At 44.1% G+C, this 115343-nt stretch carries 101 protein-coding genes (2 of these 101 running past the window's edge); 41 read left to right on the top strand and 60 right to left on the bottom strand.

Features of this window, described 5'->3' with window-relative positions:
• Both MD536_RS11835 and MD536_RS11830 read right to left on the bottom strand, forming a co-directional pair.
• Nucleotides 1-2789, bottom strand: partial view of a TAT-variant-translocated molybdopterin oxidoreductase gene (locus tag MD536_RS11835; protein WP_239599521.1) — the 5' portion only. It extends 364 nt beyond the left edge of the window; only the first 2789 of its 3153 coding nucleotides appear in the window; its start codon is at nt 2787-2789; its stop codon lies off the left edge, out of view.
• Nucleotides 2790-2854: 65 nt separating this feature from the next.
• Nucleotides 2855-4102, bottom strand: a complete 1248-nt coding sequence (locus MD536_RS11830) for a c-type cytochrome (protein ID WP_239599518.1) — start codon at nt 4100-4102, stop codon at nt 2855-2857.
• Between the two features lie 201 nt (nt 4103-4303).
• Between MD536_RS11830 and purN the strand changes: the two genes are divergently transcribed.
• The 4 genes from purN to MD536_RS11810 are packed head-to-tail and all read left to right on the top strand — an operon-like array spanning nt 4304 to nt 8133.
• Nucleotides 4304-5215, top strand: a complete 912-nt coding sequence (gene purN / locus MD536_RS11825; RefSeq protein WP_239599516.1) for a phosphoribosylglycinamide formyltransferase — start codon at nt 4304-4306, stop codon at nt 5213-5215.
• A gap of 39 nt (nt 5216-5254) precedes the next feature.
• On the top strand, nt 5255-6028 hold the full coding sequence (locus MD536_RS11820) for a carboxypeptidase-like regulatory domain-containing protein (protein ID WP_239599515.1): 774 nt from the start codon (nt 5255-5257) through the stop codon (nt 6026-6028).
• Between the two features lie 32 nt (nt 6029-6060).
• Nucleotides 6061-7587 (top strand): serine hydrolase, encoded by a 1527-nt coding sequence (locus MD536_RS11815; protein WP_239599511.1) that lies wholly within the window; start codon nt 6061-6063, stop codon nt 7585-7587.
• Nucleotides 7588-7593: 6 nt separating this feature from the next.
• Entirely contained in the window at nt 7594-8133 is a 540-nt protein-coding gene (locus tag MD536_RS11810) for a DUF8685 domain-containing protein (protein WP_239599509.1), read from the top strand.
• A 3-nt stretch (nt 8134-8136) separates the two neighbouring features.
• Here the strand turns inward: MD536_RS11810 and MD536_RS11805 are convergent, their stop codons facing one another.
• The gene (locus MD536_RS11805) at nt 8137-8346 is read right to left on the bottom strand and encodes a YgaP family membrane protein (RefSeq protein ID WP_234866502.1); all 210 of its coding nucleotides are present in this window, start codon (nt 8344-8346) and stop codon (nt 8137-8139) included.
• Between the two features lie 137 nt (nt 8347-8483).
• Between MD536_RS11805 and MD536_RS11800 the strand changes: the two genes are divergently transcribed.
• On the top strand, nt 8484-9692 hold the full coding sequence (locus tag MD536_RS11800) for a dipeptidase (RefSeq protein WP_239599507.1): 1209 nt from the start codon (nt 8484-8486) through the stop codon (nt 9690-9692).
• 1 nt (nt 9693) lies between these two features.
• Nucleotides 9694-11517: an ABC transporter ATP-binding protein gene (locus tag MD536_RS11795; protein WP_239599505.1), complete on the top strand. Its 1824-nt coding sequence runs from the start codon at nt 9694-9696 to the stop codon at nt 11515-11517.
• Here the strand turns inward: MD536_RS11795 and MD536_RS11790 are convergent.
• The 10 genes from MD536_RS11790 to MD536_RS11745 all read right to left on the bottom strand — a co-directional run bounded on the left by MD536_RS11790 (nt 11486) and on the right by MD536_RS11745 (nt 22964).
• The gene (locus MD536_RS11790) at nt 11486-13483 is read right to left on the bottom strand and encodes an alpha-ketoacid dehydrogenase subunit alpha/beta (protein WP_239599493.1); all 1998 of its coding nucleotides are present in this window, start codon (nt 13481-13483) and stop codon (nt 11486-11488) included. The two genes, MD536_RS11795 and MD536_RS11790, sit on opposite strands and share 32 nt — an antisense overlap.
• 3 nt (nt 13484-13486) lie before the next feature.
• Complete coding sequence (locus MD536_RS11785; protein ID WP_239599478.1) at nt 13487-13831, bottom strand: phage holin family protein; 345 nt, start codon at nt 13829-13831, stop codon at nt 13487-13489.
• A gap of 23 nt (nt 13832-13854) precedes the next feature.
• A complete protein-coding gene (locus tag MD536_RS11780; RefSeq protein ID WP_239599474.1) occupies nt 13855-16095 on the bottom strand; it encodes a TonB-dependent receptor in 2241 nt (746 codons plus the stop codon).
• Between the two features lie 53 nt (nt 16096-16148).
• Entirely contained in the window at nt 16149-16634 is a 486-nt protein-coding gene (locus MD536_RS11775) for a DUF4251 domain-containing protein (RefSeq protein ID WP_239599471.1), read from the bottom strand.
• A 31-nt stretch (nt 16635-16665) separates the two neighbouring features.
• Nucleotides 16666-17274 carry an acyloxyacyl hydrolase gene (locus MD536_RS11770; RefSeq protein ID WP_239599469.1) on the bottom strand — a complete coding sequence of 203 codons (609 nt, stop codon included), beginning with the start codon at nt 17272-17274 and terminating at the stop codon, nt 16666-16668.
• A gap of 4 nt (nt 17275-17278) precedes the next feature.
• On the bottom strand, nt 17279-17938 hold the full coding sequence (locus MD536_RS11765; protein WP_239599466.1) for a DUF4136 domain-containing protein: 660 nt from the start codon (nt 17936-17938) through the stop codon (nt 17279-17281).
• Between the two features lie 69 nt (nt 17939-18007).
• Nucleotides 18008-19093: a formylglycine-generating enzyme family protein gene (locus tag MD536_RS11760; protein WP_239599465.1), complete on the bottom strand. Its 1086-nt coding sequence runs from the start codon at nt 19091-19093 to the stop codon at nt 18008-18010.
• Nucleotides 19094-19127: 34 nt separating this feature from the next.
• Complete coding sequence (locus MD536_RS11755; protein ID WP_239599463.1) at nt 19128-20405, bottom strand: M16 family metallopeptidase; 1278 nt, start codon at nt 20403-20405, stop codon at nt 19128-19130.
• 84 nt (nt 20406-20489) lie between these two features.
• A complete protein-coding gene (locus MD536_RS11750) occupies nt 20490-21725 on the bottom strand; it encodes a M16 family metallopeptidase (RefSeq protein WP_239599461.1) in 1236 nt (411 codons plus the stop codon).
• A 24-nt stretch (nt 21726-21749) separates the two neighbouring features.
• Entirely contained in the window at nt 21750-22964 is a 1215-nt protein-coding gene (locus MD536_RS11745; RefSeq protein WP_239599451.1) for an aspartyl protease family protein, read from the bottom strand.
• A gap of 114 nt (nt 22965-23078) precedes the next feature.
• Here MD536_RS11745 and mqnC point away from each other — a divergent pair, with 114 nt between their 5' ends.
• On the top strand, nt 23079-24203 hold the full coding sequence (gene mqnC, locus MD536_RS11740; protein WP_239599448.1) for a cyclic dehypoxanthinyl futalosine synthase: 1125 nt from the start codon (nt 23079-23081) through the stop codon (nt 24201-24203).
• Nucleotides 24204-24481: 278 nt separating this feature from the next.
• Here the strand turns inward: mqnC and MD536_RS11735 are convergent, their stop codons facing one another.
• The 5 genes from MD536_RS11735 to MD536_RS11715 are packed head-to-tail and all read right to left on the bottom strand — an operon-like array spanning nt 24482 to nt 27483.
• Nucleotides 24482-24646, bottom strand: a complete 165-nt coding sequence (locus tag MD536_RS11735; protein WP_239599430.1) for a hypothetical protein — start codon at nt 24644-24646, stop codon at nt 24482-24484.
• A 27-nt stretch (nt 24647-24673) separates the two neighbouring features.
• Nucleotides 24674-25867 (bottom strand): DUF3570 domain-containing protein, encoded by a 1194-nt coding sequence (locus MD536_RS11730; protein WP_239599427.1) that lies wholly within the window; start codon nt 25865-25867, stop codon nt 24674-24676.
• Nucleotides 25868-25890: 23 nt separating this feature from the next.
• Nucleotides 25891-26103, bottom strand: a complete 213-nt coding sequence (locus tag MD536_RS11725) for a DUF4266 domain-containing protein (RefSeq protein ID WP_239599425.1) — start codon at nt 26101-26103, stop codon at nt 25891-25893.
• The gene (locus tag MD536_RS11720; RefSeq protein WP_239599424.1) at nt 26100-27056 is read right to left on the bottom strand and encodes an FAD:protein FMN transferase; all 957 of its coding nucleotides are present in this window, start codon (nt 27054-27056) and stop codon (nt 26100-26102) included. The genes MD536_RS11725 and MD536_RS11720 overlap by 4 nt, the downstream gene beginning before the upstream one ends.
• Nucleotides 27049-27483, bottom strand: coding sequence for a thioredoxin family protein (locus tag MD536_RS11715; RefSeq protein ID WP_239599420.1), 435 nt, complete (start codon nt 27481-27483; stop codon nt 27049-27051). The genes MD536_RS11720 and MD536_RS11715 overlap by 8 nt, the downstream gene beginning before the upstream one ends.
• Before the next feature lie 125 nt (nt 27484-27608).
• Here MD536_RS11715 and MD536_RS11710 point away from each other — a divergent pair, with 125 nt between their 5' ends.
• Nucleotides 27609-27911: a hypothetical protein gene (locus MD536_RS11710; protein WP_239599412.1), complete on the top strand. Its 303-nt coding sequence runs from the start codon at nt 27609-27611 to the stop codon at nt 27909-27911.
• Nucleotides 27912-27919: 8 nt separating this feature from the next.
• Here the strand turns inward: MD536_RS11710 and MD536_RS11705 are convergent, their stop codons facing one another.
• The 5 genes from MD536_RS11705 to MD536_RS11685 form a co-directional block, all read right to left on the bottom strand.
• Nucleotides 27920-29137: an ROK family protein gene (locus tag MD536_RS11705; protein ID WP_239599410.1), complete on the bottom strand. Its 1218-nt coding sequence runs from the start codon at nt 29135-29137 to the stop codon at nt 27920-27922.
• Between the two features lie 129 nt (nt 29138-29266).
• Nucleotides 29267-31180: a SusD/RagB family nutrient-binding outer membrane lipoprotein gene (locus MD536_RS11700; protein ID WP_239599408.1), complete on the bottom strand. Its 1914-nt coding sequence runs from the start codon at nt 31178-31180 to the stop codon at nt 29267-29269.
• Nucleotides 31181-31197: 17 nt separating this feature from the next.
• Nucleotides 31198-34320 carry a SusC/RagA family TonB-linked outer membrane protein gene (locus tag MD536_RS11695; RefSeq protein WP_239599406.1) on the bottom strand — a complete coding sequence of 1041 codons (3123 nt, stop codon included), beginning with the start codon at nt 34318-34320 and terminating at the stop codon, nt 31198-31200.
• 46 nt (nt 34321-34366) lie between these two features.
• On the bottom strand, nt 34367-35581 hold the full coding sequence (locus tag MD536_RS11690; RefSeq protein WP_239599405.1) for an ROK family protein: 1215 nt from the start codon (nt 35579-35581) through the stop codon (nt 34367-34369).
• 581 nt (nt 35582-36162) lie between these two features.
• Nucleotides 36163-36789, bottom strand: a complete 627-nt coding sequence (locus MD536_RS11685; RefSeq protein ID WP_239599403.1) for a T9SS type A sorting domain-containing protein — start codon at nt 36787-36789, stop codon at nt 36163-36165.
• A gap of 99 nt (nt 36790-36888) precedes the next feature.
• On the opposite strand from MD536_RS11685, the gene MD536_RS11680 reads away from it, so the two are divergent.
• Nucleotides 36889-37347: a methylglyoxal synthase gene (locus MD536_RS11680; protein ID WP_239599401.1), complete on the top strand. Its 459-nt coding sequence runs from the start codon at nt 36889-36891 to the stop codon at nt 37345-37347.
• Between the two features lie 3 nt (nt 37348-37350).
• Here the strand turns inward: MD536_RS11680 and MD536_RS11675 are convergent, their stop codons facing one another.
• Nucleotides 37351-37662, bottom strand: a complete 312-nt coding sequence (locus tag MD536_RS11675; RefSeq protein ID WP_239599399.1) for a DUF3817 domain-containing protein — start codon at nt 37660-37662, stop codon at nt 37351-37353.
• Between the two features lie 153 nt (nt 37663-37815).
• Here MD536_RS11675 and uvrB point away from each other — a divergent pair, with 153 nt between their 5' ends.
• A complete protein-coding gene (uvrB, locus tag MD536_RS11670) occupies nt 37816-39855 on the top strand; it encodes an excinuclease ABC subunit UvrB (protein ID WP_239599396.1) in 2040 nt (679 codons plus the stop codon).
• 14 nt (nt 39856-39869) lie between these two features.
• Nucleotides 39870-40613 carry a ParA family protein gene (locus tag MD536_RS11665; RefSeq protein ID WP_239599395.1) on the top strand — a complete coding sequence of 248 codons (744 nt, stop codon included), beginning with the start codon at nt 39870-39872 and terminating at the stop codon, nt 40611-40613.
• A gap of 55 nt (nt 40614-40668) precedes the next feature.
• Here the strand turns inward: MD536_RS11665 and MD536_RS11660 are convergent, their stop codons facing one another.
• Entirely contained in the window at nt 40669-41229 is a 561-nt protein-coding gene (locus MD536_RS11660; RefSeq protein ID WP_239599393.1) for a PepSY-associated TM helix domain-containing protein, read from the bottom strand.
• 84 nt (nt 41230-41313) lie between these two features.
• Between MD536_RS11660 and MD536_RS11655 the strand changes: the two genes are divergently transcribed.
• Complete coding sequence (locus MD536_RS11655) at nt 41314-41727, top strand: DoxX family protein (RefSeq protein ID WP_239599390.1); 414 nt, start codon at nt 41314-41316, stop codon at nt 41725-41727.
• Here the strand turns inward: MD536_RS11655 and MD536_RS11650 are convergent.
• Together MD536_RS11650 and yiaA are read right to left on the bottom strand one after the other, a co-directional pair.
• Nucleotides 41724-42245, bottom strand: a complete 522-nt coding sequence (locus tag MD536_RS11650) for a M23 family metallopeptidase (RefSeq protein ID WP_239599388.1) — start codon at nt 42243-42245, stop codon at nt 41724-41726. The two genes, MD536_RS11655 and MD536_RS11650, sit on opposite strands and share 4 nt — an antisense overlap.
• 4 nt (nt 42246-42249) lie before the next feature.
• The gene (gene yiaA / locus MD536_RS11645) at nt 42250-42645 is read right to left on the bottom strand and encodes an inner membrane protein YiaA (RefSeq protein ID WP_239599386.1); all 396 of its coding nucleotides are present in this window, start codon (nt 42643-42645) and stop codon (nt 42250-42252) included.
• 126 nt (nt 42646-42771) lie between these two features.
• Here yiaA and MD536_RS11640 point away from each other — a divergent pair, with 126 nt between their 5' ends.
• Both MD536_RS11640 and MD536_RS11635 read left to right on the top strand, forming a co-directional pair.
• Entirely contained in the window at nt 42772-46233 is a 3462-nt protein-coding gene (locus tag MD536_RS11640; RefSeq protein WP_239599384.1) for a sensor histidine kinase, read from the top strand.
• Nucleotides 46234-46284: 51 nt separating this feature from the next.
• Nucleotides 46285-46926: a response regulator gene (locus tag MD536_RS11635; protein WP_239599382.1), complete on the top strand. Its 642-nt coding sequence runs from the start codon at nt 46285-46287 to the stop codon at nt 46924-46926.
• Nucleotide 46927: 1 nt separating this feature from the next.
• Here MD536_RS11635 and MD536_RS11630 read toward each other — a convergent pair whose 3' ends face one another.
• From MD536_RS11630 to MD536_RS11615, 4 genes are all read right to left on the bottom strand, one after another.
• Nucleotides 46928-47614, bottom strand: coding sequence for a TIGR02117 family protein (locus tag MD536_RS11630; RefSeq protein WP_239599380.1), 687 nt, complete (start codon nt 47612-47614; stop codon nt 46928-46930).
• Nucleotides 47611-48090 (bottom strand): GyrI-like domain-containing protein, encoded by a 480-nt coding sequence (locus MD536_RS11625; RefSeq protein ID WP_239599378.1) that lies wholly within the window; start codon nt 48088-48090, stop codon nt 47611-47613. Before MD536_RS11625 ends, MD536_RS11630 begins: the two co-directional genes overlap by 4 nt.
• A 2-nt stretch (nt 48091-48092) precedes the next feature.
• On the bottom strand, nt 48093-48965 hold the full coding sequence (locus MD536_RS11620; protein ID WP_239599376.1) for a TolB family protein: 873 nt from the start codon (nt 48963-48965) through the stop codon (nt 48093-48095).
• A 435-nt stretch (nt 48966-49400) separates the two neighbouring features.
• Nucleotides 49401-49970 (bottom strand): helix-turn-helix domain-containing protein, encoded by a 570-nt coding sequence (locus tag MD536_RS11615; protein ID WP_239599375.1) that lies wholly within the window; start codon nt 49968-49970, stop codon nt 49401-49403.
• Nucleotides 49971-50180: 210 nt separating this feature from the next.
• Here MD536_RS11615 and MD536_RS11610 point away from each other — a divergent pair, with 210 nt between their 5' ends.
• Nucleotides 50181-50771, top strand: a complete 591-nt coding sequence (locus MD536_RS11610) for a biliverdin-producing heme oxygenase (protein ID WP_239599371.1) — start codon at nt 50181-50183, stop codon at nt 50769-50771.
• On the top strand, nt 50743-52929 hold the full coding sequence (locus MD536_RS11605; RefSeq protein ID WP_239599369.1) for an ATP-binding protein: 2187 nt from the start codon (nt 50743-50745) through the stop codon (nt 52927-52929). The genes MD536_RS11610 and MD536_RS11605 overlap by 29 nt, the downstream gene beginning before the upstream one ends.
• Here MD536_RS11605 and MD536_RS22090 read toward each other — a convergent pair.
• Nucleotides 52926-53807: a winged helix-turn-helix domain-containing protein gene (locus tag MD536_RS22090; protein WP_317208122.1), complete on the bottom strand. Its 882-nt coding sequence runs from the start codon at nt 53805-53807 to the stop codon at nt 52926-52928. The genes MD536_RS11605 and MD536_RS22090 overlap by 4 nt on opposite strands.
• 151 nt (nt 53808-53958) lie before the next feature.
• Here MD536_RS22090 and MD536_RS11595 point away from each other — a divergent pair, with 151 nt between their 5' ends.
• On the top strand, nt 53959-54633 hold the full coding sequence (locus MD536_RS11595; protein ID WP_239599367.1) for a ligand-binding sensor domain-containing protein: 675 nt from the start codon (nt 53959-53961) through the stop codon (nt 54631-54633).
• Here MD536_RS11595 and MD536_RS11590 read toward each other — a convergent pair.
• From MD536_RS11590 to MD536_RS11580, 3 genes are read right to left on the bottom strand one after another with little or no spacing between them, the layout of a single operon-like run.
• Complete coding sequence (locus MD536_RS11590) at nt 54617-55798, bottom strand: AGE family epimerase/isomerase (RefSeq protein ID WP_239599365.1); 1182 nt, start codon at nt 55796-55798, stop codon at nt 54617-54619. The genes MD536_RS11595 and MD536_RS11590 overlap by 17 nt on opposite strands.
• Nucleotides 55788-57188 carry an MFS transporter gene (locus tag MD536_RS11585; RefSeq protein WP_239599363.1) on the bottom strand — a complete coding sequence of 467 codons (1401 nt, stop codon included), beginning with the start codon at nt 57186-57188 and terminating at the stop codon, nt 55788-55790. Before MD536_RS11585 ends, MD536_RS11590 begins: the two co-directional genes overlap by 11 nt.
• 37 nt (nt 57189-57225) lie before the next feature.
• The gene (locus MD536_RS11580) at nt 57226-59616 is read right to left on the bottom strand and encodes an FtsX-like permease family protein (protein WP_239599361.1); all 2391 of its coding nucleotides are present in this window, start codon (nt 59614-59616) and stop codon (nt 57226-57228) included.
• Nucleotides 59617-59920: 304 nt separating this feature from the next.
• On the opposite strand from MD536_RS11580, the gene MD536_RS11575 reads away from it, so the two are divergent.
• Entirely contained in the window at nt 59921-61171 is a 1251-nt protein-coding gene (locus MD536_RS11575) for a hypothetical protein (RefSeq protein ID WP_239599359.1), read from the top strand.
• A gap of 45 nt (nt 61172-61216) precedes the next feature.
• Here the strand turns inward: MD536_RS11575 and MD536_RS11570 are convergent, their stop codons facing one another.
• Nucleotides 61217-61846: a DUF4412 domain-containing protein gene (locus tag MD536_RS11570; protein WP_239599357.1), complete on the bottom strand. Its 630-nt coding sequence runs from the start codon at nt 61844-61846 to the stop codon at nt 61217-61219.
• Nucleotides 61847-61976: 130 nt separating this feature from the next.
• Here MD536_RS11570 and katG point away from each other — a divergent pair, with 130 nt between their 5' ends.
• Together katG and MD536_RS11560 are read left to right on the top strand one after the other, a co-directional pair.
• The gene (gene katG / locus MD536_RS11565; protein ID WP_239599355.1) at nt 61977-64214 is read left to right on the top strand and encodes a catalase/peroxidase HPI; all 2238 of its coding nucleotides are present in this window, start codon (nt 61977-61979) and stop codon (nt 64212-64214) included.
• 66 nt (nt 64215-64280) lie between these two features.
• Complete coding sequence (locus tag MD536_RS11560) at nt 64281-65144, top strand: amidohydrolase family protein (RefSeq protein WP_239599353.1); 864 nt, start codon at nt 64281-64283, stop codon at nt 65142-65144.
• A gap of 10 nt (nt 65145-65154) precedes the next feature.
• Here MD536_RS11560 and MD536_RS11555 read toward each other — a convergent pair whose 3' ends face one another.
• From MD536_RS11555 to MD536_RS11530, 6 genes are all read right to left on the bottom strand, one after another.
• Nucleotides 65155-67563, bottom strand: coding sequence for a serine hydrolase (locus MD536_RS11555; RefSeq protein ID WP_239599351.1), 2409 nt, complete (start codon nt 67561-67563; stop codon nt 65155-65157).
• A 22-nt stretch (nt 67564-67585) separates the two neighbouring features.
• The gene (locus MD536_RS11550; protein ID WP_239599349.1) at nt 67586-69682 is read right to left on the bottom strand and encodes a S9 family peptidase; all 2097 of its coding nucleotides are present in this window, start codon (nt 69680-69682) and stop codon (nt 67586-67588) included.
• A 7-nt stretch (nt 69683-69689) separates the two neighbouring features.
• The gene (locus MD536_RS11545; protein ID WP_239599346.1) at nt 69690-71102 is read right to left on the bottom strand and encodes a SusD/RagB family nutrient-binding outer membrane lipoprotein; all 1413 of its coding nucleotides are present in this window, start codon (nt 71100-71102) and stop codon (nt 69690-69692) included.
• Between the two features lie 11 nt (nt 71103-71113).
• Nucleotides 71114-74545 (bottom strand): SusC/RagA family TonB-linked outer membrane protein, encoded by a 3432-nt coding sequence (locus MD536_RS11540; RefSeq protein WP_239599330.1) that lies wholly within the window; start codon nt 74543-74545, stop codon nt 71114-71116.
• A 207-nt stretch (nt 74546-74752) separates the two neighbouring features.
• The gene (locus MD536_RS11535; RefSeq protein ID WP_239599318.1) at nt 74753-75694 is read right to left on the bottom strand and encodes a FecR family protein; all 942 of its coding nucleotides are present in this window, start codon (nt 75692-75694) and stop codon (nt 74753-74755) included.
• A gap of 53 nt (nt 75695-75747) precedes the next feature.
• Complete coding sequence (locus tag MD536_RS11530; RefSeq protein ID WP_239599316.1) at nt 75748-76287, bottom strand: RNA polymerase sigma factor; 540 nt, start codon at nt 76285-76287, stop codon at nt 75748-75750.
• Nucleotides 76288-76444: 157 nt separating this feature from the next.
• Here MD536_RS11530 and MD536_RS11525 point away from each other — a divergent pair, with 157 nt between their 5' ends.
• Nucleotides 76445-77734: a hypothetical protein gene (locus MD536_RS11525; protein WP_239599313.1), complete on the top strand. Its 1290-nt coding sequence runs from the start codon at nt 76445-76447 to the stop codon at nt 77732-77734.
• A gap of 4 nt (nt 77735-77738) precedes the next feature.
• Here MD536_RS11525 and MD536_RS11520 read toward each other — a convergent pair whose 3' ends face one another.
• Nucleotides 77739-80669 carry an FAD-binding and (Fe-S)-binding domain-containing protein gene (locus tag MD536_RS11520; RefSeq protein ID WP_239599311.1) on the bottom strand — a complete coding sequence of 977 codons (2931 nt, stop codon included), beginning with the start codon at nt 80667-80669 and terminating at the stop codon, nt 77739-77741.
• Nucleotides 80670-80723: 54 nt separating this feature from the next.
• Entirely contained in the window at nt 80724-83228 is a 2505-nt protein-coding gene (locus MD536_RS11515; RefSeq protein WP_239599309.1) for a glycoside hydrolase family 95 protein, read from the bottom strand.
• 289 nt (nt 83229-83517) lie between these two features.
• Between MD536_RS11515 and MD536_RS11510 the strand changes: the two genes are divergently transcribed.
• Entirely contained in the window at nt 83518-84006 is a 489-nt protein-coding gene (locus MD536_RS11510; protein ID WP_239599307.1) for a hypothetical protein, read from the top strand.
• A gap of 15 nt (nt 84007-84021) precedes the next feature.
• Entirely contained in the window at nt 84022-84453 is a 432-nt protein-coding gene (locus MD536_RS11505; protein WP_239599293.1) for a hypothetical protein, read from the top strand.
• Here the strand turns inward: MD536_RS11505 and MD536_RS11500 are convergent.
• From MD536_RS11500 to MD536_RS11490, 3 genes are all read right to left on the bottom strand, one after another.
• Nucleotides 84445-85431: a metallophosphoesterase family protein gene (locus tag MD536_RS11500; protein WP_239599291.1), complete on the bottom strand. Its 987-nt coding sequence runs from the start codon at nt 85429-85431 to the stop codon at nt 84445-84447. The two genes, MD536_RS11505 and MD536_RS11500, sit on opposite strands and share 9 nt — an antisense overlap.
• Nucleotides 85432-85441: 10 nt before the next feature.
• Entirely contained in the window at nt 85442-87190 is a 1749-nt protein-coding gene (locus tag MD536_RS11495; RefSeq protein WP_239599290.1) for a DUF4091 domain-containing protein, read from the bottom strand.
• Nucleotides 87191-87355: 165 nt separating this feature from the next.
• Nucleotides 87356-87673 carry a carboxypeptidase-like regulatory domain-containing protein gene (locus MD536_RS11490; RefSeq protein ID WP_239599288.1) on the bottom strand — a complete coding sequence of 106 codons (318 nt, stop codon included), beginning with the start codon at nt 87671-87673 and terminating at the stop codon, nt 87356-87358.
• Nucleotides 87674-88090: 417 nt separating this feature from the next.
• On the opposite strand from MD536_RS11490, the gene MD536_RS22085 reads away from it, so the two are divergent.
• The 3 genes from MD536_RS22085 (at nt 88091) to MD536_RS11475 (ending at nt 92878) form a co-directional block, all read left to right on the top strand.
• The gene (locus MD536_RS22085; protein ID WP_239599285.1) at nt 88091-89317 is read left to right on the top strand and encodes an ATP-binding protein; all 1227 of its coding nucleotides are present in this window, start codon (nt 88091-88093) and stop codon (nt 89315-89317) included.
• A gap of 55 nt (nt 89318-89372) precedes the next feature.
• Complete coding sequence (gene polA / locus MD536_RS11480) at nt 89373-92204, top strand: DNA polymerase I (protein WP_239599281.1); 2832 nt, start codon at nt 89373-89375, stop codon at nt 92202-92204.
• A 71-nt stretch (nt 92205-92275) separates the two neighbouring features.
• Complete coding sequence (locus tag MD536_RS11475; RefSeq protein WP_239599279.1) at nt 92276-92878, top strand: YdeI/OmpD-associated family protein; 603 nt, start codon at nt 92276-92278, stop codon at nt 92876-92878.
• A gap of 8 nt (nt 92879-92886) precedes the next feature.
• On the opposite strand, the gene MD536_RS11470 is transcribed toward MD536_RS11475, so the two are convergent.
• On the bottom strand, nt 92887-94407 hold the full coding sequence (locus MD536_RS11470; protein ID WP_239599273.1) for a carbon-nitrogen hydrolase family protein: 1521 nt from the start codon (nt 94405-94407) through the stop codon (nt 92887-92889).
• A gap of 109 nt (nt 94408-94516) precedes the next feature.
• Here MD536_RS11470 and MD536_RS11465 point away from each other — a divergent pair, with 109 nt between their 5' ends.
• Nucleotides 94517-95170 (top strand): DsbA family protein, encoded by a 654-nt coding sequence (locus MD536_RS11465; RefSeq protein WP_239599271.1) that lies wholly within the window; start codon nt 94517-94519, stop codon nt 95168-95170.
• Between the two features lie 5 nt (nt 95171-95175).
• Nucleotides 95176-96102: a 1-phosphofructokinase family hexose kinase gene (locus MD536_RS11460; RefSeq protein ID WP_239599270.1), complete on the top strand. Its 927-nt coding sequence runs from the start codon at nt 95176-95178 to the stop codon at nt 96100-96102.
• 13 nt (nt 96103-96115) lie between these two features.
• Here the strand turns inward: MD536_RS11460 and MD536_RS11455 are convergent, their stop codons facing one another.
• From MD536_RS11455 to MD536_RS11435, 5 genes are read right to left on the bottom strand one after another with little or no spacing between them, the layout of a single operon-like run.
• Nucleotides 96116-97048 carry a TolB family protein gene (locus MD536_RS11455; protein ID WP_239599268.1) on the bottom strand — a complete coding sequence of 311 codons (933 nt, stop codon included), beginning with the start codon at nt 97046-97048 and terminating at the stop codon, nt 96116-96118.
• A 24-nt stretch (nt 97049-97072) separates the two neighbouring features.
• The gene (locus MD536_RS11450) at nt 97073-97528 is read right to left on the bottom strand and encodes a DUF6265 family protein (RefSeq protein ID WP_239599267.1); all 456 of its coding nucleotides are present in this window, start codon (nt 97526-97528) and stop codon (nt 97073-97075) included.
• 25 nt (nt 97529-97553) lie between these two features.
• Nucleotides 97554-98054, bottom strand: coding sequence for an SRPBCC family protein (locus MD536_RS11445; RefSeq protein WP_239599265.1), 501 nt, complete (start codon nt 98052-98054; stop codon nt 97554-97556).
• A gap of 11 nt (nt 98055-98065) precedes the next feature.
• Entirely contained in the window at nt 98066-98446 is a 381-nt protein-coding gene (locus MD536_RS11440) for a VOC family protein (RefSeq protein ID WP_239599263.1), read from the bottom strand.
• 11 nt (nt 98447-98457) lie between these two features.
• Complete coding sequence (locus tag MD536_RS11435) at nt 98458-98865, bottom strand: DUF1761 domain-containing protein (protein WP_239599261.1); 408 nt, start codon at nt 98863-98865, stop codon at nt 98458-98460.
• Nucleotides 98866-98911: 46 nt separating this feature from the next.
• Here MD536_RS11435 and MD536_RS11430 point away from each other — a divergent pair, with 46 nt between their 5' ends.
• The 4 genes from MD536_RS11430 to MD536_RS11415 all read left to right on the top strand — a co-directional run bounded on the left by MD536_RS11430 (nt 98912) and on the right by MD536_RS11415 (nt 103159).
• A complete protein-coding gene (locus MD536_RS11430; RefSeq protein WP_239599259.1) occupies nt 98912-100012 on the top strand; it encodes a sensor histidine kinase in 1101 nt (366 codons plus the stop codon).
• A 1-nt stretch (nt 100013) separates the two neighbouring features.
• Complete coding sequence (locus tag MD536_RS11425) at nt 100014-100763, top strand: LytR/AlgR family response regulator transcription factor (protein WP_239599257.1); 750 nt, start codon at nt 100014-100016, stop codon at nt 100761-100763.
• A 61-nt stretch (nt 100764-100824) separates the two neighbouring features.
• A complete protein-coding gene (locus MD536_RS11420; protein ID WP_239599255.1) occupies nt 100825-101433 on the top strand; it encodes a DUF5606 family protein in 609 nt (202 codons plus the stop codon).
• 10 nt (nt 101434-101443) lie between these two features.
• The gene (locus MD536_RS11415; protein WP_239599253.1) at nt 101444-103159 is read left to right on the top strand and encodes a M3 family oligoendopeptidase; all 1716 of its coding nucleotides are present in this window, start codon (nt 101444-101446) and stop codon (nt 103157-103159) included.
• Between the two features lie 191 nt (nt 103160-103350).
• On the opposite strand, the gene MD536_RS11410 is transcribed toward MD536_RS11415, so the two are convergent.
• Nucleotides 103351-103767, bottom strand: coding sequence for a Fur family transcriptional regulator (locus MD536_RS11410; protein ID WP_239599237.1), 417 nt, complete (start codon nt 103765-103767; stop codon nt 103351-103353).
• An 11-nt stretch (nt 103768-103778) separates the two neighbouring features.
• The gene (locus MD536_RS11405; RefSeq protein ID WP_239599225.1) at nt 103779-104426 is read right to left on the bottom strand and encodes an SCO family protein; all 648 of its coding nucleotides are present in this window, start codon (nt 104424-104426) and stop codon (nt 103779-103781) included.
• A 138-nt stretch (nt 104427-104564) separates the two neighbouring features.
• Between MD536_RS11405 and MD536_RS11400 the strand changes: the two genes are divergently transcribed.
• The 6 genes from MD536_RS11400 to MD536_RS11375 all read left to right on the top strand — a co-directional run bounded on the left by MD536_RS11400 (nt 104565) and on the right by MD536_RS11375 (nt 109232).
• Entirely contained in the window at nt 104565-104957 is a 393-nt protein-coding gene (locus MD536_RS11400; protein ID WP_239599223.1) for a MerC domain-containing protein, read from the top strand.
• Between the two features lie 84 nt (nt 104958-105041).
• Nucleotides 105042-105638 (top strand): NifU family protein, encoded by a 597-nt coding sequence (locus MD536_RS11395; protein ID WP_239599221.1) that lies wholly within the window; start codon nt 105042-105044, stop codon nt 105636-105638.
• 10 nt (nt 105639-105648) lie between these two features.
• A complete protein-coding gene (gene pxpB, locus MD536_RS11390; protein ID WP_239599219.1) occupies nt 105649-106380 on the top strand; it encodes a 5-oxoprolinase subunit PxpB in 732 nt (243 codons plus the stop codon).
• On the top strand, nt 106367-107338 hold the full coding sequence (locus MD536_RS11385) for a 5-oxoprolinase subunit C family protein (protein WP_239599212.1): 972 nt from the start codon (nt 106367-106369) through the stop codon (nt 107336-107338). The genes pxpB and MD536_RS11385 overlap by 14 nt, the downstream gene beginning before the upstream one ends.
• Nucleotides 107339-107349: 11 nt before the next feature.
• On the top strand, nt 107350-108069 hold the full coding sequence (locus MD536_RS11380; RefSeq protein ID WP_239599198.1) for a 5-oxoprolinase subunit PxpA: 720 nt from the start codon (nt 107350-107352) through the stop codon (nt 108067-108069).
• Nucleotides 108066-109232 carry an NRAMP family divalent metal transporter gene (locus MD536_RS11375; protein ID WP_239599196.1) on the top strand — a complete coding sequence of 389 codons (1167 nt, stop codon included), beginning with the start codon at nt 108066-108068 and terminating at the stop codon, nt 109230-109232. The genes MD536_RS11380 and MD536_RS11375 overlap by 4 nt, the downstream gene beginning before the upstream one ends.
• Here MD536_RS11375 and MD536_RS11370 read toward each other — a convergent pair.
• Nucleotides 109207-109617: an OsmC family protein gene (locus MD536_RS11370; protein ID WP_239599194.1), complete on the bottom strand. Its 411-nt coding sequence runs from the start codon at nt 109615-109617 to the stop codon at nt 109207-109209. The two genes, MD536_RS11375 and MD536_RS11370, sit on opposite strands and share 26 nt — an antisense overlap.
• A 10-nt stretch (nt 109618-109627) precedes the next feature.
• Nucleotides 109628-110758 carry a saccharopine dehydrogenase family protein gene (locus MD536_RS11365; protein ID WP_239599193.1) on the bottom strand — a complete coding sequence of 377 codons (1131 nt, stop codon included), beginning with the start codon at nt 110756-110758 and terminating at the stop codon, nt 109628-109630.
• 46 nt (nt 110759-110804) lie between these two features.
• Here MD536_RS11365 and pnuC point away from each other — a divergent pair, with 46 nt between their 5' ends.
• From pnuC to MD536_RS11350, 3 genes are read left to right on the top strand one after another with little or no spacing between them, the layout of a single operon-like run.
• The gene (gene pnuC / locus MD536_RS11360; protein ID WP_239599191.1) at nt 110805-111434 is read left to right on the top strand and encodes a nicotinamide riboside transporter PnuC; all 630 of its coding nucleotides are present in this window, start codon (nt 110805-110807) and stop codon (nt 111432-111434) included.
• Nucleotides 111434-111991, top strand: coding sequence for an AAA family ATPase (locus MD536_RS11355; protein WP_239599189.1), 558 nt, complete (start codon nt 111434-111436; stop codon nt 111989-111991). Before pnuC ends, MD536_RS11355 begins: the two co-directional genes overlap by 1 nt.
• 33 nt (nt 111992-112024) lie before the next feature.
• Nucleotides 112025-113710, top strand: a complete 1686-nt coding sequence (locus tag MD536_RS11350; protein WP_239599182.1) for an ArnT family glycosyltransferase — start codon at nt 112025-112027, stop codon at nt 113708-113710.
• Here the strand turns inward: MD536_RS11350 and mtgA are convergent, their stop codons facing one another.
• The 3 genes in view from mtgA to MD536_RS11335 are tightly spaced (at most 52 nt apart) and all read right to left on the bottom strand, a layout consistent with a single transcriptional unit that may run on beyond the window.
• Nucleotides 113711-114424 carry a monofunctional biosynthetic peptidoglycan transglycosylase gene (gene mtgA, locus MD536_RS11345; protein WP_239599181.1) on the bottom strand — a complete coding sequence of 238 codons (714 nt, stop codon included), beginning with the start codon at nt 114422-114424 and terminating at the stop codon, nt 113711-113713.
• 52 nt (nt 114425-114476) lie between these two features.
• Nucleotides 114477-115040, bottom strand: a complete 564-nt coding sequence (locus tag MD536_RS11340; protein ID WP_239599179.1) for a hypothetical protein — start codon at nt 115038-115040, stop codon at nt 114477-114479.
• A gap of 15 nt (nt 115041-115055) precedes the next feature.
• On the bottom strand, nt 115056-115343 hold the 3' portion of the coding sequence (locus MD536_RS11335) for a LysE family translocator (protein ID WP_239599177.1). Its footprint extends 351 nt past the window's final position; only the last 288 of its 639 coding nucleotides appear in the window; the start codon falls outside the window, past its right edge; its stop codon occupies nt 115056-115058.

Here is a 115343-nt window from a genome sequence, read left to right as displayed (position 1 = left end):
ACAGTAACATCCGGATTCAGTACCATGCGGGTCAGGTCATCGTTCATCATCAGGATCACATCATTCTCACCCTTACCGCCTACCATATTGTCTCCGAAACTGTCTGCTCCGGTATAGTCAGCCCAGTTGAAGCGACGTACTTTATACGGACAGTTATTCGCGCAATATCTGGTACCGATACAACGATTGTAAGTCATCTGGTTCAAACCCTCAGAACTGTGGTTGGTTGCAGCAACCGGACAAACGTTCTCACAAGGAGCATTATCACAGTGCTGGCACATCATCGGTTGAAACACTGTCTGGATGCTGTTCGGATCATTAGGATCACCAGCGAAATAGCGGTCAATACGCAACCAGTGCATATCATGCGCACGCAAAACTTCAGGCTTACCAACAACTGAAACGTTGTTCTCTGCTGTACAGGCAACCACACAGGCACCGCAACCATAACAACTGTTCAGGTCAATGCTCATACCCCACTTGATACCCGGCTTATCGAATACAGGATAAATAGTACCATCCTTCTCGTAATTCTCCAATCCACCCCAGGGCTCAAGCTCTTTCGCACGGGCATCCAGGATCTTGGTTGGATTTTTAGTATAATCAGCCAGCGTGATTTCTTTGACCACCTCGTAACGACCCTCATAAGAGCTATGCGTTTGCGTGGTGGCAATTTTATATTCACCAGCAGTTTTCTCAACCGTAACCGCTGCAGTATTCAGAACCGTTGTACCATTGGAAACGGCAAACTTATATGCGTTTTTACCCACTCCGGCTGCTGCCCTGCCGATAGCTTCTGCACGACCATAACCAACAGCCAGTGCAACTGTATCAGCCTGCATACCCGGAATGATCAAAACCGGTAATTCTTCTTCTTTATTGCCCAGCTTTACTTTTACAACCGGCTTCTTGGGAAAAGCTTCGTACTCATCCGCCTGGGTTGGGTTGGTAATGTCTATATTAAACATGCTCTTACCCAACGCAGGTGAAACCATCAGGTAGTTGTCCCAGGTAGCACGTGTAATTGGATCAGGTGTTTCCTGTAACCAGGGGTTGTTCGACTGACGGCCATCTGTAAACGTAGCTTTCTGGTATATAACCAGTTCAGTTCCACTGGATTTTTTTGCTGATCCTACCGCAGCAACTGCAGCAGCTACAGATCCGCCATTAAAGCTCGGGAAGCCCATTATCATGGCAGGTGATTCCACCACGCCATCCTGAAGCGCTTTCAGATAGGTATTTTCACCACCCAAACGGGTTGTCCAGAAGTTTTTGAAATAATCAGCATAGATTACCGCACTACCGCTCCATTTCAGAAGGTTATCCTGCCACTGTCTTGTCTTAAACAAAGGCGCAATGGTCGGCTGCAGCATGCTGATGTAACCAGCTTTTTGCTCCGCATCACCCCAGCTTTCCAGGTAATGGTTAGCTGGCAATACATATTTGCAGAGCTCAGTGGTTTCATCCATTTTTTCATTGAAAGAAACGGATACCCGCACTTTTTTCAATCCGGCAATGAACTTTTCCGCATCGAAATAGTCGTATGCAGGATTCACATCGTATACTAATACCGCACCCACAGATCCGGCATTCATTTCTTCTACCAGTTTAGCAAACTCGGCATCGATACCTGCCTTGTTCTGCAGTTTGCTAACAAGATCAATGGTTGTTCCATAAGACCCAACCGCATCATTGATCGCATTCACGATCAGCTGAACATTCACGTCGTTGCTACCAGCTACTACAAGCGCCTGGCCTTTGTTGGCAGCCAGGTCTTTCGCAGCCTGCTCGATTCCCTTTTTCAGTGCAGCATCGCTGATACCAGCAGCACCCTGACCATTGATAGCAGAAAGTAAAGCTGCAGCTACAACACCAATTTCAGAAGGACGATGGGTAAAACGCTCATCAGCATTTGCACCGGTCATGCTAAGCATGGATTCAAACTGATAATGCTTGCTCATGGATGGATTTTTGGGATCCACCTTACGACCGCGGGTATATCCATGCTGGAATTCAACAGGATTCAGCCAGGTTCCCAGGAAATCAGCACCCAGACTCACAATTACCTTTGCTTTGTCAAATGCATAAGAGGGAATCATGCGGCTTCCAAAACTAGCTTCATTGGCCAGCAGCATACCACTGTAAGAAATACCATCATATTGAACATGACGGGATCCGGGATATTTCGCCAGGAACTCTGCAATTACAGCTTTGGAGGAAGGAGAGTTAACAGTGCTGGTTAAGAGTACAACAGGTGCACCATTTAAACCGGCCAGTGCTTCGCCCACCATTTTATCAAAAGCATCAAATGTGCTTACTTCTTTTTTGTCGGCCATCGGGAAACGCAGACGAGCCGTATCATACAGGTCGAGTACAGATGCCTGCACCTGCGCGGTGGTAGCACCTTTTGACCAGCTTGACAATTCGTTTCCTTCAATCTTAATCGGACGTCCGTCACGAACCTTTGCCACAACAGGAATCGCATTACCACCCGCTACATACGTTGTAGCATAATAGTTAGGTACTCCCGGAATAGCATCAACCGGACGGTTAACAAATGGGATCGCCTTTTTTACAGGCATTTCACAACTTGCAGCTACTGCTGCTGCAGCTGTGCTGAAACCAACGTATTTAAGGAAGTCGCGGCGAGGAGTGGTGGCAGAACCCAGCCCTTTGTCATCGAATCCTTCAAAGGGTAACTCTTCTTTGAACTCATCCTGTGCATTTTGCTGATGTGCTGCTGAGTTGTTCAACTCTCCGAAACTTTGCCAGTACTTTTTTTGCTCCATATACCAAACCCCGGAAGGGGTGCTGATTTTGGTGATAAAAAATGGTTTATTGAGATGCTATTCTATTAATAGTGACATTTCTGACACTCAGTACCGCCGATGCTTTCAACGGTTACACTATCCATCTTTCCACTCTTAAGATCATTGTGGAATTTTTCGTAAATGCTGTAGAACTTGTTGTCTTCAAACTGCACTTTGGTTTCCCTGTGACAGTTTATACACCAGCCCATGCTCAGATCAGAATACTGATATACTTCACCCATATTCTGGATATCACCGTGACAAGTCTGACAGGCAACTTTTCCTGCTTTAACGTGCTGAGCGTGGTTGAAATATACATGGTCAGGCAGGTTGTGAATCTTCACCCACTCGATCGGCTTGGGCTCGTTCACATATTTCTTTTGATCCGGGTCCCAGCCTGTATAAGAATAAAGCTTTTTGATTTCTGCAGTACCATCTACTTCCGTTCCATCTTCTCTGTACAATTTTTCACCGGCGTATTCATTAATTGCCATGTGACAGTTCATACAGGTATTCAATGAAGGAATATTGGCATGTTTGCCTTCCTGGGCACCACTGTGGCAGTACAGACAGTTGATCTGGTTGGTACCTGCATGCACTTTGTGTGAATAATAAATAGGTTGTTCAGGCTGATAATCCTTGGAGCGACCCAGACCTACCGCACCCTGAATGGTATAATAACCACCAACTATAAAGAGTACCACCGCAAACAGTGCGATGTATGCTTTGTTACGATAGAATGGAACCGGCTCATAGGAAGGAATACCTTCTTTTTCATCACTGAGGCGCTTCAGGTTAGAGTTTACCTGCAGCAATACCAGCACGATAATCGCCAGGATCAGTGTTAACACGCCGAATATCAGGGAGTTATCATTTTCAGCTGCAGCTGCTTGTACACCAGCTTCACCAGTTCCTGTGGCAGCCCCAGGTGCTGGCACAGAATTAATATAGGTAATCATTGCACCGATCTCCTCATCCGTCAGGTTCGGGAAGAGGTTCATCGCTGTTTTATTCCAGGCTGCGTAAAGATCAGTAAAGTATTTATTACCGGTTGCCAGCACTGCCTGGTTGTTACGAATCCAGTCGTACAGCAGTTTCTTATCCGGAACACGCTCCTCGATACCAGCCAAAGCCGGACCAGTAAGATTTTTATGAACCGCGTGACAGGAAGCACAGTTCTGCTGAAACAAAGCCTTTCCATCCTGTGCAAATACGCCCTGATCGAAACAAAGCACGGTCAAAACTGAAAGAATGAGTGCTACTCTCTGCAAGATCGATCTATAGTGAATCATAAGCTGGAAATATCGTTGGTAATGTTAAAATGCCTCAATTCGGGGGCAAAAATATGACACGTTATTGACAATCTATCAACATCTCTGATTTTTTTTTAGCCGCGCGGGGCTTGCTTTTCAACGAATTGTGCAATTTTTCAAATGGTAATTACTTGCCATTCGTAAACGCTTTTGTTCAAGTTATTCCAGTTTCTTTGCAGCATGTTTGAAAAGCTTCAGAAGAAGTGGAAGGTCAACGGATGGCAATTGCTCGCCATCTTATGCACCTTTGCCATTGGAGGCAGTCTGACTGGTATTGTCGGCCGCAAAATCCTGCAACAGCTTCCGGAAGTACATCCTGTCGGCTGGACTATCTTATATATTATTACCATGACCCTGATCTGGCCCCTGATGGTAGTCCTGGTCAGCATCCCCTTCGGTCAATACCCCTTTTTCAAAAATTATTTATCCCGAATCTTCCAAAAGATGACAAACACCCCCTCTTCCATTCCCCCCTCCTCCAATCCTCCATCTTCCATTCCTCCCTTTTCAATTGCCATCTTCGCTTCCGGCACAGGATCCAACGCCCAGAAAATAATTGAACATTTCCGCAACCATCCCTCCATTCGGGTAGCCCTGGTTGTGAGTAATAAGGCCACTGCCGGCGTACTGGACAAAGCTGCATCAGCCGGTATTCCAACCTTGCTCATTGATAAAGAACGTTTTTTCCGGGGCGATGGCTTTGTGCCAGAACTGACCACCCTCGGAATCGACTTCATCGTACTGGCAGGATTCCTATGGAAAGTGCCGCCCACTTTAATTCAAGCCTATCCCTCCCGGATGATCAATATCCATCCTGCCCTGCTGCCCAAGTATGGTGGCAAGGGCATGTATGGTAACTTTGTTCATGAAGCTGTCATCGCGGCAGGAGAAAAAGAATCAGGAATAACCATCCATTATGTGGATGAACAATACGACCATGGTGGTACCATCTTCCAGGCCAGCTGCCCGGTATTTCCGGAAGATACCCCGGAAACCCTGGCCAATCGAATTCATACACTCGAACATCAGCACTTCCCTGCTGTTATTGAATCTGTAATTCTTAGCAAACTCGTTAAAAATCAATCCTCCTGATATAATTTTCAGGTTTTGGTTGTACCCTTGTAACCCTGGATGAACTGGTTCGGTTCCATATTAGTATTGCTTTGCCTCCTCCTGGCAAATCTCCTGCAAGCCCAGGTGCGGGTAAGCGGCACTGTATATGAAATGAATAAGCTGTTTCCAATGGGTTCGGTTAGCGTACTAACAAGCAGCGGCAAAGGAACTGTTACAGATTCTTCCGGGCGTTACAGCATCGTTGTCAACGAAAAAGATTCTATTTATTTCTCTTACCTGGGAAAAGCTACCCCAAAATATGCCGTAAGCAATATACAGTCGCTCTCCCAATTCGATATATCACTTCACGTCAACGTCACCACCCTTCGCGAAATCAGGGTGATGCCCAAGGACTACCGCATCGATAGTATGCAGAATCGCCAGGATTACGCAAAAGTGTTTGACTACAAAAAACCTGGTCTGTCCCTGTCTTCCGCCAACCCTGCTTCCGGCAACTTTGGTGTAGGACTTGATATCAATGAACTGATTAACATGTTCCGTTTCCGGCGAAACAGGAGCATGGCTGCTTTCCAGGATCGCCTCCTAGTGGAAGAGCAGGATAAATATGTTGCCTACCGTTTTTCCCGCGCCAAAATTATCAAGATAACCGGCATTACAGGCCCCGACCTGGATACCTTCTATCGCTACTATGCCCCCCCTTATGAAGCAGTGGTAGCCGCCTCAGAGTATGAATTACTCGAGTACATGAAGAAAGCCGGAGAACAATACAAAAGGATTCGTGCCATGGGTGGAAAAATTTCGGGCAGAAAAGAAGACAACTGGTGGGAATAATACGGCTATTTTTAGGTTGAAAATCAACTCCCATGCGCCGAATATTTTTTGCGGTACTTGCCTCCTGCCTGCTAACAGCCAACCCAGCTTCAGCACAACAAGCTTCCCGCAATTTTCTGAAAGACAGTCTGGATTCCTATGTTCAGAAAGCCATGCAGGCCTGGAAGATTCCAGGTGTTTCCATTGCAGTTGTGAAAAATGGGGAATGGCTGGTAGTAAAAGGATATGGTGTAAAAACAGCCGGCAGCAATGCTACCGTTGATGAACACACGCTGTTTGGAATTGGTAGTAATACCAAGGCTTTTACCGGCACTGCCCTTGCCATGCTGGAATCGCAGGGCAAACTTTCACTCGACGATAAAGTAAAAAAATGGATTCCCGATTTCCAGGTCTATGATACCTGGGTTACCAAAGAACTTACCATCCGTGATCTGGTCAGTCACCGTATGGGTTATGAAACCTTCCAGGGTGATTTCATGTATTTTGATTCCGATCTCAGCTACCAGGAGGTCAAAGAAAAATTTGGCCTGGTTAAACCGATGTACGGTTTTCGCTCCCGCTGGGGTTATACCAATGCAGGGTTTGCCATCGCAGGAGAAATTATTCAGAAAGCAAGCGGCCAGTCATTCGGAGAATTTATTACCACACAAATTTTTCAACCCATCGGGATGAAAAACTCCATTGCTAACTCTAACCAGTATGCGAAAGCGCCAAATATTGCAGCTGCCCATACTGTTACGGAAGGAGTACTAAAAAAAGTTGCCTATGGAAACCTGGATAATATGGCACCCGCAGGTGCCATTGCTTCAAGTGCCTATGATATGGGACTCTGGGCTCAGACATTACTAAACAGGGGCGAACTAAACGGCAAACGAATTCTTTCTGCGTCTGCAGTACAGACACCTATGGAACCTCATTCCATACTGGGTAGTGGCGGACATCCCTTTAACCGCGCACATTTTTATTTGTACGGGCTGGGTTGGCTCTTACAATCGTATGAAGGCAACAAATTGGTGGAACATACCGGCGGCGTAAATGGTTTTGTTACCAGCTTTACCTTGATTCCGGAAGAAAATATCGGGATCGTTGTACTGACCAATACAGATGCCAACGGATTTTTTGAAGCCATGAAATGGGAATTGGTGGATGCCTGCCTTGGACTCCCTTTCCGCGATTACAATTCGATGGCTTTACAACAACAGGAGCAACACGAAAAAAGAGCAGCCGCTACGCTTAAGGAGAAAAGGGATTCAATAGCATTAAAGCTTACGCCGCAGTTACCACTTACTGCATTTGCCGGAACCTATCAGCATGAGGTTTATGGGAAAATGACCCTTCAACTGGAAAAAGGTCAGCTGGTTGCCCGCTTTGAACATCACCCGGGACGTTTTGCGACACTCGGTTCCTTGGGAGGTACCCGTTTTTTTGCAAGCTTCAATGATCCCCTCTTCGGCAACAAAGTATGGCCTTTTAGCATCAGTGATGGCAAAGTAAAATCTGTTACTGTCACCGTTTCTGATTTCATTGAATTTACTTCTTACGAATTCTACAAACAATAGACGAATATGGAACAACTTGTATTGGGTATTGGAACCCGACTTCAACACACACAATTCGGTCCCGGAGTAATAGTAGGCCTCCGGTATGCAACCTACCTGATCTCCTTTATCCATCATGGAATAAAAGAAATTGATAAAACCGACGAACAGCTGGAAGAAATCATTCCTGAAAATGTATCCGAAGAAATAGAAACGCATTCTGAAGTCGAAAAATCGCTCCTGAAAATTCTTCGCTTATGGAATGGCGTTAGTGAGGTCGTTCCTCTTGGAGACCGCTGGAAAAATGGTACGATGATCCTTCAGCCAGGAGACCCATCCCTCAAGGCCAAAGAAGTTCCCATAGAGGTATTCTTCCATAAAATTGTAATGTTGCGCGACCGCTTACGGGTAATGGAACAACAGATCAACGCACATAAAGTGCTGACCGACGAAGAGAAGATCAACCTGCAGCAATATGTTACCCGGATCTATGGCAGCCTGACCACCTTCAATGTGCTTTTCAGAAACAAAGAAGACTGGTTTATAGGCGACAAAAGTTCCGATTAACTATCAGGCCTTTTTAGTGGGACAGGTATTCAATCCAAGCAAGGTATAAAGCGGACAAAATCCAACCAGACTGGTCAGGATAAATACGCCTCCAACAATTGCAAGGATCAATCCTAAGGTGCCGGTTACAGTGCCGGAAAAATAAAGATATCCCAATACTACTGCTACCAGTACGCGGATAAGCCGGTCAGTACCACCCATGTTCTTTTTCATATACTATGTTTGAACAGTGAAATTAACCGGATAAAAACACCAATTTACTGATGCAGGTCAGGTTGGCTTGTGAGTTTTATCCACTCCCCAACCTTAGCATGCCACGGATTTGGTATATTAAAGGTATAATTTGCCATATGCACCTTTCTTCTATCTCATTCTTCCGTTTTTTGTTTACCACCTTGGTTTTGCTAACCTGTTCACTTTGGCTTCCTGCGCAAAAAAACCTGCATGAGAAAAGTATAGTGGTAGACACCCATAATGATGTGCTTTCCAGTGCAACCCTGAAAGGATTGAATATTGAAGAGGACCTGAGTGGCAAAACGCATAGCGACCTGGAGCGTTTTCGAAGAGGTGGAATTGATATTCAGATCTTTTCCATTTTCTGCGATGAACGATTTGGTAAAGGAGCTGCCTTTGCGCACGCTCTCCGGGAAATTGATTCACTGGATGCGATTGTAGCCCGGAATCCGCGTAAAATGATGCTGGTAAATTCTCCAGCAGACCTTAGAATGGCTGTTAGAAAGAAAAAACTGGGAGCCATGAAAGGTGTGGAAGGTGGTCATATGATTGAAGATAAAATGGAATACCTGGATAGCCTCTATCATCGGGGAGCCAGGTACCTGACGCTTACCTGGAATAACTCCACTTCCTGGGCGAGTTCAGCCTGGGATGAAACTTATTACGACCGGCAGCAACCAACACCCATCGAAAAAAAGGGACTTAATGATTTTGGCAAACAGGTCGTACGAAGAATGAATGAACTGGGTATGATGATTGACCTTAGCCATGTAGGGGAACAAACCTTCAATGATGCAATCGCCGTTTCTACCAAACCAGTGATCGTTTCTCACAGTTGTGTGTATGCGCTTTGTCCTGTTCCTAGGAATCTGAAAGATGAACAAATTCGCACAATTGGGAAAAATGGTGGTGTTATCTTCCTGAATTTTTATGCAGGTTTCCTGGATAGCACCTATAACCGCAATAAGGCAGATTTTATCAATAAACACCAACCCATTGTGGATTCTCTGCTTCAACAAAAAATGCCTGCCTACGAAATTGACGGTTATCTTAGTAACCGGTTTCCCGAAGAAGCAGAAGCGCTCCGGCCTTCTATGAATATTTTACTCGATCACCTGGATTATATAGTTCGAATGATTGGTGTGGACCATGTCGGACTTGGCTCTGATTTTGATGGCATTGAACTGGCTCCCCAGGATCTGGATGGTGTGGAAGATATGCCGAATATTACCTCTGCATTGCTGGTACGCGGTTACAGCAGGCAGGATATCAGAAAGATACTGGGCGGCAATTTTATACGTGTCTTCAAAGCCGTAAGTAAATGACATGAGAATTTTATGGAAGTATCTCCAGCCCTACCGGGGTTGGGTTTTTTTAGCACTCGGGCTGGCAGCACTGGCACAGGTGCTCGCCCTCTACGATCCGGTTATATTCGGAAAAGTCATAGATACCTATGCGCTTAACCCGGATAATCTCTCTGAAAAGGAAAGGACCAATGGTGTTATCTGGCTGCTCCTGCTTGCTATCGGCGTAGCTTTACTGGCACGCATTGCTTCCACTTTTAAAGACTATGTGGTACGCCTGGTCGTGCAGAAATTCGGGATGCAAATCTTCAATGATGGCCTTCGGCAAACCCTTCGCCTTCCTTATGACGGATTTGAAGACCAAAGCAGTGGTGAAACCCTTTCCAAACTGCAGAAAGTGCGTACTGACACAGAACGATTTATCAACTCCTTTATCAATATCCTGTTTTCAACCCTGGTTGGAATGGGATTTCTTATCTGGTATGCCATCACCAAACACTGGGCACTGATACCGGTATTTTTAATTGGGGTGTTATTGCTGGGCGGACTCACATCATTGCTTAGCCGAAAAATAAAAATGATCCAGCGCCAGGTCGTACGTCAGACCAATATCATGAGTGGCAGCATAACCGAATCCATCCGAAACATTGAACTGGTGAAAAGTCTTGGGCTAACCTATTCCGAGATCAGGCGCCTGCGCGATAAAACACAAAAGATATTTGATCTGGAAATGATGAAGAACAGGAAAGTGCGTACCCTTTCCTTTTTCCAGGGAACCACACTGAACCTGCTCAAACAATCCATTCTCTTCATCCTGCTCTGGCTCATCTTCCGGAATGTATTAACTACGGGAGAATTGATTTCGATGCAGTTTATTTCAACAGCTATCATCGGACCTTTGCAGGATCTGGGCAATATCATTCTTCAGTATCGCGAAGCGGAAGCCTCCCTGCAGGTATTCAACCAACTCATGCTGAAAGAGCCCGAATACCGCCCCGAAGAACCAATCGATATTCAGGCTATTGAAGAACTGGAATTCGACCGCGTCAGCTTCCGTCACCGGAATGCAACACAAAAGGCAGTGGATGATATCAGTTTCCGCGTAGGTCTTGGACAAACCATTGCATTTGTTGGACCCTCCGGTTCCGGAAAATCCACCCTGGTAAAACTGTTGGTCGGACTCTATTCACCCGTTGAAGGTGATATCCGGATTGATGGAATTTCGGTCAGGCAACTCCGTTATAACCGGGTTCGGCGGCAACTTGGCTTTGTAACACAGGAGACCCAGATGTTTTCCGGCACCATTCGCGACAATATGCTCTTTGTTAAACCGGACGCCACAGATGAACAGATCTTTGATGCAATGGGAAAAGCATCCTGCCTCAACCTGGTAACCAATTCGCCTAAAGGTCTTGATACTGTCCTGGGTGAAGGTGGTAAACGTGTTTCAGGGGGAGAAAAACAACGACTCGCCATTGCCCGGGCCCTGCTTCGTGAACCCAGGTTATTGATCTTTGATGAAGCTACTTCAGCACTTGATTCCATCACCGAAGAAGAAATAACAGACACGATCCGGGAGATTTCTGCTACCAATAAACAGATGACCATCCTGATTGCTCACCGGCTTTCTACGATCATGCATGCCGATACCATCTTCGTGCTGGAGAAAGGAAAGATTACCGAAAAGGGCAAACACCAGGAATTACTGGAACAAAAAGGACTTTATTACGCCATGTGGAGGCAACAAATTGGTGAACGCGATCCAATAGTTCCCGTTAAGGAGCTTGCCCTGGAAGAGCCCGATGAAGATGCTATCAATACCGCAACAGACGATCCACTGTTGTAGCCAGTCTTGCTTTCGCCAGGAAGTTTTTCTCCAGCTCGAGATTAAAGGGAACAGGAGTATCAAGGGACGCGCAACGTAATACAGGTGCATCCAGCAATTCAAAACAATGTTCTCCTATCCAGGCACTGATCTCTCCTCCAATACCTCCGGTCAGGGTATCTTCATGCAGCACAATCACCTTACCGGTACGCATAACCGAAGCCCTGATAGCATCATAATCAAGTGGTAACAAACTCCTGAGATCTACTATGTCGATACTTAATTCCGGATGCTGCTCTGCATATTCTTTTGCCCAGTGCACTGCTGCTCCATAAGTAATGATACTCAGATCACTACCCTCCTGTACGATCCTGGCTTTACCAATTGGAACGGTGTAATAAGCTTCAGGAACTTCTCCACTTATACTTCTATACAACGCCTTGTGTTCAAAAAACAAAACAGGATTCGGATCCGCAAGGGAAGCTAATAACAAGCCCTTCGCATCTTCCGGAGTTGAGGGATACACAATTTTTAATCCGGGAGTATGTACAAACCAGGCCTCATTACTCTGACTGTGAAAGGGCCCCGCACCTACACCAGCACCTGTAGGAAGCCTTACCACCACATCGGCATGCTGCCCCCAGCGGTAATGAATTTTAGCCAGGTTATTAACGATCTGGTTTAATCCCACACTCACAAAATCAGCAAACTGCATTTCAACCATCGACTTGAACCCTTCGAGCGATAGCCCAAGTGCTGCGCCCAGAATGGCACTTTCACATAGTGGTGTATTTCGAACTCTTTCCTTGCCAAACAGCTCCACAAATCCTTCTGTAATCTTAAAGGCCCCGCCGTAATCAGCAATATCCTGCCCCATCAGTACCAGGTTGGAATGCGCTTCCATGCCAGCTTTCAACCCATCTTGAATGGCATCAATAAAGCGTATCGTCCGGGAACTTGAAAATTTGTGTACTGTTTCAATGTCTTTATCAGTACCAGCTTCGGGAACCGGTGCATACACATCTTCCAGCTCTTCTGTTGTTACCGGAACAATTGGTCCGCCCAGCTCCGCTCTTGTCAATTCGGATTCTATTTCCGCCTTCAAAGACGCTTTTACCTGCTCCATATGGGAGTAGGTTAATATCCCTTCCAGTAAGAGCCATTCCTCAAATTTTTTTACGGGATCTTTCTCTGCCCATTGCACAAATAATTCCGGTGGTACATATTTGGTACCACTGGCTTCCTCATGTCCCCGCATCCGGAAGGTCATACATTCAATCAAATAAGGTTTCTGCTCCCGGATACAGTATTCACGCACGCCTTTAATAGTATCATACACCGTCAGGAGATTATTTCCATCAATACATACTCCTTCCATGCCATAGCCCTTAGCCCTTTGTACAAGTGTTTCACATCGATATTGTTCAGCAACCGGCGTACTGAGTCCATACCCATTATTCTCAATGATGAAAATCACGGGCAGATCCCATACTGCAGCAACATTCAGCGCCTCATGGAAATCACCTTCACTCGTGCCACCATCACCTGTAAAACTGAGACTTACTTTATCCTCACGGCGAAGTTTATGCGCCAATGCAACTCCATCGGCGATACTCAATTGGGGTCCCAGATGCGAGATCATGCCACAGATATGGTGTTCTCCTGATCCAAAATGAAAACTCCTTTCTCGACCCTTGCTATACCCTTCTTTTTGTCCCTGCCATTGCATGAATAATTTATGGAGCGGCATGCCACGTGTTGTAAATATCCCCAGGTTACGATGCAGGGGCATCACCCATTCATCGGGCTGCAATGCCAGTGCTGCTCCAACAGAAATTGCTTCCTGACCAATTCCACTGAACCATTTGCTAATCCTACCCTGCCGCAACAGTACCAGCATCTTCTCTTCGATCATACGTGGCCGTAAGATTGCCAGGTAAAACCTCAACAGCTCCTCATCGGACAAAGCCTTTCGATCAAATTGCATACACTAGGATTTACGTTCATCAGAACCCTGTAACAGGGAGCTCGTAACAGATAACAGAATACTGAATAACAATGCCCACCAGAACCCGTCAACTTTGAAACCATCCACGAGCTTCGCAGCCAGCAATATAATAACCGCATTTATCACCAGCAGGAACAAACCCAGTGTGATGATCGTAATCGGGAAAGTCAGTATTACCAGTATGGGCTTTACCAAAGTATTTAATAAGGCAAGTACCAGGGCCAGAATCAAAGCAGCAATAAAGGAGTCCATATGCACCCCGGGAAGCAAATAGGATAATCCAAATGCCACCAGCGCGGTGATCAGCAATCGGGTCAGGAAATTCATACCAGTTGTTTTGTTGAAGTTAATCAAAAAAACAAGCTCCATTTAATCCGCGCAAAGAAAGGGGTACCGGGCGTGTAATGAATTTCTGTAACCGGAGCAGCCTCATTTCGTAACCGCGATTCGGTTTCAAACTGGGCTTCTCTCCATTCTGTATCAAAGAGATTTTCAACCTGTAGTCCCAACGCCCATTTGCTACGGGTATAGTTAATGAGCAAATCATTTACAAAATAACCCTGGGCCTGGATGGAATTGTCTTCATTAGCCGGACGATCCTTCATATACCGGTAGCGCCAGTTGAGGTCAAGCCGCTTAACCGGACTAACCGATATGCCTCCTGTACTGGTAAGTGATGGAGCAAGGGGGATAAAATCGTTCCCTTTGGCTTCTTCAATCGCTCTTGCTTTTGCATAATTAATATCAGCATCCAGGTAAAGCCAACTGAAAGGTTGATATCTTATTCCCAGTTCAGCACCCAGCCGGCGGGTTTTGCCGGATGGTTCTACAATCGCCGCATCTCCTACATATACAAACTCCTGCTCCATATACAGATACCAGATCGCGGGCTGCACTAAAAATTTAGGATGAAGCTTGATAATTGCACCCAGGTCTGCACCATATGTTGCAGGTAATATTTCACGGCCCTGCTGTGCCACTACCACCCGTGTATCATTGGAATGGAATCCTTTACCCATCTTCAGGTAGCCCTGCCAGTTAGCATGGGGGGTATAGACCAGGTTCAACTTTGGGCTAAGTATTGTTTTTTGTGCCGCCTGGGTACTGTACACCGGCTGCAGTTTATCTACATAATTGAAAATAAAATGATCGAGCCGGATACCCGGAATTACCTTCCAGTGGCCTTTTCTCCACTCTGCTGATCCATACAAAGAGGCATTGGTCTGATCAATATCACCCAATGCAAAATACTCCAGAACTTCTTTTCGCTGCAGGGTATGACTCAATTGAATATCTCTCACCGCATCATTCCGCAACCCCATACCGGCTGTTAAAACCCAGTCAGCCTTGTCACCAAAAAGTTGCTTTGTATAACGGTGATCCATACCGTAAATCTTTCTTTTTTCGGATTGATGAATCTGGTCGCCGTTTACAGGATCTTCCAGGAAGAAAGTAAAGTTGGAGAACAGGCTGAAATCGTATTGACTGAAATAAAAATTCGATTGCCAGTCTTCCGTATCACTGATTTTACTCCGGTATTTGGCAGCAATATTCGACCTCGACGTATTGCCGCCTTCTGTTGCATCAATCGCACCCCAACGTGTAATCAGCCCAGCTCTTACAGCCCTGTCCGGGATTTGCCCGGAAGCATCCCATTTAGAAGTAAAAGTGGAAGCCAGTACCTGCAGACTTGATTTCTGGTTGATCTGTGTATTGTATTTCGCCAAAAAATTCAGCCGGTTGAAATTTTGCGGGGCCTCAAAAGGTCCATTGGAGAAAAGATACTCTCCGGCTATATATGCATTGCTGTTTTTTTCACCGGTCTTTTCAAAAAGATTGAACATACCCACCGTTCTCAGCGTATTGAATTGTCCAGCTTCCACTTTCAGCAGGTTGCGATCCAGCCTGTTGTGGGTTGTGAAATTTACATATCCTGCCGTGGCAAAATCTCCCTCTTCAGCATAATAGGAACCCTTCCCAAACTGAATATCTTTTATGGTTTCCGGAATCAGGTAATGTAAATCTGCATATCCCTGGCCGTGTGCATGGCTAACCATATTCACGGGCATGCCATCCGTAGTAATCCGGATATCGGTACCATGATCAATATCAAAACCGCGCAGGAAGATCTGTTCCGCTTTTCCTCCACCTGCATGTTGGCCAATAAATAATCCAGGTACCTTTCTAAGTATATCCTGCGCAGAATTAACAGGGTTGGTCTTCAAATCGATTTGCATTACCTGCTGTAAAGCTCGCCGGCTGTCCTGTACCACCACCTGGCTCAGTTGAACGGGGGCTGGCAACAGGTAGATCGTTGCTTCTTTATCCAACTGCTGATTCCATATTATAGTCTTTGGATCATACCCGATATGGGTGATGTACAAAGTGTCAGTCGGCTTTGTCAGCGTAATGGTGAACCGTCCATCCAGGCCAGAGTGCGTATGCACAGGCTGCCCCTTAATTTGAATAGTAGCTTCCTCCAATGGCAAATCGGTATCACGGGCTATTATTCTTCCTGAAATAATCTGGGAATAGGAAGTGGTTGAGGCTAACAGACTTAAAAAACTAATTTGAATTAAACGACCCCACATATCCTGCTGTTTAGGGCAGCAAACTTAAGGCATTCTGTTGCTGTTTTCCACTGCTATTTGGGCTGCGGCAATCGGCTTATATTTCCGGTATAGGAGATCGGCTGGCGGTTTACTGAATTGATTCGCAGATCTGCATTGCCATTTTCAAATATGATCAGATTAATGCCGGTAATATCCTGTTGATCTTTAGGCTGAATGCTAATTTCTCTCCGATTGCCCTTACCAATCGTACTGGAATAAGTAAACTCTTTCGAGGTGAATTTCATTCCACCTTCTCCACTGCCTATCGGTGCCTGGAAAGCTCTGCCGATATAAGGCAAATCAGCTTCCAGTTGATCCTTGTTTACCCGAAAGGTATAAGATCCGGTGATCAGGCGCTGCCTTCCACCCATCGGCTGCACATACTCCATATTGAATTGATAGGTTTGGTCATCAACCAGTTGCAAAACTTCCTGGGAAGTCAGTGGGGAGGGCTGCAACTTAGGGCTACAAGCTGCAACAAACCCAACTAGTACCAGGGTTTTAAGGAGCTTAAACATTTTTATTTTAAATATACGTAAGTCCGCTCACCTATCGAATCCGGAAGCCAGAATATCCGATCCGCAAACCTGCAAAGCTGGTTGCGTTAACTTCTCCCGCGCCGGGTAAATAATGATAGGTCAATGAAAGATTAAGCGCTCCCTGCCTGGGAAGTCTGAATCGCATACCAGTTTCCAGGTGAGGCATAAACTGAAATCCATCATATTTAAAGGCAAATAATCCAATGTCCTGGCGTTGATTCTGGTAAGCTAGCCCCAAACCGGTTTTCACAAAGGGTACCAGGTTTTCATTGGGGTCTTTGAACTCATACTGAGCAAGGAACTGCAGTCCATAGATATTAGTGTAGTTGGTTACAAATCCGGTATAGGTACCATCATCCCCGGGTAGTTCCAGTGTTTGTTTTCCTTTTTTATCAGGGAAATAAAACCAGGACAGGCCACCACCTAATGATATTCTGTTGTTGGGTAGCGTTTTCCGGATCTGAAAGCCAGCTCCAAGCGGACCGGGTTTCTCCACAAAATTTCGGAATGTTCCGGTTGGAATGGAAAACTGGTAATGGATTTCAGGTACTACCTGGGCGTTTGCAGATTCAGTCCAAAAGGCCAGTGCCCCTACCAATATGGTGATGAATTTTTTCATGCGCTTAGTTTTTTAAGTAAGCTGATTGCCTGAACATCTGATCAATATTGCGACCAATGCGGGTGTTGATGGAGGCGTCGGATCCTTCCAGCAAACCATTCAATATTCCCACCCAAACTACCGGAAGAGTTGAATCACGGGCTATTGATGGTGCTGTAATATTTACCACCACGGTGCCGGTAGCATAAGAGCCGCAAACAATTCCGGAGGGATATCCCCAACCCCTGCCCGGTCCCCAACCTGGTGAATAGGCACCCCATCCCGGATACCATCCCCAGTCACAGTACCAGCAGTAAGTAGCACAACTACCATAGGCCTGTTCACTTACATTGGGAAGAATGACAACATCTGCGCCGGTTCCTGCACTTTCATTCAGGCGTGTCCAGCCAAGTGCATTCAGGTTGGTTTCCAGGCTGCTCAGAATCTGATCATCAAAGCGATGATCGGCTGTTTCTCCGGGAGGAACAGCATGAACTACCGTATCCGGAAGAAAATACGTTCTCACGGCGCCAAAATCAAAACTGCGCTCATAGTTCGTGTAAACAACATCGTAATCGGAAACAAACTCCGGAGCAGATGGCTGGCAGGAAACACCCAGTAGAGAGAGCATCGCCAGCAGAGCAAACCGAAAGTTCAGGGATCCCTGTTTGGCTAATTTTTTCATACCCAAGGTTTATAGTTCAACAATTGAAGCTATTCCCTGGTTGAATGCGAACATCGTACCAATCCAACTTTAACGAACACAGCGAAAACCCACATGACTCATGCCACTTTCAGGGGAACTTGCTTGCCGGGCACTGGGCCGGTATCGCTGGCAATAGGAATCATGACACAAAAAGGAGCCGCCTTTCTGAACTCTTAAAGGCATATTGGGTTGTGCGGGATCACGACTTACTGGTGGACCATCCGGATTATCTCTTACCTCCCCTGGGCCACAGGATTGATAGAGGTATTTATCATACCAGTCCTGGCACCACTCCCACACATTTCCAGCCATATCATATAGCCCATATCCATTAGGCGCATATTGCCCAACCGGGGCTGTTCCTGCATATCCGTCACGCTTTAAATTTTCAGCTGGAAATTTACCCTGCCAGGTATTGGCGAAGGTTTTATCATCAGTCGGTGCTTCATCTCCCCAGACAAAATTCTTACCCTCCAGTCCACCCCTGGCAGCAAACTCCCATTCCGCTTCAGTTGGTAAGCGTTTGCCCGCCCATTTGCAATAGGCCATGGCATCATTCCAGCTGATATGAATCACCGGATGCTGTTCGCGCCCTTTCAAATCAGAACCCGGACCCTCCGGGTGTTTCCAACTGGCACCATGTACCCATTTCCACCAGTTGCTGATATCAGTTAGGGGTACGTCACGAGTTGGCGGACTGAATACCATTGAACCTGCAACCAGGTCTTTTGGGTTCGGAGGAGGGGTTCCGGGAGGCAATTGAGCCATTATTTCTTCCAAAACCGGGGCTTTTTCAGCATCGGTTATATATCCGGTTGCATTAACAAATTCGGAAAACCGGGCATTGGTGACCTCCTGCTTATCCATCCAGAAGCCCTTGACTTTCACATGATGAGCCGGACCTTCTTCTTCCCAGGCCATGCGATCATTGGATCCCATGAGAAATTGGCCTCCTGGAATCCATACCATACCCTCCGGTGCTTCACCTGGAGCCGGGGCGCTTGCAACCTGGTAGGCATTTTCAAAACTTTCCGGTTCAGTGCTGCGGTTTTTTTGTAAGAACCACCATACCAGTAAAGCTGCAATAAATGCCAGCACTGCAATTCCACCCAACTTTACAATCGTCCGCTTCATAGTCCGAATGTACCAAAAATTAGAGGAGACAGTATCAGACTACTACCAGTTCATAGAAGTCCTCCGGTTGCAGGTATTTTTTCGCAAGCTGCTGTAATTCTTCCGGTTGAATGGTTTTGATGGTGCGGATGCTTTGGTAAAAGTAATCCTCTGATAGCCCGTTTAATACAATATTCTTCCACCTGCCTATGATATGGAAAGGGCCATCAAGATCCCCCAGCGTGCTACCCATGAGATAATTTCTTACCAGTAACAATTCCTCCTCATCTACCAGCTCCTCCCGAAGTAAGGCCATTTCTTTATACACTTCTTCAATCGTGGCTTCTGAAACCTCCTTACCGGCTTCGGTACTGATCATCCAGGCGGATCGCTGTAAATGGTTCTGGAGATAGGAATAAATGCCATAGGTATATCCTTTGTCTTCCCGGATATTATTCATCAGCCGGGATCCAAAAAAGCCTCCGAACAGGGCGTTAAGCACCTGGGCTCCAAAAAAATCAGGGTGGTGCCGGTTGGGAAAATCGCGGGCAATTCGAATAGCGCCCTGAACTCCATTCGGATCATTGCTGATGCGATATTTTTTCTCTCCAGCCGGAAGAATCGGATGTGCCGGGTACTCGACTGCCCCACCTTGTATGGGTAGATCCCCGATGGCAGCATCCAGGAGTTCCATAATATTCGGGGGAAGTTTACCTGCTACAAATAGGATGCATTTACCGTTCCGGTAATATTGGTTATAAAAATCAACCAGGTCTTCTCTTGTCAGGCCAGCCAGGTCCTCAAACCGGCTATAAGTTCCATAGGGATGTTCAAACCCATAGAGATATTCATCAATCAGCCGGTTGGCGACAAAATCATTTTTCTTAAGGTTTACCTCCAGTCGCTGGCGATTGTTCTGCTGGAATAACAAAATTTCTTCTTCCGGGAAAATCGCATCCGTCAATAGTTCCCGAATCAGTGGTAATAATTTAGGCAGGTGTTTGGTCAGGCTGTGCAGGGTAATGGAAGCGGTCTCATTGTAGCAGGTCCGGGCCAGGCTGGCACCATAATAATCAACCAGTTCATTAATGGCAAAGGCAGATTTCTGGCTGGTTCCGCTTTTCAGCAGAAAATTGGTAGCCGAAGCAACCATATGCTTTTTCTCAAAACTATTGCCTGCAAAAAAGACCCATTCCACCTGGATTACTTCCTCTGCCCCGGCATTCACTGCATATAATTCCACTCCATTCCTCAAAACATATTTATCGTACGGTTTCAGTTTCAGGTCAAACTCAACCGCATCTTTTATTGGAGGCGCTATTTTTCTGTTCATGATGTTGTATACGTGAGACGTGAGATGTGAGATGTGAGACGTGAGAAAGTCTTCTTTCTCACGTCTCACGTCTGACATCTCACTTTATTTACTTCTATAATATAATGTATGACTATTCTTCTCTTCAAAAAGCTTGCGGCTCAATTCCACGAGCTGGTCCGCGGTAACTGAATTGTATTTTTCGAGCTCAGTGTTCATGAGGTTGGCATCTCCCAACAATTCGTAATAGGCCAGGCTGGCTGCCCGGTTCATTACACTCATGTCTTCAAAAGCCATGGTGCTTTCGGTTTTGTTCTTCACCTTTTCCAGCTCGATAACGGATACCCCTTCCCGGATCAACAAATCCAGTTGCGCCTGAACTGCCAGTTCCGCATCTTCCAGTCGAACTCCTTTTACCAATTTCCCATCCACACAAATCAACCCCGCGTCGGTAGAACCGAAATGGTAACAATCGATATTCGTGAAGAGCTGTTTTTCTTTCACCAGCGACTGGTACAACCTCGATGAAGCTCCACTGCCCAGGATATCTGTAATAAGATCCGCAACATAGTAGTCGGGATCCAGCCGGGAAGGCATATGCCAGGTTTTCAGGAATGCGTCAACAGGAACATCTGCTGTAATGTCCAGCCTGCGCGCTTCCTGCTGTTCAATTTCCTGGGGCAGATTGCGATTGTATTTTTCACCTGCAGGGATATCACCAAACCATTTGATAGCCAGTTCATACACCTGTTCAGTTACCACATTTCCGGCTACCACCAGGATCGCATTGGCTGGATTGTAGTGTTTTTTGAAGAACTTCTTTACATCATCCAGGCTGGCTTCTTCCACATGTTTCAGTTCCTTTCCGATGGTCATCCAGCGATAGGGGTGCTGTTCATAGGCCATTTCCCTCATCTTGAACCAGATATCTCCATAGGGGCGATTGATATAATGTTCCTTAAATTCCTCACAAACCACTTTACGCTGCACATCCAGGCTTTTTTTGCTGAAAGCCAGGCTTAGCATCCGGTCGCTTTCCAGCCAGAAAGCCGTCTCTATATTGGCGGAAGGCAACTGGCAGTAATAATTGGTGAGATCATTGGTGGTATAGGCATTGTTTTCGCCCCCTGCTTTCTGAAGTTCATCATCGTATTCCGGAATATTAATGCTGCCTCCAAACATCAGGTGTTCAAACAGGTGCGCAAATCCGGTTCGATTCGGATCCTCATCCCGCGCACCCACATCATACAACACATTCACAACTGCCATGGGTGTGCTGTTATCTTCATGCACCAGCACCCTCAATCCATTGGGCAGGACAAATCTTGAAAATTGAATCATACTGCAAACTTAAATCAAAAGACCTCATTTCTTCTTTTTGAGAATACTTCCCACTTTCATATAGAGTTCTTCCAGGTCGCCATCCTTCTGTCGTACAACAAGAAATTTCAGTTTTGCCCCTGTTTGCTGCAACATACTCCGGTATGCCTGGATATTCCTGCTCATATTATTATCAACTGCTATAATTACATCGCCGACCAAGAACCCTGCTTTTTCTGCCGGTGAACCTGGCATTATATCTGTCACGGTTACCTGGCCATCGATGAAATAAAAACCCAGGCCGGTATAGGCATAATCAAAAGGCTCCCGGAAATGTTTGTTGGGCGTCAGGTAAATTTCCCTTCGTTCATAATTGAAGATCACATTAAAGCGACGTAGCAGATCATTGCCGATGAGTCCGCCCAGGTAGGGATAGGAAGTTACATTGAACTCATCTTCAAATATAAAAGTCGGAACCCTTCGAAACTTGTAAGGTCCGACCCGAAACTCCTTGGTGGTGGTGATTTTCATGAAAGCTTTCCCGCCCAACCCCTCTGCCTGGGTGGTCCAGAACTTCTTTTTTTTACTGTATAAACTGCTATCGCCAATAAAATCTTCTGTCAGTAACAGGGATAAACCAGCCCCGATATCAAAGAAAAAACGGGTATTTATTTTACGTTCTTCTTTGATCCGGTTGGTGGTAACCGGGATGGTAGCCAGGTTGGGACGTATCATAAAACCTCCTTTCGGGTACCGAATCGTACCAGGTGAATACACGGAGATTCTGTTGGTATCATAATCCAACTTAACAATGTAGCGCGATAAAAAACTATACCCGATAATACCATCAATATGTTCGCCGTAAACACTAGTCAGAATCTCATAATCATTGATATGAAAATTCAGGCTGTCGACTGTTAATCCGGGGAAATGGAGGGTGTTATTGTTGGCAAAGCGCACTTTTTTTATTCCTGCAATGCCCCTGATCGTCCGGTCCGATGCAACTGAAGGAATTTTTAACCGGGCAACTGTACTGGAATCCAGGGAAATACCACCGCTGCCCGTGTCCAAAATAAAATTCAATGAATCCGGGAAATCGTTCAGCTTTGCTCTCAGAGTAACCACCCCTCCGCTATACATTCTGAAGCCAAAGCTGGTAATGAGGTGAGCCGGGGGCTGGGAAAAATACTCCTGCGCTGTTACCGACAGGAAACAGGCAGAGCAGCAGGCAATCAATAGCAGTTTAGAAAGGTAGCGCACTAGATGAATTTACAATCAATTTGAAACCGAATCCAACCGTCGGTCATAAATTATTTGAACCCATCCAACATTCACAACCTAATTTTGTTGGTCATAGTGGAATAAAATCGCATCATGCAACTAGCAGAACTGTATCGCAAAGCCCTGAATTTCGAGTTTTTATCAGAAGCCGAAGGGGTCTTCCTGTTTCACCAGGCACCCCTGGCTGAATTGATGCAGGTGGCCGATACCTTACGAAAAATACAGGTGCCGCACGGAAAAGTGACCTGGATTATAGACCGGAATATGAACACCACCAATGTTTGTATTGCCAATTGTAAATTCTGTAATTTTTACCGGATACCGGGACATGCGGAGGCTTATATCACAGATCTGGACACTTACAAAGTCAAAATTGAGGAGACCTTTAAATATGGTGGAGAGCAGCTCCTGCTACAGGGAGGTCACCACCCGGAACTGGGACTGGCCTATTATGTAGATCTGTTCAAACAGCTCAAACAACTCTTTCCCCATCTTAAGTTGCATGCATTGGGACCACCTGAAGTGGCCCATATCTGCAAACTCGAAAAGAAATCGCATCATGAAGTGCTCAAAGCATTAAAAGATGCAGGAATGGATTCCCTGCCGGGACCAGGAGCAGAAATCCTGGTGGACAGGGTACGGCGTCTTATCAGTAAGGGTAAATGTGGGTCTCAGGAATGGCTGGATATCATGCACGAAGCGCATAAACTGAACCTGACCACTTCTGCTACCATGATGTTCGGGCATGTCGAAACCATTGAAGAACGGATGGAACACCTGGTGAAACTGAGAGATGTGCAGGCGCGTAAACCGGATGGCGTAAAAGGGTTTATTGCCTTTATTCCCTGGACATTCCAGGATGTAGATACTTTATTAGCACGCATTCGGGGAGTTCATAACCTGACTACCACAGAAGAATATATCCGGATGATTGCCCTCAGCCGCATCATGTTACCCAATGTGAAAAACATTCAGGCGAGCTGGCTGACAGTTGGAAAGGAAGTTGCACAGCTTTGTCTTCATGCTGGTGCGAATGATTTTGGTAGTATCATGATTGAAGAGAACGTAGTAAGTGCTGCAGGTGCGCCGCATCGGTTTACCTACAAGAGCATTCAGGCAGCCATCCGCGAAGCCGGCTTTGAACCCCAGCTCCGCAATCAGCAATATGAATTCCGCGAACTGCCGGAGACGATTCAGGAGCAGGTCATTACTTATTAATGGAGGAAAGGAAGAATGGAAGAGGGAGGAATGGAAGAGGAAACAAAGGAGACGGGAGACGAAGGAGGCGGGGGAGCCCCCTGTACCTCCATTTTCCCTTCTCCTTAGTCTCCTTCGCCTCCTTAGTCTCCTTCGTTTCACGTCTCACGTCTGACATCTCACTTTTTTGCCATTCGGGCACTTTTCTCCATCCATTCGGCTGCTTTTTTCTATCCAGTCAGTCAATTGCAACCGCTCCGGCACTGTTGTTTCACTGTTCCCGAAGCGTCAGTGAACCGTCAGTGAATTGTTCCGCAACCGCTCAGGAATACTTTACAGGCAGCTGAATCAGCACCATTTTCCTTTTCTCCCTTCCTCCATCTTTCTTTCTCCTTCCCTCCATTTTCCATTTCTCCCTTCCTCCATTTTCCTATGCCCATCTTCCATGCCTTCTCACGTCTCACGTCTCACGTCTCACATAATTCCCTTCCCTACCCTTTCCACTTCAAATGCACAGATACAATATTTGAGTGCAGGGAATTGCTACGGGTATAATGTCCATATCGAAGTTCAAGACTGTTCAGGTGCTGGATTCCCAGTATGCCCCTGGGTGGTGAAAACCGCACACCTCCTCCAAAGAAATGACTGCTGAACTGAGATAAATCAAAATTGCTGCTATAAAACTCTTTTCCCGGAGCATGGGTCATGTAGGGAGCAAAATAATCAATGGCCGTTTGATGATAATACCTGTAAAAAGGCGACAAGGAATAAAACGGACTGAGCTTTATGGAGGTTTCCAGGCTGGCAGTATGAGCGGCTAACCCCCATGAATCTTTGTAATACCGGTAATAGGTTCTGAAAATAAACCGGTCTCCTGCAAAATAATTAGCTCTGAAACCAATGGGGATTTTAAATCTGCTATCCGGTAATCGCTCCACATGCACTGTACCATCTGAAAAATATACCCTGTTAAAAGGAAGGGAGAGATAACCTTGTTGTTGAATGAGATCCAGCAGAAAACTAACTTGTAGCCGCTGGTTGACGATCTGCGACCAGGACAAAGCCAGACTGTATGAGTTCCTGCTGTCTCCGCCTCGCTTTAAAGGATCTGTTGAGTTGCCATCCCTAAGTTCGATGGGATAAATAAGGTTGATACGATCCATGTATACCTGGCCCTTCGCCGTGAATTCACCCATTTTATTGGCTGTCTTTTTGGACCCGTGCAGATTCGCCCCGATAGAAGTGTAATCATATTCACCACTAAAGGATAATCCTCCTCCCCACTCTGTTCCTTTCTTTTCATTCTCCCGGCTGAAGGAAACAGAAGGATAAATTCTGGTATCCGCATAAGAGGCGGAGGTTACTGTCTTTGGATCAATTTTATCTGAGGAAGCAGAGGTATAGTGATCCAATCCAATATCAACCGACCAGGTTTGCTTTCGTTGCTGACGATCGAGGCGAATCAGCTTCACTTCCAGCGAATTGGACAGATCTGTCAACTTCTGTGAACCAATGCCACCGGTAACAGCTGCATGGTCTCCATTCTGGTGATAATAACTGGATACCAGGTTGATCTCATCAATTTTCAACCGGCGTTTTTGATAGGAGCTATCCTGGACTGTTTGAGAAAAGGCGGCTAATAAACCAATATAGAGGCCTATTACCGTAAGGCAGATTTTTTTCATGTACTCGTTTTCTTCTTCAATTTTTAATTGCAACCACAACCACCACCGGATTTACCGGCATTCGCACCAGAAGCGCCTTCCCTGTAGGATTGAAAGCTGAGTTCCGTTTTCTCCACCTTACGGTTTCCTAATATCATCTCCGCATCATTAAGTCGATTCTTCTGAAACTCTTTTACCACCTGGCAACTGTTGAGTGCGGTTAGCAATAAAATACCTGCTATCACTTTTTGTATCATATCAATTGAATATTTCGGGTTGTCTTTAATCGGTTTGAATCATCAATAATGAGCGCAGCCACCTGTTTCATCTGGTTCAGCATATCCAGGCCTATTTCTGTTCCCATGATCATAACAGGAGTAGCAAGCACATCAGAGAGTTCTGCAAACGGACTAATAATCGTTACACTTTTTATTCCACTAACAGGCATGCCTGTACGAGGGTCGATGGTGTGGGAATATCGTTTTCCATTTATCTCTACAAACTTTTCATAGTTGCCGGAAGTGGCAACAGACATATCGGTAATGTTGATATAGGAGAACAAGTGACTGGCTGCATTGGGATCTGCTATTCCGATGGTCCAGGGTTCCCCATTCTCCTGTTTACCCCAGGTAGTAAGATCACCTGAAGCGTTTACAATTCCACTGGTCACCCCTTCTTTAACCAATACTTCTTTGGCGCGATCTGCAGCATATCCTTTGCCGATTCCACCAAAACCGATCCGCATCCCTTTCTCTTTCAGAAAAACAGTCCGGTTCAGGGGATCGACTTCAATATTTCGAAAGTTGATCAATCTCACCGCTTTCCTGGCAATTGCAGCATCGGGCAGCGATTTCATGGAAAGGTCAAAATTCCAGAGTCGTTTATCAACGGATCCATAAGACAAATCAAAAGCGCCCTGGGTGAGCTCTGAAATTCGTTGGGCGCGCTGGATCAATGCGATCATTTCTCCTGATACTTCAACAGGAGTAATTCCGGCCATTTCATTAATACGATTTGTTTCACTTTCCGGAAGAAAGGTGGACAGTAACCCTTCTATTCTGCTGATTTCAGCAATTGCCAGTTCGATCAACCAGGCGGCCCTGTTTTCATCAGGCTCGTGCACCGTAATTTCAAATCGATTACCCATCAGGCGAAGGGATCGTTTTCTCAGGTTTCCGTTTGACTGAAGTAGTTTAAGATCTTTATTCATGGGTGAGGGTACGTAATTCGTTTAAAAATCCGGTTGCTTTGTTTTCCGGGTAGCCTTCCCAACTTTTTATGACTACACCATCTTCATCCAGGAGAAGCGTTAATGGAAAACTTCCTTTGGTATTATAGCGTTCCGCCAGTGCATCGTTCTTATGCTGCTGCTCTGCGGACAACTGGTTCTTTTTGGATCTGGGAAAATCTGCCCTGACCAGTACCAATTCTTTGGCAGCCAGGACTTCAAATTCAGGAGATTGAAATACATCCTTTGTAAGCCGGATACAGGGTCCGCACCAGTCTGAGCCGGAAAAATTCAATAATATCTGCTTGTGTTCCTGTTTTGCCTGTTGTTGCGCTTCCGAAAAATCGAGCATCCAAACAGGAGCAATAGCCTGGTATATTAGGAGTAGGACAGAGATCAGAAAGGGCATTTTAATCTTATTTTAATGTGAATCTAATCTCATTCTAATCTCACTCATGTGATATTTCTCACATTTGAACCTGATTTTCCTAATTGGAATACAACTTTTACAGTTTTTACCACGTCTACTTGTGCATGACAAACTCCTATCCAAAGACACCTTCTCTTTTAATCTGCCTGGCGCTAGACCTGGTTGGATACTTTACCTACGCAATACCGGTATTGGGTGAATTCGGCGATCTGATCTGGGCGCCGATATCAGGATTGTTGTTTTTTAAATTATTTGGCGGGTGGAAGGGAGCCCTTGGGGGATTTTTCGCTTTTGCGGAAGAACTCCTGCCCTTTACAGATTTTGTCCCCAGTTTTACACTTGGCTGGCTGGCGCAGCGATTCCTGTTTCGTAAGCCAGGAAATGCGCTCACGATTAATGCCCGATAAACAAGTGCTTAGGCTGCAAATGGATAATTTTCAGGATTGGTGCGATTGTTTCTGAATCGCTTATCCAACTGTTCTACCACCAATGCGGCGGCTCCAAAGAGTTCTGCTTCTTTGTTCAAGTCGGATATTCTCAACTGAGTATGGGCAGTAAGCCGGGGTATGCAATACCTGTTCAAGGCTTGTTGAATAGGGGGAACTAACAACCTGCCGGCAGCGGCACCTCTTCCACTTAATACAATTTCTTCCGGATTCATGATATGCGTGAGGATGGCAATTCCTTTGCCGATAATAAGCGCGATTTCGGAAATCAACTCCACTGCCAGCTGGTCTCCCCGGATCGCAGCCTGGATAATCAGCTCGAACGCACTATCAATATCTTCAGGCAAGGTTTTTATGCTGGTAACACGACCTGATTCAATTCCTTCTCTAACTTTATTAACCAGCACTTTCATGGACGCTTCAGTTTCGAGGCAACCCATTTTCCCGCAATCGCAGAGCTTGTTGTTGTTAAATAGAGGGATATGACTGAATTCTCCGGCGAAACCATTGTACCCCCTGAAAAGTGAACCATTCACAATCATACCCAGGCCAATTCCCCAGGAAAGATTGATGACCATTACATTGTTTTTGCCTTTTGACCCTCCCAGTTTTAATTCTGCAAGGGCAATCAAACTGGAATCATTGTCGAGGTATACTGGTAATCCCAGCTCCTGCTGCATTCGGTCTGGAATACTTTTACCATTGTTTTCGAAGAATGAATAATTAACTCCGGTGGTAAGATCAATAAAACCGGGCATGCCTATACCAACGCCAAGGATTTTATTTGCAGGTACCGGAATTTCCTGCAGATAGTTTTTAATCAGGTCGATCAGTTCCCCTAGAGAACCCGGGTTATCTTTCAATGGCAGACTGATTCGTTTTTCATTTATACTTTTAAAATTCTCGAGATCAACCAATGCAATTTTGGTGGTTAACTGGTCCATTGCAATGGCAATGGCATACATGCGCTCTGGTGCAAGTGAATACACCTGAGGTCTTCGTCCACCTGTTGAAGGCGCAAACCCTTTCTCGAAAATCATCCCTTCCTTCACCAATTCATCCAGGACCCGGATGGTAAGAGGCAAGCTTCGCTGAATCCGATTACTCAATTCTGAAGCAGACAGTAGTTTTCCAAAGCACAATTCTTTCAGGATCCTTCCTTTGTAAACTTCAATTTTTGGCGACATATATATTTAAAATACCAAATAATTTACAAATTTTACCTTTTCGTGGTTCGATGGATAGTAAAAGAGGCTGCCTCAAAAGAGACAGCCCCTGCTACTAATTGTTTACCCAATCGGGTGGAACAGTATATTTTATGGTTTTTTCGCCCACCAGAGTGGTGTAAGAACACCATCAACTCCACCTAACAAAGCAACAGCCTGTTCATATCCCTTTGGATTGCTGTTAGCAAATGAAGAGGGGTACCGCACGCGCTGAGGGAAAAATTTCACACTGCTGGTAGTGTAATTGGCGGCAGTCAGATCCGGCATGTTTACCAGCGGATTCTCAACAGCCGGATTTTCAAAGAATGGCAGCCCCAATCTTCTGTGATCACTCCATGTTTCGAGCGGTAACCAGGGGTTTTGTGCAATGAATTTTTGAGTAATGATCTTAGTAAGGTGATCATTTTTTACTGTACCATTTTTATACAAGGTGTTTTCAGGGTATTTAATTTGAGCAACACCGTTTGCATTGGTATAACCATCCACATAATTCATCGCATAGGTGGCTGGTGGCTCTACCGTATGTCCCCAGGCTACTGATGTGCCCGCTCTGTTGTAGGAATCAGAAGTCAGGTAATTATTCACAAAAGAACTAACGCCCCAATATTCAAAACTGGATTTAACTCCTTCTTCATAAGCCTGTTGACCGCCCATGGGAACTGTCCAGTTGCGGACTGCGGCTTCTGCTACCAGGAAATAGGATTCCCAGGCAGCAAAAAATATCCGTCTGTTGCTACTATTCCTGAAATTATTGGCAAGTCTGGGCATGGTTCCAGGATAGGCACGCACCTGGTTCCGGGATCCTTTAACACCCCAATCGCCGTTGGCGGATGCATTCCAGCTCATGGTCGCATCCACTGCTTTCCAGGCTGAACCATCTTCAGCCAGGAGATTACGCGTAGTGGTTCTGGCATCATTGTTCCAGGAGGGGTAATAATTAAAATTAGCATTCGAAAAGTCGCCGGGAATAGCAAACGTTTTATACGCACGAGGATCAATCACATTTGGCAAACCATCCAGCCAGAATCCAGCAGAAGGATCATTGGTTTTGGTTGCGAAATGATTCTCCAACCGGATACCCATATAATCCGCAGGTTTAATTTTCGCTGCATAAGAGGAAGCTAACTGATCCTCAGATTTTACACCACCCAGGTTCAAATACAGGTTATTCAACGTAGCTGAAATAAAGAACGCATTCCATTCACGGGTCATCACACCGGTAAGCGCATCCCATCCCGGCTTTTCAGCCACCTGGAAAGTTTCACCAAGTGTAGTAATGAAAGGTCCAGCAGCTGCGGCTTCAAACTCTGCTTTGGCCTTCGCAGCATCCACTTCGGAAAGGCGCATGGCAAAACGCATACGCAGAGAGTTGGAAAATTTCTGCCAGTTAGCCCAATTGTATCCATACACCGGATCAAATTTGGCAACTGCAGCGGGACTAACGGCAAGGTCTAGTTTAGCACTTGCATCTTTCAATTCATCCAGCATAAAATAATAGACATCCTTTTCACTGGAGTAGGTTGGTGTGGAACCCTGAAAGCCATCCAGTGGAATAGGTCCGAAAGTGTCAGCCAGCTCACTCATCAGGTAAGCACGCCAGATACGGGCTACCTGGAGCAAATTATTGGTGTAGGGCTTGATGTTGCCAGAGGCAATTTGTTCATTGGCTACCGTGATACCAGAGTTCACACTGGCCAACCAGCCAGCAGCATATCCGCGACTCCAATAATCAGAAGACCAGCCATCATTGTAACCACCGCTGGAAATTCCACCACCAAATTGCTGGTGTCCCGCAGTTTTCCAATACAGTACAAAAATACGCTCAGCGATATGCGGATCCTGTTGAGCTCCAATAATCGATCCGTTGATAAAATATTCCACCTGAACCTGCTGTGAACCGGCTCCATATGGATTCTCATTAATCTCGTCAAATTTGCTGCACGAAGAGAAGAGTCCCAAGCCGGCGACTGCTGATAAGGCAATTGTTTTCAAATTATGTTTCATACAATTTTTTTTTGAGGTTAGAAGCCTAATTGAAGACCAAAAAGGAAAGAACGCATAGTTGGAGGTGCTCCATTTTCAAAACCAACCGCATTGGATCCGGTTGCAAACGTTGATTCCGGATCGATGCCCTTCATCTTACTGGAAATCATCCAGACATTGTTACAACTAACAGTGATCCTTGCGCGAAGAATAGGAGAATTTCCTAATACAGATTTCGGTAAATTATATCCTAACTGAACATTTCTCAACCGAATATTGCTTGCGTCAAATAAATAAGCTTCATGAATACCCAGGTTATTAGCAGTAGATACTGCCTGGTAATAAAGTTGAGGGCTTACTGCTACGGTGCTTTTTGTATAACCACCCGCTCCATCACTGATTACACCATCAACAACAAAATTTTCCCGGGCGCCATTCTTAACAGTGGAAGCTGCGTTGCCAAAGCGTTCCAAAGCTACATGGGTTGCAGAGAACATTTTTCCACCGAAACGACCATCCACCATAAAGGAGAAATTAAATCCTTTATAGTTAAAGCTGTTGGTAATACCCAGCATAGATCTTGCCTGCTGGTCTCCCAGCAATTTCTGAACCGGATCACGTTGTGGTACACCTGCTCCGCTTAACAGAAGCTGACCGAAGAAGGGGCTGTTTTCATCGTCCACTCTGCGGAATCCATGTCCCCAGATCTCACCATACAATCCTCCAGCAACAGCACGGATTGCAAGATCATCAAATCCACCCAGAGAGTATTGAGTTACTCCCAGTGATTTTTCAATATCAATCACTTCGTTCAGGTTCCTGCTAAAGTTTGCCTGAATATTCCAATTCAAACCTTTTGGATTATCTAATACACGGGCATCAAAAACAATTTCAACACCTTTATTCTGGATATTTCCTGCATTGATTTTACGTGCCGCATAACCACTCATGGGGTCCAATGGCAGATTAATCAACTGATTGGTAGCATTCGATTTATACCAGCTAAAGTCGAGTCCAAAACGATTCCGGAAGAAACGTAATTCAGCACCGAATTCAAGGTTTTTAATCAGCTCGTTGACTACATTTTCATCAAAGAAAACGCCGCCCGGACCAGCAGTTGTATTACCATTCGGATCTTTACCTACAGAGTACAGGTTGTATAATTGATAAGGACCCATATCATTACCTACCTCAGCATAAGATGCTCTAAGTTTAGCATAGCTTAACCAGCCAGGTAAATTGCCACCCATATTTTCGATCATATCTGTCACTACATAGGACAAACTCACAGAAGGATAGAAATAGGAACGATTGGCTTTGCTCAGCACTGAGCTCCAGTCATTCCGGAAAGTCGCATCCAGGTAAAGCCAGCCATCATAATTCAATCCAACTGAGCCAAATACTGAATTGATCTTCTTTTCACTGAAACCTTCTGAAACGGCTGGATTATTGACCCCATTGTTCAGTGAAAACAGGTTGGGTATTTCCAGTAATCCTACACCAGCGCCAATTGAACTGCTGCGTTGTGTCATCAGGTTTCCACCTGCAGTGAGGGTACCGCCCAGTTTTCCGAATACATTGTCCTTTTTTGCTGTAATCAGGGCCTGGTAATTGGTTTCAATAAAGGTTTCTTTGGAGGTACTATAACTTCCGGTAGCGGCGGCCGGACTACCGGCATAGAGCTTGCGGGTTGCGTTGTTGGTAAACATATCCGCACCAGCTTTGATCTCTGCATCCAACCAGTCAGTAAACTGATATTTAGCTGATCCAGTCAGAATGAAACGATCTCTTGAATCGCGGCGATCATCATATTTAGCCTGCCAGTATGGGTTGATAGCATTAAAACCACCATACCAGATCATGTTTCCGAATTCATCTCTCCCAGCAGAAAAATCCCGGATATCCAAAGAACGGGGATGCGTCAGCAGGGTGTATATACGGCTATTATCTCGACCATTAGAGGGCCTGTTAAAACCTGCGGTATTGTTATACTGAATTTTTGTATCAGTTGTCCAGCGATTGTTTTTGCCAAACCGGCTGGTTGCCCTGGCAGTCATGTTTGTACGGGTGAGCTTGTTCCCCGGAAGAATACTGCGATCTTCCAACCTGTTCAGGGAAGTATAGACACTGGTGTTACCAAACTGCTGCTGGAAGGAAATATTGTAATTCTGGTTGGTTCCGTTTCTTACAAAGTTGCCTACGTTATCGAAGATTTCCAGAGGGGCCATAGTACCATCCCATTTTTCTACCATCTGGCCTTCAGCTTTCGGACCCCAGCTTTGCGCTTCTCTTTCATTGAATACACCATCCACACCCTGGCCAAAAGTATTCTGAAGCTCCGGCTGCAGGAAGATACTTTCTACGCCAATATTGGTACCAACAGTTAAACCGATACCATTTTGTTTGCGACCTGATTTGGTTGTGATCAGAATGACACCATTACCAGCGCGTGACCCGTAAAGAGCAGCAGCAGAAGGACCTTTCAGCACAGACATACTTTCAATGTCATCTGCACTGATATCACCCAAACCATTACCCATATCATAACCAGCTCCCCAATATCCATTTTCAGTGGTACCGGTAAAATTGTTAATGGGAATACCATCAACAACAATCAATGGCTGGTTATCGCCAGTTAGAGAAGTGAACCCGCGTAATACAATTTTTGCAGAACCACCTGCCCCATTACTGGAACGAACCACCTGCAAACCGGCAACTTTACCAGTTAAGGCATTGGTCATGTTGGTTTCACGGGCATCCGCCAGTACCGTTCCTTTTACTTCCTGAACCGCGTAACCCAGCGATTTTTTCTGGCGTTTGATACCAAGCGCTGTTACTACCACTTCATCCAGGTTGCCAGTACCGGCTTCCAGGACTACCGAAAAACTGGACTCCTGGCCAACGGTGATTTCCTTGTTTCCAAAATTGATTGCAGAAATTACAATTACCGAGCCGGGACCAGCAACGGTAATATTGAACATACCGGCATCATCTGTTGTGATACCATTGGTAGTTCCTTTTTCAATAACTGTGGCGCCGACGATTGGGGCGCCTTGCTTGTCCTTGACGGTTCCTGACACCTGCCTGGACTGGGCCATTGCTACTGTTGCAAAGCAGCTCACCAGCAGGAAGAGCAGAAATTCCTGGATCCTTTTTTTCATTGCAGTTGTTTTGTTTGGTTATTAACGAACAGTACTTCTCTTGCAACTATGCTACAAAAGGTCGTACTGGTATTGCCGGTTTTATTTTTGGTTGTTTGTCAATGTTTTCTACAACCAGGCAGGCTGCACCCATCAATTCTGCTTCCTTGCTAAGCCTGGAAATTTCCATATTTGTGTAGGCTGCCAGTCTGGGAATACAATACCTGTTAAGCGCCTGTTGAATAGGAGGCAGCCAAAGATTGCCAGCCGCTGCACCACGACCACTTAATATGATAAGCTCCGGATTCATGATATGTATAAGGATGGCAATCCCCTTTCCAATGTGCATGGCGGCTTCAGATACCAGTTCTACAGCAAACTGATCGCCCCTTGTTGCAGCTTTTAGTACTTCCTGGCAGGCTTCTTCTATTTCATCCGGAAGCTTTTTCATACTTGTAACACGACCTTCTGTAATTCCATGTCGCGCTTTTTCAACCACAACTTTTAGGGAAGCTTCTGTTTCCAGGCAGCCGTTTTTACCACAATCACAAAGTTTGTTGTTGTTGAATATGGGAATATGACTGAACTCTCCTGAAAAGCCATTATAACCACGGAAAAGCTCTCCATTAACGATCATTCCTAAACCAATTCCCCAGGAAACATTGATTACCATCGCATTTCCACGGGATTTTGCCCCCCCCAGTTTAAACTCAGCCAGCGCAATGATACTGGAATCGTTGTCTATATATACAGGTATACCAATCTCATCTTCCATTCGCTTAGTCAAGCTTGTTCCCCGGTTATCGAGATAGGAGTAATTAATACCTTTATTGACATCAATGAAACCAGGCATGCCAATGCCAATACCAATTATTTTATCCGTATCAATCGTTAATCCATGAATGAATTCATTCAGGTTGCTAATTAATTGACCAAGTGAGGAATCGTTATCCTTGAGTTGTAAATTGAGCTTCTTTGATTCAAGAATCGTAAAGCTCTGAAGGTCTACCAAAGCAATGGTTGTGACCAGCTGATCCATTGCGACCGCAATTCCATACATTTTACCCGCAGCCAGTGCATACATAAGTGGACGGCGACCACCAGTAGATGCAGCATAGCCCCTTTCTTCGACTGTCCCCTCCTTTACCAGTTCAGTCAATATCCTTAAGGTTAGTGGCAGACTTCTGTCAATACGGAGACTGATATCAGATCCCGATAGCTGGTTTCCCAAACAGAGCTCCTTTATTATTTTACTCTTATATAAATCTGACTTACCAGCCATTGTTGCTAAATCTTTTCTGATGTTCGGGGAACTTTTTAACAATTTTATTTAGATTGTTAAAATAGGGTAATTTTTGAAAATTTTAGGGTAATTAATAAGTAATAAATGATAAAAAACAATCAATGGTTCACTTTTAAATAAGTTGTTAAAAAGAAATGAATTGATAATGAGGGAGTTTGGAGGTATATAAAAAAACCATTTAAAAAGCCTGCTTTTCAAAAGAAATTTTGAAATCGCTTCAATTTTCGGATAAAATTCAGGAAGTATCTGACAATTGTGATTAACTCAGACTTCCTTCAGAGTATTAAATGGCTAGAGATTTGAACCAGCGAAGAAATAGTAAAACAGGTTGCTAAAATTTAGGCATGGTTTTAGCGGAAGTTTAACGTTCAATTTTCAGGGATAACGATAAGGAGAGAGAATAGGTTTATTCGATTCCGGGCATAAAAAAAGGGGTCAGAATAGACATTCAACCCCGTTTTTAAAATCCAATATCCTATGAAAAACCGTTACAATAATACTAGTTTTCTCTTATATATGCAAGTGTTTTAGAAAATTGCGTAAAAACACGTAGGATTTTACTAGTTCTTAATCAGCTTCTCGGTTATTTTTCTTCCACTCTCTGCCTGTGTTAAAGTGATGATATACAATCCCTTATCAAGGGAAGAAACATCCACTGTCTGCAAACCTGCCTGAAGTTTCAGGTTTATCCGGACTTTTCCATTTCCATCCGACAAAATGAGATCCAGGGGCTGTTCTGAACGTACTATCAGTACATTATCTACGGGGTTAGGATAGAATTTACAGGTCATATCGCCCGCCAGATTTGCCTGCACGGTATTGGAAACATGCCTGGTCCCATCTTCCAATACCCATTTCAACCGATAAAAGTTTTTTCCTTTCATAGGTTGTTCATCTGTAAAATTGCTTTCAACTGAATCCTGTCGGATGACAGCTATGACTTCAAAAGGCCCCTCCTGAAAAGCAGCTCTCTCTAAATTCACATAACCACCTCTTTTCACGGAAGCCAGTTCCCATTTCAGCAATATTTTAGAAGGTACCTGAATAACTGGGTCGGACAACCGAATTGATAAAAGATTGCGAACCCCCATGGTTGGAGTGATCGGCGCGCCAGAGGTAGGCTGAGCAGCAAGAGGAAATAAACGGCAGATGATCGCCACCGTTAGAAAGGGGGTTAGTAAATGCATGGTCTTGGTCCTTGGGTTGTGGATAACTTGTTAACAATTACTATGCCGAAGAATAGCAAAGCCCATGCTTTAACAGGAATATAGCGCAAACAATTCTACATGGTCACCCACCGAAGCTTCCAACCCAGAAAGCGAATTGCTATGGTCGCACACGATAAGAAGAAAAAAGAGATGGTGGACTGGGCGGAGAAAAACAAAGTAATACTTGCCCGCCATGAGTTGCTTGCAACCGGTACCACGGGCAGATTACTGGAAGATCAATTAGACCGGCCGGTAAAAAAATTACTGAGTGGACCATTAGGTGGCGATCAGCAGATCGGGGCGATGATAGCGGATGGTGAAATTGATATTCTCATCTTTTTCTGGGATCCGATGGAGGCTCAACCGCACGATAGTGATGTAAAAGCTTTATTACGGGTGGCTATTGCCTGGAATTGCGTAGTCGCAAATGACCCCGCCACAGCCGACTTTATCATAAGTTCACCACTTATGTCTGACCACTACCAGGCAGTGATTCCCGACTACTCGGGATACCTGAAAAGAAAGATTGAAGATTAAGGCTTACTCCTCCAGTGCCGATTTGCCCTTGCGCAAAAACCAGCGGTCAAACAAAAAAGGTCCGAAGGGAAGCAGGGAAGCCAGGAAAGCCAGAAAGATGCGGCCAAACTTCCATTTCAATGCTTGCCCGGTTTCAATTACCATATAACAATACCATACGAACAGGATTCCATGAACCCAGCCGACATAGGTAACCGCTTTCGGCATATCCATCATATACTTCAGGGGCATTGCCACACCTAATAATACCAGAAATGAAATCCCTTCAGCCGTTCCAATAGCCCGGAACTTTTTTACTACCGCCGGTTCCTGCATGAGTTGTGAATTTGAGACGAAGGTATGGAAGAGGAGACAAAGGAGGAATGGTGTTCTTCCCCCATTCCTCCATCTTCCTTTCCCCCTTTCTTCCCTTCCTCCTTTCTTCCTTTCCTCCATCTTCCATTGTCACGGCTTCCATACCTTTGCTCCATGCCTTTCCTTCTTAAATCTTCCTATCAACCGGCAGGTGATCAGCCCACTGCCATTGCGCAATTAACTGAAGGGTTGAAAGCAGGAGAAAAACACCAGACCTTACTTGGTGTAACCGGTAGTGGTAAAACCTTCACCATCGCCAATGTGATTCAGCAGGTGCAAAAACCGACCCTGGTCCTCACCCACAATAAAACCCTGGTAGCTCAACTCTATGGAGAATTCAAACAATTCTTCCCGGATAATGCAGTTGGCTATTTTGTTTCCTATTACGATTATTACCAGCCGGAAGCGTATATCCCGGTTTCTGATACCTATATCGAAAAAGATCTGGCCATCAATGAAGAGCTGGATAAACTTAGACTCCAGGCAACCTCCCAACTCTTAAGCGGTCGGAGAGATATCATCGTAGTGGCTTCTGTAAGTTGTATTTATGGTATGGGTAACCCTACCGAATTTGAAAATGGCATTGTTCGGATTCACGAAGGTCAGCTGATTTCCCGGCAGGGATTTCTGCATGCGCTGGTGAATTCCCTCTATACCCGCACTCAAACGGATTTCACAAGAGGAACCTTTCGCGTAAAAGGAGATACCGTAGATATCAACCTCCCCTACCTCGATATTGGCTACCGCGTCATTTTCTTTGGTGATGAAATTGAAACCATTGAGAGTTTTGAGATAACAACCGGTAAGCGCATTGGCAAACTGGAAAATGCTGCCATCTTCCCAGCCAATCTCTACCTCGCTCCCAAGGATATGATGCAACAGGTGCTCAATGAAATCCAGGATGAAATGGTGGCCCAGGTGGAGTATTTCAAAACACAGGGACGATTCATTGAAGCCCAACGAATTAGTGAAAGAGTCAACTATGATCTGGAAATGATCCGCGAACTGGGCTATTGTAACGGAGTAGAAAACTATTCGCGCTTTTTTGATCGCCGTCAGCCTGGCACCCGCCCCTTCTGTTTGTTGGATTATTTCCCCAAAGACTTTCTCTGCGTAATTGACGAAAGCCATCAAACCATTCCACAGGTGAGTGGCATGTATGGTGGTGATCGCAGCAGAAAACTGAACCTCGTTGATTTTGGTTTCCGGTTGCCATCAGCACTGGATAACCGTCCGCTTAACTTCCATGAATTCGAAAGCCTGCTCAACCAGGTCATTTATGTTTCGGCTACTCCCGGTGAATATGAACTGGAACAAACAGGCGGTGTAGTAGTAGAACAGGTGGTACGTCCGACCGGACTGCTAGACCCTCCTATTGAAGTGCGCCCCAGTTTCAACCAGATTGATGACCTGCTCCATGAAATTGACCTCCGCGTTAAAAAAGGGGATCGCGTATTGGTTACCACCCTTACCAAACGTATGGCTGAGGAAATGGATAAATACCTGCAGCGCATCAATATCAAATCCAAATACATCCATTCAGAAGTGGATACACTCGACCGGGTGGAGATCCTCCGGCAACTACGCCTGGGTGAAATCGATGTACTGGTTGGCGTAAACCTGCTACGGGAGGGATTGGATCTGCCTGAAGTTTCATTGGTTGCCATCCTGGATGCGGACAAAGAGGGCTTTCTTCGCAATGAACGATCCCTTACCCAAACTGCGGGCAGGGCTGCCCGTAATGTAGATGGGCTCGTTATTTTCTATGGGGATAAGATCACGGAAAGCATGCAGCGTACCATTGATGAAACCACCCGGCGCAGGGAAAAGCAAATTGCTTATAACCTGGAACACGGCATTACTCCCCGAACGGTGAAGAAATCCATAGAACAGGTAATGGCGCAAACTTCAGTGCTGGACATCAAGGGATATGATATCAAGAACCCCTATGCGATGGCACCGGATGGTGAACTGGTAGAAGTGGCGGCGGAAGACCAGGAGCAGTATAAGACCATCCCGCAAATGGAAAAAGCCATCGCCCAGACCAAAAAATCCATGGAAAAAGCAGCAAGGGATCTAGATTTCATGGAAGCAGCCCGACTTCGGGATGAAATGTTCCGCATGCAAAAGGAATTGGAAAGCATGAAGAAATAGGGTATTTTTCCAATATGATTTCCATCGCACTCTACCATTTGAAAGGTGGCGTTGGTAAGACCGCCACCTGTGTTAATCTTTCTTACCTGGCAGCACAGGACGGTTATAAGGTGCTCTTATGGGACCTCGACCCACAGGGCTCAACCTCCTTCTACTACAATGTGCAACCGAAAATTAAAAGCGGCACACAGAAGTTGTTTAATGAGCAACTGGACCTGGATGAACTGGTAATGGCTACCGGTTATGAAAACATTGATATCATTCCCGCTGATCTGACTGCACGAAATCTTGAAATCATCCTGGAAGAATTGCGCAGCTCCAAACGACGCTTCAAATCCATTCTGAGCCAGCTGGAAAAAGAATATGATTTTGTATTTATTGATTGTCCGCCTGGCTTTTCCGTGCTCTCAGAAAATATCTTTTATGCAGCGGATATCATCCTGATGCCAACCATTCCTACCACACTCTCTGTTCGGAGTTACGAGTTGGTGAAAGACTATTTCTCTGAAAAAAACCTGGACGAGTCCAAGTTAATGTGCTGTTTCACGATGGTAGATATCCGGAAAAATATGCACAATGAAATCATGCAGGAACTGATTCGGGATAATAAGTTTTTCCATAATTATATCCCTTATCTCTCGGATGTCGAAAAAATGGGCGTGTACCAGGCACCCTTACACGCTTTCGCGCCTTCTTCGTATGCAGCACAATGTTACAGTGATTTGTGGGAAGAGATAAAGGAGGGGGTAATGGAGTAGGGAACGTGAGACGTGAGAAGGGAGGAATGGAAGATGGAGGAATGGAAGAGAGGCTTTAGTGGCGCATGCGTTTGGGTCCGTACCAGAGCCAGAAACCGGTGATGGTAAAACCTAAGAGGGCCAATCCTGATACGGAGGTAAAAATCAACTTAAAGACATCACCACTATTCAGCAGTTTCATATCTACAATAGATCCATCATGGATTTTTTCAATGAAGTCGGAGCGCCTCTTTTCAATTTTTAGTAACTGTCCGGTTGCACCATCTACTTGCACGCCCCAGAAATGATCGGCAAATAAAAATTTAGCTACACCCTTGTTAGCTCTCAGGTCGATTTTATCCAACTTTACAGACAGGCCGGCATCCACTGAATCCTGCAGGTATCGGCAGGCTTGCTTATATAAACTATCCATTGGCAACCAGTTCGCCAAATCACCCGAACTGCCGGTAGCTGTTTCAGCCTGGATCCATTCACTGTTTTTTTTCCATCCTAACAGCAATCCGGTAATGGAAATTACCAGAAACAGGAGAAATAAGGATGCACCAAGTGCACGATGGACTTTTCTCACAATGCGCAATACCCGCGCCTGCTCTGCTCTCTTTGGGTTTACATTCATACCAACTGGTAAATTGCACCAAAATGAGCAGATAACAATATCTCTAATTTATATTACCAATTAAGTTTATTTATCTTAGTTCCCATGCAACTTAGTTTACTACATCATGCTGCTCGCTGGCTGCTGGGAATCTTCTTGCTATTGGCAGGCATTGGCCACCTAACCTGGGCCAGGACAGAATTCCAGGCACAGGTACCCCGCTGGCTACCCCTGGAAGCTGACCTGGTAGTAGTGTTATCCGGATTTGTGGAAATTGGACTGGGACTTGCATTGTTGTTATTAAAATCACGCAGGCAACAGGTTGGCTGGGCCGCGGCGCTTTTTTTTCTGCTCATCTTTCCCGGAAATATTGCTCAATACATCAACAAAGTAGATGCATTCGGACTGAATTCTGACACCACCCGGCTCATCCGGTTGTTCTTTCAGCCAGTGCTAATTGTATGGGCTCTATGGTGTACAGGCGCATTGGCTGGCAGAAAAAAACAACTGGCTGATTAACCAACAGCTGCATTCAGATACTCGACCGGATTCAAATAGAACATCTTTTTCCACCCCTGTCTTGATTTATCCGCTTTCCAGAAATAAGGAATCCAGGTTTTGATAGAATAATGCAAATGGGCAGGTTTACCCTGCGCATTACCGGTAGTTCCAACAGTTCCGATTTTGCTCTGGTGATTTACATAAGATCCCGTGCTGGTTTCAATAGCGTCGAGATGTGCATAATAATGAAATCTCCACTTGGGACCCAGGATCAAGACCACCTTTCCTCCTTTACTTAATTCGCCGGTATAGACTACAATTCCTGGCGTGGCTGCTCTCACTGTTTTTCCCTTTTTGGCAAAGATATCAACCCCTTTATGGGTGATGGAACTGCCCCAAGGATAAAACCAAAAGGAATTCTGCGCATAACTGTTGCGATCGGCCCCACTAACCGGCATCCGGAAAGACTCCGGAATTAGGAAGCCGGCCAGCAGCAGGCTGCAAACCACCAATAAAACCTTATTCCATTTACGCATATGTTTATTCTTTTCTGCTGTTAAGCAGATCTCTTGTATTTTTTTGAACAGTGATTGCTCCAAATAAACCCAGTAAAAATGCAAAGGCATAAAAGCCTTTTTCACTGGGCAGTAAGCTCGCATTCCACAATCCGATAATCAATAACGCAATGGACAGTAGGGTACCAAACCAGCAGAGTCCGTAGTAAATATCTGTAACCTGTATTCCTTCCAGTTTATCGCGTACTGATTTTTGAAGTGAAACAACGGCAAACAAACCAAACATTAAAACAGTGAAATAATAGCCTTTTTCATTGAGTGGCATATCGGCTCTCCATAAGCCAACCAGGTAACCAACAATACCTGTACCAAGGGCAACCCATGATGCCCCAACAAAAGCATTGGACGGTTTTTGAGTCATATCATTCGGTTTAGGAAGGAAAAACTACTCATTAGAAAAGTTTCGTACACTATTCAGGTTCTTAATGTTTTCTCAAGATTTTACACTGCGCCTGAAAAACAGTACTTTAGAGAAACAAGTTAACCCTTGCAGAAGCTATTATCAGGCTTACTGTTTCTCCTTTTCACCTGTACTTATACTACAGGATGGTCGCAGTTGTACTTAAATGCAAGATTGCTGACAACAGCCAATGGATTAAGTGACAATAGAATTACGGCCATTTATAAAGATGCCAAAGGTTATATCTGGATCGGAACCAAAAATGGGTTGAATAAATACAATGGTCAAAGTTTCACGATTTACAAACCAGCGAAGGAAAATTCAATTTCAAATGAAATAATTAATTGCATAACCGGTGATAAAGAGGGTAATATCTGGGTTGGTACTATGCATGGATTGAATCGGTTGGATGCTGTTACCAATACCTGGACCAATTGGGTGCCTGACAGTGTCGGCAACCATACCAACACACTGCATAATTTTCTTATCTGGGATCTGAAATGGGATGAAACTGGAGTACTCTGGATCGCTTGTGATATAAAGGAATTTACATCCTACAACCCATCTACGCAAAAGTTTCAGTATTATGACTGGCCAGGTTTTGTGAAAACCATTAGTGGTAGCAAAACGAAAGAAGGTTATCATGCCATCCAATCCTTTGTGCAAAAGAACAGTGAGGAATTTTGGCTGGCTTCCAATAAGGGATTGGTTCATCTGAACACGAGAACCCGAAAATTCACTTTTGCCGGTAGCAACTATTACGCTGATGTCATCGATATTCAATATGATGCGGAAAGCCAGCAGGTGTGGGTTTCGTTGGAAGGCGGACAGGTTTTTCGTTATACTGAATCGTCCGGCAGGTATGAAGAATTGATTCCTGAACAAGAACCCTATCCATCCACTTATCTTCCTAATAAACAAGAAAAAGAATCCTGGATTGCATCTGAACAGGGACTCCTGAAAGCTGGTTTCAAAACAAAAAAGCTTAGGCTCAATCGGAATATCCCTTCGCTCAGTTTTTCATTACCTCCGGGAGGTGTGACTACAACCTATATTGATTCCACCGGCATTGGTTGGATTGGTACACCGAATGGGTTGTTTATGCAGGATTTCAAATTTGCAACGGCTGCCTTTCTTCCCTTAATAGCCATTCCTGACAGAGAAGGAACCAATCGAATGGGGGGTGTATTTTTTGATGAAGAATCCGATTCCTATTATGTCTGCAGTTATGATCCTTCCGGACTATTTGTATTATCCAGAAACACAGGAGCTATCCAATTGGTTCGTAAAGACAATAAGGGAGATGAATTATCGCCTTGCTATGGGGTAAAAAGACTAAAAAATCAATTATGGTTAATAACCAGAGATCGATTGTACCAAATCAATAAAAAAGATCATTCCATTCAGCATTTCCCAACTCCACACGATTCAGCATTTCCCATATACCGAGACCTCGAAATAGACAATCAGGGAGTTATTTGGATTACCTCTTTTAACCTGGGCGTATTGCTCTTTGATACACAACGAACTCAATTTTCAAGATTAAATGCTGTTGGTGCAGATCGGCTCAATACAGCGGGTACTTCACTTTCATACGATTCTATCCAGGATAAAATGTGGATAGGAACCTATGGTAATTACCTGATTGAATATTCCTTTAAGAATAAAAGTCTGCAGCCGTATTATGAAAAGAATGGATTGGTCCACTATGCGAATCTTAATCTGGTACATGATTTAGAAATTGATTCACGGGGGCAGCTTTGGGTTGCAACCAATGCAGGAGGCATTTACCGAAACAACCCGGCCTACGGGTTTGAAAAGGCGTTTAGTCCGTTTGATATGCGAAACGGATTAAAGCACAATCAATTTATAGCAATGACCAAAGGAGAAGATTCGATTCTTTGGCTATTGTCCGAAACTGGTCTGTCTTATATCAACATCCATCAACCGGATGAAGAACATCTTGTTCAAAACATCCCGTCGATTTCAACATTCGGTTCTGATCCCAGGTATCCGCATGGAATTTTTTATAGTGATAAAAACAAGGAAATGGGTGTTGCGGTAGCGGGAGGCTTGTTACTGTACCACCCGCAACCAGGAGGTGAAAAAGAAAGTTTTCCCCTGATCGTGCGAAAAGATAAAAGTAAAATACACAGCTTTAGCATTGATGCATTATACTATGGAATGCAACCCCTGCACTTTGAATACCAATTAAAGGGATTCTTGGATAGCTGGACCACAACTACCAGCAAACACATCACGTTTCAAAATCTTTCACATGGGTCTTATAGTTTCAGGATCAGGGCAAAAGACAGTGATGGAAATATTATTACAACCAGTTCCCCCATTGATTTTACGATTGCTGCACCATTCTGGAAACAACCCTGGTTCCTGCTTAGCCTTATAATAGCAGGAATCGGGATGCTTTATTTGATCATTGAACCACTTCGCCAGAAAGTTAAAGACGCCAAAATTCTGAACCAGTTTGCTACCTCGCTTTATGGCAAAACCAGTATTGATGATATCTTCTGGGATGTAGCTTTGAATTGTATCAAACTGCTGGAATTTGAAGACTGTGTAATTTATCAATACGATCCGGAGAGAAAAGTAATGGTCCAAAGGGCTGCAGCCGGCCCTAAAAGTCCATATGTAACTAGAGAAATTATCAACCACCTGGAAATACCGTTGGGAAAAGGTATTGTAGGAACAGTTGCCCAAACCGGCAAAGCAGAACGAATTGGAAATACAACCCGGGATGCTCGTTATGTTATTGATGACAAGCGCCGGAATTCAGAAATTACGATTCCTATTTGGGTAGATGGACAGTTATTTGGAATCATTGACTCCGAGCATTCAAAAAGAAATTTTTTCAAAGCCAGGCATAGTCGCCTCTTGAAAAATATTGCCCAGATCTGCGCAGAAAGAATCTCGAAGTATATAACGGAAGAGCGGCTCAGAAGTAAAATTTCCAGGGACCTGCATGATGAAATGGGATCTACGCTTACAAGTATCAACATCCTGAGTAAAGTTGCTATGTCAAGGGATGAGGAAAGAACTGAAGTTGTAGAATATCTGCAAAAGATCAAAGATTATTCCGGGAACATGATGGAAAGCATGAGTGATATTATCTGGGCTATTAATCCGGCTAATGATAGTATGGAAAAAGTGTTGATTAAAATGAAGGAATTTGCTGCGGAAATGCTCGAACCTGTTGGTATCAACTATTATTTTGATACGCGGGATTTTTCCTGGCAAGCTGCACTTAATCTGGAAGAAAGAAAAGACCTGTATCTTGTATTTAAAGAAGCCATCAACAATATTGTAAAGTACAGTAAGGCATCAGAAGTGAACATAGTGCTCAGGTTCGATAAAGAAGAGCTAAGCCTTACCATTACAGATAACGGACAGGGGTTTGATCCTGGGCATATAGGTTCTGGAAACGGCATCAACAACATGAAAACCAGGGCTAACGCCATGGGAGCGGAATTTCGGTTGGAATCCATAGCAGGTACAGGAACAAGTATATTTCTGAAAAAAGCAATCACCTGATCAGGGTATTTTAGGCTGGTTGGAAAAACTTAGATTGCAGATATCCATAGTATGAAAAAATCCATTCAGATACTTATTTATGAGGATAATGTGCTTTTGAGAGAGAGCCTTACCAACCTGCTGGCCTTAACCGGTGAATACGAAGTGTTGGCCAGTTTTCCCGATTGCTCTGATGTATTGAACCAGGTTCAGCAGCTTGATCCGGATGTGATTCTGATGGACATTGATTTACCCGGCATTAATGGGATTGAGGCGGTGAAGTTAATTCGGGGATTCAATCCGCAGGTTCAAATTATCATGTTAACAGTATTTGATGACAATTCTCATGTGTTTGATGCCATGTATGCAGGCGCCAACGGATACTTATTGAAAAAATACATTTCCGACAAACTGCTGCACGCCATACAGGAAGTGTTACAGGGAGGCGCGCCCATGAGTCCATCAATAGCAAGAATGATCATTACCAGCTTGCAGCAGCCGGTGGTAGCAGCAAATGATTATTCATTGACCAACCGGGAAAAGGAAATTCTTCAGTTATTATCTTCCGGAAACAGTTTTAAAATGATTGCAGCTGAACTATCCATTAGTTTGGATACTGTTCGCACCCATATCAAGCATATCTATGACAAATTACACGTGCGTTCACAGATCGAAGCCGTTAGTAAAGCTATACAGGAAAAACTGGTGAAATAAGCTACTCGTATTTTGAAAATATCCCGGTATCAAAGGCAGTCCATAAACAGGCTTTTTGCCCTGCTGCTTTCAGCACGTTATTCGCCCAGGTATTGCAGGTAGTAAACAGACTATAACTACCCACCGCTTCATAAAATGCATCTGAATTCCCATATACAGCATTGGTCTCGATGTGTTTGGGTGAACCGGAAGCATCTCTGTCAAAACTTGCCAGAATATGATTGACCAGGCGATCATATTGTTTTCTGCCGATGTGGATTTCACGACATTGTTCAGAAATATTCAGCTTCTTGTAATAGGTAGCATGAATGGCGGAGCTACTGAGACCGAATGCAGCTTTAAATGCAACAGAGGCCTTTAATTCTGCCCAGGTAGGGGTCTGAAGATAGAAGCCTTTATCACCCCAGCCCATAGCCAGCCAGCCGGCGGTTGAATCTTTTCCTAGGGTATGCTGGTATTTAACCAGGCTGGTCCAATTGAACTGGTCATTAATAGCCGGCACTACGATATCAGTGTGTACTCCATTGGAAAGAATGTAAATCTTGACCTCCCGGCCCTGATCCGCTTCTCTGTCAATTTGAATAGAGGAAAGTATATAGGCTATTCCGAGGTACAGGCCAATAAAGCAGACCAGGAACAGAACCAGTTTGCCAATCAGTTTACTTACCCAAAGCAATTTTGCTTTCATACTTCTTTTATCGGGATCCAGACTTCTTCTTCAGAGTCGGGATCATTGTTTTTGTAACGATCACCCAGGATTTCAAAATGGGGTCGATTGTCTAATTGGTAACCGGATAGAGGTAACCATTCCGTAAAAATGTACTGCAAGGTTTTGGGGAAACTATTCGTATCTCCCTTGTGAATAAACACGGCATAGGTTCCTGCAGGAAGTAAAAATGGCTCTATGCCTGCCGGGAGGTCATCATAAGAGTTTACTTCTGTTAATGCCCACTTGGTGAAGATTGCCGTAGGATCAAATTTGCTGAAATAGTTTTCCGGATAGACCTGTAGAGAATAAAGCAAGTTTCCAATACGCTCCCGGATTTGATTTCTCAATGGCATAAATCCTGCCCATAAACTACCGGTTTGGTTGTTGGCAAGTGACATGCTCAGTTGTTTACCAGCAAGTTTCCGGAGCTCAATGGTTTCAATTCGTGAAAACATGGTTATTCTCTGTATTTTTCGATATCCAGGTCAATATAATAGAGATTTTCCAACATGCGGTCAGCCAGTTTTTCTTGCCTTGAGAAGTACAGTCTTTTTTCCTGCGTATGATAAAAAGGACAAAATTCTGCAAGTACGGAGTTGATGGGTTTACCAAGATTTTTTCCTTTTGTCCATTTTCCATTTTTTCGAAAGCTAATGTATAAATCCACTTCCCCAAACCCAGTGGAGTCAGTAGAAAAATAGAGGAGGTAATCTTCCGCTGGAGAAATAAATGGATTTGATTCTCTATCGGTTGTATTCACAGGTGCGCCAAGGTTAACAGGAAGAAGATAGGCGCCATTGCTATATTCAGCTACATAAATATCTGATTTACCAATTTTATTTTCATTTTCCTTCATGAAATAGATATTCCCATTATTGGCAATTGAAGCATAGGATTCAGAAGCATCACTATTTATTCTATTACCTAAATGGAAGGGCTCACTCCAACCTTCTTTTTCTCGTCTGACGGCCCAGATATCAAACCCCTCTCGTTCCGGCTTTCCAGGTACTGGACGAGTGGATTGAAATAATACCAGTTTGCCATCCGGACTAAACATAGGATCGATATCTTTCCAATTTGCAGTTGTTGTCGAAAAAGAGGCCGTTACCGGAGCAGTCCATTTTCCGTTGCGACGGCTTGATTCCATTATTATCAGGGTATCTCTTCGCCCATTGGATTGAACCCAAAGAGCAGTTTGCGAATCGGGTGAAATAGTTAATCCAAAAACACCGCCCTTGCTAATTAGTGCTGGTTCAAACAGATAAGGTTGGGCTTTTGTAATGATTACAGAAAACAGGGATAATCCAAAAAGAAATATGGACCGAATCATATTCGCAATTTTAGAATAAAAGGTATCCAAATAGGCGGATCAACCCAGTACCGTTTATCCAATTATTCCGGAAGTAGCAACCCCCAAAAAGCCATTTCGCTAACGCCTTGTTGTTTCAGAGGACGGACTAGCTTGATTTTCTGAATCCTCAAATTCTCCTGAATTTTTTAATTATAGCCATTCCGGTTAGTACCTCTAAAACGGGTTTTCGTACCAGATTGAGGGGGATTAGTGTATAAAACTTTTTCCAGGACAGGCACCGCAGTAAATTGGTCCTGCAGTTTGGTTTAATGAATTTTTTTGTCGGTTGTTACAGATTCCAAGTCCTATATAACGATTGTTGACAGGATTCTCACACATGATGTTATAGATGAAAACCATGGGGCAGGTCTTACGATGGGGTGAAGGCCTGCTTTCATTTTACCCCTATCATGGTTAGCCTACCTTCCCTAATTGCTGAATTGTTTTCCTGGATGCTACTCCATTTTTCTTAAACTCAGAAGGTCTGATTCCTGTTACTTTTTTGAATTGATTTGATAAATGGGAAACTTGTTTATAGTCCAGTTGCTCAGCAACCTGTTTTAAACTCAGGCCCTCAATAGTCAGCAGTTCCTTGGCTTTTTCAATTTTTAGTGCGATCGCATATTGTTCAATCGTTGTACCAGTTAAGCCTGAGAAATAAGTTGCCAACTGAGCATATTCCATCTCCAACTCTTCTGCGAGGTATGCAGAAAGATTTTGTTTGATGTTTTTCTTATTTATAACATAATCAGCGATGGCAGCTTTAATCTTATCAATCAGTACCTGCTCTGCTGAATCAACCAGTTCAAGGCCACCACGTTCAATTGCCTGCGCAAAACTTTCCTTTTTTTCATCTGATATCAAACCCCTGATTTCAACTTCACCCAGATCAATTCGCTTATGCTGAATGCCCAGTTTTTCAAGCTCCTGTTGTACCAAAATCATACAACTTTCGCAGGCCATATTTCGGATATATAAAATCATACATTGCTTTTATACCCTTATTTGCAACTTAAATACCAGTTATTGTTATTCAGAAAATTGTAACATTTCAATAAAAAATTGTGTAATTTTTTCAACAATTTCTCTCATCCCTTGCTACTGAGTCATATAGAGCGCCCCAATTCTGTTTAACATTTTACAACAAGTCTGTAAAATTGAATTAAACGTAATTTTAACGCTGATCTATCCTTCATGCTACATCCTCATTTACGCTCCCATACAGACACTGCTCACCGGCAACTTGAAAAACAATTTATTTCAATGTTGCAATCGGTGAATAGTCCGGAAGACTATGAGGGATTCTTGAAAATTATCGCCGCCTTCCTTTTACCATTGGAAGAGGTTCTTCACCAGTTTCCACTAAAAATGCTGGTTCCGGATATAGAAACGCGAAAGAGATCAAATGATTTGCTGGAAGATATCCGGCACTATGACAAAAACTGGGAACTGAAACAAACTGCTTCGCTTCCTTCAATTTTCACCATATATCATGCAATTGGAGCACTCTATGTGCTGGAAGGATCTACACTTGGCGGGCCTATAATCGCAAAGATGATCCGAAAGCAAACAGGCCTTGATACCACGCTGCAGTACTTCGAAAACTACCAGGAAAAAAGAAAAACCATGTGGGATAATTTTCGCATGGCACTTGACCAATCTGCTTTACAACCTCATACAGAAACCATAACCGCCTCCGCGATTGGTTGTTTTACAGCTTATCAAAAGTGGTTGGAAATAAACAACAAACCTTCCTATGCAAAAAATTCCAACTCATCCATGTGATCGCGAACTGATTCAGTTCCAGGGTAAAATTCAACCGCATGGTGCTACCCTGGTTATAGATAAAAATTCATTGGAAGTAAAACAGGCAAGTTCAACTATCAACCAGTTCCTGCCACTTACTGCCGGACAGGTTCTGGGCAAGTCCGTCCAGGAGCTGCTGGAATATATATCATTCAATTGTTCGTTTGAGCATGGGAGTTACCAGCAGATAAAAAGCCTGGCTGGTGATTGTTACCTCATCTCCCACCAGAGCGCTGATTGTATTTTACTGGAATTTGAACCGGTACTGAATTATGCCTATTCATCTGAAATGATTATGGCCGATATGCTTGATTCTATGAGCAGCTCCGCTACAGTGATTCAGGCACTGGAGGCTGCGGCACAAAAAGTAAAAATGATCAGCGGCTTCCATCGTGTCATGGTATATATGTTTCATGAAGACGGTCATGGAGAGGTTGTTGCGGAAGTCGCGGACAAAGGCCTGGATCCCTATCTAGGTCTTCATTATCCGGCATCTGATATTCCAAAGCAGGCGCGCGAACTATATAAGAAAAACCTGGTTCGACTTATTGCAGATGTGAACGCAACGGATAGCCTGCTCGAAAAAAGTGAAGCAGATGAAACTTCTTCATCTGTCGACCTTTCTGATTCGGTGCTTCGTTCTGTATCACCCACCCATATTCAATACCTGAAGAATATGGGAGTGGCAGCCAGCTTCAGTATTTCTATTGTGTCGCAGGGGGAGCTATGGGGGCTGATTGCCTGCCATCATTATACACCCAGGCATATAGATTACCGGCAACGCCTGCATGCAAAAATGGTGGGACAAATGTTATCTTCTATTGTACGATACCAGGTGGAGGAAGAAAAACAACAGTTACATCATTACTGGAGAGAGAATACAGCAGGACTGGTTAGACAGATGCGTCAATTCGAATCAATTGCCGAAGGCGTATCTACTGGAAGTCTTGACCTCCTATCCATCAATGGAGCAAAGGGGGCCGCACTTATTTATGATGGACAAATCACACTGGTTGGTCAAACACCTGGAAAGGAGTTTCTCATGGAGTTATCTGAATTCCTTCAAACAGCCCCAACCAACCAGGTATTTCAAACCAATCATCTTTCTTCCATTTATCCAGCTGCCGGCTCAGCAGCTTTAACGGCTAGCGGAATGTTATGCGCACCTTTGTCTACAGATCTGAAGGATTGTATACTCTGGTTCAAACCCGAACTGGAGCAGGAAATCAAATGGGCAGGAAATCCTGAGAAGGCGGTCGTTCTCAATCCTGATGGTAAAACAAGAATTGAACCACGTAGTTCCTTTGCCATATTCATTCAGTCGCTCAAGGGAAGATCAGAGAAATGGACAACTGCTGAATTATCCAACGCTTATAAATTACGGGAAGAGATACTGCTGCTCATCCAGGAAAAAACCAATCAGTTGAAACGGCTGAATGATGAATTGAAAAAAGCCTACGAAGAGCTAGACAGTTTCAGTTATACGATATCCCACGATCTGAAAACACCTCTTGCCACCATCTATAATTTTGCTGAATTGTTGCTGGAGGAGGATCCAAACCTGGATAACAGGTTGCTAACTGAAAAGATTAAACGAAATGCGGAGCGCATGCAGTTAATGATAAAGGAGGTATTTCGTTATACCAAGCTGGGACGGGAGCAAATCAGCCTGCAGCCTATTGACATGAAAACTTTGTTGAACCAGATCAGGGAAGACCTCCTGGATGCCTACAAAGATGCACAGCCGGAGTTCCAGATTGGAGATACACCTGAAATTTATGGGGATAGCACTATGATAAGCCAGGTGTTCAGCAATCTGTTAGGAAATGCAATAAAGTATTCATCCAAAACAAATAAGCCAATGATTCAGGTTACTGGATCTGCTGAACAGGATGCGATTCTTTATACAGTGGCAGATAATGGAATCGGGATGGATCCCCGACATACCGGAAATTTATTCAACTTGTTTTACAGGCTGCCAGGAGCTAAGAATTATGAAGGAACAGGACTCGGATTGGCAATCGTAAAACGTATCATTGAAAAGCACCAGGGGCAGTTATGGTTTGAAACAGAACAAAATAAAGGCACCCGTTTTTACATACGATTGAAAAAAGTGGAACAGTTGGAATTGGTTTAAGAACGTACTTCCAATTTGTAGCCTTTGCCATGTACATTTATTAGGTGGACTGCAGGGTCCAATTCCAATTTCTTTCGAAGTTTTGAGATATACATGTCAAGACTCCGGCCAACAATAACGCCTTCATCTTCCCAAACCTCCTTCTGGAGTCTTTTGCGGTCTACGAGTTCGTTAAGGGAGGTTGCGAAAATCTGAAGCAGTTTTGTTTCTTTACCTGTCAGAGAAAGAATGGTTTCACCAAAATGAAGTTCCTGCGCTTCACTATGGAACTGATAATGACCGATGGACAGACTTCCAGGCAGGATTTCCTCCTGCAAAGCCTGACCCTTGTCTTTTTTGGGCATCCATCGGGCTCTTATCAAATACAGTCCGGCCCCTATTCCAAAAGCAAGAACTATCCCGGCTATCCAGAAAGCCGTTCCTGAATTGTTGGTAGGTTCCCATCGAATCAGCACCGAATATTTTGCTATAGGTTGTTCGCGCCCAAGGCAGGGTATAATATTCTCCTGCTCGGAACCAATCATTGCATAACCAAATACAATTTTATTAGCAGGTTGCTCCAGTACATTTACCATGTATCGGTTGGATAAACCATATTGCTGAATTACCTGGTTGATGGTATTCACCAGTGAATCGGGGTGAAAAGAAATGGCTGTTTCCAGGGGAAGCAGGTATTCAGTTTCGGAAATTTTCTTGATTTCGGGCACGCGGGAACTGCTATCCCCTGCGGCCTGCAGCAATTTGTGTGAAACCTTCCGTAAAATGATCACTTCCCGGGCTTTCTTATATTCAGCATCAGTGGAGTCGCGGTGCATAAATGCTGCCAGTACCAATACCGGCAAAAGCAACACAACCACCCAATACAGCTTCCATTTCATATGCCAAATATATGTTTTACAAGATGCTGTAAAATTTCAATGGGTAGTTTTTACAGCTTGTTTACAATCAATTTACAGTTGTTTTACCCAATTTGACAAAATCACCAGCTAGATTGGTCCTATATCAATTTTTCACACTAAACAATTTCCCATGAACTCGATTTTTATTTCCCTGCTCTGGTTGTTTCTGATCAATGACCAGCAGGAATTGCCTCCACCGGCAGATCCATCACCTACCAGCATCGGCGTCTGGACAGGTCCTGATTTTATGAAGAAGGAACATAAGGTGGGTCCCGAGGAATTTCAGATCAGCCAATCTGTTCAGTACGTATTGCAGGACAAAACCGGGACAGTCTGGATCGCAACCGGAGAAGACGGGGTTTGCGTTTTTGATGGAACTGATTTTAGGTATTTTACAACAAATGAGGGACTAGCGGGCAATGCGGTTCGCACCATATTGCAGGATAGCAAGGGGAATGTATGGATGGCAACCAATGGCGGCATTTCCCGAAAAAATAAGCAGGGCTGGACATCCTATACTACTGCTAACGGATTACCTGATAATGAGATACTTACTCTTTATCTTGATAAAAAAGGGGTCCTCTGGGCCGGCACACGCAAAGGCCTGGCAAAGTTTGAAAATGATGCTTTTAGCACCCTTCCGATGTACCGCTCCCCCAGGCAAGGAAACGACAAGCCAGTAAGTACTCCTGTCCAATTTATCTATGAAGACAATTCCGGTCAACTCTGGTTTGGAACAACTGGTTATGGTTTATTTAAGTTTGACGGTAAAACGCTGGAGAACGTAATTAAACCTGGTTGCTAATTTCAAAACGGCGAATGAGTTCTATACATGCCCGGCTGTTATGGTAGGGACATTTCCAGAATCCTGCTTTATCCTTCTGCAAGACCCTGCCATCAGCATCAATTCCCCAGAACCATTCGCCGTTTTCTTTATCCACCAGTTTTTGCTGTATAAATTGCCACGAGTTTAAGGACCGCCCTAGCCATATTGGATCCTGGGTGAATTGCCATCCGGTATAAAAACCAACCATTGCTTCTGCCTGTGGCCACCAGTGTTTTTCAGTACCCTCCCAAAGAGCACCATCGCTATCCAATCCTGTAACAGCAGACTGCAGCAGACCTAAAGAGGATGTTTTAATTTGTTTTATTAATATCGGATTATCCAGCAGTAAGGCAGCTTCCCACAACAACCAGGCAGCTTCAACATCATGACCCGGGGAAACTGAAGCAGATACAACTTTCCAATCGCTGTCAAAAAACAGGTGTAGATTACCGTTGGCTGAATCAATTATTTTGTTTTGAAACAGTTGAAGGAGATGTTCTATTTGCGATTTTAACTGCGCATCTGGCCAGATTTTAAACAAACAGGAATAGGCTTCCAGCAAATGGAGATGTGTATTCATTGATTTTGGCGCATTGAGATCTGACTCACTCAAACGCATATCCGAAATGGGTTCCCAGTTTTCTGATAAGGCTTCAATATAACCACCGAATTTATTGTCAGAAAAGTAGTTTTCAATAGTATGAAAAAGCGAGATCGCTTTCTCCTGTGCCTGCTTTGCCTGTGTGACAGCAGCATATTCTGCAAGTCCGAATAATGCAAATGCGAGTCCGTATAGCTGTTTTTTGGTAACAAGTGGATTTCCCTGGTGATTCACGATCCAGAAATATCCGCCATGCTGTTTGTCTTCAAAAGTATGTATGAGATATTCATACGCCTTGTCTGCAATCTGTTTATCCTCCTTTGCTTTATTCAATCCATAGGTTGCTGAAAATGCCCACAAAACCCTGGCCTGCTGAACAAGTCCCCTTTCCGCTTCCGGAAATACCTGGTTGCTATTGGAAACACGACCAAAACAGGCTCCGGTGTGTTTATCGATAACCAGGTCCTTCCAGAAAAGAAGAATTCGGTTCAATTCAATTTGAAGACTGTTTTTCCAATCGTGAATAGTGCTATCAAATGGCATTTTCTGATATACGCTGTTCTTTTAAAATAGTTCCAATTCGTTGCAATTCTGCTTCTGTAAGGGGATAAAAATAAATCATAATCAATGCGATTACAGATCCGATTGCGGGCAGCCAGCTGAGCATTAAACGTATGCCGGTTTGGGCCAATTCCGCCTGCACCTGGTTGGCCTGAAATCCAAAAGCAGCCAGCAACCAGGCTGTAAGAGCTGAACCCAGTGTCCAGCCCATCTTTTGTGACATGGAAGAAGATGAAAATATCAGACCGGTGGCTCTCCTGCCGGTTTTCCACTCTGAATAATCTGCAATATCTGCATACATAGACCATAGCAAAGGAAAAACCGTACCGGCGCAGCAGCTAATCATAAATTGTAATAAAAAGATCAGTACCAAATCATACTGCCCCATCCAGAAAAACAGTATGCTTAGTATGGATGCAATCCCCATTGCAACACTGAAGCATCTTTTTTTACCATATTTGTTTGCAAGAGGGAATGCAAGCACTACCCCGATCAGATTGGCAATCTGTCCGATAACGAGGTAAAGGGTTGAAAAGTTGATGGCAATCGGGCCCAGTTGAACTGCTTCTTTTTCGTGAATATAGTAGCGGAAATAGTACATCGCTGCACCATCTCGGATCGAATTGAAAATCAGGACAGCTATCCCGGCAACAACCAGAATGGTCCAGGGTTTGTTGCTGAGCAGGTCCCGAAGATCTGTTTTAAGTGCTGTCGATTTTTGCCGGATCGGTTGAACTCTTTCTTTTACCCAGGCAAAACAGAATAAGAACAGTATTACACAGAGTATCGCAATCACACCCACGGCCCATTGCCAGGCGGTTGCATTTTGAGGCATTGAAAGCTGCGTACTTCCTCCTCTATAAGAAATTAATGGTTCTATCAGAGCAAGTGCAACAAAGCTACCGGCAAAAGCAAACCCCATTCTGAAGGAAGCCAGGATATTTCTTTCCTTCGGATCTTCAGAGATAACACCCAGTAAGGCTGCGTAAGGAACATTGATAAAGGAGTAGACCAGCATCATCAGGGAATAGGTTCCATACACATAGATCAGCAGTTGTTGCTGTGATCCAAAATTGGGCACCGTGAAGGTGACGATTCCCATGATCCCAAACGGTACAGCAAGGTATAAGAGGTAGGGGCGAAATTTTCCAAACCGGGATTGTGTTCGGTCTGCAATCATACCTATGACCGGATCCAGCAGGGTGTCCCAAATCCGTGTTATCAGTAATAGGGTGCCCACTGCTGCTGCGGGCAAACCCATTACATCGGTATAAAAAAACAGGAGATAGATTCCAAATAGTTTCCAGAACATGGAGGAAGCCATATCGCCGAATCCATAGCCGATCCTTTCTTTCAGGCTGATCTGTCCCATATCAGCCTAAGATACTGAAGCCGTAATTCAACTCAAATTATTCCGAACGCAAACTTTTTACCGGGTTCAAAACAGCCGCCCTGATGGTTTGAACACTGATGGCAATCAATGCCAGGAGGCATAATCCCACTACCGGCCAAATAAATACGGTTAGATCCAGGCTAGTCCTGTAGCTAAAATCTTCCAGCCATTTGTTGGTTGCAAACCATCCGATTGGCAGTGCTATTAAGGATGCCACGAGTACCAGTCGTAGGAAATAAGTTGCCAGCATCCAGACAATTCCCGGTACTGATGCTCCCAATACTTTTCGCACTCCTATTTCCTTGGTTCGTTGTTGTACAGAGAATGCAGATAAACCCAACAGGCCCACACAAGCCAGCAATATTGCTACCCCTGTAAAGAGTCCAATGACTTTTACGGTTTGTTGTTCTGCTTGATACATTCTGTTATAATCCTCATCCATAAAGCTGTAACTGAACGGACGATGTTTCACCAGCTCTTTCCAGGTTTTCTCCATGAAAGCAATTGTTTCAGGTAATTGTTTCCCGGATACTTTCACCAGCAGGTTATTTCCATAATTAGAAGGAAAAAGCACCAGGCCCTGAATAGGAGAATGCATGGAACTGAAATGAAAATCTTTTACTACTCCTTTTACTATACCTGGTCTGGATTCATCGAGGAACATCTTTTTACCAATGGCTTCCTGTGGGTTCCATCCTAACTGCTTTACTGCAGATTCATTCAGGATAAAATGATAATAATTTTTTTCATTCTCTTGATGAGAAGCATCCAGTACATCCTGGCGATTGATGTCTTCTCCGGCGATTAATTGAATTTCATTTGTTCGCAGATATTCCTCATCAATTGGATTGGCATATACATTGAGTGAGCTGTTTTCAGGCATGACAGAACTACGCATACCATAACCACCTACGATCGAAATGGGTGCATTATAGCTTAAGGATGTGTTTTTTATTTGGGGATTTGCTTTGAGCTGATTTTTCAGCAGATCCATCTTCTCACTCACCTTGTAATCCGACTTTACAACCACCACATGATCCCGATTGAATCCAAGTGATTTTTCCTGGATGTATTTTACCTGTTTGTACATCGCAAAACTTCCAATTAAAAGGAAAGCTGAGATAGTGAACTGAAAAACAGTTAATGATTGTCTGACCCAATTTCCGTTGTCGCTGTTTCTGAAATTTCCTTTGAGCACTTTGATGGGTTGAAAACCTGATAATACCAGGGCCGGATAGGAACCTGCCAAAACAGCGATGAAAATTACCATACACAGAGCAGAAAAAAGTAAAACCGGGTGTGTCAGATCTGCCAGAACAAGTGAACGATCCACCAGCTCATTAAAAAGCGGTAAAAGCAGCGCTGTTACAGCAAAACTGATGAAAAGGGCAAGTACTGAAATCACCAGTGATTCACCAATAAACTGACTAAAAACCTGCTGCCGTGTTGCCCCGGTTACTTTTCGGATACCGACTTCACGTGCTCTTTCCAGGGATCTTGCTGTGCTCATGTTGATATAGGTAAAACAGGCAATCAGCAAAATCAGAATAGCCATCCCGCTTGCAATATAGATATAACGGATATCCGTGTTCGCTACATACGCATTGTAAGGAGAATGCAGATGAATGTCAAACAATGGTTCCAGGTAATAGGTTAGCCAAATCGAGGGATCATTCATTTCTTTCTCCATGAAGGGCCTGATTTTAGCCTGCAGATTGGGAAGGGAAGTATTTTCCTTTAACAATAAGTAAGTCTGGTAATTCGCGTTCCAGTAGGTTTCCTCCTGCGCAGGTCCGAGAGAAGAAAAAGAACCTATCATTGAAAACCGGATCTGGGAGTTGGAGGGACAGTCCTCTGTTATTCCTGTTATTAGAAAAGGGGTTTGTTGAGCACCTACCAAAATCGTTTGCCCCACTGCATTTTGATGAGGAAAGTATTTTTTTGCAGCAGATTCAGTCATCACCAGTTGATTAGGCGCTCCCAATACTTTATCGGGTGAACCAGCCTCTAGCCTGAAGGAAGGAAACACATGAAAAAAGGTAGAGTCGGCAAAAAGGAATTCGGGGTCTTCAAATAACTGATCCCCAATTTTAAGTAAACCACTACCTGTTGTAATTCGTACACCTTCTTCTATTTCGGGAAAATTTCTCCTAAATGAAGGCATTACCTTGGTACTGGTATAGTTCCCGGCAACTTTTTCCGAATTCCCAAAACTATATTCCATAATAACCCGCACAATTCGGTTTCCTTTTTCCTGGAACCGGTCGAAGCTCAGTTCATGCCGGATATACATGAACATCAGCAAACAGCAGGTGAACGCAACCGTTAGTCCGGTTAGATTGATAAATGAAAATCCTTTGTGCTTTAAAAGATTTCGCACGGCAATCCGCCAGTAATTTCTGAGCATACCTCTGAGTTGTTCAAATATGCTACCAAGGGGCATGCCAATCAATTATTTGTTTGATATTCAATTAATTATTTACTATCCAGAGGCTTTGATTGTCCGATTTCGAACACCTAATGTCCGGTTTCGCCTGTTTCTTAGTCTCCACTTAATTCTTTGAATGGTCATTGCTGGTGGAGTGAAATTTTCTTGAGGATACCTTTTAAAGCAAATTTTCACTAACGATCATTGGAAAAGTACACCAGGCTGCTCTTAACATTTCAATAATTGAATGCTTGATTATGTTGCGGCCCGAAACAACCTTATCATGAACAAAATTTTCCTATTATTGTGCACTGCACTTTTAGTATTTAATTCCAGTTGTAAAAAAGAAAAGAATGGGGAGATCCCCTATAAAGGTCCCGAGCCGGTTAGCCGTCCGGCGGGCAATCCTGACGGTGCGCTTCAAAGTTTTCAAATTGGTGCAGCTGGAGGTGAGTTTACGACGGCGGATGGAAAATTAAAAGTTATCATTCCGGCCGGCGCAATTTCAGAACTTACCAATTTTCAGGTTCAGCCAATTACCAACACAGCAGATGCAGGTGTGGGGGGAGGATATCGGTTATTTCCACATGACCTGACTTTTGCCAAACCTGTAACGCTTGAGTTTAACTATGAAGAATTAGTAGACTCTATTGCTTCTGAAGATGTTTTGTCAATTGCTTATCAATCTGATGATGGTATCTGGCATATGGTCAGGCCTCACTACCTGGACAAAGTGAATAAAACCATTCAAACACCTACTACCCATTTCAGCGACTGGGTCCTGGTGACCTGGCTAAAGCTTATTCCTGCTTCAGCAGAATTGAGTACTTCGGCGGAACTTCCCCTGAAAGTGCTGAACTTCCATCCTTATTCCGATGATTTGCTCGCACCGCTGGTAAGTTCGGATAACTCAACCCTGCCTCTTGGTGAAGGCAAACCAGTACCTGCCAGCCTTATAAAAAAATGGCAATTGAACGGACCGGGGAAATTAGTAGCCTCCGGAAATAGTGGGACCTACACAGCACCTGCAACTGCAACATCAGAAACCAGCGCAACAGTTGTGGCAGAACTTAAATCAGAAGCACATCAACTCCTGCTTTTATCAAACATCAAAATAATTGGTGAAGCTATCCGGTATCGATATGGAAATGGTGAATGGCGTATGATTCCCGGGCATGTTGGAGTTACTCTTGGCAATCAATCCGGACTTGGAGGAGAAGACGAAGAAGATGTACTAACTATCATATGGAATGGAACCTCCGGAACCTATAACTGGAACTATGACGGCGGCAAAGTTGCCATGACTATCACCAATCAAGCACTCACCAAATATTATGTAGCTTTTGTTGAAAATAATACCGGTGAAATAGTGAATAGCGGTGGAAGCATTACCATTGATAATTGGGGACCAGTTGGCAGCATCGTAACCGGGCGTTTTACTGTTTCTCCTTCCGGATTAAGATCCGGACTTACAGGAAAACAAATTGATACCGAATCCATTGAAGGAACTTTTCGGGTGCGAAGGGCAAAATAAGTTTTACTACACTACCCGTCGGGTACCCGACGGGTAGTGTAAATTTTATTCAGCAACGGAATATCCTTCCGGAAATTCAAAATCAGATGCTGTCAAAGCCATTGGTTTTACGGACGTAGCGGTAGCTATCCAGATAAATTTGTTTTTATGATCCGTTAATTCAAATTTGAGTGTGATTCCGCCATCTGCAGCCTTCAGATACTGATTCCAGTTACCAAAATTATGATTGGCGAAATTCTCCGGATTCGTCCTGACTTCCTTACTGTAATAATAAAGGGTGGTCTGATTATCTGTTTCCACCTTCATTATATCACATAAATAGCCAGCCACTTTTTCCTTCCTGTCTAAATAGGTCACTTCAAATTTGGAAGAAGAAGTTGCTCCGGCATCATATTTTGAAGCTTTCTTTTCTTTCATAAAAGAATAATACAAATTCGTTTCTCCGTTATAGAGCTGAACCCAATTGCCGGATTCATTCACCGATTTATAGTTTTTATCATCAATATAATACTCCCATTCTTTGCCCAGGTACGGTGCCAGACGAGCAGTAATATCCTTACCCTCCAGATCTTTGTATTTGTGTTTTATTTTAATCACCCCTACAAAATCCCCTGATCCCGAATGAAAGGATGTCATCACTAAAAACAATACGGCAATAATTCCCATCTTTTTCATAAGTAAGTTTTAAAAGAAATAGCAATATAGATTTTCTCTATCTTATCATTTAATAAATAAATAAAATTGTTGAACAAATCATCGATAATTTCGCAGTAAACCCAACGTCTAACAAATTAAGCTAAAACATATGGATACCCTCCAAAAAGTCAACGAAGAAGGTGGTGCTGCGAACCCCTCACAGGACATTTCCAAATGTCCCTTCCACAATGGTGCAATGAAAGGCAAAGCAGGCGGAGGAACAAAAAATATCGACTGGTGGCCGAATCAGCTCCGGTTGAATATTCTCCGTCAGAATTCGAATCTCTCCAACCCAATGGGAGAATCCTTCAATTATGCGGAAGAGTTTAAATCACTTGATCTGAACCAGGTAAAACAGGACATCTATCAATTGATGACAGATTCCCAGGACTGGTGGCCGGCTGACTATGGGCATTATGGTCCATTTTTTATCCGTATGGCCTGGCATAGTGCTGGTACCTACAGAATTTATGATGGTCGCGGTGGTGCCGGATCAGGTTCTCAGCGTTTTGCACCACTGAACAGCTGGCCTGATAATGCCAACCTGGATAAAGCCCGTCTCCTCCTGTGGCCAATCAAACAGAAATATGGCAAGAAATTATCCTGGGCGGATCTCATGATCCTGGCAGGTAACTGCGCCCTGGAATCCATGGGCTTCAAACCCTTTGGTTTTGCCGGTGGCCGTGAAGATATCTGGGAACCGGAAGAAGATGTGAACTGGGGTTCAGAAAGAGAGTGGGTTGCTCATCACAGGAACCCGGAAGCGTTGGAAACTCCGCTAGGAGCAACTGAAATGGGTTTGATTTATGTTAACCCCGAAGGTCCGGATCGCAAGCCCGATCCCGTCCTGGCAGCCAAAGCCATCCGCGAAACTTTTGGCAGAATGGCTATGAATGATGAAGAAACTGTTGCCCTGATTGCTGGTGGTCACACTTTTGGTAAAACTCATGGAGCTGCTGACCCGGCGAAATATGTTGGCAAAGAACCAGCAGCTGCAACCATGGAAGAAATGAGCATGGGTTGGAAAAACAGTTATGGTACCGGGGTTGGTGCAGACACTATTACCAGTGGTATTGAAGGTGCCTGGACAACCACGCCTGCCAAATGGAGCCATGATTATTTCAAACACCTGTTTGAATATGAGTGGGAGTTAATTAAAGGGCCTGGTGGCGCTTACCAGTGGGAGGCCAAAAATGTTGGAGAAACCATTCCGGATGCACATATCGCCGGTAAATTTCATAAGCCCTTTATGCTTACGACAGATTTATCTATGCGTATGGATCCGGCCTATGAAAAAGTATCCCGCCGCTTTTACGAAAACCCGGATCAGTTTGCAGACGCATTTGCCCGCGCCTGGTTTAAACTGACCCATCGTGATATGGGACCTATTTCCCGTTACCTGGGACCTGATGTTCCTTCTGAAGAGTTGATCTGGCAGGATCCTATCCCTGCTGTAAATCATCCTTTGGTAGATGATAATGATATCGCTTTCCTGAAATCCGAGATCCTGGCATCCGGACTCAGTATTGCTGAACTGGTTTCCACTGCCTGGGCATCTGCATCCACTTTCCGTGGTTCAGATAAGAGAGGTGGCGCTAATGGAGCACGTATCCGCCTGGCTCCTCAAAAAGACTGGGAAGTAAACAACCCGGCCAGATTGGCAAAAGTGCTGGATACTTTAGAAACAATCCGCGCTCGCTTCAATGGAGCTCAATCAAGTGGTAAACAAATTTCCATTGCAGATATGATTGTATTGGGTGGTTCAGCAGGCATTGAAAAAGCTGCAAAAGCTGCAGGCGTAGAAGTTACTGTTCCTTTCATCCCCGGAAGAGGAGATGCTTCACAGGAACAAACAGATGTTGAATCCTTTGCTGTGCTGGAACCAGCAGCAGACGGTTTCCGCAACTTCCTGTCACCTTATCGTTCCAACGGAACAGCTGAAGAAATGCTGGTGGATAAAGCACAACTGCTTACGCTTACAGCACCTGAAATGACAGCACTTGTTGGCGGTATGCGTGTGTTGAATACCAATGCGGATCAAAGCAAACGTGGTGTATTCACCAATACTCCTGAAGTGCTGACCAATGACTTCTTCGTAAACCTGCTGGACTTTGGTACTACCTGGAAAGCTGTAAACAACTCCAGTGAACTGTTTGAAGGTCGCGATCGCAAAACCGGCGAAGTAAAATGGACTGCTACGCGTGCAGATCTGATCTTCGGATCCAACTCAGAATTGCGCGCACTGGCAGAGGTTTACGCCTGCTCAGACAGTAAGGAAAAATTTGTGCATGATTTTGTGGCTGCCTGGACAAAAGTGATGAACCTCGACCGCTTCGATTTAGGTTAATTAAGGCTCAGATATACACATGTAAAGTGGCTCGGCAACGGGCCACTTTTTTTGTAACTTAAAGGAATGAAACTGTTACTGACGTTGCTTCTCTGCCTGCTTTTCGGGGAATCAACAGAAATAAAAGAGCCCACTGCCACAAAAATTTTTGATGTTCACCTGCATGGATCGAAAGGAATAAACGAACAGATTTCCGAGCTAAAAAAAGCAGGTGTGTACAAAATTGCCATTAGCAGTTCCTGGGAACAGCAGGAACACTACAGAAAAAATACAGACATCAAAATTCTATACGGAATAATGTTCCCTTGCCCAAACGGTAAGGTTCCTTATAGTCTCCAACCTTGCTTTACCGATAAGAAAGAGTGGCCAGAAATACATTGGGTTGAAACACAAATAAAAAAGGGGAAAATAAACTTTTTTGGGGAGCTGCTTACACAGTACTTCGGGATCTCACCAAGTGATACAACACTTTATCCCTATTATCGGCTGGCGCAAAAGTACAATATTCCGGTAGGTATTCATACAGGCGGAGCAGGTCCAAATCATGGATCTCCTAATTTTAGCTGGGAACTTGGAAACCCATCGCTGTTAAACCAACTGGTGAAAGACTTTCCAACTTTAAAAATTTGGATAATGCATGGTGGAGACCAATATTTCAGGGAAGCGATCGAGCTAATGAAATCGAATCCGCATGTCTATGCAGATATATCTGTTCTGTGCAATCCGGAAATTGTACCAACTGATCGATTTACCAGCACCATGCAAGCCTTTATGAATGCCAGCCTGGAAAACCGGCTGCTATTTGGTTCAGATAATGCACCTATTAAAGCAGCAATAAATGCCGTAGAAAAGCTCCCCTTTTTAACTAATGAACAAAAGGAGAAGATATTCTATAAAAATGCGGAACTATTTTTTAGTCAACCGAATTGAAACCGATACCTCATTTCACCGCATCATAAATCATCTTAGACAATTCTGCCAAAACTCCGGTGGCATCAGAATGTTTTTCAAATCCACGGGATAATAATACCACCACGTATTTCCGGCCATCCGGCAAATATACAATACCGGAATCATGTGCAATTTTGGTGATGGAACCACTTTTGGTAGCAGTCTTTACATCAGCCGGCAACTTGGCCGGTATAGCATCCCTGTAATACTGATCCTGAAGTACACGAATCATTTCAGCACAAGCCATCTTGCTGATAAAACTTCCATTACCCAGTTGTTCAAAAATAAGCAGGAGGTCATAGGCAGTTGTAGTATTATTTCGTCCTGCATCAAACGCTTTCTGGTCTTCAACTCCTCTTAGCACCTGGATATCCTGCGCGCCAATTTCTTTCATGGTGGCCATCACCTTTTCTGCACCAACCAGGTCAATCATCATATTGGTAGCCAGGTTACTGCTTTTGGTAATCATACGGTGAAGGATATCCGAAATCGGGAGTTCTTTACCAATCAGCTGATACAATTCAAATTCACTGTCATCCGCCGGACTCACACTAAACATAGACCCATCCACAATACTCTTAAAATGATTGCTCACTTTTATTTTATCATGAAGTGAAAATTTACCGGCTGCAGCCTGCTTGTAGGCTTCCATCAGTACAGGCGTTTTCATGGTACTTGCTGCATGAAAATTTTCCTTCTCATTGATAAAAAATGTTTGGCCTGTGCCCAGGTCTTTGAAGGCAATACCAAAGGAGGCCTGGGGATATTTGGCCATTTCCGCCCGCAATGACTTATCCAGTTTAACGATATCCATTTTTTTCTCTTTAATCGGTTTCAATTCCATCTCTTCAAAATCAAGGCGTGATGCCGGATCTCTAACTTCGATGCGTACCCGATCAATGGTACCATCCGCCTTCAATCCATAAGAAACATAGGCTTCCGTTGGAACACCCATATTTCTGAAGCTGGCAATAAAATTATTGTATTGGAAATAGCGCAGATCCGCTACATAATGTTCCATGTTATCAAACCGTAATACCAATGAATCCCCTTCTGATTGAATGGTTGCACGACCCAATAAGGGTTCCATAAAACTGCCGGTATATGCTTTTAAAGGCAGGGAGGGTTTATCCCCCTGCACTTTGGCAATACTAAGGTCTTTCTTCCTTGCAAGGGCACGCGCTACTGCTGAATCCTGAATACGCTTATATCCACCTAACCAGTCAAATGTTGGATTGCCCATATAATAATCCAACACATGATAGATGATTGACCAGTAGGCTGCTGTAGAAGCCTGGTTGGTTAATACCACAACGCCAAGTTTCAAGTCTGGTACCATCGCAATTTGTGATACAAATCCGGATAACGCCCCACCATGTCCGATTACTTTATATTTTCCATAATTGTACGAGCGAAACCCAGAAGCATAACCCCAGAAATCAGATTGAGAAGGTGCAATCAGTGAATCCACTTTACTGATAGGCATGGGCCGGATGATCTTCCAGAGATCAGCAGTTGCTGCAGGTGTCAGCACATGCTCCTTAAGCGGCGTTCTGCCTGAATCCAGCTGTGTTATCAGCCAGTTCGCCATATCGCTGGCATTGGATACAATTCCACCAGCGGCATTTCCTGCATCTCCGATATTTGTTTCCCGGAAAGTTTCTACCACCCGGATATCATTATAGGAACGGGCATGTCCAAACGAAAAATTAGTTTTGTTTTTCAGGTCTGTATACCGTGCAATGCTTTCCTTCATACCCACCTTTTTGAAAATGCGTTCCTGCACAAATTCTTCCCAGGGCATTTCGGCTACTGTGGATACCAGTTCACCGGCTGCAACATACAGGATATTATCATAGGCATAGGTAGTTCTGAAATCATAGCGAAGTGGAAGCTGTGGAAGTTTTTGAAGGATCTCTTTCCTGCTGTAAGTAGCTGGTGGGAACAACATGATATCCCCTGCATAGGCCTGTAATCCGCTGTGATGCACCAGTAAATCACGTACAGTCAGATTTTGTGTTACATACGGATCACTCATTTTAAACCAGGGAAGATGCTGCACCACTTTATCATCCCAACGAATTTTTCCATCCTCCACCAGTAATCCCAATGAAGTAGCCGTAAAGGCTTTACTATTGGAAGCAATTAAAAAAAGGGTCTGATCATCTACCTTGTCACTGGTGCCCATCCGTTTTACACCATAACCTTTTGAAAGCACCACTTTTCCATCCTTTACAATAGCAACACCTACACCTGGTACGTTCAGGGAACTGATGACCTTATTTATGTAAGCATCTATACCGGGAGGTGCGGCCGGTTGTTTTTTCTGACTATAGGAAAACAGGGAGGTATAAAAAATACCTGCCAGTAGTAGGAGCATTCGCCGGCAATAATTCATACAATGAGTTTTCAGTTGAACCTTATTTTTTCAAGAGATGTTGCGATAGAAATTCTGCCACTGCCTTATTCACGATCAGCTGATTATGATAACGCATCCAGTGATGGGTTTCATCCGGAATAACCAGGCTTTCATATTGTTTACCCGCCTGTTCAAAGCGCCGCACCAGGTCCGCAGTTTCAAAAAAAGGAACATTGCCATCATCATCTCCATGTATAAATAAAACAGGTGAAGTCCATTGTTTAACCCAGGAAACTGGTGAAGACTGCCAGATGATTTTTTTCGCATAAGCTGCATCGGGAGCCTGTTCTCCATCCAATGAAGGATAGTCCTCCCGGTTGGTATGAACCCCGTGAATATCAACACCTGCTTTAAATAATTTAGAATCTCTGCCCAATGCTAAAGCAACCAGGTACCCTCCATAGGATCCACCATAGGTGCCGATGCGCGCCGGATCCACAAAGGATTGTTTTGCCAGCCAGTCACCGGCGGCTTTCACATCCAGGTATTCCGATGCTCCGTAACTACCCCAATTGGGTGGATACTGAAACTCATATCCATACCCGATGCCTAACCGATAATTGACAGATAGCACTACAAAACCCTGGCTTGCCAGGTATTGATTCAACGCATATGTATTTGAATAATAATCGCCATAATGCCAGCCCAATAACATTTGTCGTTGTGGACCTCCATGTATAAACACAACAGCTGGTTTTTTTGCCTCCTTATTTCCAGGAGGTTCGAATAGTTGTCCATGTACCAGTACACCATCGGAAGCTTTAAAACTCACTGATTTTGGCTCCACCAATTTAGATACTGGAAATTCGGACGGTATTTCGGAAGCACCGATATGATTTGCTTTTCCCCCGGTAAAAGGCATAACTGCAACTATACCTGGCCGTTGGGCTGTTGCACTGATAAATGCGATATGTTGCTGATCTCCGGTGATTACCGGTAAAGCTTCAATTCCTTTGCCCGGAGTGAGCACTTCAACGGTTGGTTTATCTACCGGAATTTTAACCAGGTGTCTGCGATGCAGGTCATCTTTTTCAGGTCCCGTATTAGCAGCCGCCACCAGCCATTTACGATCAGGGCTCAGGCGGATATGTTCCAGCATATAATTCCCCTTGGTGAGCAGCATGGCCTCTCCTCCCTTAGCAGGAATTGAATACAGATGAGGCCACCCATCCATAAAGGATACAAAAACAATTCGATCCTGATCGGCCCAATGCAGGTTAGGTCCACCCTGTGTACCGGGATAAGAACCTCGGAGTGTGCGGGGTGCTGTCCAGATTTTCTCCGCTTTTCCTGTTGCCGGATCAGCCACCATGATAGACCATGCCTGGTGCCGCCGAACTGTTATGGAATCAGGACGCCCACCGGCAGCAGTACGCCTGATAAATACAATTCGTTTACCATCCGGTGACCATCTTGGTGACACATCCCTGGCAACTGCTGGTGCAATCCATTGAATGGGTTGAATAGAATCTGTATAGATTCCGATAAAAGAATGCGTCCGGCGATTTACGACAAATAAAATTCGTTTGCCACCTGGCTCATAACTGTATTGACTAACCGAACCTTTGGTAAAGAATTTTCGAACAGGTTTGGAACTCCCGTCGATTGGACTTTCCCACAGTGCTCCATTTTTCTCATACAATACAAACCGGCCCGAAGGATCGATTACCGGCTCAGTTCCTTCATCCAGTACAGTTGGTTGTCCGCCTTCAAAAGGAAGACTCATCACCTGCACCTTTGGGGATGCTGGTGATGAGGAAGGATTCCTTGGTATCGTTTCATCGAAGGCGCCATAATCACCTCCGCGAACAAAAACAATCCATTTGCCATCTGCAGAGAGGCGGATACAACTTAGCTCCAAACCCTCATCCAGATCAAAGGCTGTTCTTTTTTTCAATTCAAATTCAGGCCCGTTTGCTACATAGATATTCCTCTTTCCCTGCTCATTCAGTGCCACGGCAATTCTGGAACCTGTAGCTGATGCAGAAAGTTCAGAAGGAAACGGATAGGAGGTAATCGATTCCATGGTAAAGTCCTGTGCAAATCCAGCCAGCGACCCAACCAGGAACCCGACTACTATCAGGCCTTTTATTCTCATTACTCAATTATGGTTTGTCAAACGCCAGGCGTTCATCCAGTCCGCTTATATCAGGTACATTTGCTCCATTTCTGCTAAACTCCACATTGGGGTAAGCGAGTCGGCGAATAAATGTATTGAGCACTGCACCTTCCGGCAATTCAAAATCCTTGTAATTATAATCAAACCGACGGCCATCCACCCAGGATTCCGGATGCAGGAACATGGCCACATATTTTTCTTTTGCAATAAGTTCCAGCGTTATATTAGCTTCCCCAACACTCACAGTGGGTTCACTTAAATAGGCATCTCTGTCTGCTGTCGGTACACCCATTTTATTCATGTGGGCAGCAATGCCGGCCAGGTAGGCTGCATAAGCCCTTGGTTTGTTATCCGCCCTGAATGCTGCTTCTGCTTCAATAAATTTCATTTCAGCATAGGTTACCAATGCCAGTGGTGCATTCCCTCTGGAATAATAACCATTTACAGAAAGATAGGATTCTTCATCATCAGTACCTGTACCTATACGACCTGCTCCATTAGCTGTACCCCGATAATCCCCAAACTGGGTTAAGGTTGCAATCAATGGCAAACGTGGGTCCTCTACACCAAATGTGGTACCATCCAACGCATCTACAAACTGCTCACTTAGCCAGCCATCCAATAGTAATACAGTATTGTTGTACGCCACCTGGTTCCAGGGACTGCGACCACGGAATACCGTCATCATGGCATCATCTGAATTAGATGCATAGGCACTGTTCAGTTCAGTAAGAACATTACCCGCATTGTAGGAAGCCTTTCGCGTAAGCTGGTTCATGAACCTTGCTTTTAATGCATGCGCTGTTTTAATCCAGGCCTCTACATTACCACCATGGATCACATCACTGGCTGCATCCAGGTTCAGACTAGCACCAGTTTTCTGTAATTCAGCAATGCCTTCATCAAGTAGGTTCATAGAGGTTGTATGCAGTGCTGCCTGGTCATCAAATTTGGGAATCAATAATTCGCCACCTTTTAATGCTTCACTGTAAGGAACATCACCAAATGCATTGATTAGCATATTGAGATTATAGGCCATCATGATCTTACCTACTCCAACATGATGATAGGCATTATCCGCTGTTGCCTTCGTCAGCATTTGCTGAATGTTCATCATGGTTGAATAGATGGCGGTCCAGGAAGTAGAATAATCTACTTCATTGTATATATCCGTATCACTTCCTTTGGCACTGGAAGCCTGGTACTGCATAAAGTAAGAAGCAGTATATCCCATCCGGTATACATTGTATCCGGTATTATAGGTATTCTGTGCAAGCAAGCCATTCAATGGAGGATCCGTAACCAGGTTGGGGTTGTCCAGTTTATCCAGGTATTTACTACACCCGGTTAATCCAATAAAAAGAAGGCCTGTATATAATAATTGATGGATTCGTTTCATGGTTACCTGTTTTAGAAATTAAGATTGAGTGAAACAAGATAACTCCGGGTAGCAGGATAGGTAAATCCGGAGAAACCATCTGCTACACTTCCGGAACTGGTTGAACTTGCTTCAGGATCAAATCCACTCCACTTGGTATTAATCCAAAGATTGTTCCCGGTAAAAGTTACCGTTGCACCAGTCAGGAAGCCTGATTTAGTAACAATATCAGATGGAATGGTATAACCCAAGCTTAGGTTACGAAGTCTAATCCAAGAGGCATCTTCTACAAATGTTTCAGATGCACCGCGGTATATATTCCGGTAATAACCATTGCCATAGTTCACACCATCCGGACCAACTCCCTGTCCTAACCACACTGGTTTGGTATTTGGACTTCCATCTGCCAATACTCCGTCAAACACAATGATATCATTCCGGTTCTCTGATCCTTTATGAGTAAGGAAAGCAGCAAGGAAATTAGCCAGCTGGTTGTAACGGTACACTCCTTGTTGTGTATCAAAGAGGAAGGATAAACTCAGGCCTTTATACCGTAAAGTACTTCCAAAACTTCCAATCCACCTAGGCTGAGAATTACCAATATATTGTTGTTTGGATGCCGGGTTTAATACTGGGAATCCATTTGCACCTATAACTATTGGTAAATCTTTTTCCAGGATGGCAGGATTTTCTGTTTTATCACCATAATAACGCTGATAGGTTCTTCCAAACAGGGCTCCAACCGGATATCCCGGAATATATTTTTGAGTAACCGATGAACTCAGGTATCCAAACTGGCTGGCAATTGCAATTTCCGTGAGTCCCGGATAAATTGACAATACCGTATTCTTGTTGGAGGTGAAATTCACACGCGCATCCCAGGAGAAATTTCTTGTCTGAACAGGTGTTCCGGATAAACTGATTTCAACACCCTTGTTACGGATACTGCCACTGTTCAGATAAATCTGATCATATCCACTGGTTACCGGCACTTTTACCGGGATGATCAGGTCCTTACTAGTGTTATTATAATACGTGAAATCAATGCCTAAGCGATTTTGCAGAAACTTCAATTCCAGGCCTCCTTCATAGGAAGTGGTAAACTCGGGACGAAGGTTGGGATCTCCTGTTTGAGTAGAAAGGAAGAAAGGAATCACATTGTTATTAAGGGGTGAGCCAAGATTAAATCCGGAGCTGGTTGCATAAGGAACCGCATCCTTACCAATTTTAGCAACAGATACTCTCGCTTTGCCAAAGCTGATCCAATCAGGAAGATTGAATGTCTCAGAGAATATATAACTCAAACTTGCAGACGGATAACTGAAGGAACGATTATCCTTTGACAAGGTTGAAGTGAAATCATTCCTGTACGTCAACGTCATATACAGGTAGTTCTTCCAGCTCAATGTCCAGTCTGCAAACAGACCAATAATCCGATATTCTCTTAATGAATTGGAACCGGTTACCCGCTTGGCATTATTCAGGTTGTAAAAATTGGGAACAACCAGGGTATCACCATTGGCATATACAGTGGTTCTTTTGGTTGCAAACAGATCATGTCCAACTTTCAATGACGACTGCAAATGCTGACCGATTTTATTCTTGAAATTCAACATTAAGGTTGAGTTCAGGATCGTATTTCTGGCTGTGTATTCAGAAATATTTCCAAAGCCAAAATCACTGGCGGGATAAATTTCATCCGGCAACCCCATTGGGCCAGGAGATTTTGAAGTCCTGGAATCACTGTAGATATCTGCTCCAAATCGATAATTGATATCCAGCCATTTTGCAGGAGAATACGTGAAATGTGAGTTCGTGATAATCCGATCCACATTGTCTCTGTAATCTACTCCTCTCAATACATAAATCGGGTTATCATTACCGGAGCCTACAATGGTATTCTGTGTTCCGTTTTCCTTGATATAATCCCAGATATCCCAGCGGGGTGAAAAATAAGTCAGGTTTTCATTGTAACGATCCGCATTACCCCTGCGCCCACCTGATTTAACATAGTTCACACTACTTCCGAATTTTACTTTTTCGGAAAGCTTGAATTCACCTCCCACTTTGGCGGATATATTCTTATAATCCGTGAACGGCATGATTCCTTCCTGGTTGAACTGGGAGAAAGTACCGGTAAAGATGGCACGCTCTGATCCTCCGGATATATTCAGAGAATTACGGAAGGAGTTACCTGTTTTGTAGCCGTGTTTAAAATTATTGAAGATCTTGTCCGGATGCGTTGGATCAATTGCTTTTGCTTCTTCAATAGTAGGGCCCGTAGTTGGCCAGAAACTGCTGGGATCATATACACCCTGCCAGCCCTGTGTATATTTGGTTTGTGTTTCAGGATACATATTGATCTCATCCACTCCATAAGTGGAGGTAACGCTTCCTCTCAGTTTACCTGCTTTTCCGGATTTGGTAGTAATGATAATGGCACCTGTTGATGCTCTCAAACCATACAATGCGGTTGCAGCACCTCCTTTAAGGATATTGATGCTTTCAATATCATCGGGATTGATATCCGCAGCACGGTTGCTGATACCGTATAAAGAGCTTCCATCTGATACATCTGTAGTATTGTCTACCGGTATACCATCAATGATAAACAAGGGCTGAAAATCACGATTCGGATCCAGTGAGTTCAAACCTCTAAGAATGATCTTGGATCCCTGTCCGGGTGCACCACCTCCGGAATTGATCTGCAATCCTGCCGCCTGCCCTTGTAATGCATTTACAATATTCGGCTGACGACTGGCGGTAATGGCATCACCTTTAACCTCCTGTGCAGAATAACCTAGTTCTCTTTTTTCTCTTCGGATACCCAGGGCCGTTACAGTTACTTCAGCCATGTCGGCATTATCCTCTGAAAGTTCAATATTGATGGTAGCTATATTGTCATCAGTTACACTTACAGTTCTTTCCTGTTTTCCGTACCCAACTGCTGTAACAACTACCGTATAGGTTCCGGCTTTCAATCCGGATAAGGAAAAACGTCCATCCATATCCGCTGCTGTACCCTGGTTAACCCCGGTTACCAGGATAGATGCATTGGGAACCGGTTCTCCCCTTGTATTTACCACCCTTCCGCGGATACCGCCTTCAAATGCGATACCGGAACGTACTGGTGAAGGTGCTTCTGGGGTAGCTACCTTTCGAATGATGATATTAGAATTGATCACCTCGTATTTCAGACCCGTATTTTCAAACAAGGCATCCAATAACTTGTCAACAGGGATGTTTTCAGCTGCATAACTGACATTACGCAGACTTGAAAGGTCGGCTGTCCGGAAAGAGAAAGAAAGGTCGGTTGAGCCTTCTATCTTCTTCAGGGCTGCTTTCATCGGAACATTCTTCAGGTCAATGGAAATCCGGATTTTACTCAGATCCTGCCCCGAGGAAGTTTCGGCCATCAATACACCATTGATAGTCAATAAGATTGCCAGGGTCAATGCTCTCATAACTAGTCCTTGAATTTTCCTGCTGCTGAATACTTGGTGCAGGAACGGCAGTAGGTAAAGGTCAAACGGCCTCCACCTATGCGTTTTTGAATTAAAACTCATAGTTTTGATTGGTTTAAATTTTCTCAAACAGTTTTTAAGCCAGACCGCGACAGCTTGCCCCTGTAGCGGTCTTTTTGTTTTTAGCTACTACTCATGTGGTTGTTATTATTTTTTCATAATATAAATACCATTATCAATTGCTATTTCTGTTCCTGTAAGGCGAGCCAAAATCTCCAATGCATTTTCAACTCCGTATTGCCTTTTTAGATTGGTTGTAACCCGAATGGCTTTCAGCTCGGATGACCCAACCTGGATCTTTACATTATAAACTCTTTCCAGATCCGCCAGGATATCACCTACTGAATAGTCATCATAAACCAGGTTTCCTTCCTGCCATCCTGCAGTTTGCTCTTCCTTTACCGGCTTTTCTTTCACTTGCTGACTCTGTTGCGCGATCACCACCTCCTTTCCTTTGGTTAAGACAGCTACCTCCCGATCCGCATAGTTTACTTTCACTTTACCTCTTTTCACAGATACCGTTATTTTCTCCATATCCGGATAAGCCTTGATATTAAAGGCAGTTCCCAATACCTCTGTACGCACTTTCCCGGTATGAATGATAAAGGGGATTTTTTCAGCATGCCGTACATCGAAATAAGCTTCACCAGTTAAATAAACCACGCGTTTTTTGCTGTCAAATAGCTCCGGAAAATCCAATTTACTGTCGGCGTTTAACCAAACCTGTGTACTGTCGGGTAACAAAATGTATTTGTATTCCGATTTTTCTGTTGATTTTGAAAGAACTGTTCCTGACTGTTCAATACCATTTTTAACCAACCCCTTTGCGGGGTTACTGGTTTGAGTCTGCCACCAGCTAACTGCAGCAACTACCACCAGAATAGAGGCGGCTGCGGCAATTGCCGGCAATAACCATTTCCGGCGCACAGACCTTTCCGGTTCCTGCTCCTCTGTCAGGGATTTCAATACGGCTTCCATGGAATCCTGGTTTCCCTCTTGTTCCATATAGGCAAAAAGCTCGTTGAATTCCTCCCTGCTGCAATTGTTATCCAGGTATTTCCTGAACAGGTGTTTAAACCTTTGATTCATTGGGATGATGGAAATGCCATCTGATAAGATGACGAAGTGGAGTTAAGATGTTCCTATTCGAGGGACAACTTTTTTTGAAGAAAGCGTAAAGCAAGTGATAATTGATTCTTAACGGTATGCTTTGAAACGGATAATTCCTCAGCGATTTCGTTGTAATTAAGTCCCTGCTCCCGACTCATTAAATACACGAGTTTGCGCTGCGGCGGTAGCTCATTAATGATCTGCTGCAATATAGTGGCTGATTCTTTTGCATCCAGTGCTGCTTCAGCAGAAGGTTGCTCATCCTGAACACGCTTCCAAAGTTTATCCTGTAAGCGTTGATCCGCAGCTACTTTTCTTAAATAATCAATCAGGCGGTTACGTGTTACTCTGTGTAACCAGGCCTCCATATTGCGGATTTCTTCCCACTGATCGCGAGTTTCCCAGAGTTTTATGAACACATCCTGCATAATATCGCAAGCCTGGGGCCCCGACTTTGTGACCTTTAAAGCCAGTTGGTAAACGGACTGGTTGTTTTCATTGAAAATTCTTTCGAACTCCAATTCCAGTTCTCTACCAGGATTAGTGTACATGGTTGTTGTAGCGGCAGTCACAGTTCTATTGCAGTCTAGATTACAATGAAAATACTAAAAAAGCCCTAATGGATTTTCAGCAACCCAAAATAATTTCAATGGTATAACAGTGAGTCTGTATCAATCTTTATTCAACAAATGAATAGTTGTATATTAATAGAGTTATACCAATTGCTATATGCCAAAATCAATTTTCATCCCTGGATTCTCATTCCTGTTGTTTGCCATTTCCTGCACAACCACAACAAAAACGGATTCCCCTATCAGTTTTAAACTGATCGAAACCGATACCTTCCATTTCAACAATTTCGTTGACTGCAATATGGCGGAAGCCTGGATCGGGGATACCTTCCGGATTTTCCCGGGAAAGTATGGCGAAGATCCTGTTTGGGGTGCTGCACACGATCTGAAATTCTCAAGTGGTAAAAATGCAGATGAAGCGTTCAGCAATCCCGCCAGCGCCTATATAGCTCCTACACTACCAGTCAATGCACCTGTTGGTCAACCTGGACTACATGGAGCTGTCTGGTTTGAAACTGTTTACCAGGATAGCAAAGATCCATCCGGAAAAACACTTTATACTATTTACCATAACGAAAACTATCCCGAAACACTACCTTATGATTCGGTTACAGGTGAGGGTTATATTGATCAAAAATGGCCACTGGGATTAACAGAACGTATCACACCCGCAGCAGTTTGTCGCATAGGTATTATGAAATCAACAGATGGTGGCTGGAACTGGGAAAACCGCGGACTTTTTATAGAAGATAAACAAGCCCGCATGATCCTCAAACCACATAATACGTCCAAAACCTTTGCCGGTGGTGTGGGTGATCCTTCCGCCGTTGCAGTAGGCGATTCAATCTATTTATTTTATGGCGAATATGGTTATCCTGAACAGTACGACTCTGTTAGTTACGATCCAACAAAAGAATGGAGCGGACAATGTATCAGCGTGGCAAGAATTGCCATTTCTGATTTGGACCAACCACAGGGCAAAGCGCAGCGATGGGGTGGCAGCGGGTTTACAGCAGCCTGGGATGGAACCGGAAAACCAGTAGCCTCGTTGCAGATTCCTCAAAACGCAGGAGGCGGACCGGCCTCTTCTCCTACCGGTGGTTTTCATTGGGGACCATCTGTATCGTGGAATGAATACCTCAATTGCTGGGTGATGCTGATGGGAAAAGTAGAAGGGCAATCCTGGATTGGTGATGAATTATATATCTCATTCAACAAAAACAAAGACCTTGGCAAGGGTGATAACTCCCAGCAGTGGTCTGCCCCTCAAAAACTTTTGGAGAAGCCCGGACATGTACTCTGGTATCCTTCTCTCCAACCCATGAACTCGGAGGAAGACATAAAAACCAAACGTACCAGTTTGCGCCTCGGAAAAAAAGCCCGCCTGTTTTTCAAATATTCTGATCTGGGGAAATACTTCTCAACTTATGTGTTGGAGTTTGAGTGATTGATTATACCAACGCTTCATACAACACTTCCACCGGATGCTTTGCCTTGCGACCTGTACCATCCTTGATCTGGTGCCGGCATGAAGTACCTGGAGCTGCAATGATGGTTTCTTCCGAAGCTGCACGAACCGTTGGCAACAAAACAAGTTCACCCACCTTCATCGAAATTTCATAATGCTCTTTCTCATATCCAAAGGAGCCCGCCATTCCACAACAACCCGATGGAATTGTTTCCACTGTATAATTTTCAGGAAAAGATAATAACTGAACAGATGGACCCACTGATGAAATTGCTTTCTGCTGACAATGACCGTGCAGTTTTACCTGCCTCTTTTCTTTTGTAAATGCTTCAGCTGATATTCTCGCTAGACTTATTTCCTTTGCCAAAAATTCATCGATCATATAAACATGTTGTGCCAGCGCTTTAGCATCATCCAGCAATTCATCCTCCGCGAGATCAATATACTCATCGCGGAAGGTCAGGATGGCACTGGGTTCAATTCCGATCAACGGTGTTTCATCACTAATTATGGGCCGCAGCTTCTCAATATTGCGGTTGGCAATTCCCTTTGCGTGGCGGATCAATCCTTTTGACATCCAGCTTCTTCCACTTTCCTCATGTTCCGGAATGATTACTTCATATCCAAGTCGCTCTAATAAAAGAATTGCCTTCTGCCCGATCTCCACATCATTGTAATTGGTGAATTCATCACAGAAAAGGTAAACTCGCCTTTGGTGAGTGCCCGTCTCACTCGCATAAGAGCCAGATTTATTGTGTGTCTTAAACCAGCTTTTAAGTGTAGTATCAGCAAGGGTTGGCAAGGAGCGTTCCAATGCAAATCCTGCAAAATTTTTGACCCACTTACTTACCACCTTATTGGTCATGGCAAAATTATAGAGTCCCGGTGCGATGGATCCCAGCTTTGCCGACAAGCTGAAATTCGCGATCAGCCTGCTTCTCAACGGTACTCCATTACTGTCATAATATTGCTGCAGGAATTCGGCCTTCAGTTTTGCCATATCCACATTGGACGGGCATTCAGTTTTACAAGCCTTACAACTTAAACAGAGATCCATAACTTGCTTTATCTCTTCATGATCAAACCGATTGGCTTTATCTGAATGAGTCAGAAACTCACGAAGGATATTTGCCCTGGCCCTGGTCGTATCTTTTTCATTTCGGGTAGCCATATACGATGGGCACATCGTTCCTCCGCTCAAATGTGTCTTGCGACAATCTCCCGATCCATTACATTGCTCCGCATGTTGTAATACATCCTGGTTATAATACCTGAATACGGTTTTAAAAGCAGGTGTTTGTTGTCCGGGTGTATACCGCAACATGGTATCCATCGGTGGTGTATCCACAATCTTATTCGGATTGAAAATATGCTCCGGATCCCACACTTTTTTGATTTCTTTCAGCAGCAGGTAATTCTTCTCTCCTACCATCTGTTTGATAAATTCCCCTCTCAATCGTCCATCACCATGTTCTCCACTTAAGGAGCCCTTGTATTTTTTTACCAGGGTCGCAATCTCTTCAGCAATCACCCGGAACATCCGGTTGCCTTCAGCTGTCTTGAGATTTAAAATAGGTCTTAAATGCAATTCACCTGAGCCTGCATGTGCATAATGCACAGAATACAATCCATGCTTTGTAAGTATTTCATTGAATTCCCTGATGAAAGCTGGCAAGTCCTCTACATCCACTGCTGTATCCTCAATCACGGGCACTGCTTTTTCATCACCCGGCAAGTTGGAAAGCAGTCCGAGTCCAGCTTTGCGTAGTGTCCAGATCTTTTTTGTATCTGCTCCAAACAATAAAGGAAAATGATAACCCAATCCCGCGGCCCGCATTTCAGCCTCGCAAGCGGCGGCATCTTTTTCGATTTCTTCTTTTGAATTTCTGGCAAACTCCACCACCAGGATCGCACCAGGATCACCCTGCACGAAAAAGCGATTCTGCATTTGTTCGCGGTTCTGCTTGGTACATTCCAGGATATAATGATCAATCAGTTCACTTGCACTCGGACGATATTTTAAGGCGATCAGGTTCGCTCGGAGGGATTCATCAATCGTATTGAAATGCACACAAAGCAACCCGATTTCTTTGGGAGGAAGAGGAACTACATTCAATTTGATTTCTGTAAGAAAAGCAAGGGTTCCTTCTGATCCCGCAATCAGCGAGCAGAAATTAAAATCCGGCTCACCGGCAGTGAAGGGTGCGGTATCCAGTAACAGATCGACTGCATAGCCTGTATTTCTTCTTTCAACTGTCTTTTTAGGAAACTCTCTGCGGACTTCTTCCTGGTTGTTATAATCACTCAATAAGCTGCGAACTTTTCTGTAGATCTGGTTCTCCAAACGGTCACCTTCGCATTTGGCATGAAATTCATCCAGGCTGAGTGCTTTAAATTCTGCTTCCGAACCATCACTTAAGATGGCTTTTACTTCCAGTAAATGTTCTCTCGTACTACGATATACCACTGAATTGGAACCACAGGAGTTATTGCCCACCATACCTCCGATCATCGCGCGGTTGGCAGTACTGGTTTCCGGACCGAAAAACAGTCCATGCGGTTTAAGGAACAGGTTCAACTCATCCCTGATTACACCCGGTTGAACCCGAACCCATCCTTCTTCTTTATTTAATTCAAGGATCTTTGTGAATGTACGGGATACATCCACCACGATACCGGATCCCACCACCTGGCCTGCAAGAGAGGTTCCTGCTGTCCTTGGAATCAGGGATGTTTTATATTTTCTCGCAAATGCGATCAATGTTTTGATATCCTGCTCATGTTTGGGAATAGCCACCGCCAGTGGCAGTTCACGGTAAGCAGAAGCATCCGTCGCATACAGGGTACGCATCGCAGCATCATAATACAACTCACCTTCTAATAGTCGGCCCAGTTGCTGCAGTTCTTGGATCATGTCGATTGGTTTGCTTGCGGCGCTAATTTACGACATTCTCCTTCGAGCTGGTACTTATCTGACAAGGTAACGCCTTCCTTTGACCGTTTTAAATTCCACGATCCGATCCTGGTTTTGTGAAGAGGCTATTGTTGTTCCGGATTCACTGGTGATTCGTTTTCCTTTTGGCAGCCAGATTTTACAGGTTCCTCCTAGTTTGGAAAGTACTTCCGCACTTAACAGGCGGCCCTTCTCCCAGGATATATCAACCTCAAATCCATTCCGGGCACTTAATCCTTTCATGGTACCCGTTTCCCAATCGGGATGGGTAGGTAGTGCGGGTAAAAACCGGATAGCAGTTTCCTTTCCATGACTTTGCAGCAGCATTTCAGCCATTCCTGCTGTACCCCCAAAATTTCCGTCAATCTGAAAGGGCGGATGGGCACAAAACAGATTGGCATAGACGCCCCCTCCGCTAGTCATATTGGTACCCATGCTGGTAGCCGGACTCAATAATCCTTTCACCAATTTATTGGCATGATCACCATCTCCAAGTCGCGCCCAAAAGGCAATCTTCCAGGCTTTACTCCAGCCGGTTCCATCATCGCCCCGTTGTTCCAGTGTTTTCCGGGAAGCAGCAGCCAGTTCAGGGGTTGCCCAGGGGGTAATTTCATCATAAGGATGAAGGCCATAAAGATGTGAAACATGACGATGCTTCGGCTCCGCATCTTTCCAATCATCCAGCCATTCATTCAGGTCGCCGGCAGCACCGATTTTATTGGGTGCCAGTCGTGGTATAAGGCCCTCCAATTCTTTTCTAAATCCTTCATCGGTGTTCAGGATGGCTGCTGCCTGCACACAGGCATTGAATAGTTCACGCGTTATCTGCATATCCATGGTAGGACCCATTACCGTGTTACCGCTGAATCCATTTGGCATTATATAGGCATGTTCCGGAGAGTTGGAGGGTGCCGTAACCAGGTACCCATGCCGGGGTGATTCAATTAAAATAGATTGGAGGAATTGAGCCGCTCCTTTCAATACGGGATAGTATTCACGTAAAAAGGAGGTGTCCCTGGTGAATCGAAAATGTTCCCAGATGTGGTCACACAGCCAGGCACCCCCAGTAAGAGTAGATCCCCATGAAGCTCCTTCTCCAGGTGATGTATATAACCAGGGATTTGATATTACATGGGCTGTCCAGCCATTGGCATTGTAATAAGCTTTTGCTGTTTTCTGACCATTCGGAACCAGTGCTTTTGTAAAACGAAACAGCGGATCTGCCAGATCCGAAAGGTTGGTTGTTTCAGCCAGCCAGTAATTCATCTGGATATTGATATTGAGATGGTAATCTCCATTCCAGGGTGTTTGGTATTCCTCTGCCCATAGTCCCTGTAAATTGGCAGGAAGTATGCCTGGCCTGGAGGATGAAATCAACAGGTAACGTCCAAAATTATAATAGAGAACGGGCAGGGTTGGATCTACCCGTTGTAACCGAACACCTTGTTTTGGTTCATGAGAGGAAGCTGCATAACGTTCAAGTCGTTGTTGCGTAGTTAATCGTTGTACTTCCGGATTTTCAGGCATGGACCATTGGTTACGTTGATAATAGCCGGAGTAAACAACCCTGTTTTTTTCAAGTGCTGAATTGTAGTTGAGGTTTGTTTTCAGATAAGCCAGCGCAGTTGGTAATGGATCTTTACCGGTAATTCCAAACTTCGCATAATCATAATCAGTAGCTGCTGAAATTTTAATAATCAGTTCATCTCCATTTTCAATACTCAATACCGGGCGATTCCCCATAGTTATTTGCCGAATTGTACCACCAATGATTTCCGGTTGCACAACTGCTGCAAATCGCAAACCCTTATCTTTTCCACTTGGTAATTGCCCTTGCATTAACAGCATACTTCCCGATACCCTGGATATGGCATTCTCCTTTCTGGATACATCCAGCGAAAGGTTTATCGCACCGGGTTTTGAACTATGAATTCTTACCCAGAGGATATCATTCGAAAAATCTGCCCAGCATACTTCGGTAATGGTTGCACTATCACGGGTATAACGGGTACGTGCAACTGCAGTTGTAAGATCAAGTTCCCGACTATAAGCAGTAACTGGTTTTGTGGTATCCTGCCAGGTTAATAGCAGGTCGCCCAATATCTGATAGGCGCCATATTTTTGATTGGCGCCGTTTCCAAATCCGGATCCTGGGCCTTTGGCAACAAACTCTTTCATTAACAATGCCTGGGCCTCTTTATTCCTGCCTGCCAATAAATGCTCCTGAATGGTTTTGAGGTATTGATGTGCGTTTTCCCGGTCTGCATCCTGCGGGCCGCCAGACCACATAGATATTTCATTCAGCACCAATCGTTCCCTGTTTGGATTTCCAAATTGCATTAGACCCATACGACCATTTCCTATCGGAGCACTTTCTGTAAAATTTTTGGCTGGTTGGTCAAATCGAATAGTATGGGCTGTTGTACTACCATTCATTGTTGAAGCATCTGTTTGGGTACTACCAGAAAATGGTAATGCCAGCAGGGCTGTAAAAACAAAAAGCCGAAAACATGTATTCATATGGAAACAATTGACCTTAAAGATATTTGCAGGCTTTTTATTTAAGTTGGAATTTTTCGCCCGTTTTCACCTAAATCTTCACAGAATTGGAGAAACCTCTATTTGTCTTCTTAACAAATCACTAGGGATTGATTCCATTTTACAGGCCTATATTCGCAAGGAATGATTTATTACTTCTCAACGTACAAGGACTTTAATACAAATACCCCGATTGGCGACTGCTAGTCGGGGATTTATCCTTTAACAGGATCTTTTCTGATCCGTTTTCTTTCCTTTAAATACAAGTAAAATGCAATGGGAATACCTGGCCTTTGCCTTTCTGGCAATTGGCCTGGTGCTGCTATTATTCAGGGTTATCTGGAATTTTCGTATCAAACAACACCAGCAAACCGCGCAATTTCAGGCCTTATGCCGCAGCACCGGACTTAAAATGGACTTATTTGAATTTTTCAGTGATCGGGTTATAGGAATTGATTACCAACAGGGAGCTGTTCTTTATATGCACTTTATTGGTAATCATTACAAACACCAGATTCTATTGATTGAGGAACTTGATCAGTGTTCTCTGGAAAAACAATTCAATGAAAACAGAATCATTGAGGGCATTCATTTATTGTGCCGATTAAAAGATCAATCACTGATTCAACTTGGATTTTATTCTGGAAAAACAGATCACCACCTCGACGCAACTCAACTGGTTCGTAAAGCTGCGTACTGGAAGAGAAAAATAAATATGCTCAAACAGTTCGAAGAATTGAGTCTCGAACAATACGAATAACTTAAAACAATACATATGAAACAAGCTGTTAAGCCGTCATCCAACGGCAGGACCCCTTTATTGCATCCACTTCCGATTGTTCTATTAAAAGATGATGTGGTCTTGATTGAATATTTGATGTCACATCATCCGCAATGGCCGGAAATCGATACGTTAAAAAAGAAAATTCAAACTGCCTCCATTTTAGATGGCATAAATTTTCCAAATGGGGTGGCACGAATTCAATCCACCATCTTATTGCGTGATCGGGTGGCAAAACAGAATATAAGTTATCGGTTGAACCTTCCGGAATCGGGTGCAACTGCAATTCATAATGATAATGTGTTCCGGCCAATGGGAGCCGCCTTATGGGGTATGCAATCCGGAGACGAGCTTATCTGGCCAACTCCTAAAGGGAATCGTTACTATTTTATCTTATCAGTGGTGAACCCGGTTGAATCAATCTAATTTTTTAATCGATCGTTTCGAAATAACGGGTGCAATAGAGGAAGATGTTTCCAGGCGATACGAGGGCGTATAGCCCAACATTTCTGGGGAAGGGCCTTTCCAACGGCTCTTCCTTCCTGCAATCCTTATCTGACCTTTATCAGGGTGGATAGTAAGTGTAGTATAAAGCGCTGATTCATAAGGACAGGTGCTGGCTATCCACGGATATTGCAGGTGTACATCAGTATCGTAACTCTCATGTTTAAAATTACCCCCTACCCAGAAATAAGAGGCTGAATTAATATGTACATAAGGTATACCATTCAAGAAATAAGCTGCATCCAAATGAGTATGTCCATTAATACAGAGCAGAACTTTTTCTTTGTGTTGGTCTAATATGCCCTGTATTTCAAAAGCATTATCAATTGCCATTACCCCTCCAAGTGGTTGATGCGATAGGATTATAACCGGAAGATTTGCCGTACTTAATTGTTGTTGCAGCCAGCTCGTTTGTTCTGAATTAATAAAAGATGGATATCCCCCCTGATAGGACGGAGAGCCTTTATCATTTCCATCAAGAACCACGAATACGATTCCATTCACTGTTACTGCATAATAACGGTGTGGCATACCCCACACTTTAATACATTCTTCAATTGTATGCCCATTATCAGTATCATGGTTCCCGATCACATGATATGCTTTAGAATGTGCATTTCTATAGGCTTCAATAACTCCTTTATTTTTATCAGCCGGATAAGCAAAATCGCCTAGTTGAAATAACGCATCCGGTTTCTCTTTTTTCATAGCGTGCAGAAAAGAATACAGCCGTTGTGCTCCATCATGCATGATATCCTGGTGTAAATCAGCAATCAGGCCAATACTTGTAGTAGTTCCCAGGCTTTTTACAACAGCCATTGCAGCTGTTGGTATAGAAAGAGCAAAACCAGCGAGCATACTGTTCTCGAGGAACCTTCTGCGGGAATATTTCTTTACCATTTTAATTTGTTTATTGCAATTCCAATAATCGCATTTTACTTTCTCCGATAAGGGATTGTGCAGATTGTTTTTCCAGCTTCGCTATTTCAATTTTGTCAAGCAGCTGTTTTAGCTGAATAAGTTTTTCCTGCTGGTTGGATTTTGACCATTCCTCCTTTAGTATCCTGATTTTTTCAAAATCCTGGATGCCTTCAACCAGTTTTTCAAATCGGATACTGCTTGAAGGGCCCGGATAAATCTGGTAGGTATCGCCAGCGGGCCAGGCGGTATATCGACTGTTGTTGAAAGGATCTCTGGTCCAGCTATTATAAGCCCATCTTAAATATCCAGTGAAGCCCTTAGCCTGGGCAAACCAACCCAGGAATACATGTTCAGCCGGGGGCGAGAATGTAAAACCATTTGGAAAGGCTTCAGTGCAGCAGGTATAAAAAGTTGTTGGACGTTTTTCATCCTTTCTGCGATGCAGAATTGAACTATCGAGGCTCCATCTCGAAGCAACGCAATAGTCGAATATTTCTTTTTCAATTTCGGGATGATAATCCCCTGCCAATGCAATTTTCCAGGATGGATCAATCGATTTTAAAAGAGCAATGGCTGTTTTCATAGCAGGCATAGGTCGTTCATCCATGGCAATAGAAGTAATGCCAAACCAGTTTTTTTGCTTCAGATGATTGGTAAAAGCTTCCAGCATAGGTTTCCAGGTTGCAACGTAAGCAGGTGTGTTTATTTCGGTTGCAATACTGGTGTCCCGCTGCGTTGACTCATCATAATAACGAACCATCATTTTCCAGGGAATCATGGAATAACAATTAATCCGCTTGTTTATACCGCAGCTCATTACAAATTCTACATATTCATCAAATCTGGAAAAATCATAAGACCAGCTCCCGTCGGTTTTTTTTATCCATCTGATCAATGAAGGAAAATCATCAAAAGTCTGATGACCCCATGGCTCATGTACAATGGATGTTGTGATATTTTTTTGTCCGGCTGCCGCCAGTTGTTCATAATAAGGCCGCATCTTTTCATAATGCGCTGAAGACCACAAAGGAACATTGTGAACTCGGGCAATGGCTGCCGGATGTTGCCAAAGATCAAGATCAAAGGTCCAGTCAGATGGTGGTGGTAAGGTCCTCGAATTGACAGTCAATTCAAGATCCAGTTTTACATTATTGCTGGTATTTACAGCAGCCTGGTAAATACCAGGTTGTGCATCTTGGGGTACTTGAATGCTAATCCAGAAATAGGCCAGACTGTCTGCTGATAGAACAGGTTCAGCATTCGGAATAAGGGGATCAGTTACAGTTGAAGTATAAAAAGCTGAAGAGTCCGGACGGTATCCGCATCCGCTACGATATTCATCTGTTAATACATACGTTATCTGTCGAACTGATATATTAGATGCAGTAATCTCATCGCCATTTTCATTAACTAATGGAGAAACTTTCAGTGAAAATCTATTCTTTTCCTTTCCAGCCTTGGTTTTCATTACTACCTGTACATGTACACGTTCCCCTTTCCATGCATTTAACTGATATGTTGGTTTCAGCAGTTTTTCTGAAAACAAAGTCGAAGCAAGTATAACCTGACCATTCTTCAGAATTGGATTGTTTGTCGAATCCCAGGGACCTGGAACAGATTCAACCAGCCGGATATCTGAAGAAAAAAAACCAGCCTCACCATGCGGTGAGCAGGCTGATAGAAACAGTAAGAATAAACTGCTGATAGTTAGCAATCTGAAGGAAATCAGGAGGTTCATAAAAATTCCCATTAGTTGAGAAAAGAAAGATACCCTCAATAATTGTAAAACCTCCTGCTCCCAGGCGAATTGACGCAAACGTTTGCTATAAAAAAACCGGTTCGCCGTAGCGAAACCGGTTATACTCAAGGTAGCACATCCGTACTCAATGAGCACGAATTTGGCTTATTGATTCAGCTTGATTTCGCCGACATCAACAGTAGCACCTTCCGCAACTTCTACACCATCCTTGGCTGTATTCTTATAAGGAGCAACTGCCTCAATTATAATCTGATAAGTACCTGCTTTGAGGTTTTTAAGCTCAAAAGCTCCGTTTGCTACAGGTGCTTTTACTGTGTCAGACGTGGATAAAGCCCAAGCCTGGGTAGCGCCTTCTGCAGGACTCACAGTCCCTTTTACAGTTGCTGTATTGACATCTTTAAAAGAAAACAGGCTTACGGTTGCGATTCCCAGTGCCATTGCGGTCATTTGTAACTTTTTCATACTACTGATTTTTAAATTGGATAAATGAATTGTTTGATAACAGATAAGTAAATCCAATCATTGTGCCAGAATTTTCCCATTAAAATGTTAATGCCGCTATTATTATCTAGAAACCCTTTACAGATCTGGATTACAGTCGGATGGAATGATTATTGATTATAAGATTTAAAGAACTGGAAATAAATATTTCAATAGATTATTTATTACCTAAAAAACATTGATCCGAATAGCTTGAACATTTATTATTTGCACACTTTTTAAGTGCGTTATAAAAGCTGGTATTTAGATCGCTAAAGAGCGTATTTTTTGTGTAATACACGGCTAATTATTAACTGGAAAAGGAAATTAGTACTAAAAATTATTTGAGAAATACTAATATATTATATTAAATTTACTCAATTAAATTTCACCTAAAGCGTGGTTAAGGCAACTTTAAACCTGGCAGTTAGCCGGATTTTCAGGCAGAATCAAATTTTAGTCCTTCAGGGACCCGTTTTAGTAGGCAAAAGAATTTTAGCGGAGCAAATCGCAAAACAGTTGCGTAAGAAGATTTTGATCATCGATTTATCAAAATCAATGGATCGGCGCAGAATTATTCATCCGGATTTATTTTTTTCCGCTCATACCAAAGAATTGATTTTTATTGAATCAATTGATTGTATGCCGTCAATTTTGGTAGATATAAAACTTTTTACATCCAAATTCAAAAACCAGCCAAAATTCATTTTATCAACCGATTTTGGATTTCAGACAGTTTTCAGATTTTTCCAGGTTCCAAAAAAATTTATTCTACAAGAGGTTTTTCCAGGCTCATTACTTTCGCTTAAGTTCAACAAATCAGCAATTATCTGGCAGCATTGGCTGAAAGGTGGTTTTCCAGGTTTTATCTCTGCTCCTTCAAATCGGGTAATGGGAAATCGTGCAGAACGGATTCTGGACCTACTTGTTTCGGCTGATTCGGTTCCCATAGTCGGACATCAGCTTGACAGAAATAAAATTAGAAGATGTCTTGAGTTAATTGCTCAACTGAATGGGAGCATTTTAAATTTTCAGGTGCTAGCCCGAGCAATGGGAATTTCAGGTCCAACGGTGCTGAGGTATATACGATTTCTGGAGGCCTCATTTTTTATTCGTTTGCTTCCTGCATTACCAGGAGCAAACAAAAAGCGGTTGGCTAAAGCACCTAAGATTTATGTCCGTGATTCAGGAATCCTGCACCATTTATTGGGCATTCAATCATTACGTGCTTTGAGTAAGTCCACCTGCCAGGCCGGCTCCTGGGAAGGATATGTTATCGAGGAAATTGCCAAAATCCTTCCAGATAAATATCAGATGTATTACTACCGCACTCAGCATGCCGCTGAAATTCAACTTGTTATAACTAAAAAAGAAAAGTTATCAGCTGGCAGCGAAATGCCAGCTATCGCTGTTTTGATCCAAACAGGAAGTATTCCCTTGATTAACAGGGCACTAAGAAATTGTCTGTCGGATCTGCCCACTAAAAAAAACTACATAGTTCGGGTAAATCAACAGGAAGAGCGTGGAGGGCAACCTAATGATTTACCTTCCGATAGTCTTGCCACCATCAATTGTTCAATAATATCCCTGGCCGATCTATTGCAAAAACTTTCCCTCTTACGCTGATTGGCAATGTTTGCCCTTGCGGCTCTGCTCTTTTTCATAACCCTATCTTTGTTATATGGACAAAAGACTATTTCTGCTCGACGCGATGGCCCTGATTTTCAGAGCCTATTATGCACTCATCCGCAGTCCGCGTATCACCACCCAGGGTAAGAACACCAATGCTCAATTCGGTTTTACGAATGCTTTATTGGAACTGATAAATAACCGGCACCCCACCCATATGGCGGTTTGTTTTGATACCCAGGCCCCTACCGAACGTCATACTGATTTCACAGATTATAAGGCCAATCGCCAGGAAGCTCCGGAAGACCTGCTTCTTGCCATACCTGATATCAAGCGAATCATTCGTGGTTTTAATATCCCCGTTGTGGAGTTGGATGGTTTTGAAGCAGATGATGTAGTTGGCACACTATCCAAACAGGCCGCTACCGCCGGCTATGAAGTGTTCATGGTAACACCTGATAAAGATTATGGTCAATTGGTTTCTGATAAAATCAAAATATACAAACCAGGTTACCAGGGTGGAGATATTGAAATTTTAGGTCCGGAAGAAGTCTGTTCAAAATGGAATATACGTTCCGTTGACCAGGTAATTGATATGCTGGGATTGATGGGAGATGCCGTTGATAATATACCAGGTATTGCAGGTGTGGGTGAAAAAACCGCCTCCAAGCTGTTAAATGAATATGGCACACTTGAAAACATTCTGGCCAACGCTGATTCAATAAAAGGAGCTTTGGGAGAAAAAGTGCGGAACGGAAAAGATGCCGCCATCCTGTCCAAAAAACTGGCAACCATCATCACCAATGTCCCGGTAGAATTTCATGAGGAAGACTTCCGGTTGAAAGACTGGAATCGGGAAGCGCTGAAAGAAATTTTCACTGAATTGGAATTTAAAACAGTTGCCAAACGCATTCTTGGTGAAGATATCCAGGTTGTTACACAAGCGAATCAATCGGTTCAAACTGATTTATTTGGCAATGTTGTTACTACGCCAAATAATGGCGTTAGTCAGATAAATTCTGAGAAATCAGATGATTCTGACGGCAATTCGAGCCATTTTGTTGATAAAAACATCCAAAATACCCCCCATCAATATGAATTGGTGGAAGGTTCAGATGCTATTGAAGCATTAATCAAAGTATTATCAGCAGAGCCGGAAATCTGCTTTGATACGGAAACCACCAGCCTGGATGCAAACGATGCCGAACTGGTAGGCCTCTCTTTTTCAGTTAAGCCTCATACCGGTTATTATGTTCCCTGTCCGGCTGACCAGGTCAAAACAAAAAGTATTTTAAACCAGTTTAATCCCCTTTTCAGGGACCCGGCCAAAACATGGGTAGGCCAAAACATCAAATACGATTTACTTATCCTGAAATGGTATGGTTACGAACTAAGTGGTAAACTGTTCGACACCATGCTGGCTCACTATGTCATAGAGCCTGAAGGAAAGCGTGGTATGGATCTGCTCAGCACCAAATACCTGGGTTATGAGCCGATCCACATCGAAGAACTGATCGGCAAAAAAGGGAAGAACCAGGGAAATATGAGGGATGTTGAGCTGGAAAAAATCAAGGAATATGCCGCCGAGGATGCAGATATCACCCTTCAGTTAAAACAGAAATTTGTTCCCCTGCTGGAATCCCTGGAAGTGAAATCCGTTTTCGAAAAAGTTGAAAACCCCCTCGTTAAGGTGTTGACGGATATGGAATATGAAGGAATTAAAGTAGATACGGACTTTTTAAACGACTACTCGAAAGAGCTGGATAAAGATTCAAAAGCAGCAGAGGAGAGAGTGTATGCGGCTGCAGGTGTTCGCTTCAACCTGGCTTCCCCCAAACAATTAGGAGAAGTGCTGTTTGAAAAACTGAAACTTGACCCCAAAGCCAAAAAAACCAAAACCGGACAATATGCCACAGGTGAAGATGTGTTGGCCAAACTTGCATTGCAAAACCCAATTGTGGATGATATCCTGGCCTTCCGCGAGTTAACCAAGCTCAAATCAACCTATGTGGATGCCCTTCCACTCATGATCAACCGCAAAACAGGTAGGGTTCACACTTCCTATGCACAGGCAGTCGCTGTTACAGGAAGATTGTCCAGTAATAATCCAAACCTGCAGAATATTCCTATCCGTACTGAAAGAGGCAAGGAAATCAGAAAGGCATTCATCCCCAGAGACAGTGAGCATATCCTGCTTTCAGCTGATTATTCACAAATAGAATTACGTATCGTCGCAGCCATTAGTGGTGACCCGAATATGTGTGAAGCGTTCCGCCAGGGAAAAGATATTCATACTGCAACTGCTGCCAAGGTGTATGGTATCGATGAAGCGGATGTTACCAAAGACATGCGCCGTAAAGCCAAAAGCGTCAATTTCGGTATAATCTATGGACAAGGTGCATTTGGCCTGGCTGATAACCTGGGAATCTCCAGAACAGAAGCCAAAGAAATAATAGATAACTATAAAAAGGAATTCAGCGGAATTACCCGATACATGGACGAAACAGTCAATTTCGCCAAAGAACATGGCTATGTTCAAACCCTGATGGGACGAAAACGCTGGTTACGCGATATCAACTCCTCTAATTTTACCGTCCGCGGATTTGCAGAACGCAACGCCATCAACTCGCCCATCCAGGGATCTGCGGCTGATATGATCAAACTTGCCATGACATCACTGCATGCTGCCATAAAAAAAGCCGGACTTAAAAGCAAAATGATCCTGCAGGTGCACGATGAATTGGTTTTTGATGCACGAAAGGATGAAGTGGATCAGCTAAAACCCCTGATACTGGAATGTATGCAATCAGCCCTGCCGCTGCCCAATGAGGTTCCGGTAATTGCTGAAGTTGGCCAGGGCACCAACTGGCTCGAAGCTCACTAAAAAGTGCTCTCCGCCGCGGCGGATGGCACCGGTCGGGTGGCTGGAATCAGGGAATTTGCGTAAATTAGGATATGCCGCAGTTGGACTCCCGCATCGACGATTACATAGCAAAAGCTCAGCCTTTTGCCCAGCCCATCCTGCTGCATATAAGGGAGCAAATTCACAGGACCTGCCCGGAGGTCAAAGAAACTGTTAAATGGGGCATGCCGCATTTTGAATACAAAAACGAAGTGCTTTGCAGTTTCGCAGGTTTTAAGAACCATTGCGCATTCACCTTCTGGAAGGCAGCCCTGATGAAGGATCCTACTTTATTGCAAAATGCCCGGGAAGAAAAGTCAATGGGGCATCTCGGTCCTATCAAATCGATCGACGATCTTCCTGTTCACTTCACCACACTACTTCAGGAGGCCATGCTGCTCAACGAACAGGGTATTAAACTTCCACGCAAAACTACCTCCAACCACAAAGAATGTATGCTTCCTCCCGCATTTGAACAGGCGCTACGGAAAAACCATCGCGCCTGGGAGGTCTTTGATAAATTCAGCTATAGTCACCGGAAAGAATACATTGAATGGATCACAGAAGCGAAAACCGATGCCACCCGACAGAAACGAATCGACCAGGCAGTGGAATGGATCGCAGATGGCAAAAACCGCAACTGGAAATACACGTAATTTGTAAACTACTTGAGTAATTTCAGCTCATAGAGATCATGGCGACGGTCCTTCAGGGTAGTCACACTTCCATATTCATGCAATTCCGATAAAAGGGTCAGATCCACATCTGACACAATGATCATTTCCGTATTGGGTGTAGCTTCCGCTTTAATGCCATTCACCGGAAAAGCAAAATCAGAAGGAGTCAGTACAGCTGACTGCGCAAATTGTAAATCCATATTATGCACTTTAGGCAGATTACCCACCGTTCCGGCAATCGCAACAAAACATTCATTTTCGATTGCCCGCGCCGCAGCACAATAACGTACCCGGTTATACGCATTTTGTGTATCCGTTAAAAAAGGAACAAATAATATCTGCATACCCTGATCAGCTAATAGTCTTGATAACTCCGGAAACTCTACATCATAACAGATCAACACACCAACCTTACCAGCATCCGTTTCAATTACCTGGATTTTATCCCCGCCTTTTATGGCCCATTCATATTCTTCTGAAGGTGTAGGATGGATTTTGTCGTAAAAGTCAATTCGGCCATTCCGATGCAGGAAATAAGATGTATTGTATAACTCTCCATCCCGGATGGAAGGCATGGAACCACCGATGATATTCACATTATACGAGATGGCCAGTTTGGAAAGAGCATCTACGATATCAGGTGTTAATGCAGCCAGCTCGCGAATCGCTGCATGCCCGGGCAGATGATTAAACTGTTCCATCAAAGGAGCATTGAACAATTCAGGCAGCAGGCAGAAATCAGAATTGTAATCACTTACCGCGTCCACAAAATATTCAACCTGCTCCATCATATCCTTTAATGTTGCATATTGCCGCATTTGCCATTGAACCAATCCGATACGGACAAAATCCTTCCGCAGGTTCAGCGCATTTCGGTTTGGTTCATAATATACATTGTACCATACTAACAGGGTTGCATAACCGCGGGATTCCCTGTCCTCGGGCAGGTAATGCTGCATCACTTTTTTAATCTGGAAATCATTTGCCAGCTGAAAACTAAGCGTACTATCATGTAATTCCCGGCGCTTGACTTTTTCCAGGTATTCGCGCGGCGTCATATCTTCCGCGTACTTTCCATATCCCGGAATTCTGCCACCTGCAACAATGGCCCGCAGATTCAGGTTTTCACACAATACTTTACGGGCCTCGTATAAACGCCGGGCCAACCGCAATCCACGAAACTCAGGATGGATAAACATCTCAATTCCATAAAGAACATCCCCTTGCGGATCATGTGTGTCAAAGGTATAATTACCCGTAACCTGGCGGTAGGAATGGGTGTCACCAAACCGGTTGAAATTAACTATAAGGGTGAGGGCACATCCCACCACACGACCGTCGAGTGTTACACAGATCTGACCTTCCGGAAATTTCTTAATGAGCTTGGCCAGGGATTCCTCGCCCCAGTATTGTCCGCCCATGCTGGCATAGGCCTCAATCATGGATTCTTTCAATTCCTGGTAATCCGCCATTGTTAAATTCCTTACTTCGATTGTTGCATTTTCCATAAAATCAGCTTTGCTGTAAGTTAAACAATAACCCAGGTACAAACGGTTCGGTTGTTAAGATCTCATTAATAGTCAGTGAAAGTCCCGCTGAAAGCTGGTAATTTGCAGCATGACCCCTGTACTTTATTATTGCTACGATGCTTATTGCGGATGGTGCTATGGTTTTAGTCCGGTTATCAAAAAAATCCATAAACTCTATTCCGACCGGGTTGGGTTCGAAGTATTATCCGGTGGTATGATCCTACCTGACCAGCCAAGGCATATTGGTATTATGGCCGGATATATTGCTGATGCTTATAAGTCAGTGGAAGAATTAACCGGTATCCGGTTCGGACAAGACTATCTCTGGCATATTTTTAATCCCGATTTGAGTGATTGGTACCCGAATTCGGAAAAACCGGCTATTGCACTGTGCATTTTCAAAGATATTTATCCGGATCAACAGGTTGAATTCGCTTCCGATTTACAGTATGCATTGCATTTTGAAGGCAGGGATCTTTGTGATAACGAGGCCTACCGCCATCTATTGGAGAAGTATAATCTTGACGCGGATGATTTCTACCAAAAGCTGGGCTCCGAAGAATATAAAGAGAAAGCCTATTATGAGTTTCAGCTTTGTAAACAGTTACAGGTCACCGGGTATCCCTGTGTACTGATGCAGGTCAGCGAAAGCAAATTCTTTATGCTGGCTCGCGGATATACCGATGAAGCAAGTTTTATTCAACGTATCGAAGCGGTATTGGCTGACCTGAATAAAAATTAAGTGCCATGATCCTTACTGTAACACCGAATCCGGCAGTTGATAAAAGTACTCGAACAACCCAGTTGATTCCTGAAAAAAAACTCAGGTGCAGTGATATGGTGGTGGAAGCAGGAGGCGGAGGGATTAATGTAAGCAAAGGCCTCCAACGATTAGGAGCGCCAAATAAGGCACTGATTACCAGTGGTGGTTTTAATGGAAAGCAGCTGGAAGCCTGCCTTCGGGAAGAAGGAATTTCTTACCATACCATTCAAATACCAGGAGAAACCCGGGAGAATATAGTGGTCCTTGAAGAGCAAAGCAATAACCAGTTTCGATTTGTATTACCCGGACCAACCCTTCAACCGGAAATTGAAGAAGACATTCTTAGTGCTATCAGAAATCTTCCGGTTGCTCCGAAAATTATTGTAGGAAGCGGCAGTCTGCCTCCCGGATTCAAGGATAATTTCTATGCACGATTGGTAACACTTGCCAATGAGCTGGGAGCCAAAACTATAATTGATTGTTCCGGCAAACCTCTGGAACTGGCGGTGGCCGCTGGCGTTTACCTGGTAAAGCCAAATCTGAATGAATTGAGTCAATTGTCCGGAGTTTCGGCATTGGAAACAGATCAGGTGGTGGAAGCAGCACAGAGACTGCTGAAAAAAGGATCCTGCAGGATGGTAGCAGTTTCTTTGGGTGCTCAGGGTGCCATATTGGTTAACAAAGACCAGGTGATTCGTGTCCCGGCTCCAACAGTAAAAAAGCAGAGTACAGTTGGCGCCGGTGATTCCATGGTTGCCGGAATGTGCTACCAGATCTGGAAAAATGCTGATCCTGCTGATATCATTCGATATGGAGTGGCTTGCGGAACAGCTGCGACCATGAATCCGGGAACCCAGTTGTTTCAAAGGATTGATGCAGATCGCCTTTTTGATTGGCTAAGTAACCAGTAGCGTCAGCCCTGTTTCAGGGTTTACGTTTTTCAACAATAACCGGAGCAAGGTTGGTTTTCCAGTCATTGATTCCTGTGAGTGCTTTGAAAGTCGTTTCATTAACCTGTTTAATTCCGATGTCATATCTCCGGTTACTACTATCCGTTATATCTGCTACAAGCCAGTTACCATCGGCAGTCCAGTCATGCCAGCCTGCATTCTGTTCACCCATGGTTAGTTGCCACTGTTTTTTCCCATCAGGTGTTATAGCATATAGCTGATACTGACCTTTGCGGAATGATTGATAACTGATAAACTGTTCTTTTGCGTTCCAACGGGGTGCTCCGGCATGATAACTATACCACTTAGCAGTTGTATCCGAAGAGGGATATCTTGTTAACTGCTGTCGGTTTGTTCCATCCCGTTGCATGATCCAGATTTCTATGATTTCCTGCTGGTCCCTGCGATGCTGACGAAATCTGTATGCGATCCGGTTTCCGTTTTCAACAAAAACCGGATCGTTAAAATAGGAGGCGGTATCATTTGTCAACCACTTAAAAGAACCGGATACAAGGTCAATAGTTGCCAGTTGGAAACGAATGGCAGGGCCCTTTCTTGCACTAACAAGCATGGTATTTCCAAAATTATCCATCCAGGAATCTTCCAATTGCAGGTCACTTATTTTCTTCAATCCAGATCCATCCGGATTCATTTTATATAGGAAAAAACATCGGCTGCATGTATCCCGGTCGCTGATAAAATAAATCGTTTGTCCATCTGCATGGTATGTCCAGTCAACGGCCTTCCGGTTACTAAGATTCTTTTTATTGCGACCATCGGCATCCATTATATAAACTTCATAATCTTTTTGAACTGTATCATATACATTATAAGCGATGCTGAAATCCTGCGACTCAGCTGAAATCCAGGAAAAGGTGCAAAGGAAAACCAGTACTAAAATTTTCATATGAACCTGTTTTGGGCTTACGTCTTATTTTACTCTTTTAAAATGAAAGTCGACACGGGTGGATGCATTGTTATCTCCTGCATCAATCCATGCATGCAACGAGTCCGATCCTTTAAAACTATAGACAATTCTTCGTGGAAAATCATGTTTGGGATTTTCAAAAAAATAGGATCCGTTTTGATATCCAGTCAACCGAAAACTGACACGCTCCTGCTCCGGTTGATTAAATGTTTTTGCCTGATAAAAAACCTGTTGTTGATTTTGAATGAGAAGTATTTCTTCAGAAACCAGGGTATCCCCTTCATTTACTTTATACATCCGTCCGACCATTGAAAACGAATCCCGGATTTTCCATTCCTCGTATTCCGGTACTGATGTGCCAATTCTTTGCCAACAACCTTCCAGTTGTTTTAATTGTTCAAAAGGACCGGTATCCTGCTTCAAACTGAACGCAACCAAAATAAAGAAGTACAGTTTCATATGATGTGAAGAAGGTGTCTGACGATTATGAGTTTAGCATGTCCTGAAGATTAACATCCCGGTTCCTTAAATCAATGCCACCTTCAAACAGGCTTTTCAAATTGGTAAGGTAAAAAGTCCAGCCAGTCTTACATCCAACATAATATTGGAATTGCGAATGTTCATCTGTTGGTATTTCCGACTGCTCGATTTCTACTATCTGCTCATCTCCCGCCATTAAAATGCGAACAGTACAGATACCGGCTTTCCCAAACCGGAAAACAAGCCGGTCCTGACCATTGGCTTCCAGGATTTCACCTTTTTCAACCACTTCGTCGGCATATCCATGCCAATAAAAGCTATAGGTACATCCCGTACGGATTGTTTCTTCCTCATCGAGGATATATCCTTTAGCATCCACAAACTCACACTTGCGAAGAAACCAGTATTCCATTCCAGCTTTGGTTGTCCAGGCATCATATAAATCACTTCTACGTGCACGTACATTTATCCGTACTGTGAATTTGCTCCAGTCATGGTTTGACATTGTAAAAAAATTTATCCAACCGGAACCGAATGGAAGGCCACCCGGTTGCCTTCGGTATCATAAATAACAGCCATAAAGCCAATATCCGGACTTATTTCGGTTTTCGGGACAATGATTTTTCCGCCTGCTGCTTCGACCCTGTCCAGTATATGCTGTACATCCGGGTTGGCATTCAGATAAACAAGGGTACCATTGGACTGAGGTTGATAAAAATCCGGTGCATAGGAAAGTGCCCCGCTTATGTAGGTTTGATCCGGAACAGGGAACATCCGCATCTGTATACCCGGCATATCCATAGGAATCAGTTCCAGTCCGAGTATGGTTTCATAAAATTGTTGCGCACGGGCGAGATCATTTGTAGGGATCTCGAACCAGCTGATTGAATGTGTCATATGTTTGGGTTTTATCGCCAGAGACCTATTATAGCCCCCATAAGAGTAAGAGAAACAATAGAGTAACCGCCATTGATCAGGATATACCGCCAGGATTTCAATTCGAATAAGCTATGAATAGCAATAGCACAGAAGGTCCAGATGCCGGCTAAAAATCCAGCTGTTGCACCCCATGTCAGATCTGTTTTTATTTCTGCGCTGTCTACCAGGAACATGCCCAAATTGGCAGCCATAATCAGGGAAAACAGGGCAGTGAATCCAAAGATTTTTCCTTTGTTACCAGCCCGGATCTGCTCTTCGGTTAATGCGGATTCTTTCATCCAGGCTTTACCAAATAATCCGGGTGAATACCATATTCCGCCTACTACAAAGGCAGAGAGACCGGCTACCAGAACGGCCAGCCAATTGATGCTACTCATGTCCATATTAGCTGTTTTGATTCCTAAACTATTGTCTAATTTCACAATGACCAAGACAACCAGCATGAACCCGGAAGCAAGGGCGACCAAAGCCGATTTTTTTCCGACAAAACTTCCTGAAAAAGAAAGCAGGATCAACGATGTGGGATTCCGTGTGATCCTGATACCATTTTGCGGAATAGTGATCCCCCTGGTTACGTCCCTGGTACCGCATCACCAATTCAGCCTCCTGCAGATCAAGTTAAGTTATCTCTACACCATTGGAATTGCACTGATCATCTGGGAAGGCAACAGATTCCTGCTATTCACACTACGCTCTTATTTCAATTGGTTCAACCAGCCGGTAAAGAAAATCCTTGCTCTTCTAATGGTGATTCCTTTTTTTACTATACCCGTTACTGTATTGCTGCTGGTTGGGTGGTATCATCTTTTTCTTCAGGGAGAAATCAACTGGAATACTATCTGGAACAACAGCCTCATCATTCTGATATCCGTAATTTTTATAGTGCATGTATATGAAACCGTATTCCTGGTCAAGGAATCTGAATCAGAAATACTAAGAAATGCTACACTGGAAAGAGCCCGGGCAGAAGCTGAACTGCAGGCCCTCAAGAACCAGATCGATCCGCATTTCATGTTTAATTCACTCAATACATTGAGTCACCTCATCAGCTCGGATCCCCACAAAGCCCAGGTTTTTAATGATACCCTGGCGGATGTTTACCGATATATCTTACAAAACAAGTCGCGCGACCTTGTTTTATTACAGGAAGAACTGGACTTTATGGATAACTATATTGCATTGCTCAAAATCCGCTTTGGCGATAATATTCTGGTTAATAAAAACATTCCGGCATCAAGTACAGATCAATTTGTATTACCCCCTATTTCACTTCAGATTCTGATTGAGAATGCTATCAAGCACAATGAGTTTTCCAAGTCGCAACCACTGCTGATTGAAATTCAGGAATCAGGTGGTGAATTGCTTATTACTAATGAAGTACGCGAAAAAAAAGTTCGGCAATCCAATGGTATTGGATTAAATAATCTGATTGAACGGTTCAGGCTGATTACCTCCAGACCAGTTTCAATTGATAAAAATAATACTCACTTTTCTGTCCGTTTACCCTTACTAACCCTTCGCTGATATGAAAATTATACTGATAGAAGATGAAACGCCTGCAGCGGAGCGACTGATCGAAGCACTGGCAGCAATTCGATCGGACCTTGAGCCAATCGCCTTACTGGCAACAGTAAACGAGTCCATTCAATGGCTGAAAACACATGAACAGCCGGATCTTATTTTTATGGACATTGAGCTAACAGATGGACAATCCTTCCAGATTTTAGAAGAGATCCGGCTCGATTGCCCGGTTATTTTCTGTACCGCCTACGACGAATACTGGCAGAAAGCATTTGAACATAACAGTATTGATTACCTGCTGAAACCGGTTTCAAAAGAAAAGCTGGCTGCTTCAATTCAGAAATACGAGCAATTAAAATTGCATTTTTCCCATTCGCTCGAGCAACTACAACGGTATCATAAAAACCCTGAGGTTTACAAAAAGAGGTGGTTGATTAAACGAGGTGCTGATTATATCACACTGAAAACCGAAGAAATCGCATTTTTTTATGCTGCCCATAAAATGATTTGCCTGGTAGATACAGGCGGTCAGCGTTATTTGCTGGATAAATCCCTTTCTGAAATTGAGAAAGAATTGAATCCCGCCCATTTTTTCCGACTGAACCGGCAATACCTTGCTCATATAAATGCCATAAAAAAGCTGAAAACAGTGGGTAAAGGAAAATTACAGGTTGAATTGTTTCCTCAGGCACCGGAGGAAATCATCATCAGTGCCGACCAGACAGCCACCTTTAAGGAATGGCTGGATGCCTGAGCCTTCACCGGTCGGGTGGCAAAATTGTTTTATCTTGCACCTCCCTTACAATTTTGAAGATATGGAATACAACAGAATCATTGCCGTAACCGGATTACCCGGATTGTTTGAGTTAGTAGCCAGTAAAACGGACGGAGCGATTGTACGTTCCCTGGAGGATCAATCCACCAAGTTCGTGTCTTCCCGCAAGCATAATTTCTCTCACCTGGAGAGTATTGAGATTTATACAAAACGTGACAATATCAACCTGGTTGAAATATTCAAATCCATGAAAGCCAGCGGAACAAAGCTTCCGGACGTAAAAGACGGTAATGGATTGAAGGCCTATTTTGAGGCTACCTATCCAGATATGGATTTCGAAAGGGTTTACGCCAGCGATATGAAGAAAATGGTGAAATGGTTTGAAATCATCGACAAAAACAACATAGAGTTCAAACTCTCAGAAGCCGCAGCTCCGGAAGAAGAAACGGTGGTGGAAGAAGAGGCTCCGGCAAAAGCCAAAAAAGCGGTGAAGAAAGAAGTTGACCCGTCAGAGGAGGATGCGGCGACAGAAAAACCAAAGGCTAAGAAAAAAGCAGCTCCTAAAAAAGCAGCAGAAGAGGCGACTGATTCTGAAACAACAGAAGAAAAACCTAAGAAAACGGCCCGCAAGAAAAAATCAGAAGAATAATTTATTGCTTATGTCGATCGCCAATATTCAGAAAACTCCCAGGCATTTCCTGCCGTCTGACTTTACGGTTAGTAGCTGGGAAACGTTGGAACCATATTTTAAAGACCTGCTTGACCGGCCCATTCACTCTTTGGATGAACTGGAAAAATGGCTGGCAGACAGCAGTGAACTGGAAGCTGCGGTTAGTGAAGACGCCTGCTGGAGACAGATCCGGATGACCTGTGATACGGAAAATAAGGAGCTGGAAGAGGCTTTCACTTTTTTTGTGATGGAGATTCAGCCGAAAATCCAGCCCTATGCCGATCAGCTGAACCGAAAGCTGATCAGCAATGAATATACCAAAGCACTCGATCAGAAAGAGTATTTTACCTACCTGCGTTCAGTTAAGAAATCAATTGATCTTTACCGGGAAGAAAATATTCCATTACAAGCTGATTTATCGGTGATGGCCCAACAATATGGAGTCATTTCCGGAAAGATGAGCGTTACGGTGGATGGCAAAGAATATACCCTGCAGCAAGCTTCCAAATTTCTGGAGCATCCTGACAGAAGCAAGCGGGAAGCGGTTTACAGGAGTATTCAGGAGCGCCGTTACCAGGATCGCAACCAGTTAAATGAATTGTTCACTGGATTAGTTCAGAAACGCCACCAGGTAGCACTAAATGCGGGGTTCGCCAATTACCGCGATTATAAATTCGCAGAAATGGGCCGCTTTGATTATACCAAAGAGGATTGTTTCGCATTCCACGATGCTGTAAAACAGCATGTAGTTCCACTCGTTGCTGAAATCTATAAAAAGAAAAAGGAAAAACTGGGATTGGATACCCTTCGACCCTGGGATACCGAAGCAGAACCAGCCGGTGTTGAACCACTTCATCCATTCAAAACAGGCGAAGAGTTGCTGGAAAAAACGATCAGTTGTTTTCAACAGCTTCGCCCTTTATTTGCTGAATGCCTCATTACCATGAAAAAGATGGGGCATTTGGACCTCGAAAGCAGAAAAGGAAAAGCCCCAGGTGGGTATAATTGTCCACTCGCAGAGAGTGGTGCGCCCTTTATTTTTATGAACGCAGCCGGACAAATGCACGATGTTACCACCATGGTACATGAAGGCGGACATGCGATTCATAGCTTTCTTGCCCACCCACTGCGGCTTTCATCATTTAAGGAATACCCGATGGAAATTGCCGAAGTGGCAAGTATGAGTATGGAGTTATTCAGTATGGATTACTGGCACAGTTTTTTTAACAATTCTGAAGAACTGAAACGGGCAAAAGAACACCAGCTGGAAAGAGTGATTACCATTTTCCCCTGGATCGCCATCATTGATAAGTTCCAGCATTGGGTGTATGAAAACCCGCAACATACGCTTGAAGAGCGTGCTGCAAAATGGATGGAAATAAATGATGAGTTTTCAACTGGTGTGCTGGACCTAAGCGGGTTGGAGGAATTCAGGAAATATAGCTGGCAGCGTCAGCTTCATTTATTCGAAGTTCCCTTTTACTACATTGAATATGGAATTGCGCAGCTTGGAGCGATTGGCATGTGGATGCAGTTTAAGGAGAACAAGGAAGAAGCTCTTGACAATTATAGCCGGGCTCTTGCCCTGGGAGGAACCCGTACGCTGCCTGAATTGTACCAGGCTGCCGGCATACCGTTTGACCTGGGACCCACCCGTGTTAAAACATTGATGGACTTTGTAGCTTCCGAGATGGTAAAACTTTAAACAGTCCAAAAAAATACCCACATTAGGGTATGGGTAAAATTTGAAAAGTATGATTTATAACAATATATTTGTACAAGAAAACACTTAGAAAGATACTACGAATCCGAACAGATTCTTAAAATAGCTACTAATCAGAGCCTTAACCAAAAGTCCCGGTGTGTCTACATCGGGGCTTTATTTTTGAACTAATTCTAATTGCAGTCTTTGCATCTTCCATTTACAACGACCTGAATCTGGTTAAACTTAAAACCTTTTGGTAAACGTATAGCCGGTACCGTTACATCATCCAGGCACATAGTAGTTCCACACGCATCGCATACAAAGTGAACATGATTATCGTGGTGATGACCTTCTCCACAATCATCTTTGCACAATGCATACAACACACTATTATCTGATGTAGGAATAGAATGTATGATACCTTTGTTCAGAAATACCTGAAGCGTCCGATAAACAGTAACACGATCAAACTTCTCACCAGTTCTGCGTTCGATATCTCCGTGAGCAAGAGCTCCCTGCTGTTCCAGGAATAATTCGAGAATCTTAACCCGACTACCGGTGATGCTCAACTGATTTTTTTTCAAAATATCCTGTACGGCTTCCTGCATAGTGTACGTTATTAGAAAGTTGTCTTTGGCAAACGGGAGGCGTCGGTTTGAGGCTCCTTCAATAAAACAGGTATGTCTTCAATCATCTGATCTACTTCCTCCTTTTTCAGGCCATCATATATTCGACGAACCCGGCCGGCACGGTCAACCAATGCAAAAAACTGGGTATGGATGAACTGGTCCTCGATGTATTCATTATTGTTTTTAGGATCATCCAGTAAATAACTTACCCGTGCTGCCAGGTATAAACTGTCTTTCGGACCGGTTAGGAAAAACCAGTTGGCATTGTTGACACCCATAGAATCTGCATACACCCGCATCCTTGCTACTGTATCAGTTGCAGGATCCACCGAATGCGATAAGATCATGAAATCAGGATTGTTCTTATATGTCTCGAATACTTTTTTCATGTTGTTATTCATCTTCGGACAAATACCCGGACAGGTTGTGAAAAAGTATTCCGCTACATAAACCTTACCCTGTACCTTCTCCTGGTTGAAGGAATTTCCATACTGATCATTGAACCGGAAAGGTTGAACATAACTCAGTACCGGCATTTTAACCTCCCCGAATCCTGGCAGCAGCTTGCTCATGGCAAACACAAACCCTACAAAGAGCACGGCAAAAAACGCCAGGAAAAATAATGACTTCTTATTCATACCCGCAAATTTACGATTCTTCCACCACCCGACCGGTGTCATGCGCCTTCGGCGGATGCCTCCCGACCGATGCCACCCGTCCGGTGAAAGTAAAAATTATTTTGCAACAAAGTTGCATCTGTTTACTTTTGCCGTCCGATGTCATTTAAGATTAACTGGGACGCCCTGGGTATAGCAACCTCCATAGCCTGTGCCATTCACTGTGCAGTATTGCCTTTAATTCTCACAAGTCTTCCCATTTTTGGAACTAATATCATTGATAATGAAGCCTTTGAGTATTTAATGATCCTCATCGCTTTTATTATCGGAGCAAATGCACTCTGGCATGGATACAAAAGACACCATCATAAAGCAAGTCCCTATATCCTCTTCGGAATCGGAATTCTGTTGCTCCTGGCCAAACAACTATGGCATGAATGGCAACTCTGGTTCCTGGTTCCGGCAGTGATCGCTATCGTTTATGCCCATTTCCGAAATTATCAGCTTTGTCGCAGGGCCAATCATTGCCATACCAGCGATTGTACTCATTAAGTCAGCCTTCCTTCATAAGTTTTCCTAAATTCACAAACATACCCGGCTGGCATTTGTTATTTTTGCAGTTAAACGTGTTGAATTATGATCAAGACTGGAAATCCTGTTATCAGCATTTATACAGAAATGACTCCGAACCCGGAGACTATGAAGTTTGTAGCCAATAGACTTCTGTATCCAGGCCGCAGCATTGATCTGCCAGATATGGAGAGCGCCAAAGCTTCTCCGCTGGCTATGGAACTTTTCGGCTTTCCATTTATAAAAAGCGTTTTTATCGCCAGCAATTTTGTAACACTTACCAAAACTCCGGAAACTGAATGGAGTGATGTTATTCCTTCCATCCGCCAATTCCTGAAAGACTACCTGGAAGAAGGCAAGGTGGTTGTGAATGAGGAAGAGATTGCGGCATTGAAGCCCCAGGGAAGTAATGAAGTAAGTGCGGATGACGATGATGTAGTGAAGCGTATCAAAGAATTGCTTGAAAACTATGTGAAACCAGCAGTTGAAATGGATGGTGGTGCTATCCAGTTCAAAAGCTACCAGGATGGTGTGGTGAACCTGATGATGCAGGGATCCTGCAGTGGTTGTCCCAGCAGCATGATCACCCTGAAGGCAGGTATTGAGGGCATGATGAAACGAATGATTCCCGAAGTAAAAGAGGTAGTGGCAGAAGCAGAATAAAACAGGCATTTTGGCAAAGGAAGACTCCTTCCATATTTACCCGATTGCTGAATCAGCCATTACCATTGAACATGGCAGGGAGATTTCTATACCAGCCCACCAGCAACTACTTCAACTGCAGCAGGTTTTCCACCAGGACCAATTCTGCGGATTCCTGGACAGTTCTATAACATACAACAGCCTAACGGTTTTTTTTAACCCGGCTCGACTTTTTTTAGAAGGCCAGCGCTCCCCGCTGGCCTTTGTTCATGAAGAAATTCAAAAGAGGCTTACTCTAAATTCAGGAGATAACAGAATAGCCCTTCCGGATGCGACCCACCACCTTATTCCTGTTTGCTATGAAGGCTCTATGGCACCAGATCTTCAAGCCGTTGCAAGTTACCACCAGACCCATCCGGAATCCATCATCGAAGCTCATTGCTCCCAGGATTGGTATGTATTCATGATTGGCTTTAATCCGGGATTTGCCTACATGGGCCTGCTCCCCGATTCACTTGCCATGCCGCGAAAAGCCACTCCTGCTCTGCAGGTGCCAGCAGGTTCAGTGGGCATCGCCGGGCAACAGACAGGGATTTATCCAAATACTTCTCCGGGCGGATGGCAAATCATTGGCCGGACTCCCCTTTCCGTTTTTAACCCCTCCGATCAGAATAGTTGCCTGTTCAAACCAGGTGACAGCGTACGATTTACGCCTATTGATTCCAATACCTTTCAATACCTGAACCAGCATGAGAATCCTTAAAACCGGTATCTCCACCATTCAGGACCAGGGTCGATTTGGTCACCGAAACCAGGGTATACCCACCAGTGGATGCATGGATTCTCTCGCATCGCGTATAGGCAACCTGTTAGTCGGAAATGAAGACTCGGCTGCCTGCCTGGAAGTAAGTAATGGTGCTTTTTCCGCCAGTTTTGGTCGAACCAGCCTGGTAGCACTTACTGGTAAAGGCTATGAAGGATTTGTGAGTGGACGACCTGTTGCCTACTGGCAACCCTTCCTTGTTAAAGAGGGTGAATTTCTCCAGCTCTTTCCCCGCGAGGTTGGATTTGCTTATCTGTCTATCCATGGTGGCATCCGTACAAAACCGCAATTTGATAGCCGGTCTACTCATTTGCCATCAAAGATTGGCGGTCTGAATGGTAAGGTGCTTCAACCTGGTGATCATCTTCCTGTTTCCCATTTCCCGGAGCAAGATGGCCAACATATTATGCATTATCTATCAAAGCTAAGTGGCCAGGTTCGCCTTAGTCCGGCAATCACCCCAAATTATGCTCAGCAGGAGATTCGATTTTTTCCTGGACCAGAGTATACCTGGTTCACTGAAGAATCCAGGCTTTTACTGGAGCAAACTGGTTTCCAGTTGGGGCTCGCATCCAACCGCATGGGTTTTAGGCTTCAGGGACCCCAACTGGAACGTGAAGGATCCGGAGAGCTGTTATCCCAGCCTGTGCTGCCCGGAACAATGCAGGTTAGTCCGGATGGACAAATATTATTACTGATGGCAGATGCTCAAACCACCGGCGGGTACCCAAGGATTGGTCAGGTTGCAGCTGTAGATATTCACCTCGCAGCCCAAAAGCCTCCGGGAAGCACCATTAATTTCAAAAAAATTGCGCTTTCGGATGCAGAAACCCTGTTATTCGAAAGAGAAAAGCAATTACTCCAGCTCAAACGCGACTATTATCTTTATTTCTCCTAAACAGCTACCGGATGGAACTCAACTGCGATCTTGGGGAAGGCACAGGAACAGATGCATCCATACTTCCCTTTATACATGCTGCGAATATATCCTGCGGACTGCATGCCGGATCCCCGGTTGAAATTTCAAACACCATTGCATTGGCTAAAAAACTGGGGGTTCAGGTTGGAGCCCACCCATCCTGGAATGATCGGGCAAACTTTGGAAGAACAGAACAACAGCTGCCTGCAGCCGAACTAGTTACATTGATACTCTATCAACTGGGCGCCATTGATGCACTTTGCAGGTTTCACAATTACCCCATGAAACATGTCAAACCTCATGGAGCGCTCTACAATCAGGCAGCAAAAGATCCAATAGTAGCAGCAGCCATTATTACTGCTATAAAAAGTTTCAATCCTACCCTTCAATTGTACGCCCTCAGCAATAGTGTACTGGCAAAACTGGGAAAGGAAGCCGGTCTGACAGTGAAAGAAGAAGCGTTTGCTGATCGTCGTTATACTGCATCCGGAGAATTAGCATCGAGGCAGTTACCAAACGCAGTACTTCAAAATAAGGAAGAAGTGCTTCAACAGGTGAAAGAGATTCTCCTAAATCAACGGGTACGAACAATTGAAGACAACTGGATTCCCCTGAAAGCAGCTACACTTTGCATCCATGGCGATGGTTCGACCGCGGTTGAACTGGCGAAAAGCATTCATGAATTTCTGCAACTGTCCAATCCTGCATGAAGAATAAAACTTCATCCGGCTTTTGGGCAGCAGCTTTCCTGATGGCAACTTCAGCCATCGGTCCGGGTTTTCTTACTCAAACCACCGTATTCACACAGGAGTTACTTGCTTCCTTCAGTTGCATCATCCTGGTATCCATTCTGCTCGACATAGGTGTTCAGCTCAATGTATGGCAGATCATCTTTGCCCGCCGGCAAACTGCCAACCAGGTGGCGGATTCCTTATTACCTGGATTAGGGAAAGTGCTGGCACTGCTGATCGTAACGGGCGGATTTGCTTTTAATATCGGGAATATTGCCGGAGCGGGACTGGGATTAGAAACTATAACAGGGATCCCTAACCGAATAGGTGCAGCCATCAGCGTAGGATTCATCCTGCTGCTGATGATGAGCAGGCAGCGTGCACTGCCATTTATGGATCAGGCTGTTAAATGGATGGGCATATGTATGATCATTTTAACCGGATATGTTGCTGTATCGTCTTCACCGCCACTTGGAGAACTTGCCATACAAACCGTACTGCCCAGCAGGTTTGATTACAAAGCTTTGCTTACCATCGTGGGAGGAACTGTTGGAGGATATATCTGTTTTGCCGGGGCGCACCGAATACTGGAAGCCTCAAAAACAGAAGAGATTACGCTGAAGACGGTGAGGAGATCAGCCATTACCGGAATTTTGACAGCCTCGATAATGCGTTATCTCTTGTTTCTTGCCGCATTGGGTGTTGCAAGCAGGGGATTACTGCCTGCATCAGGAAATCCATCCGCAGAGGTATTCAGACAGGCAGCAGCAGAAACCGGATTTCGGTTATTCGGTATCGTTATGTGGTGTGCAGCAGTAACATCTGTACTCGGTTCCGCATATACTTCGATCTCCTTTGCAAGGACCTATTTGCCCTGGCTGGACAAACAGCCTGAAAAAGGAATACAACTATTTATTATTAGTTCTGCCATATTCTTTTTGTTCTGGGGAAAGCCGGTGCAGTTATTATTGGCGGCAGGACTGATAAATGGCATCATCCTTCCTGTTTCACTGGTTATCTTATTAGTAGCTGTTGGAAATAAAAAAAGCAGCTACCAACACCCCGGGAGCTTACAAGTTGTGGGATGGTTGATAGCCGCTTTGCTAACCTGGACAACTATCCAAGTGTTGCTTCAGAACTAATAGAAGTATTCAACAACTTGCTGATGGGGCAATTTTGCTCCGCATCTTTAACACAGGCTTGAAATTGTTCTGCACTGATTCCCGGAACCACCCCTTTTACTGTCAGGTGCGATTTGGTAACAGCACCGTTCTCAAAAGTAATGGCACAGTTTGTTTCAAGGGAGGTAGGGGTAAAGCCGGCTTCACCCAGTACAAAACTCAGTTTCATGGTAAAACAGCCTGAATGTGCTGCGGCTACCAGTTCTTCCGGGTTCGTACCAATACCGCTTTCAAAGCGGGATCCAAATGAATATTGCGTTTCACTCAATACGCCACTCTGGGTAGTGAGATGTCCTTTTCCTTCTTTTCCGGAGCCGTTCCAAACGGCAGTTGCTTTGCGAATCATAGTACTTGTTTTAATGGTTGATAATGGCTTTCCAATTTACACCCCTATTGGTTAGGTATCGTAGAATAAATTCAAAACAATCAGGGTGGCGACCAACCCACTCAGGTGGGAACACTCCCTTTTCGGTGAATTGCCCCGTTGCCACCAGTTCCACAACAGCCGTGCAGGTATAACCTGTTGTGCGCGACATGGAGGATGTTTTCGTTACGGGATCATACTGATCAAGCAGGTTGTATTCCACCCGCATCGGACGCTTTTCCTTTTCTCCTTCTACAATTACCCGCATTACAGTAAACTCTGCCTCTTCTTCCCCTAGTTTCCATTGCCGGAACAAGAGCGCTGAGCTAAAATCAAGTGGACATATAAGCTGCCCTGCAATCTCCATCTTTTCCTCACTAAAAAACCCTGCCAGCTGTAAAGCCTGTATTAAATCGATATGTCCGGGATAACGAAGTGTCTGCTCCTTCAGATCCGGGATATGTGCCATGGTATAGAGAAGAGAACGCAATCCATCCGTATTAAAAGCTTCCAGGGTTCCTATACCCTCAAAATCCATCAGGCTTCTGTCCGAAAGCGCCGGCTTGGTTACTATGCGGCCATTTTCCATCTGGCGGGCCGGACGCGTATACTCTTCAATCACATCCACCGGAGAAAACGGTGCCTTGTATTCAAACGGTTTTTTGCGGATTTGCGGCAGTCCGCCTACATAACATTCAAACCGGTTCACCTTCATTTCTTCATTATACCGGCCAAGGATCAGGTTTCCCATGCCCGGGGCAACCCCGCAATCCGTAACTACAGTAACTCCCTTTGATTTGGCAAGGGCATCTAGCTGAAGCGCATCTTCCGGGAAAAAGGAAATATCAACTACTGACTTTCCAGAGTTTATAACGGCTTCGAGTACCCGAAAACCCATAAACCCGGGTACAGCAGTAACTACCAGATCCACCTCTTCCAGCAAGGAAGGATAGGATGAATAGTTAGTAAGATCCGCAACCTGCGTATTTACAGCAGGTGCCTTGCGATGTAACAATTGCAGGGCTGCCTCATCCCTGTCAAATGAATAAACTTCATGGCGATCTGAAAGGTCCATAGCGATCGTTCTGCCTACCATACCAGCCCCTAAAACAGCTATTTTCATGCAAACAATTTCCGGCAATCTAAAAATTCTGACGCATTTTTAGGGGATGGAAACAATCTGGGAGCAATTCCTGACTGGCCTGATGCAAACATCCGCACTTGAATTCATTGCGGTAATTACAGGTATTGCCAGTGTTTTATATAGCCGGAATGAAAATATTCTACTTTACCCGGTTGGACTGATCAGCACCACCATATTTATCTACCTGAGTGTCAAAGGACACTTATATGGTGAAGCAAGCGTTAACTTATACTATACCATCATGAGTATATATGGCTGGTGGTTGTGGGCAAAAAAAACACCTGATCACCGGCCGGAACTCAGCATAACCCGGTCCAATCGGCGCGACTGGCTGAACCAGATCCTGTTTTTTCTGTTTTTTTATGCGGTTCTTTTCGTCAGTCTGACCTGGTTGAAAAAAGAATTCGCCCCGGAAGCTATTCCATGGGCGGATGCCTTCGCCAGTGCCAGTGCCTACACTGGTATGTGGCTGATGGCGAGGAAAAAAGTAGAGAGCTGGTACTGGTGGATCATTACAGATATTGCATCCGTGCCTCTCTACTATTCAAAGGGATATGTATTCACAGGCTTTCAGTTTGTGATTCTTACCCTGCTGGCCATTTCCGGACTCCAATCTTGGAAACGTAAAAGTCAAAGCAGTAAATTGCCGACCTAATGATGAAGAAAATTGTGATCGTGGGCCCTGAATCAACAGGGAAAAGCACCCTCTCACAGGAACTCTCACAGCATTATGCCAATCATTTCCCAACTGCCTGGGTACCGGAATATGCTCGAGAATTCCTGGCTGAGCTGAATCGTCCCTATACCTATGAAGATCTTGTCACCATCGCAAAGGGACAGCTGGAACTGGAAGAACAAACAAGCCAGGCGCTGCAGGAAGCCTCTGGTAATCAGCCATCCCTCCTGTTTGTAGACACCGATATGATGGTGATGCAGGTTTGGTCGGAATTTGTTTTTGATAGATGTGATCCCTTTATCCTGAATGAAGTGGTAAGGCGGAAATATGATCATTACCTGTTAATGCAAACTGACCTGCCCTGGACCTATGATAAACTTCGTGAATATCCCGATCAGGAACGCCGGAATAAGTTATTCCAGCATTATTATGATATACTGCAAAGACAATCTACCGGTTGGTCCATAGTATTCGGACTCGGAAAAGACCGCACAAATATGGCTATCCGCATAATAGATAACTTGCTTGCCGGCTAAGCTCCCCTATTTTTGTGGTTGAAAGCATGCAGCATGAATGTATTGACCTCTTCCATTCGCAGTAGGCCGGCTGCCTGGTTTTATATCGGCTGGTTAATCATCAACCTGGTTCAGTCCTACGGCACCGAGCTGTTGCATGATGAAGCCTACTATTGGGTTTACAGTCAATATCCTGCCTGGGGCTATTTCGATCATCCTCCCATGATCGCAGTTTTGATTAAATTGGGTTACCAGATTTTTCCAAATGAACTGGGTGTTCGCCTGATGATGGCACTCATGAATACCGCCACCCTCTGGCTGGTGCACCAGTTGCTGATCAAAAAAGATGATCTCCTGTTTTATGGATTGACCGCCTCAATGGGTGTTCTCCAAATTGGAGGTATTCTTGCCGTACCGGATATTCCACTTACTTTTTTTACTGCGCTGTTTTTCTGGCAATACAAACGTTTCCTGGAACAGGACAACTGGTTACAGGGACTGCTCCTTGGAATCGTGATGGCTGGCATGCTTTACAGTAAATACCATGGAATACTTATTATATTATTTACCATATTCAGCAACTGGAAACTTGTAATTAATCCACGGGCCTGGATAGCCGTAATTACAGGTGTGCTGTTATTCTTTCCGCATTTATACTGGCAATACCAGCATGATTTTCCCTCTGTATCCTATCACCTCAAGGAAAGAAATGCACCGGCCTATCAATTTGCCTTCACCCTCGAATATGTGGCCGGCCAGATTCTGCTGGCTGGACCATTAATCGGATTCCTATTATTAAGAGCAGCCAACAGGTATAAAACCACTGACCTGCTGGCACGTGCACTTCAGTGGAGCATGTGGGGGTTTTATGGCTTCTTTTTGATCAGTACACTGAAAGGCAGGGTGGAAGCCAACTGGACGGTTCCCGCACTGATTCCTGTTATTATACTTTCACATGCATGGATAACCGAAAACCTGTCCCAACGCAGGTGGATCTTCAAACTCCTTGTACCTTCACTGGTATTAGTGGTACTGGTAAGGGTATACATGCTGACCGATATTAAAGGTCTTACCCGCATATTCAAGGATGAAATGCATGGAAACCAGGAATGGGTCAAAGCCATTAAAGAGAAATCAAATGGACTGCCGATTGTATTTCTAAACAGTTATCAGCGTCCTTCCAAATACTGGTTCTATTCAGGAGATACCAGTTTCGCAATCAATACCACCTATTACCGCAGGAACAATTATAATTTCTGGCCCATTGAAAAAGAATGGCAGAACAGAAAAGTACTGATAGTAGACAAAGACCTGGGAACAATTGAGAACTCATTTGAAATTCCAACACCAAGAGGAATCACACCAGCGCTTGTTATTGACAAACTCCAATCCTTTTCCCATATCAGATTAAGCTTGTCAGAAAAACCTGCCAGTTTTAAAAAGGGGGAACCAGTGCAACTCACTGTTGAAGTGGATAAAAACTCCATAAGTGCGCTTCAGCAATTGCTGAACGGTTCAGGTCAACTCAATCAATTGGTGGCCGACCTGTTTGTGGGTAAATCTATGGTACAGCGTTTATCACTCACACCCTCCCGGCTGCAGGAAACTACGCTGTTTTTGACCAGCAGTGAAAATATTTCACTTCAGCCGGGTGAGTATATCTTGAAGTTGGGGATCGCTACTTCCCTCCCTAATCTTTATTCTCAGAATAGTCCGGCTATACTAATAGAGGTCAACTGATTAATTCCTGGAATTGGTGCCGATAATCGCTTTGATTTCTTCATCGCCTGCCAGATTATTCATCTGACGCTGGATGATCCAGCCTCTGCCTGCTACATATTTACTGGCGGGCTGCACTTTGTATTTTTTGGGGCTTGGCAAGCAGGCCGCTATTCTCGCTGCTTCGGATTTATTCAGTTTGGAAGCGGGTTTTTTAAAATAAGCCTGAGAAGCTGCTTCAATGCCAAAGATGCCGGGACCCATTTCACTCACATTCAGATACATTTCCAGGATTCGCTTTTTACCCCAGATCAGTTCAATCATAAAGGTAAAATAGGTTTCCAGTCCCTTCCTGATCCAGGAGCGGCCCTGCCATAGAAATACATTTTTTGCAACCTGTTGACTAATGGTACTTGCCCCGCGAACACGATTGGGTTTTTTCTCATTGTACTTCATCGCTTTTTCGATGCTTTTCCAATCAAAACCAGAATGATCGGCAAACAACTGGTCTTCGGAAGAAATAACCGCCAGTTTTGCATAGTAAGACATTTCCTCAAAATCTACATAATCCCTTTTTAGTCCGTAGCCACTCACCCAGTTGGAAACTTGTGTAACAGTAATGGGGGGATTGATCCATTTCAGCAGGAGGATATACAGGAATTGCCCGATCACCAGGATGAGCAGTAGTTTTTTAAGAAATCGGCCTATGCGTGGGATTAATCCTTTTGTCTTCACGAAAGATCCAAAAATTGTTGCGGCTGCAATATAGGGAAAATGAGATGGCTGCTCAGTTTGTCATTTTTATATATTGGATCTTGTACTTTTTGCCATTTTTTTCGCGGTACCGGTGCAGGCGATTCAATAAAAAACCACCTCCGGCAACTCCACCGGCAATAGCCAGGGATTTCAGGTTATCTGCATCTCCAATCGGTTCTTTTCGATACCAGCCATTTAAAACATTCAATACTATATAACCAACTCCGCCAATCATAAAAATGGTTCCATTCCTGACAAAACCCCAGCTTTGTCTTTTATCATGAAAAATCCGAAAGATTTCCTGGTAATGAAATCCATACACCATAGAACCAAGTGTATCTACTTTGGAAGTACCCAATTGTGTGATATAACTAACAATGTGCCACTGCCGAACAAAGACAGAATCATTTCTGACATCTTCAATAGGGCCACTAATTACCTGACCATTGACATGCTGTAATTCAATCCGGCTTCCTTTGAAGTAACTGGCTACATGGCGGTTATTGCTTCTTTTGAGCGAAATGAAATCGCTCATCTGGCTGAAGCCGGAAGTAGACGCAGCCAAAACTGCTAACAAAATAAATAAACCGCGCATGGAATCAATTTAGGTTCAGACAGTCTCCAGGTGAAATGCGATGCCCCATAACAGTGCCACACCAAATCCCACCAATATTACGCCCGAAATTTTATTTACAAGGGAAAGGTTGTGGATAGTCAGCTTTTTACGAAGTTTTCCTGCCAGTAATACTTTCAACGCATCTGCCAGCATATTGAATAACATGCAAACAGTAAAGATTAATACGCGATCGCGGAAAGAATGCGTCAGTGCAAAAGTAGTAGCATTGATCAGCCAGAAAAGCAGCACACTTGGATTGAGGCTATTGATCAAAAATCCAGA

This window comes from Flavihumibacter cheonanensis (assembly GCF_022352215.1).
Classification (GTDB): domain Bacteria; phylum Bacteroidota; class Bacteroidia; order Chitinophagales; family Chitinophagaceae; genus Flavihumibacter; species Flavihumibacter cheonanensis.
Note: the sequence above shows the minus strand (reverse complement) of the source record. Positions and strands in the feature narration are given on the sequence as shown.

What these genes read in the sequence shown, in the direction of transcription:
- MD536_RS11830 (WP_239599518.1), bottom strand. Translation starts at nt 4,102, where the DNA reads ATGATTCACTATAGATCGATCTTGCAGAGAGTAGCACTCATTCTTTCA.
- purN (WP_239599516.1), top strand. Translation starts at nt 4,304, where the DNA reads ATGTTTGAAAAGCTTCAGAAGAAGTGGAAGGTCAACGGATGGCAATTG.
- MD536_RS11820 (WP_239599515.1), top strand. Translation starts at nt 5,255, where the DNA reads ATGAACTGGTTCGGTTCCATATTAGTATTGCTTTGCCTCCTCCTGGCA.
- MD536_RS11815 (WP_239599511.1), top strand. Translation starts at nt 6,061, where the DNA reads ATGCGCCGAATATTTTTTGCGGTACTTGCCTCCTGCCTGCTAACAGCC.
- MD536_RS11810 (WP_239599509.1), top strand. Translation starts at nt 7,594, where the DNA reads ATGGAACAACTTGTATTGGGTATTGGAACCCGACTTCAACACACACAA.
- MD536_RS11805 (WP_234866502.1), bottom strand. Translation starts at nt 8,346, where the DNA reads ATGAAAAAGAACATGGGTGGTACTGACCGGCTTATCCGCGTACTGGTA.
- MD536_RS11800 (WP_239599507.1), top strand. Translation starts at nt 8,484, where the DNA reads ATGCACCTTTCTTCTATCTCATTCTTCCGTTTTTTGTTTACCACCTTG.
- MD536_RS11795 (WP_239599505.1), top strand. Translation starts at nt 9,694, where the DNA reads ATGAGAATTTTATGGAAGTATCTCCAGCCCTACCGGGGTTGGGTTTTT.
- MD536_RS11790 (WP_239599493.1), bottom strand. Translation starts at nt 13,483, where the DNA reads ATGCAATTTGATCGAAAGGCTTTGTCCGATGAGGAGCTGTTGAGGTTT.
- MD536_RS11785 (WP_239599478.1), bottom strand. Translation starts at nt 13,831, where the DNA reads ATGAATTTCCTGACCCGATTGCTGATCACCGCGCTGGTGGCATTTGGA.
- MD536_RS11780 (WP_239599474.1), bottom strand. Translation starts at nt 16,095, where the DNA reads ATGTGGGGTCGTTTAATTCAAATTAGTTTTTTAAGTCTGTTAGCCTCA.
- MD536_RS11775 (WP_239599471.1), bottom strand. Translation starts at nt 16,634, where the DNA reads ATGTTTAAGCTCCTTAAAACCCTGGTACTAGTTGGGTTTGTTGCAGCT.
- MD536_RS11770 (WP_239599469.1), bottom strand. Translation starts at nt 17,274, where the DNA reads ATGAAAAAATTCATCACCATATTGGTAGGGGCACTGGCCTTTTGGACT.
- MD536_RS11765 (WP_239599466.1), bottom strand. Translation starts at nt 17,938, where the DNA reads ATGAAAAAATTAGCCAAACAGGGATCCCTGAACTTTCGGTTTGCTCTG.
- MD536_RS11760 (WP_239599465.1), bottom strand. Translation starts at nt 19,093, where the DNA reads ATGAAGCGGACGATTGTAAAGTTGGGTGGAATTGCAGTGCTGGCATTT.
- MD536_RS11755 (WP_239599463.1), bottom strand. Translation starts at nt 20,405, where the DNA reads ATGAACAGAAAAATAGCGCCTCCAATAAAAGATGCGGTTGAGTTTGAC.
- MD536_RS11750 (WP_239599461.1), bottom strand. Translation starts at nt 21,725, where the DNA reads ATGATTCAATTTTCAAGATTTGTCCTGCCCAATGGATTGAGGGTGCTG.
- mqnC (WP_239599448.1), top strand. Translation starts at nt 23,079, where the DNA reads ATGCAACTAGCAGAACTGTATCGCAAAGCCCTGAATTTCGAGTTTTTA.
- MD536_RS11730 (WP_239599427.1), bottom strand. Translation starts at nt 25,867, where the DNA reads ATGAAAAAAATCTGCCTTACGGTAATAGGCCTCTATATTGGTTTATTA.
- MD536_RS11725 (WP_239599425.1), bottom strand. Translation starts at nt 26,103, where the DNA reads ATGATACAAAAAGTGATAGCAGGTATTTTATTGCTAACCGCACTCAAC.
- MD536_RS11720 (WP_239599424.1), bottom strand. Translation starts at nt 27,056, where the DNA reads ATGAATAAAGATCTTAAACTACTTCAGTCAAACGGAAACCTGAGAAAA.
- MD536_RS11715 (WP_239599420.1), bottom strand. Translation starts at nt 27,483, where the DNA reads ATGCCCTTTCTGATCTCTGTCCTACTCCTAATATACCAGGCTATTGCT.
- MD536_RS11710 (WP_239599412.1), top strand. Translation starts at nt 27,609, where the DNA reads ATGACAAACTCCTATCCAAAGACACCTTCTCTTTTAATCTGCCTGGCG.
- MD536_RS11705 (WP_239599410.1), bottom strand. Translation starts at nt 29,137, where the DNA reads ATGTCGCCAAAAATTGAAGTTTACAAAGGAAGGATCCTGAAAGAATTG.
- MD536_RS11700 (WP_239599408.1), bottom strand. Translation starts at nt 31,180, where the DNA reads ATGAAACATAATTTGAAAACAATTGCCTTATCAGCAGTCGCCGGCTTG.
- MD536_RS11695 (WP_239599406.1), bottom strand. Translation starts at nt 34,320, where the DNA reads ATGAAAAAAAGGATCCAGGAATTTCTGCTCTTCCTGCTGGTGAGCTGC.
- MD536_RS11690 (WP_239599405.1), bottom strand. Translation starts at nt 35,581, where the DNA reads ATGGCTGGTAAGTCAGATTTATATAAGAGTAAAATAATAAAGGAGCTC.
- MD536_RS11685 (WP_239599403.1), bottom strand. Translation starts at nt 36,789, where the DNA reads ATGCATTTACTAACCCCCTTTCTAACGGTGGCGATCATCTGCCGTTTA.
- MD536_RS11680 (WP_239599401.1), top strand. Translation starts at nt 36,889, where the DNA reads ATGGTCACCCACCGAAGCTTCCAACCCAGAAAGCGAATTGCTATGGTC.
- MD536_RS11675 (WP_239599399.1), bottom strand. Translation starts at nt 37,662, where the DNA reads ATGCAGGAACCGGCGGTAGTAAAAAAGTTCCGGGCTATTGGAACGGCT.
- uvrB (WP_239599396.1), top strand. Translation starts at nt 37,816, where the DNA reads ATGCCTTTCCTTCTTAAATCTTCCTATCAACCGGCAGGTGATCAGCCC.
- MD536_RS11665 (WP_239599395.1), top strand. Translation starts at nt 39,870, where the DNA reads ATGATTTCCATCGCACTCTACCATTTGAAAGGTGGCGTTGGTAAGACC.
- MD536_RS11660 (WP_239599393.1), bottom strand. Translation starts at nt 41,229, where the DNA reads ATGAATGTAAACCCAAAGAGAGCAGAGCAGGCGCGGGTATTGCGCATT.
- MD536_RS11655 (WP_239599390.1), top strand. Translation starts at nt 41,314, where the DNA reads ATGCAACTTAGTTTACTACATCATGCTGCTCGCTGGCTGCTGGGAATC.
- MD536_RS11650 (WP_239599388.1), bottom strand. Translation starts at nt 42,245, where the DNA reads ATGCGTAAATGGAATAAGGTTTTATTGGTGGTTTGCAGCCTGCTGCTG.
- yiaA (WP_239599386.1), bottom strand. Translation starts at nt 42,645, where the DNA reads ATGACTCAAAAACCGTCCAATGCTTTTGTTGGGGCATCATGGGTTGCC.
- MD536_RS11635 (WP_239599382.1), top strand. Translation starts at nt 46,285, where the DNA reads ATGAAAAAATCCATTCAGATACTTATTTATGAGGATAATGTGCTTTTG.
- MD536_RS11630 (WP_239599380.1), bottom strand. Translation starts at nt 47,614, where the DNA reads ATGAAAGCAAAATTGCTTTGGGTAAGTAAACTGATTGGCAAACTGGTT.
- MD536_RS11625 (WP_239599378.1), bottom strand. Translation starts at nt 48,090, where the DNA reads ATGTTTTCACGAATTGAAACCATTGAGCTCCGGAAACTTGCTGGTAAA.
- MD536_RS11620 (WP_239599376.1), bottom strand. Translation starts at nt 48,965, where the DNA reads ATGATTCGGTCCATATTTCTTTTTGGATTATCCCTGTTTTCTGTAATC.
- MD536_RS11615 (WP_239599375.1), bottom strand. Translation starts at nt 49,970, where the DNA reads ATGATTTTATATATCCGAAATATGGCCTGCGAAAGTTGTATGATTTTG.
- MD536_RS11610 (WP_239599371.1), top strand. Translation starts at nt 50,181, where the DNA reads ATGCTACATCCTCATTTACGCTCCCATACAGACACTGCTCACCGGCAA.
- MD536_RS11605 (WP_239599369.1), top strand. Translation starts at nt 50,743, where the DNA reads ATGCAAAAAATTCCAACTCATCCATGTGATCGCGAACTGATTCAGTTC.
- MD536_RS22090 (WP_317208122.1), bottom strand. Translation starts at nt 53,807, where the DNA reads ATGAAATGGAAGCTGTATTGGGTGGTTGTGTTGCTTTTGCCGGTATTG.
- MD536_RS11595 (WP_239599367.1), top strand. Translation starts at nt 53,959, where the DNA reads ATGAACTCGATTTTTATTTCCCTGCTCTGGTTGTTTCTGATCAATGAC.
- MD536_RS11590 (WP_239599365.1), bottom strand. Translation starts at nt 55,798, where the DNA reads ATGCCATTTGATAGCACTATTCACGATTGGAAAAACAGTCTTCAAATT.
- MD536_RS11585 (WP_239599363.1), bottom strand. Translation starts at nt 57,188, where the DNA reads ATGGGACAGATCAGCCTGAAAGAAAGGATCGGCTATGGATTCGGCGAT.
- MD536_RS11580 (WP_239599361.1), bottom strand. Translation starts at nt 59,616, where the DNA reads ATGCTCAGAAATTACTGGCGGATTGCCGTGCGAAATCTTTTAAAGCAC.
- MD536_RS11575 (WP_239599359.1), top strand. Translation starts at nt 59,921, where the DNA reads ATGAACAAAATTTTCCTATTATTGTGCACTGCACTTTTAGTATTTAAT.
- MD536_RS11570 (WP_239599357.1), bottom strand. Translation starts at nt 61,846, where the DNA reads ATGAAAAAGATGGGAATTATTGCCGTATTGTTTTTAGTGATGACATCC.
- katG (WP_239599355.1), top strand. Translation starts at nt 61,977, where the DNA reads ATGGATACCCTCCAAAAAGTCAACGAAGAAGGTGGTGCTGCGAACCCC.
- MD536_RS11560 (WP_239599353.1), top strand. Translation starts at nt 64,281, where the DNA reads ATGAAACTGTTACTGACGTTGCTTCTCTGCCTGCTTTTCGGGGAATCA.
- MD536_RS11555 (WP_239599351.1), bottom strand. Translation starts at nt 67,563, where the DNA reads ATGAATTATTGCCGGCGAATGCTCCTACTACTGGCAGGTATTTTTTAT.
- MD536_RS11550 (WP_239599349.1), bottom strand. Translation starts at nt 69,682, where the DNA reads ATGAGAATAAAAGGCCTGATAGTAGTCGGGTTCCTGGTTGGGTCGCTG.
- MD536_RS11545 (WP_239599346.1), bottom strand. Translation starts at nt 71,102, where the DNA reads ATGAAACGAATCCATCAATTATTATATACAGGCCTTCTTTTTATTGGA.
- MD536_RS11540 (WP_239599330.1), bottom strand. Translation starts at nt 74,545, where the DNA reads ATGAGAGCATTGACCCTGGCAATCTTATTGACTATCAATGGTGTATTG.
- MD536_RS11535 (WP_239599318.1), bottom strand. Translation starts at nt 75,694, where the DNA reads ATGAATCAAAGGTTTAAACACCTGTTCAGGAAATACCTGGATAACAAT.
- MD536_RS11525 (WP_239599313.1), top strand. Translation starts at nt 76,445, where the DNA reads ATGCCAAAATCAATTTTCATCCCTGGATTCTCATTCCTGTTGTTTGCC.
- MD536_RS11520 (WP_239599311.1), bottom strand. Translation starts at nt 80,669, where the DNA reads ATGATCCAAGAACTGCAGCAACTGGGCCGACTATTAGAAGGTGAGTTG.
- MD536_RS11515 (WP_239599309.1), bottom strand. Translation starts at nt 83,228, where the DNA reads ATGAATACATGTTTTCGGCTTTTTGTTTTTACAGCCCTGCTGGCATTA.
- MD536_RS11510 (WP_239599307.1), top strand. Translation starts at nt 83,518, where the DNA reads ATGCAATGGGAATACCTGGCCTTTGCCTTTCTGGCAATTGGCCTGGTG.
- MD536_RS11505 (WP_239599293.1), top strand. Translation starts at nt 84,022, where the DNA reads ATGAAACAAGCTGTTAAGCCGTCATCCAACGGCAGGACCCCTTTATTG.
- MD536_RS11500 (WP_239599291.1), bottom strand. Translation starts at nt 85,431, where the DNA reads ATGGTAAAGAAATATTCCCGCAGAAGGTTCCTCGAGAACAGTATGCTC.
- MD536_RS11495 (WP_239599290.1), bottom strand. Translation starts at nt 87,190, where the DNA reads ATGAACCTCCTGATTTCCTTCAGATTGCTAACTATCAGCAGTTTATTC.
- MD536_RS11490 (WP_239599288.1), bottom strand. Translation starts at nt 87,673, where the DNA reads ATGAAAAAGTTACAAATGACCGCAATGGCACTGGGAATCGCAACCGTA.
- polA (WP_239599281.1), top strand. Translation starts at nt 89,373, where the DNA reads ATGGACAAAAGACTATTTCTGCTCGACGCGATGGCCCTGATTTTCAGA.
- MD536_RS11475 (WP_239599279.1), top strand. Translation starts at nt 92,276, where the DNA reads ATGCCGCAGTTGGACTCCCGCATCGACGATTACATAGCAAAAGCTCAG.
- MD536_RS11470 (WP_239599273.1), bottom strand. Translation starts at nt 94,407, where the DNA reads ATGGAAAATGCAACAATCGAAGTAAGGAATTTAACAATGGCGGATTAC.
- MD536_RS11465 (WP_239599271.1), top strand. Translation starts at nt 94,517, where the DNA reads ATGACCCCTGTACTTTATTATTGCTACGATGCTTATTGCGGATGGTGC.
- MD536_RS11460 (WP_239599270.1), top strand. Translation starts at nt 95,176, where the DNA reads ATGATCCTTACTGTAACACCGAATCCGGCAGTTGATAAAAGTACTCGA.
- MD536_RS11455 (WP_239599268.1), bottom strand. Translation starts at nt 97,048, where the DNA reads ATGAAAATTTTAGTACTGGTTTTCCTTTGCACCTTTTCCTGGATTTCA.
- MD536_RS11450 (WP_239599267.1), bottom strand. Translation starts at nt 97,528, where the DNA reads ATGAAACTGTACTTCTTTATTTTGGTTGCGTTCAGTTTGAAGCAGGAT.
- MD536_RS11445 (WP_239599265.1), bottom strand. Translation starts at nt 98,054, where the DNA reads ATGTCAAACCATGACTGGAGCAAATTCACAGTACGGATAAATGTACGT.
- MD536_RS11440 (WP_239599263.1), bottom strand. Translation starts at nt 98,446, where the DNA reads ATGACACATTCAATCAGCTGGTTCGAGATCCCTACAAATGATCTCGCC.
- MD536_RS11435 (WP_239599261.1), bottom strand. Translation starts at nt 98,865, where the DNA reads ATGAGTAGCATCAATTGGCTGGCCGTTCTGGTAGCCGGTCTCTCTGCC.
- MD536_RS11430 (WP_239599259.1), top strand. Translation starts at nt 98,912, where the DNA reads ATGACCAAGACAACCAGCATGAACCCGGAAGCAAGGGCGACCAAAGCC.
- MD536_RS11425 (WP_239599257.1), top strand. Translation starts at nt 100,014, where the DNA reads ATGAAAATTATACTGATAGAAGATGAAACGCCTGCAGCGGAGCGACTG.
- MD536_RS11420 (WP_239599255.1), top strand. Translation starts at nt 100,825, where the DNA reads ATGGAATACAACAGAATCATTGCCGTAACCGGATTACCCGGATTGTTT.
- MD536_RS11415 (WP_239599253.1), top strand. Translation starts at nt 101,444, where the DNA reads ATGTCGATCGCCAATATTCAGAAAACTCCCAGGCATTTCCTGCCGTCT.
- MD536_RS11410 (WP_239599237.1), bottom strand. Translation starts at nt 103,767, where the DNA reads ATGCAGGAAGCCGTACAGGATATTTTGAAAAAAAATCAGTTGAGCATC.
- MD536_RS11405 (WP_239599225.1), bottom strand. Translation starts at nt 104,426, where the DNA reads ATGAATAAGAAGTCATTATTTTTCCTGGCGTTTTTTGCCGTGCTCTTT.
- MD536_RS11400 (WP_239599223.1), top strand. Translation starts at nt 104,565, where the DNA reads ATGTCATTTAAGATTAACTGGGACGCCCTGGGTATAGCAACCTCCATA.
- MD536_RS11395 (WP_239599221.1), top strand. Translation starts at nt 105,042, where the DNA reads ATGATCAAGACTGGAAATCCTGTTATCAGCATTTATACAGAAATGACT.
- MD536_RS11385 (WP_239599212.1), top strand. Translation starts at nt 106,367, where the DNA reads ATGAGAATCCTTAAAACCGGTATCTCCACCATTCAGGACCAGGGTCGA.
- MD536_RS11380 (WP_239599198.1), top strand. Translation starts at nt 107,350, where the DNA reads ATGGAACTCAACTGCGATCTTGGGGAAGGCACAGGAACAGATGCATCC.
- MD536_RS11375 (WP_239599196.1), top strand. Translation starts at nt 108,066, where the DNA reads ATGAAGAATAAAACTTCATCCGGCTTTTGGGCAGCAGCTTTCCTGATG.
- MD536_RS11370 (WP_239599194.1), bottom strand. Translation starts at nt 109,617, where the DNA reads ATGATTCGCAAAGCAACTGCCGTTTGGAACGGCTCCGGAAAAGAAGGA.
- MD536_RS11365 (WP_239599193.1), bottom strand. Translation starts at nt 110,758, where the DNA reads ATGAAAATAGCTGTTTTAGGGGCTGGTATGGTAGGCAGAACGATCGCT.
- pnuC (WP_239599191.1), top strand. Translation starts at nt 110,805, where the DNA reads ATGGAAACAATCTGGGAGCAATTCCTGACTGGCCTGATGCAAACATCC.
- MD536_RS11355 (WP_239599189.1), top strand. Translation starts at nt 111,434, where the DNA reads ATGATGAAGAAAATTGTGATCGTGGGCCCTGAATCAACAGGGAAAAGC.
- MD536_RS11350 (WP_239599182.1), top strand. Translation starts at nt 112,025, where the DNA reads ATGAATGTATTGACCTCTTCCATTCGCAGTAGGCCGGCTGCCTGGTTT.
- MD536_RS11340 (WP_239599179.1), bottom strand. Translation starts at nt 115,040, where the DNA reads ATGCGCGGTTTATTTATTTTGTTAGCAGTTTTGGCTGCGTCTACTTCC.